The sequence below is a fragment of the Niallia taxi genome, assembly GCF_004005475.1.
Classification (GTDB): Bacteria; Bacillota; Bacilli; order Bacillales; family Cytobacillaceae; genus Niallia; species Niallia taxi.
The window spans coordinates 288,357-403,699 of the sequence record NZ_RZTZ01000004.1 but is presented as its reverse complement, the minus strand read 5'-3'; the positions used below and the strand labels follow the sequence as shown (position 1 = coordinate 403,699).

110 protein-coding genes and 1 pseudogene (2 of these 111 cut by a window edge) are annotated in these 115,343 nt (G+C 37.4%); 28 read left to right on the top strand and 83 right to left on the bottom strand.

Annotated elements, in window-relative coordinates; all coding sequences use genetic code 11:
• The 4 genes in view from EM808_RS13465 to EM808_RS13450 are tightly spaced (each overlapping or abutting the next) and all read right to left on the bottom strand, a layout consistent with a single transcriptional unit that may run on beyond the window.
• On the bottom strand, positions 1–13 hold the start of the coding sequence (locus EM808_RS13465) for a PTS system mannose/fructose/sorbose family transporter subunit IID (RefSeq protein WP_127738714.1). The gene continues 809 nt to the left of window position 1, outside the view; 13 of the gene's 822 nt are visible here — the first part of the coding sequence; the start codon lies at positions 11–13; its stop codon lies beyond the left edge, outside the window.
• A complete protein-coding gene (locus EM808_RS13460; RefSeq protein ID WP_127738713.1) occupies positions 14–799 on the bottom strand; it encodes a PTS mannose/fructose/sorbose/N-acetylgalactosamine transporter subunit IIC in 786 nt (261 codons plus the stop codon). It abuts the gene before it with no gap.
• Complete coding sequence (locus EM808_RS13455; protein ID WP_127738712.1) at positions 799–1,284, bottom strand: PTS system mannose/fructose/N-acetylgalactosamine-transporter subunit IIB; 486 nt, start codon at positions 1,282–1,284, stop codon at positions 799–801. Before EM808_RS13455 ends, EM808_RS13460 begins: the two co-directional genes overlap by 1 nt.
• The gene (locus EM808_RS13450; RefSeq protein ID WP_127738711.1) at positions 1,284–1,718 is read right to left on the bottom strand and encodes a PTS sugar transporter subunit IIA; all 435 of its coding nucleotides are present in this window, start codon (positions 1,716–1,718) and stop codon (positions 1,284–1,286) included. The genes EM808_RS13455 and EM808_RS13450 overlap by 1 nt, the downstream gene beginning before the upstream one ends.
• Before the next feature lie 213 nt (positions 1,719–1,931).
• Here EM808_RS13450 and EM808_RS13445 point away from each other — a divergent pair, with 213 nt between their 5' ends.
• The gene (locus EM808_RS13445) at positions 1,932–2,960 is read left to right on the top strand and encodes an AraC family transcriptional regulator (RefSeq protein WP_164849661.1); all 1,029 of its coding nucleotides are present in this window, start codon (positions 1,932–1,934) and stop codon (positions 2,958–2,960) included.
• Between the two features lie 626 nt (positions 2,961–3,586).
• Here EM808_RS13445 and cydC read toward each other — a convergent pair.
• The 4 genes from cydC to EM808_RS13425 are packed head-to-tail and all read right to left on the bottom strand — an operon-like array spanning position 3,587 to position 9,435.
• The gene (gene cydC, locus EM808_RS13440) at positions 3,587–5,305 is read right to left on the bottom strand and encodes a thiol reductant ABC exporter subunit CydC (protein WP_127738709.1); all 1,719 of its coding nucleotides are present in this window, start codon (positions 5,303–5,305) and stop codon (positions 3,587–3,589) included.
• Positions 5,302–7,035 carry a thiol reductant ABC exporter subunit CydD gene (cydD, locus tag EM808_RS13435; RefSeq protein ID WP_127738708.1) on the bottom strand — a complete coding sequence of 578 codons (1,734 nt, stop codon included), beginning with the start codon at positions 7,033–7,035 and terminating at the stop codon, positions 5,302–5,304. Before cydD ends, cydC begins: the two co-directional genes overlap by 4 nt.
• 37 nt (positions 7,036–7,072) lie before the next feature.
• The gene (locus tag EM808_RS13430) at positions 7,073–8,086 is read right to left on the bottom strand and encodes a cytochrome d ubiquinol oxidase subunit II (RefSeq protein WP_127738707.1); all 1,014 of its coding nucleotides are present in this window, start codon (positions 8,084–8,086) and stop codon (positions 7,073–7,075) included.
• Positions 8,083–9,435 (bottom strand): cytochrome ubiquinol oxidase subunit I, encoded by a 1,353-nt coding sequence (locus tag EM808_RS13425; protein WP_127738706.1) that lies wholly within the window; start codon positions 9,433–9,435, stop codon positions 8,083–8,085. The genes EM808_RS13430 and EM808_RS13425 overlap by 4 nt, the downstream gene beginning before the upstream one ends.
• 609 nt (positions 9,436–10,044) lie before the next feature.
• Between EM808_RS13425 and EM808_RS13420 the strand changes: the two genes are divergently transcribed.
• On the top strand, positions 10,045–12,690 hold the full coding sequence (locus EM808_RS13420; RefSeq protein WP_127738705.1) for a YhgE/Pip domain-containing protein: 2,646 nt from the start codon (positions 10,045–10,047) through the stop codon (positions 12,688–12,690).
• Positions 12,691–12,804: 114 nt separating this feature from the next.
• Here the strand turns inward: EM808_RS13420 and EM808_RS13415 are convergent, their stop codons facing one another.
• On the bottom strand, positions 12,805–13,737 hold the full coding sequence (locus EM808_RS13415) for a DMT family transporter (protein WP_127738704.1): 933 nt from the start codon (positions 13,735–13,737) through the stop codon (positions 12,805–12,807).
• Between the two features lie 115 nt (positions 13,738–13,852).
• On the opposite strand from EM808_RS13415, the gene EM808_RS13410 reads away from it, so the two are divergent.
• Positions 13,853–15,193 (top strand): aminotransferase-like domain-containing protein, encoded by a 1,341-nt coding sequence (locus EM808_RS13410; RefSeq protein WP_127738703.1) that lies wholly within the window; start codon positions 13,853–13,855, stop codon positions 15,191–15,193.
• A 167-nt stretch (positions 15,194–15,360) separates the two neighbouring features.
• Here the strand turns inward: EM808_RS13410 and EM808_RS13405 are convergent, their stop codons facing one another.
• From EM808_RS13405 to EM808_RS13395, 3 genes are read right to left on the bottom strand one after another with little or no spacing between them, the layout of a single operon-like run.
• A complete protein-coding gene (locus tag EM808_RS13405) occupies positions 15,361–16,539 on the bottom strand; it encodes an amidohydrolase (protein ID WP_205685852.1) in 1,179 nt (392 codons plus the stop codon).
• A gap of 42 nt (positions 16,540–16,581) precedes the next feature.
• Positions 16,582–16,926 (bottom strand): hypothetical protein, encoded by a 345-nt coding sequence (locus EM808_RS13400; RefSeq protein WP_235856613.1) that lies wholly within the window; start codon positions 16,924–16,926, stop codon positions 16,582–16,584.
• A 43-nt stretch (positions 16,927–16,969) separates the two neighbouring features.
• The gene (locus EM808_RS13395) at positions 16,970–18,304 is read right to left on the bottom strand and encodes an LLM class flavin-dependent oxidoreductase (RefSeq protein ID WP_127738701.1); all 1,335 of its coding nucleotides are present in this window, start codon (positions 18,302–18,304) and stop codon (positions 16,970–16,972) included.
• A gap of 290 nt (positions 18,305–18,594) precedes the next feature.
• Between EM808_RS13395 and EM808_RS13390 the strand changes: the two genes are divergently transcribed.
• The 6 genes from EM808_RS13390 (at position 18,595) to EM808_RS13365 (ending at position 25,210) form a co-directional block, all read left to right on the top strand.
• Positions 18,595–20,145: an ABC transporter substrate-binding protein gene (locus EM808_RS13390; RefSeq protein WP_235856612.1), complete on the top strand. Its 1,551-nt coding sequence runs from the start codon at positions 18,595–18,597 to the stop codon at positions 20,143–20,145.
• An 80-nt stretch (positions 20,146–20,225) separates the two neighbouring features.
• A complete protein-coding gene (locus EM808_RS13385) occupies positions 20,226–21,179 on the top strand; it encodes an ABC transporter permease (protein WP_127738699.1) in 954 nt (317 codons plus the stop codon).
• A gap of 14 nt (positions 21,180–21,193) precedes the next feature.
• A complete protein-coding gene (locus tag EM808_RS13380; RefSeq protein ID WP_127738698.1) occupies positions 21,194–22,096 on the top strand; it encodes an ABC transporter permease in 903 nt (300 codons plus the stop codon).
• Positions 22,093–23,100, top strand: coding sequence for an ABC transporter ATP-binding protein (locus EM808_RS13375; protein ID WP_127738697.1), 1,008 nt, complete (start codon positions 22,093–22,095; stop codon positions 23,098–23,100). Before EM808_RS13380 ends, EM808_RS13375 begins: the two co-directional genes overlap by 4 nt.
• Positions 23,090–24,082 carry an ABC transporter ATP-binding protein gene (locus EM808_RS13370; protein WP_127738696.1) on the top strand — a complete coding sequence of 331 codons (993 nt, stop codon included), beginning with the start codon at positions 23,090–23,092 and terminating at the stop codon, positions 24,080–24,082. Before EM808_RS13375 ends, EM808_RS13370 begins: the two co-directional genes overlap by 11 nt.
• 237 nt (positions 24,083–24,319) lie before the next feature.
• Entirely contained in the window at positions 24,320–25,210 is an 891-nt protein-coding gene (locus EM808_RS13365) for a sulfite exporter TauE/SafE family protein (protein ID WP_127738695.1), read from the top strand.
• Between the two features lie 107 nt (positions 25,211–25,317).
• Here the strand turns inward: EM808_RS13365 and EM808_RS13360 are convergent, their stop codons facing one another.
• From EM808_RS13360 to EM808_RS13315, 10 genes are all read right to left on the bottom strand, one after another.
• Positions 25,318–26,079 (bottom strand): NAD-dependent epimerase/dehydratase family protein, encoded by a 762-nt coding sequence (locus tag EM808_RS13360; protein ID WP_235856611.1) that lies wholly within the window; start codon positions 26,077–26,079, stop codon positions 25,318–25,320.
• Between the two features lie 405 nt (positions 26,080–26,484).
• Positions 26,485–28,053 carry a glycoside hydrolase family 43 protein gene (locus EM808_RS13355; protein WP_127738693.1) on the bottom strand — a complete coding sequence of 523 codons (1,569 nt, stop codon included), beginning with the start codon at positions 28,051–28,053 and terminating at the stop codon, positions 26,485–26,487.
• Positions 28,010–28,471 (bottom strand): hypothetical protein, encoded by a 462-nt coding sequence (locus EM808_RS13350; protein ID WP_127738692.1) that lies wholly within the window; start codon positions 28,469–28,471, stop codon positions 28,010–28,012. Before EM808_RS13350 ends, EM808_RS13355 begins: the two co-directional genes overlap by 44 nt.
• Before the next feature lie 15 nt (positions 28,472–28,486).
• Positions 28,487–29,410, bottom strand: coding sequence for a pectinesterase family protein (locus EM808_RS13345; protein ID WP_127738691.1), 924 nt, complete (start codon positions 29,408–29,410; stop codon positions 28,487–28,489).
• Positions 29,380–30,279 carry a dienelactone hydrolase family protein gene (locus tag EM808_RS13340; RefSeq protein ID WP_127738690.1) on the bottom strand — a complete coding sequence of 300 codons (900 nt, stop codon included), beginning with the start codon at positions 30,277–30,279 and terminating at the stop codon, positions 29,380–29,382. The genes EM808_RS13345 and EM808_RS13340 overlap by 31 nt, the downstream gene beginning before the upstream one ends.
• Entirely contained in the window at positions 30,276–31,610 is a 1,335-nt protein-coding gene (locus tag EM808_RS13335) for a glycoside hydrolase family 28 protein (RefSeq protein WP_127738689.1), read from the bottom strand. Before EM808_RS13335 ends, EM808_RS13340 begins: the two co-directional genes overlap by 4 nt.
• 2 nt (positions 31,611–31,612) lie before the next feature.
• Positions 31,613–32,737 (bottom strand): glycoside hydrolase family 88/105 protein, encoded by a 1,125-nt coding sequence (locus EM808_RS13330; RefSeq protein ID WP_127738688.1) that lies wholly within the window; start codon positions 32,735–32,737, stop codon positions 31,613–31,615.
• 59 nt (positions 32,738–32,796) lie between these two features.
• Complete coding sequence (locus tag EM808_RS13325) at positions 32,797–34,308, bottom strand: extracellular solute-binding protein (protein ID WP_127738687.1); 1,512 nt, start codon at positions 34,306–34,308, stop codon at positions 32,797–32,799.
• Positions 34,277–34,945 carry a YesL family protein gene (locus EM808_RS13320; protein ID WP_127738686.1) on the bottom strand — a complete coding sequence of 223 codons (669 nt, stop codon included), beginning with the start codon at positions 34,943–34,945 and terminating at the stop codon, positions 34,277–34,279. Before EM808_RS13320 ends, EM808_RS13325 begins: the two co-directional genes overlap by 32 nt.
• A gap of 23 nt (positions 34,946–34,968) precedes the next feature.
• A complete protein-coding gene (locus tag EM808_RS13315) occupies positions 34,969–35,826 on the bottom strand; it encodes an ABC transporter permease (protein WP_285095235.1) in 858 nt (285 codons plus the stop codon).
• Between the two features lie 421 nt (positions 35,827–36,247).
• Between EM808_RS13315 and EM808_RS13310 the strand changes: the two genes are divergently transcribed.
• The gene (locus tag EM808_RS13310) at positions 36,248–37,132 is read left to right on the top strand and encodes a carbohydrate ABC transporter permease (protein ID WP_127738684.1); all 885 of its coding nucleotides are present in this window, start codon (positions 36,248–36,250) and stop codon (positions 37,130–37,132) included.
• Between the two features lie 58 nt (positions 37,133–37,190).
• Here the strand turns inward: EM808_RS13310 and EM808_RS13305 are convergent, their stop codons facing one another.
• Positions 37,191–39,422 carry a helix-turn-helix transcriptional regulator gene (locus EM808_RS13305; protein WP_412973746.1) on the bottom strand — a complete coding sequence of 744 codons (2,232 nt, stop codon included), beginning with the start codon at positions 39,420–39,422 and terminating at the stop codon, positions 37,191–37,193.
• A 336-nt stretch (positions 39,423–39,758) separates the two neighbouring features.
• Here EM808_RS13305 and EM808_RS13300 point away from each other — a divergent pair, with 336 nt between their 5' ends.
• Both EM808_RS13300 and EM808_RS13295 read left to right on the top strand, forming a co-directional pair.
• Complete coding sequence (locus EM808_RS13300) at positions 39,759–40,451, top strand: rhamnogalacturonan acetylesterase (protein WP_127738682.1); 693 nt, start codon at positions 39,759–39,761, stop codon at positions 40,449–40,451.
• Between the two features lie 124 nt (positions 40,452–40,575).
• Positions 40,576–41,475, top strand: a complete 900-nt coding sequence (locus tag EM808_RS13295; RefSeq protein ID WP_127738681.1) for a LysR family transcriptional regulator — start codon at positions 40,576–40,578, stop codon at positions 41,473–41,475.
• A 38-nt stretch (positions 41,476–41,513) separates the two neighbouring features.
• Here EM808_RS13295 and EM808_RS13290 read toward each other — a convergent pair whose 3' ends face one another.
• Both EM808_RS13290 and EM808_RS13285 read right to left on the bottom strand, forming a co-directional pair.
• On the bottom strand, positions 41,514–42,413 hold the full coding sequence (locus EM808_RS13290) for a 3-hydroxyacyl-CoA dehydrogenase (RefSeq protein WP_127738680.1): 900 nt from the start codon (positions 42,411–42,413) through the stop codon (positions 41,514–41,516).
• Between the two features lie 107 nt (positions 42,414–42,520).
• Positions 42,521–43,135 (bottom strand): TetR/AcrR family transcriptional regulator, encoded by a 615-nt coding sequence (locus EM808_RS13285; protein ID WP_127738679.1) that lies wholly within the window; start codon positions 43,133–43,135, stop codon positions 42,521–42,523.
• Positions 43,136–43,294: 159 nt separating this feature from the next.
• On the opposite strand from EM808_RS13285, the gene EM808_RS13280 reads away from it, so the two are divergent.
• Positions 43,295–44,065, top strand: a complete 771-nt coding sequence (locus tag EM808_RS13280) for an SDR family NAD(P)-dependent oxidoreductase (protein WP_127738678.1) — start codon at positions 43,295–43,297, stop codon at positions 44,063–44,065.
• Between the two features lie 47 nt (positions 44,066–44,112).
• On the opposite strand, the gene EM808_RS13275 is transcribed toward EM808_RS13280, so the two are convergent.
• The 6 genes from EM808_RS13275 to EM808_RS13250 form a co-directional block, all read right to left on the bottom strand.
• Entirely contained in the window at positions 44,113–45,972 is a 1,860-nt protein-coding gene (locus EM808_RS13275) for an ABC transporter permease (protein WP_127738677.1), read from the bottom strand.
• A complete protein-coding gene (locus tag EM808_RS13270; protein WP_127738676.1) occupies positions 45,947–46,711 on the bottom strand; it encodes an ABC transporter ATP-binding protein in 765 nt (254 codons plus the stop codon). The genes EM808_RS13275 and EM808_RS13270 overlap by 26 nt, the downstream gene beginning before the upstream one ends.
• Before the next feature lie 86 nt (positions 46,712–46,797).
• Positions 46,798–47,799 carry a sensor histidine kinase gene (locus EM808_RS13265; RefSeq protein WP_127738675.1) on the bottom strand — a complete coding sequence of 334 codons (1,002 nt, stop codon included), beginning with the start codon at positions 47,797–47,799 and terminating at the stop codon, positions 46,798–46,800.
• Positions 47,796–48,503: a response regulator transcription factor gene (locus EM808_RS13260; RefSeq protein WP_127738674.1), complete on the bottom strand. Its 708-nt coding sequence runs from the start codon at positions 48,501–48,503 to the stop codon at positions 47,796–47,798. Before EM808_RS13260 ends, EM808_RS13265 begins: the two co-directional genes overlap by 4 nt.
• Before the next feature lie 130 nt (positions 48,504–48,633).
• Positions 48,634–49,185: an NADPH-dependent FMN reductase gene (locus EM808_RS13255; RefSeq protein ID WP_375545263.1), complete on the bottom strand. Its 552-nt coding sequence runs from the start codon at positions 49,183–49,185 to the stop codon at positions 48,634–48,636.
• A 92-nt stretch (positions 49,186–49,277) separates the two neighbouring features.
• Positions 49,278–50,144 carry an SDR family oxidoreductase gene (locus EM808_RS13250; protein ID WP_127738672.1) on the bottom strand — a complete coding sequence of 289 codons (867 nt, stop codon included), beginning with the start codon at positions 50,142–50,144 and terminating at the stop codon, positions 49,278–49,280.
• Positions 50,145–50,336: 192 nt separating this feature from the next.
• On the opposite strand from EM808_RS13250, the gene EM808_RS13245 reads away from it, so the two are divergent.
• Positions 50,337–50,777 (top strand): Rrf2 family transcriptional regulator, encoded by a 441-nt coding sequence (locus EM808_RS13245; RefSeq protein ID WP_127738671.1) that lies wholly within the window; start codon positions 50,337–50,339, stop codon positions 50,775–50,777.
• A gap of 75 nt (positions 50,778–50,852) precedes the next feature.
• Here EM808_RS13245 and EM808_RS13240 read toward each other — a convergent pair whose 3' ends face one another.
• From EM808_RS13240 to EM808_RS13230, 3 genes are read right to left on the bottom strand one after another with little or no spacing between them, the layout of a single operon-like run.
• On the bottom strand, positions 50,853–51,989 hold the full coding sequence (locus EM808_RS13240) for a zinc-dependent alcohol dehydrogenase (protein ID WP_127738670.1): 1,137 nt from the start codon (positions 51,987–51,989) through the stop codon (positions 50,853–50,855).
• Positions 51,990–52,004: 15 nt separating this feature from the next.
• Positions 52,005–52,373: a spore coat protein gene (locus EM808_RS13235; RefSeq protein WP_127738669.1), complete on the bottom strand. Its 369-nt coding sequence runs from the start codon at positions 52,371–52,373 to the stop codon at positions 52,005–52,007.
• Entirely contained in the window at positions 52,366–52,593 is a 228-nt protein-coding gene (locus tag EM808_RS13230; protein ID WP_127738668.1) for a spore coat protein, read from the bottom strand. Before EM808_RS13230 ends, EM808_RS13235 begins: the two co-directional genes overlap by 8 nt.
• Before the next feature lie 414 nt (positions 52,594–53,007).
• On the opposite strand from EM808_RS13230, the gene EM808_RS13225 reads away from it, so the two are divergent.
• The 3 genes from EM808_RS13225 (at position 53,008) to EM808_RS13215 (ending at position 55,456) form a co-directional block, all read left to right on the top strand.
• Complete coding sequence (locus EM808_RS13225) at positions 53,008–53,217, top strand: hypothetical protein (protein ID WP_127738667.1); 210 nt, start codon at positions 53,008–53,010, stop codon at positions 53,215–53,217.
• A complete protein-coding gene (locus EM808_RS13220; protein ID WP_127738666.1) occupies positions 53,214–53,522 on the top strand; it encodes a spore coat protein in 309 nt (102 codons plus the stop codon). The genes EM808_RS13225 and EM808_RS13220 overlap by 4 nt, the downstream gene beginning before the upstream one ends.
• 230 nt (positions 53,523–53,752) lie before the next feature.
• Positions 53,753–55,456, top strand: coding sequence for a methyl-accepting chemotaxis protein (locus EM808_RS13215; RefSeq protein ID WP_127738665.1), 1,704 nt, complete (start codon positions 53,753–53,755; stop codon positions 55,454–55,456).
• 64 nt (positions 55,457–55,520) lie between these two features.
• On the opposite strand, the gene EM808_RS13210 is transcribed toward EM808_RS13215, so the two are convergent.
• The 13 genes from EM808_RS13210 to uxaC form a co-directional block, all read right to left on the bottom strand.
• Entirely contained in the window at positions 55,521–56,165 is a 645-nt protein-coding gene (locus EM808_RS13210) for a HupE/UreJ family protein (RefSeq protein WP_127738790.1), read from the bottom strand.
• A 13-nt stretch (positions 56,166–56,178) separates the two neighbouring features.
• On the bottom strand, positions 56,179–56,652 hold the full coding sequence (larC2, locus tag EM808_RS29545; RefSeq protein WP_127738664.1) for a nickel pincer cofactor biosynthesis protein LarC2: 474 nt from the start codon (positions 56,650–56,652) through the stop codon (positions 56,179–56,181).
• A gap of 25 nt (positions 56,653–56,677) precedes the next feature.
• Positions 56,678–57,670, bottom strand: a complete 993-nt coding sequence (larC, locus tag EM808_RS29540) for a nickel pincer cofactor biosynthesis protein LarC (RefSeq protein WP_127738663.1) — start codon at positions 57,668–57,670, stop codon at positions 56,678–56,680.
• A complete protein-coding gene (gene larB, locus EM808_RS13195; protein WP_127738662.1) occupies positions 57,651–58,424 on the bottom strand; it encodes a nickel pincer cofactor biosynthesis protein LarB in 774 nt (257 codons plus the stop codon). The genes larC and larB overlap by 20 nt, the downstream gene beginning before the upstream one ends.
• A gap of 123 nt (positions 58,425–58,547) precedes the next feature.
• Positions 58,548–59,357, bottom strand: coding sequence for an ATP-dependent sacrificial sulfur transferase LarE (gene larE / locus EM808_RS13190; RefSeq protein ID WP_127738661.1), 810 nt, complete (start codon positions 59,355–59,357; stop codon positions 58,548–58,550).
• A gap of 50 nt (positions 59,358–59,407) precedes the next feature.
• The gene (locus EM808_RS13185) at positions 59,408–60,178 is read right to left on the bottom strand and encodes an SDR family oxidoreductase (protein WP_127738660.1); all 771 of its coding nucleotides are present in this window, start codon (positions 60,176–60,178) and stop codon (positions 59,408–59,410) included.
• Between the two features lie 19 nt (positions 60,179–60,197).
• Entirely contained in the window at positions 60,198–61,466 is a 1,269-nt protein-coding gene (locus tag EM808_RS13180; RefSeq protein ID WP_127738659.1) for a nickel pincer cofactor-dependent isomerase, group 22, read from the bottom strand.
• A gap of 263 nt (positions 61,467–61,729) precedes the next feature.
• Positions 61,730–62,581, bottom strand: a complete 852-nt coding sequence (locus EM808_RS13175) for a sugar phosphate isomerase/epimerase family protein (RefSeq protein ID WP_127738658.1) — start codon at positions 62,579–62,581, stop codon at positions 61,730–61,732.
• The gene (locus EM808_RS13170; protein WP_127738657.1) at positions 62,535–63,590 is read right to left on the bottom strand and encodes a Gfo/Idh/MocA family protein; all 1,056 of its coding nucleotides are present in this window, start codon (positions 63,588–63,590) and stop codon (positions 62,535–62,537) included. The genes EM808_RS13175 and EM808_RS13170 overlap by 47 nt, the downstream gene beginning before the upstream one ends.
• Before the next feature lie 20 nt (positions 63,591–63,610).
• Positions 63,611–64,774, bottom strand: coding sequence for a Gfo/Idh/MocA family protein (locus tag EM808_RS13165; protein ID WP_127738789.1), 1,164 nt, complete (start codon positions 64,772–64,774; stop codon positions 63,611–63,613).
• Positions 64,774–65,661 carry a sugar phosphate isomerase/epimerase family protein gene (locus EM808_RS13160; RefSeq protein ID WP_127738656.1) on the bottom strand — a complete coding sequence of 296 codons (888 nt, stop codon included), beginning with the start codon at positions 65,659–65,661 and terminating at the stop codon, positions 64,774–64,776. The genes EM808_RS13165 and EM808_RS13160 overlap by 1 nt, the downstream gene beginning before the upstream one ends.
• Before the next feature lie 14 nt (positions 65,662–65,675).
• The gene (locus EM808_RS13155) at positions 65,676–66,629 is read right to left on the bottom strand and encodes an AraC family transcriptional regulator (RefSeq protein WP_127738655.1); all 954 of its coding nucleotides are present in this window, start codon (positions 66,627–66,629) and stop codon (positions 65,676–65,678) included.
• 93 nt (positions 66,630–66,722) lie between these two features.
• Complete coding sequence (uxaC, locus tag EM808_RS13150; protein ID WP_127738654.1) at positions 66,723–68,129, bottom strand: glucuronate isomerase; 1,407 nt, start codon at positions 68,127–68,129, stop codon at positions 66,723–66,725.
• A 234-nt stretch (positions 68,130–68,363) separates the two neighbouring features.
• On the opposite strand from uxaC, the gene EM808_RS13145 reads away from it, so the two are divergent.
• Complete coding sequence (locus EM808_RS13145) at positions 68,364–69,533, top strand: ROK family transcriptional regulator (RefSeq protein WP_127738653.1); 1,170 nt, start codon at positions 68,364–68,366, stop codon at positions 69,531–69,533.
• Between the two features lie 94 nt (positions 69,534–69,627).
• Here EM808_RS13145 and EM808_RS13140 read toward each other — a convergent pair whose 3' ends face one another.
• The 6 genes from EM808_RS13140 to EM808_RS13115 form a co-directional block, all read right to left on the bottom strand.
• Entirely contained in the window at positions 69,628–71,031 is a 1,404-nt protein-coding gene (locus EM808_RS13140) for an MFS transporter (protein WP_205685850.1), read from the bottom strand.
• A gap of 680 nt (positions 71,032–71,711) precedes the next feature.
• Complete coding sequence (locus EM808_RS13135; RefSeq protein ID WP_127738652.1) at positions 71,712–72,446, bottom strand: alpha/beta hydrolase; 735 nt, start codon at positions 72,444–72,446, stop codon at positions 71,712–71,714.
• 9 nt (positions 72,447–72,455) lie between these two features.
• On the bottom strand, positions 72,456–73,451 hold the full coding sequence (locus tag EM808_RS13130; RefSeq protein WP_127738787.1) for a FecCD family ABC transporter permease: 996 nt from the start codon (positions 73,449–73,451) through the stop codon (positions 72,456–72,458).
• 13 nt (positions 73,452–73,464) lie between these two features.
• A complete protein-coding gene (locus tag EM808_RS13125; protein ID WP_127738651.1) occupies positions 73,465–74,475 on the bottom strand; it encodes a FecCD family ABC transporter permease in 1,011 nt (336 codons plus the stop codon).
• 63 nt (positions 74,476–74,538) lie between these two features.
• Positions 74,539–75,501: an iron-hydroxamate ABC transporter substrate-binding protein gene (locus tag EM808_RS13120; protein WP_235856610.1), complete on the bottom strand. Its 963-nt coding sequence runs from the start codon at positions 75,499–75,501 to the stop codon at positions 74,539–74,541.
• A gap of 88 nt (positions 75,502–75,589) precedes the next feature.
• A complete protein-coding gene (locus tag EM808_RS13115) occupies positions 75,590–77,206 on the bottom strand; it encodes an ABC transporter substrate-binding protein (RefSeq protein ID WP_127738650.1) in 1,617 nt (538 codons plus the stop codon).
• A 120-nt stretch (positions 77,207–77,326) separates the two neighbouring features.
• Between EM808_RS13115 and EM808_RS13110 the strand changes: the two genes are divergently transcribed.
• Positions 77,327–78,142, top strand: coding sequence for an alpha/beta hydrolase (locus EM808_RS13110; protein ID WP_164849660.1), 816 nt, complete (start codon positions 77,327–77,329; stop codon positions 78,140–78,142).
• Positions 78,143–78,464: 322 nt separating this feature from the next.
• On the opposite strand, the gene EM808_RS13105 is transcribed toward EM808_RS13110, so the two are convergent.
• The 8 genes from EM808_RS13105 to EM808_RS13070 form a co-directional block, all read right to left on the bottom strand.
• The gene (locus tag EM808_RS13105) at positions 78,465–78,815 is read right to left on the bottom strand and encodes a hypothetical protein (RefSeq protein ID WP_127738648.1); all 351 of its coding nucleotides are present in this window, start codon (positions 78,813–78,815) and stop codon (positions 78,465–78,467) included.
• Between the two features lie 367 nt (positions 78,816–79,182).
• Positions 79,183–81,261, bottom strand: a complete 2,079-nt coding sequence (locus EM808_RS13100; RefSeq protein WP_127738647.1) for a TerD family protein — start codon at positions 81,259–81,261, stop codon at positions 79,183–79,185.
• A gap of 182 nt (positions 81,262–81,443) precedes the next feature.
• Entirely contained in the window at positions 81,444–82,364 is a 921-nt protein-coding gene (locus EM808_RS13095) for a hypothetical protein (protein ID WP_127738646.1), read from the bottom strand.
• A gap of 164 nt (positions 82,365–82,528) precedes the next feature.
• Positions 82,529–83,203 carry an aspartate/glutamate racemase family protein gene (locus tag EM808_RS13090; protein WP_127738645.1) on the bottom strand — a complete coding sequence of 225 codons (675 nt, stop codon included), beginning with the start codon at positions 83,201–83,203 and terminating at the stop codon, positions 82,529–82,531.
• A 20-nt stretch (positions 83,204–83,223) separates the two neighbouring features.
• Positions 83,224–84,105: a LysR family transcriptional regulator gene (locus EM808_RS13085; protein ID WP_127738644.1), complete on the bottom strand. Its 882-nt coding sequence runs from the start codon at positions 84,103–84,105 to the stop codon at positions 83,224–83,226.
• Between the two features lie 69 nt (positions 84,106–84,174).
• A complete protein-coding gene (locus tag EM808_RS13080; RefSeq protein WP_127738643.1) occupies positions 84,175–85,452 on the bottom strand; it encodes a four-carbon acid sugar kinase family protein in 1,278 nt (425 codons plus the stop codon).
• A gap of 12 nt (positions 85,453–85,464) precedes the next feature.
• Positions 85,465–86,106, bottom strand: coding sequence for a class II aldolase/adducin family protein (locus EM808_RS13075; RefSeq protein WP_127738642.1), 642 nt, complete (start codon positions 86,104–86,106; stop codon positions 85,465–85,467).
• A gap of 56 nt (positions 86,107–86,162) precedes the next feature.
• On the bottom strand, positions 86,163–87,242 hold the full coding sequence (locus EM808_RS13070; RefSeq protein WP_127738641.1) for an isocitrate/isopropylmalate dehydrogenase family protein: 1,080 nt from the start codon (positions 87,240–87,242) through the stop codon (positions 86,163–86,165).
• Positions 87,243–87,598: 356 nt separating this feature from the next.
• Between EM808_RS13070 and EM808_RS13065 the strand changes: the two genes are divergently transcribed.
• On the top strand, positions 87,599–88,093 hold the full coding sequence (locus tag EM808_RS13065; RefSeq protein ID WP_127738640.1) for a PTS sugar transporter subunit IIA: 495 nt from the start codon (positions 87,599–87,601) through the stop codon (positions 88,091–88,093).
• Positions 88,094–88,254: 161 nt separating this feature from the next.
• Here EM808_RS13065 and EM808_RS13060 read toward each other — a convergent pair.
• From EM808_RS13060 to EM808_RS13050, 3 genes and pseudogenes are all read right to left on the bottom strand, one after another.
• Positions 88,255–88,932 (bottom strand): annotated as a pseudogene (locus tag EM808_RS13060) (TerC family protein); the annotation flags it as partial.
• A 74-nt stretch (positions 88,933–89,006) separates the two neighbouring features.
• Complete coding sequence (locus EM808_RS13055) at positions 89,007–90,299, bottom strand: CitMHS family transporter (RefSeq protein ID WP_127738638.1); 1,293 nt, start codon at positions 90,297–90,299, stop codon at positions 89,007–89,009.
• Positions 90,300–90,334: 35 nt separating this feature from the next.
• Positions 90,335–91,414, bottom strand: coding sequence for an isocitrate/isopropylmalate dehydrogenase family protein (locus tag EM808_RS13050; RefSeq protein WP_127738785.1), 1,080 nt, complete (start codon positions 91,412–91,414; stop codon positions 90,335–90,337).
• A gap of 257 nt (positions 91,415–91,671) precedes the next feature.
• On the opposite strand from EM808_RS13050, the gene EM808_RS13045 reads away from it, so the two are divergent.
• Both EM808_RS13045 and EM808_RS13040 read left to right on the top strand, forming a co-directional pair.
• Positions 91,672–92,295, top strand: a complete 624-nt coding sequence (locus EM808_RS13045) for an RraA family protein (protein WP_127738637.1) — start codon at positions 91,672–91,674, stop codon at positions 92,293–92,295.
• Between the two features lie 53 nt (positions 92,296–92,348).
• Complete coding sequence (locus EM808_RS13040; RefSeq protein WP_127738636.1) at positions 92,349–93,494, top strand: MFS transporter; 1,146 nt, start codon at positions 92,349–92,351, stop codon at positions 93,492–93,494.
• Positions 93,495–93,533: 39 nt separating this feature from the next.
• On the opposite strand, the gene EM808_RS13035 is transcribed toward EM808_RS13040, so the two are convergent.
• The 3 genes from EM808_RS13035 to EM808_RS13025 form a co-directional block, all read right to left on the bottom strand.
• On the bottom strand, positions 93,534–94,319 hold the full coding sequence (locus tag EM808_RS13035; RefSeq protein ID WP_127738635.1) for a class I SAM-dependent methyltransferase: 786 nt from the start codon (positions 94,317–94,319) through the stop codon (positions 93,534–93,536).
• A gap of 266 nt (positions 94,320–94,585) precedes the next feature.
• Positions 94,586–95,041: a hypothetical protein gene (locus tag EM808_RS13030; RefSeq protein ID WP_127738634.1), complete on the bottom strand. Its 456-nt coding sequence runs from the start codon at positions 95,039–95,041 to the stop codon at positions 94,586–94,588.
• A 107-nt stretch (positions 95,042–95,148) separates the two neighbouring features.
• Entirely contained in the window at positions 95,149–95,358 is a 210-nt protein-coding gene (locus EM808_RS13025; RefSeq protein ID WP_127738633.1) for a hypothetical protein, read from the bottom strand.
• Between the two features lie 240 nt (positions 95,359–95,598).
• Here EM808_RS13025 and EM808_RS13020 point away from each other — a divergent pair, with 240 nt between their 5' ends.
• The gene (locus EM808_RS13020; protein WP_127738632.1) at positions 95,599–96,474 is read left to right on the top strand and encodes a VanW family protein; all 876 of its coding nucleotides are present in this window, start codon (positions 95,599–95,601) and stop codon (positions 96,472–96,474) included.
• A gap of 111 nt (positions 96,475–96,585) precedes the next feature.
• Here EM808_RS13020 and EM808_RS29535 read toward each other — a convergent pair whose 3' ends face one another.
• From EM808_RS29535 to EM808_RS13010, 3 genes are all read right to left on the bottom strand, one after another.
• Positions 96,586–96,711 (bottom strand): hypothetical protein, encoded by a 126-nt coding sequence (locus EM808_RS29535; protein ID WP_268926514.1) that lies wholly within the window; start codon positions 96,709–96,711, stop codon positions 96,586–96,588.
• 341 nt (positions 96,712–97,052) lie between these two features.
• The gene (locus EM808_RS13015; RefSeq protein ID WP_127738631.1) at positions 97,053–97,454 is read right to left on the bottom strand and encodes a hypothetical protein; all 402 of its coding nucleotides are present in this window, start codon (positions 97,452–97,454) and stop codon (positions 97,053–97,055) included.
• Between the two features lie 48 nt (positions 97,455–97,502).
• Entirely contained in the window at positions 97,503–98,330 is an 828-nt protein-coding gene (locus EM808_RS13010) for a TrmB family transcriptional regulator (RefSeq protein WP_127738630.1), read from the bottom strand.
• Positions 98,331–98,469: 139 nt separating this feature from the next.
• On the opposite strand from EM808_RS13010, the gene EM808_RS13005 reads away from it, so the two are divergent.
• Positions 98,470–99,099 (top strand): homoserine/threonine efflux transporter, encoded by a 630-nt coding sequence (locus EM808_RS13005; RefSeq protein WP_127738629.1) that lies wholly within the window; start codon positions 98,470–98,472, stop codon positions 99,097–99,099.
• 543 nt (positions 99,100–99,642) lie between these two features.
• On the opposite strand, the gene EM808_RS13000 is transcribed toward EM808_RS13005, so the two are convergent.
• From EM808_RS13000 to EM808_RS12980, 5 genes are all read right to left on the bottom strand, one after another.
• Complete coding sequence (locus tag EM808_RS13000; protein WP_127738628.1) at positions 99,643–101,508, bottom strand: serine hydrolase domain-containing protein; 1,866 nt, start codon at positions 101,506–101,508, stop codon at positions 99,643–99,645.
• Between the two features lie 363 nt (positions 101,509–101,871).
• On the bottom strand, positions 101,872–102,759 hold the full coding sequence (locus tag EM808_RS12995; RefSeq protein WP_127738627.1) for a DMT family transporter: 888 nt from the start codon (positions 102,757–102,759) through the stop codon (positions 101,872–101,874).
• Between the two features lie 63 nt (positions 102,760–102,822).
• On the bottom strand, positions 102,823–103,740 hold the full coding sequence (locus EM808_RS12990; protein WP_127738784.1) for a D-alanine--D-alanine ligase: 918 nt from the start codon (positions 103,738–103,740) through the stop codon (positions 102,823–102,825).
• A complete protein-coding gene (gene pdxR / locus EM808_RS12985) occupies positions 103,740–105,194 on the bottom strand; it encodes a MocR-like pyridoxine biosynthesis transcription factor PdxR (RefSeq protein WP_127738626.1) in 1,455 nt (484 codons plus the stop codon). Before pdxR ends, EM808_RS12990 begins: the two co-directional genes overlap by 1 nt.
• 209 nt (positions 105,195–105,403) lie before the next feature.
• A complete protein-coding gene (locus EM808_RS12980) occupies positions 105,404–105,946 on the bottom strand; it encodes a sugar O-acetyltransferase (RefSeq protein WP_127738625.1) in 543 nt (180 codons plus the stop codon).
• A gap of 198 nt (positions 105,947–106,144) precedes the next feature.
• Between EM808_RS12980 and EM808_RS12975 the strand changes: the two genes are divergently transcribed.
• The gene (locus tag EM808_RS12975; protein WP_127738624.1) at positions 106,145–106,888 is read left to right on the top strand and encodes an SDR family NAD(P)-dependent oxidoreductase; all 744 of its coding nucleotides are present in this window, start codon (positions 106,145–106,147) and stop codon (positions 106,886–106,888) included.
• Between the two features lie 99 nt (positions 106,889–106,987).
• On the opposite strand, the gene EM808_RS12970 is transcribed toward EM808_RS12975, so the two are convergent.
• Entirely contained in the window at positions 106,988–108,241 is a 1,254-nt protein-coding gene (locus EM808_RS12970) for a DUF445 domain-containing protein (protein ID WP_127738623.1), read from the bottom strand.
• 151 nt (positions 108,242–108,392) lie between these two features.
• Entirely contained in the window at positions 108,393–108,560 is a 168-nt protein-coding gene (locus EM808_RS28595; protein ID WP_164849659.1) for a hypothetical protein, read from the bottom strand.
• Between the two features lie 205 nt (positions 108,561–108,765).
• On the opposite strand from EM808_RS28595, the gene EM808_RS12965 reads away from it, so the two are divergent.
• Complete coding sequence (locus tag EM808_RS12965) at positions 108,766–109,236, top strand: DinB family protein (protein ID WP_127738622.1); 471 nt, start codon at positions 108,766–108,768, stop codon at positions 109,234–109,236.
• Positions 109,237–109,403: 167 nt separating this feature from the next.
• Here EM808_RS12965 and EM808_RS12960 read toward each other — a convergent pair whose 3' ends face one another.
• From EM808_RS12960 to EM808_RS12950, 3 genes are read right to left on the bottom strand one after another with little or no spacing between them, the layout of a single operon-like run.
• A complete protein-coding gene (locus tag EM808_RS12960; RefSeq protein ID WP_127738621.1) occupies positions 109,404–110,045 on the bottom strand; it encodes a hypothetical protein in 642 nt (213 codons plus the stop codon).
• Between the two features lie 32 nt (positions 110,046–110,077).
• Positions 110,078–110,680: a hypothetical protein gene (locus EM808_RS12955; protein ID WP_127738620.1), complete on the bottom strand. Its 603-nt coding sequence runs from the start codon at positions 110,678–110,680 to the stop codon at positions 110,078–110,080.
• 57 nt (positions 110,681–110,737) lie between these two features.
• Positions 110,738–111,667, bottom strand: coding sequence for an arginase family protein (locus EM808_RS12950; RefSeq protein ID WP_127738783.1), 930 nt, complete (start codon positions 111,665–111,667; stop codon positions 110,738–110,740).
• Between the two features lie 205 nt (positions 111,668–111,872).
• Between EM808_RS12950 and EM808_RS12945 the strand changes: the two genes are divergently transcribed.
• On the top strand, positions 111,873–112,340 hold the full coding sequence (locus EM808_RS12945; RefSeq protein ID WP_127738619.1) for a flavodoxin domain-containing protein: 468 nt from the start codon (positions 111,873–111,875) through the stop codon (positions 112,338–112,340).
• Positions 112,330–113,214, top strand: coding sequence for a hypothetical protein (locus tag EM808_RS12940; RefSeq protein WP_127738618.1), 885 nt, complete (start codon positions 112,330–112,332; stop codon positions 113,212–113,214). Before EM808_RS12945 ends, EM808_RS12940 begins: the two co-directional genes overlap by 11 nt.
• Positions 113,215–113,265: 51 nt before the next feature.
• On the opposite strand, the gene EM808_RS12935 is transcribed toward EM808_RS12940, so the two are convergent.
• The 3 genes from EM808_RS12935 to EM808_RS12925 all read right to left on the bottom strand — a co-directional run.
• Entirely contained in the window at positions 113,266–113,655 is a 390-nt protein-coding gene (locus EM808_RS12935; RefSeq protein WP_127738617.1) for a hypothetical protein, read from the bottom strand.
• 124 nt (positions 113,656–113,779) lie between these two features.
• The gene (locus EM808_RS12930) at positions 113,780–114,175 is read right to left on the bottom strand and encodes a hypothetical protein (RefSeq protein WP_127738616.1); all 396 of its coding nucleotides are present in this window, start codon (positions 114,173–114,175) and stop codon (positions 113,780–113,782) included.
• Positions 114,176–114,497: 322 nt separating this feature from the next.
• Positions 114,498–115,343, bottom strand: the 3' portion of a protein-coding gene (locus EM808_RS12925) for an ABC transporter permease/substrate-binding protein (RefSeq protein WP_127738615.1). It continues 672 nt past the right edge of the window; 846 of the gene's 1,518 nt are visible here — the last part of the coding sequence; its start codon lies off the right edge, out of view; it ends in the stop codon at positions 114,498–114,500.

The following is a 115,343-nucleotide window of genomic DNA, read 5'->3' as shown; positions in this document are numbered from 1 at the left end:
TTTCATTTTCCATCTATAAATCATACTCCTCTCCCTGAAAATTGCCTCCATTATTTGCATCGAAGTCATTTTTATCTGCCTTATTAATAATCAAGTCATAGAAAAAAGCAAGACAAATACCTATAATCGATATTGGAATCGTTCCTAGACCAAGATAAGCAGCCAATACAAAACCTAATAATAAGAAAATCCACATGTTTTTACCCATCATCATCATTAATAGCATTCCCATTCCTACAACAGGAATTATTCCAGCAGCTACCGTAAGCCCATCAAATACGCTTGTTGGAATTAAATTTATTAATGATTCAACAGCTGGACCTCCAAAATACGCAGCGACAAATACAGGTAATGCCCCTGCTAAGAAACTAAATGGAAGTCCATAATAGTTATATCTTGCTACTTTATCAAAATCACCTGTTTCAATAGCTGCCTCAGCCCGATGAATCCAAACAATATTTAAAGTATTGGTTAGCATTATAATTTGCTGACAAAGAAGAGCAGTAGGTATAGCAATAGCCAATCCTGTTGCCACTCCGCCATTCGCCATAATTGCAACAGCTACACCAATAATAGATCCTGTTGCTTCATTTGGTGGAATATAGGCACCTATTCCGGCATTAGCTAACCACATTAGTTGCAAGGTACCACTAATAACAAGACCAGTTGTTATATCTCCCATTATAATTCCTGCTACAGATCCAGCTAGCAATGCTTTCGGTGTACCAAACCAAAAAGTTCTTTCATCTACTGTACAAAATCCCGCCCATATTGCTAATAAAATACAAGTTATTAACATTACTTACCTCCTTCTTTTAGGAAATCAGCAACAGGAATTTCTTTATCAGACGGTACCATTTGCACAGATACCATAACCCCCATCTTTGCTAAATCCTCGAGTGAAGCCACTTCTTGTTGTGTAAGCGATACCGATTTTGTATATTGCTTCCTTTCAGGAGAATATTTGACGCCTCCCAAATTTAATTTATCGAATTTAACTGTCTCGCGAGCTAACGTAAGCGCATCTATAGGGGTCGTTAATAATAATAATGTTCGCCTTTTAATTGTTGTTTTTTTATAAATAGCAGAGAATTCAGTTACACCAAAGGTCCGAACAATTACGCCTTCTGGAGCCATTAAATCAAATACTGACTTTTGTACATCATCATTTCTTATATGATCGTTTATAATTAAAATCTGTTCAATTTGTTTTTGCTTAACCCAGGTCGTTACAACCTGACCATGAATTAAGCGATCATCCACTCTTACTAACTCGATTGCCATTATAGATCCTCCTCTTCAATCCCTTTATGCAGGTTTTGATCTACTCTTAACCAAATCTGTCCACATATATTATCAATAGCTTGTAATACTTCGTTGAATTCCCTATCCCTTATTGTCGCCAATTCTATTAATACTCCTAAATTTAAACCAGTAAATAAAGCTATCGGGTAATCTGGATACTTTAAATAGAGGGCTGTTGCAGCATTACTCGGACTTCCACCGAAGATATCGCTAATTATAATAGTTCCATGCTCTTTCTCTAATCCTTGATAAATGATGTCCATTCTTTCTATTAAATCCGTTAACCCTTCACCAGGATGCAATGATATAGCTTGAATATTTTGTTGTTTTCCCATTATCATTTCTAAACTGTTTAATGCTTCGACAGCAAAGTTCCCATGACTTGCTAAGATAACAGCAACTTCTTGTTTCAAATTTTCTCACCTTTTTCTTAAATCTGTTTTTAGCGATTTTTTAGATATGTCCTAAAAAGAATTCTTCATTTAATTTGACTACTAAAAAAGGCTATTTTACAATATTGCTAGCGCTAACAATTTAATCTTAACAAATAATATCTTCGTAATTTAATAGCATTATTTTACGTGTTCACTAACCTTTTTTTACTTTTAGAAATGAGGACAAATTCTATGAATAAATATGAATTAAGAGAAAAATTAACGACACTGTCACCTACAGAACAAGCGTGTAAAACCAATGTAAATATTTCCGGTGAGTATGATTTCCCTTATTTTAATTATGTACTAGATTCTCAAAACAGACAGATTTATACCTATACCTTTGAAAGACATCTCCAAAAATCACTTAAAAGGACTCCTCATATCGCTCGATATTTAGAAAAGCTGCCACTCCTTATTTTCAAACATGCTCGCTTTTCCTTTACGCCCTTTCATGTACATGACTTTGTCGAAATGACATATGTGTATAAAGGTACGATAAATATGATAATTAATGATCATCAGGTTACTTTACAACAAGGGTACGTATGCATTTTAGATACAGATGTTTCCCATAAAATACTAGATACATCTGAAGATGACATATTAATAAATTTTCTAATGAACAAAAAATATTTTTCAAATAAAATGTTAAGTAGACTTGGGTCCAATAATATTATTTCTCGATTTGCAGTAGAATCTATCTCTGAGACACATGATCATAATCAATACATTATATTCAACACAAATAACTCAGAACTATTAATGGATGCTGTGGAAGGGCTATTATCCAATTATTTTGATAGTACCTACTATTCAGTAGACACTATTGATGCATATATGATTATAATTTTTTCAGAGCTAATTAAAGCACATCAAAACGAGAAATCAATTGAGTATCAGAAATCCAATCATATGTACATTATTGATATCCTCCAATATATTGAAAATAATTATAGTACTTGTACATTAGAGTCATTAGCAAATAAATTTGGATATAATCCAAGTTATCTAAGTCGATATATCAAGAAAAGTACAGGCCAAACATTTATAGAACTTATTCAAGAACTGCGTTTAAATCAAGCATGTTTTATGCTTAAAAATTCTACTGTTTCGATTGAATATATCATTCAAACAGTTGGCTATAAAAACGTTGCATTTTTTTATAAAAAATTCAACGCACTTTTTGGGATGTCACCAAAAGAGTACAGAGATAGTTAGAGCAATTACAGTTATTAAGTATGAATGAATCCGAACTAAGCAGACCTACGTTTATAAAAAAAATATTTGAAGTGTTTCAACTATTAATACTCAACTAACGAAGTAACCGAACACAAAAAGAGGCTGGGACATAAGTATGTGAATCAGCGTAAAGACCGAACTATTTAATCAACCATTAATTGAATAGTTCGGTCTTTTGTTTTTAGAATTAATATAATAATTAGAAATCTAAGTGAAATGGAGCGGAGGCCACTCGACTACTAAGGGAAATAGAGGAAAGGATGAGACCCCGCAGGCGAAGACGAGGAGGCTCAGCTTCCTCCCCGCGGAAAGCGAGTGGCTGCAGCGGAATGAAACGAACTAATTTCAAACCCGCATTCTATTTAGTTACGTGTTTCATTTTCAAATTTAAATATAATTTTATTATTCGTGTTTAGAAAGCTTATCTTTTGTTTTGTCCCAGCCTCTTGATTAAACACTGATTATCATGAAGTAAGTCATCAACTACATTTTTCTATCGTACAAAGTTTCGTTATTGACTTCAGTCATAACTGCTTTAAATATTGCCTTTTATTATTTCCTTATATATATATGTGCTGATAACATAGCATTTTTACTGACTTTCTTTACAGCAAACTTTCCTCCAACATTTTCATTTGATAAAAATAGCCTTCCTTAAACATCAGCTCTTGATAAGAGCCAGATTCTATTATATTTCCTTGATCCATTACAATAATTGTATCCATTTTGTCTAATCCTTGTAACCGGTGACTGACTAGAATTAATGTATCTTGTTCGGCAGCTTCAAATAAATTTTGGTAAATAGTTTGTTCTGTCAGTGAATCTAGTGATGAAGTTGGTTCATCTAATAACCAGAGATGGCCATTCTTAAGGAAAGCTCTAGCAATTGCTAGACGCTGTCTTTCGCCACCAGACAGATTTTCAGCATTCTCTAATACAGGCTGATCTAATGAAAAATGCTCAAGATTCACCTTATATAAGGCATCCTTCAGCACATCATCAGTAAGGTCATTACCTGCTAATTGAAGATTTTCGCGGATTGTACCGTAAAAAAAATGATTTTCCTGTAATACTACCTTTGTTTTTTCCCAGATTGCTTCATCAGCAATACTAGCTGTATCATGTGCATCCCAATTAACTGTTCCTTTTTGAACCTGTATTAACTTTAAAATGATTTGCAGCAAGGTTGACTTGCCTGAACCACTTGCACCAACAATTGCGACCTTGGATTTGGCTGGAATGCTTAATGTTAGATTCGTAATGATTGTGCGCCAATCTCCTTGATAAGTAAATTGGATCTCTTTAAAGGTAAGGGCAGGTGCTTTATCTGCTAGCTTATAAATAGATGACTGTGTACCGATACTCTGAATATCAGGGTCTTCTATTACTTCATATAAACGCTGTGTAGCATCCTTACTTTCCTGCATATAAACTGGAAAGACTGCCATCGGTGCAGCGGACTCAAAAACAGTTAAGGAAATCATGACAAGCATTGCAAGAAAAACCCCTTCTAATGTCCCAGTAGTCACTAAATACGCGCCAATTGCTAATACAAACCAGCTAACTACGAAGGTAATAAAGCCATTAAACGATTGACTGGAAATTTTATTTATATTTTCAGCCTTTTGTTGAGTAATATAGGCTTCCGATTGATTTAATAGATGGTTTTGTTTTATCTGCAATTGTTGAAACAGCTTTAAATCGCGAAATCCAAACATCATTTCTGTTATATATGTTGATAAATGACCTCTTTCATTCCTAACTCTTCCGTTAATTTTCACCTGTCTTAATGTAAATAGAGCTGGAATAATAATGGTAGTCAATAGGAATCCGATTATTAATATGACTGCAATCTGGATGGAATAGAAGCTTGTAAAGAGAATGGTACTAATAAAGACTAGTAATAACACAATTGGTGGGTAAAAGACTCTCAAAAAGAAATTTTGCAGGCTCTCCACATCCCCAACAACACGTGCCAGTAAATCACCACTTCGATATTTATGGAATACATTTGGAACTAGTGGCGTTAATTTTTCAAAGAATGCTACTCGTAAATTACTTAAAATTGTAAATGTGGCTCTATGAGAATAAAGACGTTCTCCATATTTCGCTCCTGCTTTCACAAGACCAAGTAACTTCACAGCAGATGTTAAAATAATTAATGTATAAAAGGGAGGGATTAAGGCAGATTTGGATATAAGGTAACCACTTGCAGCAAAAAGACCAACACTGCTTATACCAGCAATGAATCCACAAATAACTGCGATCACTATATCTTTTTTCTCGATTAGCATTAACTTAATCACATTAAACAATGATCTCATTGTTTTGCCCCCCCTTTTTGAATAGTAACAACTTTTTTATATGCCGGTACATTGTCTAGCAAGTATTTATGTGTACCGATTGCTTGTAATCGTCCTTTTTCCAAATAAAGAATTTGGTCTGCATTTTGAATGGTGTGCAAACGATGAGCAACAGTTATAACGGTTGCCATTTCGCTTAGTTTTTCAATCGATTGCTGCAAAATACCTTCCGTAGCTAGATCAAGTCCTCGTGTTGGCTCATCAAGTAAAACAACTTTTGGTTTTTTAAGGAAGGCTCGTGCAATGGACACCCTCTGCTTCTCTCCACTTGAGAGCCCCCTCCCAGCTTCGCCTATGCTTGTTTGTAGCCCTTTTTCTAAAGAAGTAATTAGCGGTACAAGCCCTGCTAGTTTTGCAGCTTCATATACAGCATCTTCATCCACAGCTTCTGTAATGCCCATTGAAATATTTTCATACATCGTTCCTGAAAACATATAAGGATGTTGCGAAATATAAGAAATCTGTTTTAACCAGGATGCTTCCGTATAGGCAGTGAGTTCCATATTATTGAGTTTAATTGACCCGTTATCTGGCGTTATCATCCCTGCCAATAAATGAAGTAACGTAGATTTCCCTGTGCCACTTGCACCAACTATCGCAATTTTTTGTTTTGGTAGAAATGTAGCAGTGATGGGCTGTAATTGAAAGCCATCATCAGGATAGGTATAACCTACATGATCAAGCTTTATAGTTGGTGAATTGCCCTGTTCAGGTATTTCTTGTGCTCCCCATACTATTAAACTATCTTGCTCTTCAAATTCTTCCAATACTTTTTTTGTTGCTCCCATACTTGCCCTGCCATTATGAAACGTTAATCCTAATTCCTTTAATGATGTAAAAAACTCCGGAACTAGAATTAAAATGAAAAAGGCTGGAAAGAAGGATATATTTTGATAAATAATCATTTGAATAGCCAGTTCCAGTGCAACAATTCCGATACTTAACATGGAAATAAGTTCAAGTGCAAAGGATTGTGTAAAGGCAATTTTAAGAATATCAAGTGTTGTGTCACGAAAGCTCAAACTCGTTTTTTCTAATTCATCCTTTTGACGGTTCGTTTGGTCAAATAGCTTTAACGTAACAAGCCCTTTTAATGTATCAAGAAATTTGCCAGAAAAAGAAGCTAATTTCTCTAACTTCTCCTCTGACTTTTTTTGAGTTTTAATACCGATGATAATCATGTAAATCGGAATAAAAGGTGCTGAAACGATTAATATTAGACCAGAGTTCACATGCTGTGTAAAAACTACAATTACTATTAATATAGGCACAAATATACTCTGCATCACTTGTGGGATAAACTGACTATAAAAGCTGTCCATTTCATCAACGCCATCAAGCAGCATGCTAACCTTTTTCCCTGTTTGTCCTTGTCCAGCAATATGCAAGGAGCTATTCGTATATTTTGTTAATAATTCTCGACGAATATTTCCCTTAACATCACTAGCTATGGAAACTCCGATACGTTTACTTAAATAATCCGAGCCGGACCTCATTAGTAATATCAATAATAAGAGTAGTAGCCATGGTACAATATCCGTAAAAGATTCGTCTTTCAAAAATACTCCGTCAACAATCCTTGTCATTGCAAAAGCCTGTGTAATAATTGCTATGCCAAGTAATAAAGTTAATCCCATTAATATAAAGATACTTTTTTTGTATAGCCATATGGTTTGCTTTAGCTTTTGCATAATCAATTCAGCCCTTTGTAATCATCTAGTATTTTCATTACTTCTTTCCCTTGGCATAATTTGCATCAAATAAGAATAGACGCATAAGCAGAATAAGAGATGGAACTAATAAAAGCAGTCCTCCTATAAATGCAGCGATAAGTGCAATTGCCATCGAAGGATTTGTAGCACTCTCTTCTATATTTATTTGTGGGAAAAGTAAATATGGAAATTTAGCCATTCCGTACCCGAAAAATGCCAAGAAAAATTGCATCATTACGGCAATAAAGGCAACACCATAATATTTACCAATATATAATAGACTGATGGCGATTAAGAAAAATGCCATGGATAGACCAAAAACCCACCATAAATCGATCATATTTTCGAAATTTTGCTGATTCCTCTGACTTAAAGCAATCATTGTTGTTAATGCCATAATAATGGTTGGTGTAGCCCAAAACAGAGCCCATTTCCTCACTAAATGAAGAGCTGGTTTATCATTTGCTTTTGAAGCATAATAAGTAATAAAGCTTGCACTTATAAACAGAACGGATACTATCGCTAACCCAACAATGCTCCAAGCCAATGGGCTCGTAAATAACTCCAAATACTTTAATGAAACTTGACCATTGTGTTCAGTAATAAATCCGCCCTCAGAAATCGTTAAAGCAACCGACAGCGATGCGGGGATAAACAACCCTGTAGCACCATATAGAAACATATAAACATTACTTTGTTTTGATCCATAATTTTCAAAAGCATAAAACGAGCCTCGAATCGCTATTAAAATAATGGCGAAGCTTGCAGGTACAAGTAATGCAGATCCATAATAATAGGCTGATGATGGAAAGAAACCAACAATACCAACAAAAAAGAATACTAGAAATACATTGGTTACCTCCCAAACTGGAGATAAATATCGCGAAATAATTTTGTTTATGATGTGATCTCGTTTTGTTACCTTAGCAAAATAAGCAAAAAACCCTGCACCAAAATCAATTGATGCCACAATAAGATAACCATATAAAAACAGCCATAATACGCTAATCCCTATGATTTCATAGCTCATTTTTTATCCCCCTTTGATAGTTCAGGGTAGTGCTTCTCCAAATCAAGCTCCACTGGATTATCTTTAAATAATTTTCTTAAGGTAAGAATAAATAATGTCCCAAGCACTACGTATAATGCTAAAAATAAGAAGAACATATGCACAATATAAGGTGATTTAGTCGCAGCCTCTTCTACTGTCATGTAGCCTCTCAAAATCCATGGCTGTCTGCCAAGCTCAGCGAAAAGCCACCCGAACTCAACTGCTAACATCGCAAGTGGACCGCCAAGAGCAAGAAGCCATAGAATAAATTTATTGTGGACATCCCAGCGTTTAAATCTGCTTAAGACAAGATACAAAAACGAAACTGCTAATAAAAAGAAGCCAATCATAACCATCAAATCAAACAAGTAATGAATAATCAATGGCGGACGTTCACCTTCAGGTGTTGCTTCTAGCCCTATTACCTCACTAGTAAAATCACCATGCGCTAAAAAGCTTAAGAAACCGGGAACCCGAATGGCGCCAACGACTTCATTATCTTCATTTAACCAACCAAAAAGTACTAAATCCGCATTTCCTTCTGTCTCAAAATGCCATTCTGCGGCTGCTAGTTTTTCTGTTTGATGTTTTGCTAGGTATTTTGCTGACAAATCCCCACCTAATGCTGTTACGACCGAAAAAACAAACATAGAAATAACAGTCATTTTCAATGCTTTTTTATGATATTCTGCAGCTCCCTTTTTTCTTAATAGTGCGAATGCCGCAATAGCTGCTAAGATTGCTGCAACTGTTAAGTATGAGCCTCCTAAAACATGAAAAACTCTTGTTGGAGTGGATGGGTTTAACATCGCTTCAAGTGGATTAACTGCCGAAAATTCACCGTTTTCCATTGTGAATCCAGAAGGTGAATTCATAAATGAATTAACTGTGCTTATAAAGACGGCTGACATACCAGCACCAATAATTACAGGTATGGATATTAACCAGTGCGTATATTTACTTTTAAAACGATCCCATGTATAAAGGTAAATTCCAAGAAAAATAGCTTCAAAGAAAAACGCAAAAACCTCCATAAACAGTGGCAGCGCGATGACATTTCCTGCAAGCTGCATAAAGTTTGGCCAAACGAGTGATAACTGTAAAGCGATAGCAGTACCAGTAACTACCCCTATTGCTACAGATATAACAAACCCTCTGGACCATCGTTTAGCTAATAATTCATAATGTTTATCTTTCTTTCTAATGCCAATAAACTCAGCTAATGAAATAAATAATGGTACACCTACACCTAAAGTAGCAAAAACAATATGAAAAATCAGAGTCATAGCTGTAATTAATCTACTTATCGTAACTGTATCAAACTCCATTTTTTCAACCTCCTAATGTAAATTTATGTGAAATGATGAACAATCCATTGCAAACCTAAGTACCTTCAACAGATTGCTCCATTCAAACAACTCCAAAATCCTAATTTAAACAAAATTGCATTTATCCTATGTACAGATTACTTTTCTAACGTAATCTACCCTTGGTTTTCTTCATGAATAAGGTTTTATTTCTTTATTACCACTATGTATATAATGTTAACATGAATAGTAATAAAAAAATTGTGAACAATCGGTGTACTTTTTGTGTCAATTTTCGTAAGGATAAGTTTTCCATTTTCACTAAGCTATACAGGTTGCCTTTATTACCTGTACCTCCTAGTTAAATAATAATTAAGCATTGTATTTAACTAATAAACTCCCAATCTACAATGGAAGCCTTACTTCTTACTTCTTACTTCTTACTTCTTACTTCTTACTTCTTTCCTATTATCTTTTTTACCGATATTTCTTGCTCATCCTTCTGTTTGGAATAATAAATCCATACAAAGAATGCTTGACACAATAGAAAATTTATAAAAGAATGATATGGTAGAAAAATCCACATAATATTGATTCATACATAATAATGAATAAAAGGGAGATTAAGTCTTGCGAAATATATTTACTATTTACAAAAATGATTGGGTGCGGATTTTCCGAACTCCTGTAGCTTTGTTTTTAATCATAGCATTAATGATTTTACCCTCTCTTTATGCTTGGTTTAATTTAAAGGCTTCATGGGACCCGTATTCCAACACTAGTGGTATTAAAATAGCGATAACTAACGAGGACAAGGGTGCTGTCATTCGTGATAAGGAAGTACATATAGGCGATGAAATTATATCAACCTTAAAAGAGAATGATAAGCTCGGCTGGACATTTGTCAGCAAAAAGGAAGCAACTGAAGGAGTCAAAAAAGGCACTTATTATGCAAGTCTTTATATACCGAAGGACTTCTCCGAGAAGATAGGTACTGTTTTAGAGGATCAACAAGTAAAACCAGAAATTGAATACACGGTCAACGAGAAATTGAATGCCATTGCACCAAAAATGACATCCAGCGGTGCTTCTACCATTGTCCAATCTGTTAAGGAAAGCTTCGTGGAAACAGTCAGTGAATCTGTCCTGACTATCTTTAATGATGCGGGAATCAAGCTAGAAGAAGAGCTTCCTACCATTCGCAATATTGAGAGTAAAATCTTCACACTAGAGGGAGACATCCCGCAAATTGATGCATTATCTGAAAAGATTATTCATTTAGAGGAAAAGCTGCCAATAATTGATGAACAAGCACAAAAACTATTAGCATTAGAAGCTGCCATTCCAGAATTAAATGCCGCATCTGAGAATGTCCTGTTATTGGAAGAAAAACTCCCAGAGCTTAAGAAGGTAGGCGAAGGGATTCTGCTCCTTCAGAAAAAAGCACCTGAATTGGAACAAGCGGCCACAAAGGTAGCTGAATTAGAAAGTCACTTTTCCGAAATTAGCGAGACCGTTACAAAAGCCGTCACTAATGTTGAAAAGATGCAAGAATTTATTACAACAGCTAGTGGGTCGATAGCAGAAATTGAGCAAGGTATCAATAATGGGCAAGAAATCGCGGAGGTCATTCCTGAATTTATCGAGGAAAATGCGGAAGCTTTTGAAACAATTGGTCCGGTTTATAAACAGAACCTTCTTATATATCAAAACACAGCGGATGCTGTCCACCAGTATGCGACTTCAGTTAAAACTGGTTCACTATTTGACCAAGAAATAACAGAAAAGGCGGCACTCCTTAAGACTCAAGTACAAACAAGTATAGATAGTCTCAATCGCTCCATTACGTTATTTACTACGCTTAATACTGCTAATGGAGATGCAGTTTTACAACAAGAGATAACAGACCTGCAAGCTTTACAGACAAACTTTACAAAAGAAAAAGAACTTCTTGGTACTATTCAAGCAAATAATGCTGCAGAATTAATGGCATTGTCTCAAGAAGCTATCAACCTAAGTACGGCAATGCTTAACCGTTATGATACACAAACGGCACCTGCCATAAATAATGCTTTAAGTGCATTGAAGGAAACAGCCCAAAATGCAGGCGCAGATTTAAAAAGCGCTCAAGAGAGCTTGCCGAAACTAAAAGAAGTTTTAAATACTACAAAAGATTCGCTTACGCTAGCACAGGAAAATTTATCTAAGCTTGAAAACAATCTCCCAGCAATTGAAAAAGAGATTCAGAAAACCTCAAGCATTATTCAAGACAATATGGCTGATGTTTTAGATGGGATAGATAAAGCTGCAGACTTTTATACAGACACCTTTCCATCCTTAGAAGAGAAAGTGCATGTAGCAGCGGACTTTGTGCGTAATGACCTTCCTGATGCAGAAAAACAGCTATCTAAGGTTGCTTCGATTATTAACAATGAGCTGCCTGGTTTAGAAGATTCCGTTCATAAGGTTGCGGATTTAGTGCGAGATGACTTGCCAAGCTTCAAGAAAACCCTGACAAATACTGCCGATTCTATTCGAGAATTTGAAGATAATTATGATTTAGGTGAAATTATCTCCTTGTTAAAAAATGATATAAATGAAGAAAGTGACTTTATGGCAAATCCAGTTGTTTTAGATGAGCATTCTCTATTTGCCATTCCTAATTATGGTTCTGCTAACTCTCCTTTTTACACAACACTTAGTTTATGGGTTGGAGGTTTATTACTAATTTCGTTGCTGCGTGTGGATGTTAGAGATCCTGAAGGAATTTATACTTCTAATCAAATCTATTTTGGTAGAGGTTTAACCTTTCTTACGATTGGATTTTTCCAAAGTCTGATTGTTACTTTAGGCGATATATTCATCTTAAAAGCATATGTCGCAAATCCAGTCGCTTTTGTGCTTTTCAGTATGCTGATCAGTATGATTTTCATGACAATTGTCTATACTTTAGTGTCTGTTTTCGGTAATATCGGGAAAGGTGTCGCCATCATCTTCCTTGTATTACAGTTATCAGGCGCAGGTGGAACCTTCCCAATCCAAGTTGCTCCACCATTCTTTCAAGCGATAAATCCATTCCTGCCGTTTACGTATGCGATTAACCTATTACGTGAAACAGTTGGTGGAATGGTAAATGAAGCAGTTTATCATGCAGTGAGCATGCTGCTGCTATTCGGTGTGATTGCGATAATAGTAGCCGTATTTCTTAAAAAACCACTAGCAAATGCCACGAAAAAAACGGCAGAAAAAGCGAGATCAAGCGAGATTATTCACTAAATAAAGAAACGTAACATACTGGACTGTAGAGGAAACATTAATGTAGTGTTTCCTCTACCGTTTTTTTTTGTAAATAATCCCCCTATTCTTATTTAACTGTCATACAATTGGAGCCTATATCACTCGTTCTTTCTTTTCCTTTACTTTCCCTTTTACACCAAAATAGTTGGTTCCAATAACACCGATGACAATTATAATTGCACCTGCTAAATGGTATAAATGAAATTCCTCTTTTAAGAAAATAACACCTGCTAAGATCGTGATGAGTGTGGCTACATTACTGAAAACACTCATTTTTGATGCAGCTATTTTTGATAAGGCATAGTTGGAAAGATAAGACGATCCTAATGAAGACAATATCCCTAAATAAAGGATGGCTAGAACAAAATCACCATGTTGAAAAGGTTTCACAAATTGCCGGACTGTTCCATCCAATAGGTGGTTTGTCAGGGCGATACCGTTAAAGGCTATAAATCCAAACAATGTCATGAAATAAGTGATTGTGAATATGGAATAGCGCTGTGTTAGCTTCCTCGCAAATACGTTGTAGAGAGAGGACGTTATGGCTGAAATTAAGATAAGACCAGTGCCAAGATAACTTGTATTAGTGCTCCCTGAGCTGTTCATTAACATAATAAAAATCACACCGGCTACAGATAAACCAATTGCTATTTTTTGACTATTTGTGGAAGTTTCCTTTAAAATAATACTTGCAAAAATCAATGTAAAGATAGGGATTGTTGCTTGCATAATACCAGCCTCTGAAGAGGAAGTATGCACTAACCCAAATACTTGAAAAGCAAAGAAGCATGTCGGATAAAGAATAGCTAACAATGAAATCCGCAGTACATCTTTTTTTGTTATTTTAATTGCTTCTTTTCTTATCACCAACAACATGGTGGCGACAAGCCAAGCAGTGGTAAACCGATGCGCTAATGTATCTAACGGTGTAGCAGCAGTTAAAGTAATCTTCACAAACATAAATGACAACCCAATGATGAATGCATAAATCGTTGCTGCAATATATGCCTTTTGTTTTTCAATCATATCTATTCCCCCATAAATTAATCCGGCCGGTACTATAATCTTAAGAGATAATAGTACCTAACACGATCTAAAAAATACAGATCTGTACCGATACAGATCTGTAAGGAGGTTTATGATGCTTAAATATGAATCAATCTATCAATCACTATTAATGCAAATTCAATCTGGTATTTTTACAACAGGTGCAAAGCTACCTTCCATTCGAAATTTAACAGAACAATACCATTGTAGTAAGAGTACCGTATTGTCAGCATTAAAAAAACTGGAGGAACAACATATTATTTACGCGTTACCTAAAAGTGGTTATTATGTTGTCGATAATTATGTGTTCAAAGCCCCAATGTCCACAGACATTATTGATTTTGCAAGCTCTTCTCCTACTTGGCATGCATTTCCTTATAAAGAGTTTCAGCACTGTATAAACAAAGCAATTGATACCTATCAAGAAGAACTATTTCGTTATGGAACGCCAAAAGGTTGGCCGCCACTGATTGCAGAAGCGAAAAAATTACTAGAATCCTACCAAGTATTTACGCAGGAGAAACAGATTTTCATAACTACAGGTGTACAACAGGCTCTTTCCTTACTAAGTATCATGCCCTTTCCAAACAACCGAACTACCATTCTAGTTGAACAACCTAGTTATCATTTATACATGGATATGCTGAAAACCTTTCAGCTTCCCGCAATCGGAATTAAACGTACTGCCAACGGAATAGACTTAAATCGATTGGAGCAACTATTTCAGACAGAGGATATTAAATTTTTTCATACGATGCCGCGCTTTCATAATCCTTTAGGAACTTCCTACGATAAAAAGCAAAAAGAGGCTATTTTACAATTAGCTGAACAATATAATGTATATATTATAGAGGATGATTATATAGCAGATTTTGAAACCAACTCAAAGAATGACCCGCTTTTCACCGAGGATTACCACGAAAAGGTGATCTATTTAAAAAGCTTTTCAAAAGTACTATTCCCTGGATTACGGGTTGGTTTGGCGGTTCTGCCTCCTGCACTTATCGACATATTCCAAAAATACAAAATGACAACTGACATCGACAGCTCGATGATTTCACAAGCTGCCTTATATCTTTATTTGAAAAATGGAATGTTTGAACATAATAAAATTAAAGTTAGAGACATATACCAAGCACGTGCCAAGATTTTGCATCAATCCATCCAGGATCATTTATTTATGTACGAATCTTCAGATGAAATTGTCATGCATAGTCATATTTTATTGCCCAAGCGTGTAAATTTACCATCATTTATTTCCAAATTACATAAAGATGGTATTCTTCTAGATTCTGTTAACAGAAATTATTTAGACAACTTTTACAATGAACGAATTTTGAAGTTGAATGTTTCCAATGTTGATGTCCAACGGATTGACGAAGGAATTAGGAAAGTTGCCAGCGCACTGAAAAATCCGCAGCACTACTTTTTGTAGCTGCTTTCGTCACGACAAACCTATCCTTATTTGACAGCATAATGGTGAGAAAGTTAACCTTCACCATTATGTATTCGACGATAATTGTTGTTCCCTATGAGTCCAATAATTCTCCTAACAAAAAAACCAACCTCAAAAAATGAGATTGACCTTTATGTATTCATAGATTAGCTTGGTTCAAAGTCTTTTGCAATTGCATCTACATATAACTTGTTTAATGCCTGCTCTGCTAAATCGGCAAAATAATAGGCTGCTGGCAATATTGCCTCTTCATTAAGCGTATACTTCGGATGATGCAGACCGTATTCTCCGGAAACGCCGATATTAACAAATGCACCTCGTATGCTCTGTTGATAAAAGGCGAAATCTTCTCCTCCTGATGTTGGTTCTACTTCAACTACTTTATAGCCATTGCTTTCGGCAATATGTCTGGCAAAGTTGGTCCAGTCTGAATCATTATTAACAGATGGCGGTCCTGCATGCCAAACTAATTCACCTTCAGCTCCATAGGTATCTGTTATCCCTTTAATTACCCGTTCGATTTTCCCTTGTATCGTTTGCCGGATTTCTTCCTTCAATGTTCTGACAGTTCCTTCTAGATATGCTGTTTCAGGAATGACATTCCATGTGTTGCCACCATGCATTTGTGTAACACTGATGACGACACTTTCACTTGGTTTTGTTTGCCTGCTTACAATCGACTGTAATCTTGTGATGATTTCAGCAGCAATAACGATAGGATCTATTCCTTCATGCGGGCGTGCCGCATGGCTCCCTTTGCCCTTGATGTTAATCTCGAAGCGGTCAACACCTGCTGTTAGTACACCATCTTTAACTCCGAAGACGCCTACTTCGCTTAAAGGGTCGTTGTGTAGACCAAATATGGTCTCGACTCCTTCCAATCCCCCTGAAGCAATGATAGATTTAGCACCGTGGCCGGTCTCTTCTGCCGGTTGAAATACAATTCTGACTGTCCCCTTTATCCTGCTTTGTCTGTTTTTCAACAAATAAGCAGCACCAATAATGACGGCAGTATGGAAATCATGACCACATGCATGCATAACACCAGGAATGCTTGATTGAAAAGGACTCACCGCTTCTTCATGAATTGGCAAGGCATCAATATCTGCTCTGATCGCGATGACAGGTCCATCAGGCTCACCAATCACTTCTCCAATCACACCTGTAGCTAATGGCACATCAAGAATGGCAATCCCTGCATTCTCGAGCCACTGTCTGATTTTCTTTGTTGTTTCTACTTCTTGGTTGGATAATTCAGGCTCATTATGGAGATTCCTTCGTACATCAATCAAATGATTTTCTAATTCATTCTTATTATCTGTCACAATATTTAAGCCCAAAGCTATCCTTCCCTTCCTCTAATTCAACTACAAAATCGAATTTGTTTCTGCAAGAAATTCATTTAAGGATTTAACTAGCCCTCCACTTCCAAATTTAACGTATTTACTATCTGTTTGGAACTGATCTTGTGTCAACAGATATTCCAGATACGCAATCACATGGATACGTCTGCTGATGATATTGTTAATTCCATTTGTATAAAACCATTCATCAATTGTATGGTAAATCCCTTTATTTATTTTATATTTTTCGTTGCACCATTGAAAAAAACGAACCTCTGGAAAATGAAGATATTCACTTTGAGTAAATGCTTCCTTTTTCTTCATCCGAAAAACTTTTTTTGAGACGACAAGCCCGTAGTCAATCAGCATGTGAAACACTTCCTCCCCATTTTTATTATTTAGTACTTAGTACTTAGTTATGATTAAGCGGCTGTTTTTCGTATTGACTGTGTTTGTATGCTAAGCCTAAATTCTCTCTGAGTGTTGCACCAGTATATGCTTTATTGTAATAACCCTGGCTTTCCAAAATAGGCAAAACATTTTCGATCCAATCAGATAAGCCGTTACCAAGTACAGGTGCACCGTAAATGAAGCCATCTGCTGCTCCGCCGTCTATCCATTCAATTAACTGGTCTGCCACTTGTTCATATGTTCCAAAGAACGCACTTTTCGGTGTTGTCACTTGCAGCGCAACCTCTCTTAAAGTCAGGTTGTTTTCTTTCGCCAATTTTTTGATGCTGTCTGTTGTGGAACGGAAGCTGTTCGCTCCGACATCCCCGATTTCAGGAAAAGGCTCATCAAGCGGAAAAGCACTGAAATCAAAATGGTCAAAGAATCTTCCTAAATAGTTTAATGCATCTTCAATTGATACAAGGTTTTGAATTGCTGCATACTTTTCTTCTGCCTCTTCCATTGTTCTGCCTGCAATTGGGTGAATACCAGGGAAAATTTTTATTTCGTCCTTGCTTCTGCCGAGCTGCTCTGCACGATTTTTCACATCATCGTAAAATGCCTTTGCTTGTTCAAAGGAACTCGAATTTGTAAAAACGGCATCAGCATCCCTTGCTGCAAGGTTTTTTCCCGCTTCCGATGACCCAGCTTGGAAGATAACCGGCTGCCCTTGCTTAGAGCGTTCAATATTTAACGGTCCTTTTACAGAGAAATGCTTGCCAGTATGGTTTAATGTATGCAGCTTTTCTGGATCGAAAAACTGACCAGTAGTACGGTTTCTTACAAATGCGTCATCGTCCCAGGAATCCCACAAGCCCTTTGCCACATGCAGGTACTCTTCAGCAATTTCATATCTTAACGCATGGTGCGGATGGTCTCCCTTACTATAATTTTCAGCAGAGCCTTCTAATGGAGATGTCACAACATTCCAGCCTGCTCTGCCGCCGCTGAGCTTATCTAATGAAGCAAACTGGCGGGCTATCGTGAATGGTTCACTATAAGAAGTAGATACCGTCCCAACTAAACCAATACTTTTCGTAATTGTCGCAAGAGCCGATAATATTGTTAGCGGCTCAAATCTGTTTAAGAAATGAGGAATCGATTTTTCATTTATAAATAAACCGTCAGCCACAAATGCGAACGTAAAGCCTGCTTCCTCTGCCTGCTTTATGATGGATTGATAGTATTCAATATTAACACTTGCGTCTGCCGGTACAGATTCATCCTTCCATGCGTTCATATGTCCCCCAGGACCGTGCAGCATAACACCAAATTGAATTTGTTTTTTCTTTGTCATGATTTCTCATCCTCCATTTACTTTTTTAATACCAATAAAACTTGTAGGAATAGTTTAGATTATCATAAACCAAAGCTTTAAGAATGTATAATTAGTATTTTTAAAGTCACGCATTATTTTTATTAATACATTTAGCCAGATGGGGATTAATTCCAAAAATTAGTATTATTAAATTCACCTATTAGTTTTTTCAATTTAACAAATCTTCTGGCAGATGTTAGCATAAGCACTAATCCTACAAAACAAAGTAAATTAGTAGGAATTAAATTACATACAATGGGGGTATTACTTTGAAAAAAACAAAGTACAAATGGCTGTCACTATTACTTGTTCTATTCGTAATTGCAGGCTGCAGCAGCAATACCGGCACAACAAGCAGCTCTAGTAATACGAATGATGCTGCTCAAGATGGAGGAACGTTAAATATCGCTTTTCAAAGTGAGCCTACAACACTTGATCCGCAAATAACAGGAAACTCTAGTGTTAAGGATGCAACTCGCAGTATTTATGAAAAGCTCGTCATTCTCGATGACAGTGGCAATGTTGTTCCTGACTTAGCGGAAAAGATTGATTTAAGCGATGACAAGAAGGTATATACATTCCAATTGCATAAAGGCGTGAAGTTTCATAATGGCAAGGAAATGACTGCTGATGATGTGGAAGCCTCTATTAATAGATGGATTAAGCTTTCATCGCTTGGTAAAACAAACTTTATTGGCGCAGAAGTGAAAAAAACAGACGACTATACAATTGAACTCCATTTAAAAACACCTAATGTTAATACACTTGCACTGCTTGCAGATCCAATTCCGGCTGCTGTGATAATGCCGAAAGAAATTATCGAAAAAGCTCCTGACGAGGGAGCAACAGAGTATGTCGGTACAGGACCTTACAAGGTGAAGGATTGGAAGCAAAATCAATACTTAACTTTAGAAAAGTTTGCTGATTATTCCTCTGAAGGCCGTGAGCTCAAGAAAGAACCTCATGTAGATGAAATCAAAATCAGCTTTATTACAGACGAATCAACAAGAATATCCGGATTAACAACAGGCCAATTTGATATTGCATTAGGAATATCCAGTGATAATGCACAGCAAGTAGAAGGAGCACAAACCGCCTCTATTAAAAAGGCACCTGGTGGATTTCTTGGTCTTTTCTACAATTCACAAGAAGGTTTCTTTAAGGATTTGAATGCAAGAAAAGCTGTTAATGCGGTTATAAATTCTGAGGATATCCTTTCCAGCTCTTATGGCAGCGCTGATTTCTATGAGTTGACCTCTTCTATTGTTAATAAGCAGTTCCCTAACTATTACAGTGAAGCAGGTAGCGCGGAATATAACCAGCATGATCAGGATAAAGCGAAGGAATATTTAAAGGAAGCCGGCTATAACGGACAAGAAATTAAAATTTTAACTTCCCGTGACTATCAGGATCAATACAATACTGCTGTTGTTATTCAGCAAGAATTAGAGGATATCGGTGTCAAGGTGAAACTGGAAGTATATGATTGGGCTACATTTGGTGAAAAGTTAACCGACACAAGCAGTTGGGATCTTTATCCTGTAGACTGGGCAGCACGTTCGACAATCTTCCAAGGCTTCTGGACATCATACGGAGCGCCAGTTGAGGAATCTACTAAATACTTAGATGCTATAAAGGCCTCAAATGATGTGGAGGATGCAAGACCTGCGATTGATGCTGCTCAGCAATATGTGTGGGATACTCTTCCATTCACTTTAATTGGCCATAAGGTTGCACTAAATGCTGTTGCCAATAAAGTAGAAGGCTATGATTTCAATCTAGGACCAGTCTTCTATAATATCAGTCTTAAAAACAATTAATACACCTAAAGAAGCAAGGCCTGCAGTTTTCGCTGTCTTGCTTCTTCCATCCAAATTTTTAATTTCGAAAGGAAGATTTCATGGGCGGATATATTATAAGACGGCTTTTGTCGCTCATCCCCGTATTGTTAGTCGTTGCTGTCGTCGTTTTTCTAATCATTCATATTACGCCTGGTAACCCTGCCATGATTATATTGGGCGAAGGTGCAACACCTGAACAAATCGCAGAGCTTAATCAAAAACTTGGTCTTGATAAACCATTAATAGCACAGTTTTTTATTTGGCTGGCTAATATCGCACAAGGTGACTTTGGCAATTCTTATTTTCTTGGAAAACCTGTCCTCATAGCATTTTTGGAAAATGCAGGACCGACTCTTTCACTTGCTGTCCTTTCACAGCTGATTGGTGTCACCATTGCCCTTTTATTCGGTATTGTTGCAGCAAAAAACCAAGGCCGTATGAAGGATGATCTTATTTCTGGAACTAGCTTAATCGGTATTTCGATTCCCAGCTTTTTATTAGGCTCCTTTCTCATCATGATTTTTGCTGTGCAACTGAAGGTGCTGCCAGTCTCAGGCTACGCTCCTCTTAGTCAAGGTATCTGGGAGCATTTAAAGTATCTTATTTTACCTGCTATCACTCTAGGCACAATCCAAGCCGCTCTTATTACAAGGATGACAAGGTCCTCCCTGCTTGATACCCTTTCGGAAAACTTTATAAAAACAGCGAAGGCCAAAGGTGTTAGTGAAAGAGCAATCTTGCTCAAACATACATTAAGAGTTGCCTTCCTTCCAATTTTAACTGTTATTGGTGAATCCTTTGCAGGTCTCATCACTGGTGCGGCTGTGACGGAATCATTATTTAATATCCCTGGACTTGGTCAATTGATTGTTGCTTCCATTAATCGCCGTGATTATGCAGTCATTCAAGGAGCTGTTTTAATGATTACCGTTGTTTATGTGCTGATGAACCTGCTGGTTGATTTGTTATATGCAGTAATTGATCCGCGCGTTCGAAACTCATATCAAGCTTAAGAAAGGAGAAAACAATGTCAGAAAGCACGAAAGTACTTGTTAATAAACCGTTAGCCTTAAAAAAAACAGTCAAAAAAAATAGCCGCTTTTTTTCGAACAGATTGCTGCTTACAGGTAGTATTCTGTTAGTTATCACCACCTTTATAGGAGTGTTCGCCTCCTTTCTTTCTCCATACGAGATATTAGAAATCGACCCAAAAAACCGTTTGGCTGCACCATCTAATGCCCATTGGTTTGGTACAGATAACTTTGGAAGAGATGTGTTTAGCAGAACGATGTACGGTGTTCGCATCTCCTTGCTGATTGGAGTTACTGTAACCTTAGTTGCATCTGTTATCGGGCTGACTGTTGGGCTGCTGGCTTCTTATTATAAATTGCTGGATCATATTTTTATGCGGATATGTGACGGCTTGTTCGCTTTTCCGTCGATTCTGCTGGCAATTGCGATAATGTCTGCACTTGGTCCAAAGTCAATTAACGTTATCATCGCGCTAGTTCTTGTTTTCATTCCTTCAATAGCAAGAATTGTCCGTTCCGCTGCATTAGTTGTGAAAGAAAAGGTATTTATCGAGGCACTACAGGCACAAGGTGCGAGTTCATTCCGAATTCTCTTTTTGCATATTGCCCCAAATATTCTTGCTCCGCTTATTGTCCAAGTGACATTTGTCTTTGCTGTCACTATTTTGACAGAAGCATCGCTCAGCTTTCTTGGAGCCGGCATTCCTGCTCCCCTTCCAAGCCTTGGGAATATGCTTTATGACGGGAAGCTTGCGATTTATAACGCTTGGTGGATGACCGTATTTCCTGGCCTTTTCATCATTTTAATCGTGCTTGGACTTAACCTGTTCGGCGATGGCTTAAGAGATCATCTCAATCCGAAAAGCAAACTTTCAGTGAAAAGGAGAAAAAGAAGATGAGCCACGTTGTTCCATTACTTAAAATAGAAGATTTGCAAGTAGACTTTGCCACACATAAGGGAACGGTTTCTGCTTTAGATGGGGTCTCCTTCGAACTGCAGGAAGGCGAGATATTAGGTGTAGTTGGTGAATCCGGCTGCGGAAAAAGCGTTACAGCAGAAGCAATCCTGCAATTGCTCGATGAAGATAGCACCTTTTATGATGGAAAGATTATGTTTAATGGGGAAAATCTTTTGGAGTATAACAAGAAAAGGCTGGAGAAATTACGCGGCAATGAAATTGCCATGATCTTTCAAGATCCAATGTCTTCCCTGAATCCGGTTATGCCGATTGGCAAACAAATCGCAGAATCGATTCGTATTCATCAATCGACATCAAAAAAAGAATCCATTAGGAAAGCAGTAGAACTTCTGAGGCTTACCGGAATCCCTTCGCCTGAGCAAAGGGCAAAGGAATATCCTCATGAGCTTTCCGGAGGGATGCGGCAGCGTGTTATGATTGCGATGGCTTTGTCATGTCAGCCTAAGCTGCTGATTGCAGATGAACCGACAACTGCATTAGATGTGACAATCCAGGCGCAAATATTAGAATTAATTACCTCTTTTCAAAAACAATTGAATATGGGGATTATCCTTATCACACACGACTTTGGCGTAATTGCTAATATGTGCACAAAAGTAGCTGTCATGTATTTAGGTCAAGTAATCGAAGAAACAGATGTCAAAACTCTCTTTAAACGGCCATTTCATCCATACACAATTGGTTTAATGAAGTCTGTTCCGCAAATAGAAGGCGAGCGTGTTGAGCAGTTACCGAGCATTGCAGGCACTGTCCCTTCCCTATTTCAAATTCCAACCGGCTGCCGATTCGCACCGAGATGCAAGTATGCAAGCAGCACATGTGAAAGTAGCATGCCTTCATTGGAAACAGTCGAAAACAACCATCGTGTTCGTTGCTGGCACTACGATGAAGTGTTGAAAGGAGAAACAATCTATGCAGACTGAACAAACATTACACAAAGGAAAACCGATTTTACAGGTGAAAAATCTGCAGAAATATTATCCTGTCAGAACATCACTAGGGAAAACAAAGGCCTATATTAAAGCAGTCGAGGACATGTCCTTTGACATATATGAGGGGGAAACCTTTGGATTGGTTGGCGAGTCGGGCTGTGGAAAAAGCACCGCTGGAAGAACACTTTTAAAGCTTGTAGAGCCGACAAATGGCGAGGTTATTTATCGGGATGAAGATATTTTTAAGTTGAAGAAATCATCGTTAAAGCATGTTCGCAAGGAGCTGCAAATGATTTTTCAGGATCCTCATACATCATTGGATCCACGTAAAAAAGTCGGCTATTCGATTGAAGAATCACTTGCTATCCATAAAATAGGCTCAAAACAGAAGCGCAAAAGCCTTGCATTAGACATTTTGAAAAAGGTCGGCTTTAACGAGGAACATTATTACCGCTATCCTCATGAATTTTCCGGCGGACAAAGGCAGCGGATCGGTATCGCCCGCTCTCTCGTTCTACAGCCGAAACTGATTATTTGTGATGAACCTGTGTCGGCACTTGATGTTTCCATCCAAGCACAAATTGTTAATCTGCTGAAAAGTCTGCAAAAGGAATTGAATTTGTCCTATGTATTTATATCTCATGATCTAAGTGTTGTCAGACATATTGCGGACAAAGTTGGGGTCATGTATTTAGGCAATCTTGTCGAACAAGCTTCAACAGAGGAATTATTTTCAGACCCATTGCATCCATATACGAAATCCTTAATTTCTGCAGTTCCATTGCTAAATCCCGAGAGCAAACGGGAAAAAATAGCGATACAAGGAGAAATCCCCTCTCCTCTTAATCCTCCTTCAGGATGTGTATTTCACACTAGATGTCCGTTCGCCTTCGAGCGCTGCAAAACCGAAGTTCCGAAAAACAACCATATACATAATAAACGGACCGTAAAATGCCATTTATATGATGAATAAAATTCTGAATGTCTTGCTACTTTTAGCAAGGCTTTTTTTTTGCACTTTAAAAATTTTTAATTATAAGTTGACAGGTAGGAATTATGTGTTTTATAATCATCTTAATTTAGAAAATTAAAAAATTGGCAAGCTGATCGGAACACCGAAGGCGTAACCCTTACTGCATTTACTGCATATAAAGGATTACGCCTTTTTTCTATACTTTTATACTTTTATTAAGACTAAGGGGTATTGTACATGAAAAAATTAATCATCTTTGCATTTATCGGGCTGTTAGCACAATTAATCGATGGATCCTTAGGAATGGCCTATGGCGTAACATCTTCTTCGCTCTTGCTTACATTTGGAATTGCACCTGCTGTAGCATCTGCTTCAGTTCATTTGGCTGAAGTCGTCACTACTGCCGCATCTGGTGCATCTCATATTAAGTTTGGCAATGTTGATAAGCAAACAGTCTATCGTTTGATTATTCCAGGTTCAATCGGAGCATTCTTAGGGGCAACTTTTTTAAGCAATCTTCCAGGTGACATAGCAAAGCCTTATATCTCCTTGTTCCTATTAATATTAGGACTATACGTGTTAGTGCGCTTTTTGTTCAACTTCCGTCCATCAGAAGAGAAAAAGAGTCTGTCATTAAGCCGTAAACAATCTATTCCCTTAGGACTAATTGCCGGATTTGCCGACGCCACAGGAGGCGGCGGCTGGGGACCGATTGCAACTCCGGTTTTGTTATCAAAAAAAGGCATTAGTCCGCGTAAAGTCGTTGGTACTGTTGATACAAGTGAGTTTGCAATTGCAGTATCTGCAACGCTTGGATTCTTTATATCACTTGGTTGGGAACAGGTAAACTGGCTGTGGGTTGGCGCTTTGATGATAGGCGGCATTATCGCAGCACCTATTGCAGCATGGCTTGTTAGAAAGCTGCATGCACAGCTGATGGGTGTGTTGGTCGGCGGATTTATTATCTTAGTGAATGCTCGCACACTTGTGACTTCATGGATAGATAATGAAGCAGCATATCCATATGTTTATGCAATCATCATTGTCGTTTGGATTATCTCCATTATCTACGCAGTTAATAAAGTTAAGTCTTATAAGAAACAAAGCAACCCTAATATTTCTGCATAACTTGAAAAACCTTTACAGGAAAACCACTCCCTAAAATCGTATTAGTACAATATGATTTTAGGGGATGGTTTTTATTTTTTTCCATTGTTAACGTTAACATTTTAATTCTACTTTTCTTTTTTTAATACATCTAATGCATTGGACCTTGAGATAAATCCTAGCTGTTCAATTGCGTTGTCTGTAGACCATGGTTTTTGCGGATTATCAGAAACCCCATAGTAAGTCCCATACCTTACTGTTGACTCAAGAGCAAGATCAAAAAGCTGGACCGTATCCTCATGTGTCAGCAATGTTCTATGCAGACGGTCGTCTTCCTTTACAGCCTCCATTTCGTTCGGGTGAACACTTCCAATCCGTAAATTTATTAGCGATAGATTGTTTTCGGTTTGATGGGATAGAATATGGCCGATATTTTCGGAAGCAAGCTTCAACACACCATATAAGCCGTTAGAGTAAGGATAATCCTCTGTCGTAACTTCTCTTCCTAAAGTCGAAAAACCATCTTTCTCGTAATAATCAGTAGTATGATTGCTGCTCGCATAGACTATCTTAGGAATTCCTAACGTAATGGCCGCATGCATTGCATAAAATGAAGCCATAAAATGAAGCTTCGTCATGTTTTGAAATTCTTGTATATCCTGTAAGTCGTTATGAGATTTCATTGTTAGTAAATTAATTAATGCATCTGAATCTTTTGGGATGCTGCTGTGGAGCGAGTCATAATCTGTTGCATTTACCTCTATAAACTCTTCAGCCTGCTCAGGGGCTTTTTTATCAAGGATAACAATATGGTATTTACTGCTGAGACCTTGATATAAAATCGATCCAATCGTGCCGGCACCGCCAATAATGGTAACTTTCTTTTTCATTATTTCCTCCATTAAGTAAGCTTTGTAACGTTTTTAGTAGTTACTCTTATTTAAAAAGATAACCATCAGGCAGAATATTAAACCTAGTAAATTCAAAAAGAGGCTGAAACAGGTCAAAATATAATCTATCTAAACATGAACATAAGTAATTTCATCTAATATGGAAACATTGAAGCTTCAGATTATCAATAGAAAAGGACTGTTACGTTCCATTGCACTGCGGTCACTCCCTTATCGCCTACTCGTCTTCGCCTTGAGGGGTCTCATCCTTTCCTCTGTTGCGAGTGCCCTATTCTTGTTTTAAACAGAAACACCAAATGAAAAAAACCGAACTATTAATCGGTAATCGATAAAATAGTTCAGTTTCGACCTAGACTTAAATACTATTGTCCTAACCTTTTTCTATTATCTATTATCAAACCCATAATACTCAAAGTAATCAAAATCTGCATACGAATTTGCTTTTCTGTCCAAATCATGGACAGCAATTCCAACAAAGTTACCTGTAAATCCTCCAGATAGGAACATTACATCCTGAGCATTCCCAATTTGCTGCCAAGCAGTGCTATCTACCGTTTGATAATAAAAATTCGCAACAGGGCCATTGACTTCTACCTTAAACTTTACCTCTCCATCTCCCATCTTTATACACACTGGAGTTAATGTAAATTTCCCTTCTGCGCATTTCATCAGGCGTATGACGCGTCCAGCTTCTTCATCATAGGTTAAGTAGGCATAAAGATAGTTATTATCGTTAAGATATAGTAGTAAGCCAGCCATCTGGTTGAATGTTTTTGGTGTGTAATCTAGCTTTGTTTCAGCAATGAAATGGAAATCCTTTTGGCGGACTGCAAGAAGATGGTGCTCAAATAAAGATTGGATGGATTCACCTGAGTGCATGCGTAAATAGCTGTTACGACTCTTTAAATCGCACCATGCCTCATCTGCTAGAATCCGTAATGTATTCCACTCTTTTTCAAGAGTATCGTTAAAATCATCTTTAAAATCGGTATGTTTTCTTTGTTCTGTCTTGTTGGTAGTGATAATGTCTGTTTCTAACAATGGACCATTGCCGCCCATTACTAATCGCAGCCAGCCGTCTTCTGTCCAATATATCTCCTGAATGGCGGTTTCTCGTCCTAGAATAGCGGCATTTCCTTGCAATGGCCGTGTACATAAATACACCATATACCAATGTCCTGTTGATGTTTGTACAATGCTGCCGTGACCAGAGCATTGTAAGGGAGAAGCCGGTTTATCCTTTGCAGTCAGCATCGGATAATGGGGGTCCAGCTCATATGGACCTGTTATCTCTCTTGACCTGCATACTGTCACAGCATGACCAGACCCAGTACCACCTTCTGCCGTAATTAAATAGTAATAATCACCGTGGCGGTATAGATGAGGTGCTTCTGTTTTGGCTAATTTTGTGCCATCGAAAATCTTGTAGACAGGCCCGATTAAAGCTTCGTTCTCTCCGTCATATTCTTGCATAACAATTCCTGCTGATTTATTACCGGTTGTCAGCCGATAATCCCAAATTTCATTTAACAACCACTTGCGTCCGTCCGTATCATGGTATAAAGATGGATCAAAGCCACTGCTATTTAAATAGACCGGTTTTGACCAAGGACCATTGATACTTGGTGCGGTAATTAAATAATTGTGTGAATCCTTAAACGGTCGTTTCGTACTTTTTACATCTGTGTAGATTAGATAAAACAGCCCATTAGAATAACTAATTTGCGGAGCCCAAATACTGCCATTCTGTGGATTTCCCCGTAAATCTACTTGATCTGTTAAGATATCTGTTTCATGCTCCCAATTGACTAAATCGTTTGATTGATAGATTCGTACTCCTGGCAGCCATTCAAAGGAAGAAACAGCAATATAATAAGTCTCCTCTACCTTCAGGACATTAGGGTCTGGATTAAATCCGGTCAATATTGGATTTTTGACTTTTGTTCGATACATAATTTGCTCCTTCCCTACTCGTTATTTTTCTAAATAAGCATAAGCTTCCAGCAATAAAGAAGAAAAAAGCTAATGGGAAAGCAAGCATTTGGGTGCCAATTAAAGTAGTCAGACCTGCAGCTAAATAAAGAAAAGCCGCCCATTTAGGATATCTGTTTCTCCAGATGCATACTGTCGCTGGTAAAGTGAGGCTAAGCACAATCAGCAAGGTAACACCGAACCATACAGCCAGTGCTTTCACTGCTACGAAACTTTCAGAAACATAGTCTTTCGAAACATCCTCCTGCAGAATCGGAAAAACAGTTTCTGCAAAAGTTCTTTCCTCCATTGTGGTGATGGTTAACGAAAATCCTCCCAATAGAACGACACAGAGGATGACACCTGCAAGGCCAATGATTACTTCCCTTTTTCGCTTCATTCTCGTAATTCCTTTCTATTCAATGAAAGTGATCCAATCCAACATAACCAGCTCATTTTTAGCGTGATAGATATTTTTATATTCCTTATACGTGGCTGTTTTTCTATTGTGCTGATTATCCCAATCATCCCATCTTGCAGGATGAATATGCTTGCCAATTCGACAATTGGCAAAGGTCGTTTTTGCAAACGAACGCCACGGTCTTCCTAAATAAACATTCGTAACGTCTTTTTCTGCTGTTAAATAACAATGTACAAAGTACAAGCCATTTTTGCCTTCAGGAGTGGAGGCTGCCGTTATATATCCTTCGTCATTATTTGGCCTTTTTAATGATTTGATTTCACAGCCTTGAAAGACTGCTTCTCCACCTCCGAAGATAAAATCGACCGTGCCCTCAATGTAGCAATAACTGAAATGACAGCTGTGCTCTTTAAAAGAGGTTTTTAGCTCAGGAGTAGAAAATAACTGACCGTTCCTTTGCAATTCTGGTAATGGTCCAAGACAAATTGTGTCCTGATAACCTTTAAAGGAACAGTTCTTGAACGTAATATTAGTTCCTTCATTATAAAGAGCTACCGCCTGACCTACATTCTCTCCTGCTCCAGCATTATTAATAATCTCTATATTTTCAATTGCTATATTTGCTCCATTGATAAAAAAGGTAGCTGTTTGAAATGTCCCGATTTCTTGCTGCTGCTCATTTTTCTGAAGAGCATACCGATTGCCTATTATCTGTACTGTTCCAACGCCAATTATGGAAATGTCCGATTGATACAAAAGTATGTTTTCATGATATTCCCCACTCAAAATTGTTAGCTTTAAGGGTCCTCTTTCATTCTGCCAATAGTCTAATGCAGCTTGGATACTTGAAAAATCACATATTTCGTCTCTACCAACAACTAAACTCTTTAAAGATGTTTTACTAAGAACTTTTTCCATAACGCCCGCATCTCCCTTGTTTCTTGATGCCCTCCTGTAAGCACAAAGCCTTCAAAGTTTTGAGGAGCATGTTGGTTCGTGTATGTTTTTTGCAATTGCGTGTTCAAGTATTGCACCCCTTCAATCGGACACATCCTGTCATCCTTACCCGCCAAGCTTAGGCGCGGCTTTGGCGCTATCAGTTCCTGAACCGCTAAAGTAGAGAAGTGTTTTAAAAATCCTGGTACATAATAGTAGAAACCGTGATGGTCCAAGCCACGTTTTTTTATCAATGACTCAATATGAACCTGACCAGCTATATCAACAGACACTTTAATCCGCTCATCTAGTGCCGCTAACCACCAGCTCATCAATCCGCCCATTGACATACCGATTGTTGCTAGTCTGGTAGAATCTACATCAGGGCGTGTTTCTAGATAATCCAACAGCGACAAGCTATCGAATAAGCGCATTCCCCAAAGCGTCTGCCCATTTAAAAGCATTTCTTTAACAAGTTCACTTTCCTGTTTTCCTTTACGTTCATTAAAACCCCACATATCTATAGAGCAAACAGCATAGCCAAGCCCTGTAAGCTCTGCTACAAATGAGGGATTTTGTAAATAAGAACTACTACGAAGGAGTTCTTCCTTTCCTTGCTCAAAATTGCCCCCATGGGAATGATTAAAGATTACTGTTGGCAGTACGCCATCTGCATCTAGCGGTTTAGCGAAATAAGCTGGCACCTTTTCGAGACCATTTAAATCCAATAATAAACTTTCTAGTAAATAACCATTTTGTTCTTCTCTATTAATTACCTGTGCAGATAAGGCTTTTGGTTTGGAACGATCTCCTAGGAGGGCAAATAATTGCCGTAGTCGTTTGTCTTTCATTTCACCTCTACTTCTTTCAGTAGCTCTTCTGAGGCCTTTGTATTCTTGGACTTGCAGTGAGTTACCTCGATGTCCTCTGAATATTCTATATGAAAGGCTGGTCCTTCATGGTTTTCAACTGTTACACGATTAAACAGGACGTCTTTGGCAAAGCCAACATAAAAGCCACGATTATTCATATCCTCAATTCCGGCCATCATTGCTGGCTTCCCAGGAATAGCATTTTCAGCCATTGAGATATCAATGTGATTAAAGCTAATTTCCGACACATACTGTTCAGCTAAGCCATAAATAAAGCCTGCTGCGGCATGTACATTGCGGGCAGTAATATGAGAGAAGTGGATGCGTCTGAACATCGGTGTCTCCTCTGTTATTGGGTAAGGGTTTTTATCCCACACATATTTATCCTTGCCGCGAGGTCCACAGAAATAATATAGATTTAAGATAAATGGACATATGACTCGTTCCATCACAATATTATCAACGCGAATATCCTCTACTACTCCGCCACGTCCTCGCCTTGATTTGAGGCGAATTCCTCTATCTGTGTCTTGGAAAACACAGTTACTTATAGTCACATTTCGAATATCGCCACTCATTTCACTGCCAAATACAACAGCTCCATGCCCATGAATCATGGTACAATTTGAAATCGTGATATTTTCACAAGCAACTCGTTCTGCTGTATCTTCTGTTCCGGATTTAATGGCGATACAGTCATCGCCTACGTCAATATGGCAATTGCTGATTCGTACATTTGAACAGGATTCCGGATCAATGCCGTCTGTATTTGGTGAGTCAGCCGGATTAAAAATCGACACATTGTCAATGGTCACATTATTGCAACAAATGGGATTAACGGTCCAGCTTGGCGAGTTAATTAGTGTCACATCTTTAATAGTGATATTTTCACAACTATCAAAACTGATTAGCTTTGGACGCGGGTAAGCGAGCTTCTCCTGGTGGTTTCGAAATATATCCCACCATTGCTTTCCATTTCCATCAATCGTGCCAAATCCAGTTAAAGAAATATTTTTTGCATTTTCCGCATACAAGCAAGAGGCATAAACCTCTCTTTTCACACCTTCCCACCGAGATGTAACCACAGGGTAATCATGCTGAGAATTGGAAAATTTTAATACAGCTCCTCTAGACAAATTCAATTCAATATTATCCTTTAAAAATAACGCTCCAGTTAAGAATTTACCTGTTGGAATAATGATCGTGCCACCGCCATTTTCATATGCTTCATCAATCGCCTTTTGGATAGATTCCGTACATAATTCACCTTCATTAAGAGCTTCTAAATCTCGAATTAAATAGGCTGTCATTTCTACACCTCTTTCATTACTTCTTCAGATTCTGCTAAAGCCTGCAAGAATGCTCCCAATCCCTTTTGGTCATTACAAATAATTGGTTCGCTTATATAGTAAGTATAGGAGCCATCCCTATTATCAGCACCGCCCAGTCCAGCAACCTGACAAGTTTTATTTAAATTGACAAAGCCTTCGTTCGTTAATAAAACAAATTCATCCAGTAAGCCTTGATGTGATTTCGTTAACTGTGCTTCCCATGCTTTTCGATCCAAAACACCCAAACGAATCCCTTTTGCTATCGCACACACATACATGCTGCTGCATGAAGCCTCTAAGTAATTTCCCTTTTCATGGCCTTTATCTGTTACTTGATACCAAACACCGTTCTTTTCATCTTGGTAAGACTTTAGTGCTTGCAATGTTTGCTCTAAAATTTGGATTAGAAATTCACGACCAGAAGTTTCTTCTGGTAAAATTTCTAACGTGTCGACAACTGCTAGCAAATACCAGCCAATAGAACGTCCCCAGAAATTCGGGGACAATCCTGTTTCTTTATCAGCCCATGGCTGGTGCTTTTTCTCATCCCAAGCATGATACAACAGCCCTGTTTCCTGATCTAATAAATGTTTGTAGCTTAGCTTAAACTGAAGAATGATATCCTCTAAGCCTTTGCCATTAGCAAAGATTGTTTGATATTCCGCATAAAAAGGGGTTCCCATATACAGTCCGTCCAGCCAGATTTGGTATGGATAAATTTGTTTATGCCAAAATGCACCTTCAGATGTTCTCGGATGTGTTTCGAACTGTTTCCGTAATAAGTCACAAGCCTTTTTATACTTTTCTTCCCCGGTTTCCTTGTAAAGGACAAACAAAAGCTTGCCGTTGTTAATATGATCAATATTATATTCCTCTAAGTGATACCCTCTAATGGAACCATCTTCTTGAATAAAATAATCCATATTTTCCTTTATATAATTGAAATATTTCTGGCTTCCCGTTTGTCTCCACACTTTTTCAAAACCTTTTAATATGACTCCATAATCATAGGACCATTTTCCATTGTATCCTCTGTCTTCATGTAAACGGGGCAGTCTCTCCATAATCGAGTTTGCTGTTTTCACAGCCCATTTCAATTCTTTCATCTTCTACTCCTTTTCTTTCAGAAGTTAGCTTATTAAACAAACATCCAAGAAAAAAACCATTAATTCGTAGCTTTATAGGCTTCCTCATATTCTTCTTTTATTGTTTTACCACCTTGGTCATTCCAATTCTTAACTGCTTTCTTAAAGTCAGCTAAGGAGATATCACCTAAAATATATTGATAAGTGGCGTCTGTGATAATCTTTTGTAATTCAGACCCTTGTGTTGTAAAGGTTGGAGATTCTAATGGAACGGCAGGATTCATAACAGCATATTCTGCATTTTCTGCTATTTTTTCATCAGCTTCTGCCTTAATTGGATTTGGATCCTTTAAATTGTATCCGGTTTCATTAGGACGCGAAGAGGCAAATGGCTGAACTTCCTGCTGCCATAAATCTTGATTGATAATTTCATAGGCACCTTCGTCATTGAGCTTATAATGGGTACCTTCAATTCCGTAAGTCATTAATGTATAGTTCTCTGTATCGATTAAGTCATTAACGAATTTTAATAACTTTTTCAATTCCTGTTCATCTTTTACTTCTGAACGTGGAAATGCTAATAGTCCACCAATTCCATTACCTCCAGACCAAATCGCTCTTTCAGAATTAGACTCTGACGTCATATCATTAACAAGGGCAAGCTCCATATTATCCTGAATACCTGCTGCCATTGTTTCTAAATTTTTCGCGTCAAACAAGGCACCAACATAAATACCACCTTTTCCTTGAGCAAAGTTTTGCTGCTGATCTATCTTAGCAGTTACAGCAAAATCTTTATTTATCCAGCCATTGTCATATAATTTTTTCATATAATCCATTGTTTTGATATATCCATCTGTTTCAAATTCCGGTACAAATTCTCCCTTAGAATCTACCTCCCAAGTATTTGGTGTTCCATAATAAGAACTTACCGTTTTGAATACTCCATAGATTAAATCACTGCGATCCATGAAACCAGTTGTATCATTTTTACCGTTGCCATCTGGGTCGTTTTCTGTAAATGCTTTTGCTACCTCCATTAATTCTTCTGTTGTTTTAGGAACCTCCAGTCCAAGCTTATCTAACCAATCTTTACGAAGAACAACACCATTTCTTGCCAAATCCTTTTGGAATGGTACGCCATAGAGCTTTCCTTCAGTCGAAGCTGATTTCAGCATTTCTTCAGGAATTGCTTTTAAGTTGGGAAATTCATCTAAATAATCTTCAATATTCCAAAACATACCAGACTTCAACGAGTTTCTGACCGAGGAATTTTCTAATATCGTTAAAGTAACAATATCTGCCAAGGAGTCTGAAGCTAACGCTGTATTAATACGTTCCTCTTTTGAAGCATCAGGAATCCACGAGAATTTAATTTCCGTATTTGTTTTCTTTTCAAGTTCATTTATGATAGTATCTGTCGGTGGAGAAGCGGTATGGAGAATATTGAGCCAGGATATTTCTGTTTTGCCATTATCCTTTTCACCATCTCCCGAATTATTGCTAGTTTTTGATGAATCACTGCATCCTGCAAGCAATAGCATACTTGCAAGACCTACGCTAGCTAACTTTGATACCGTTGGTTTTTTCATTACAATTCTCCTTTACATGTTCATTTATATTTATTTCTTTAGAATCCTCCATTTCCATTCTCGTAAATACTTGATTCGCTGTCCAAGTGATTAAGAAGAATAGGAAACTAACTCCAAAGAAGGTTAAAACTCCTGGAAAAAAAGTTATAGCTGCCCAATAAAGTACACCTGCCACAAGGAAAAATAGGAGTGAATATTGCAGGCAGGCTATTCCAAATAGCAAGGACATCTTCATTTTCAGCAAAATACCATTCCAATTGTAATGGGCCGTGATTGGAAAGATATATACGAGCGATAACAAATAAATAAATCCTACTATTAACAGAGCCGCTCTTAAATACCAATTTGTGACGGTTAATAAGTCGACAGCTATAACAAAGCCAACAAAAAGATAAATCCAACTAATTAAGACAGATTCCTTAAAGTTTTCCTTGTAATATTTCCAATAGGTTTCAAAAACAGGTATTCTGTTTCCGCGAATCCATTGTCGGCAAATACTGACTAAGGCATAAGTAGAAGGGCCGATACCAAACACACCTAATCCTAATAAAGTAAACAAAACCCACAATACATTTACATATACTAAGTTTAGAATACTGGTAAAAATGGAATTTAACTTTTCTACCGATTTGAGCATCGTAATACCCTCCCTCTGAATAATTAGTACACGCCATCTTCTCCAAATTTTTTAGCGAGTTTATTAGCTAAAATAACTAATATCAACCCAACAATCCCTTTAAATAATCCCACTGCTGTACTAAAGCTTAACTGACCATTCTTCAACCCAGCTGTGTAAATATAGGTGTCGAAAATTTCAGCAACACTTCTGTTTAATGAATTAAGCAGAAGATACATATGCTCAAAGCCTAGATCCAAGGTGCTTCCGATTTTTAAGATTAGTAGCGTAATAATAACTGGACGAATGGCTGGTAAAGTAACATGCCAGGTTTTTCTTAGAATGCCCGCGCCATCCATTTCCGCCGCTTCATATAATTGTGTATCAACAGCAGTAATAGCAGCAAGGTAGATAATCGTTGACCATCCTAATTCCTTCCATATTATTTGACTGATGTATACCGTTCGTGTCCAATCAGGTGAAGTTAAAAAGCTAATCTTATCCAAACCCATTGTCGCTAATAACTCATTTATAACCCCGCCGTCTACATTTAAGAAAACATAAGTGATGGAAACAATAATTACCCATGACATAAAGTGCGGGATATAAATCAAGGTTTGAATTCCCGATTTAAAGTATTTGTTTTTTACTTCATTTAGCATGAGTGACAGGATAATCGGTAATGGAAAAAAGATAATAATATTTAAGGCAAACAATATTAACGTGTTATTCAATAACATGAAGAATGTCGGTTCAGTAAATAGACGAATGAAATGTTTAAGACCTACCCATGGACTGTCAAGAATACCTAAATATGGTTGATAGTCCTGAAACGCAATGATAAGTCCCGCCATCGGTAAGTATTTAAAGATTAGAAAATACAGCACTCCTGGGAATATCATTAAGTATAGAAGCTTATTCGTTTTTATTCCTGCCAGGATCTTTTGTCTCCGAATTCCTTTTTCTTGCTTAACAGACAAGGTTAGCAAAGTATGATTTGGCTTCACAGCACCTCCCATTTTACTCCTCCTTTAATAGTGAATTAACTTTCTGGATTAAGCATACTAAGTCTAAATAATTACGTACATAATCATTTTGTGATTACGCTTACAAACCCTGTTAAAACAAGGTTTGAAACGAAAATACTACGTATTGATTACCGGTCATTCCCTGAATGATTATCATGTTTTATCATCTATAGCCTTTCAAGAAAGCGGTTTCTATTACGATCTTTTCCTATGTAGGATAGTGATTATATACGGAATAAACTCTTGGATGATAAGGTAAGTGTATCTTTAATACTGTAATTGAAGGAGGCTTTATATGTTGAAGACGAATAAGAGTAAAATGACTAAAGGAGGTCGTGCTTTTTCAATAATTAATGGAACAATATTAATTATTATTGCACTCATTTGTTTCCTTCCTTTTGTGAATGTAATCGCCAGTTCCTTTGCATCCACTCAGGAAGTGGTGGCGAAAAAGTTTATCCTATTTCCACAAACCTTTTCTCTCGACGCATACCGGTATATCCTATCGACCCCAACATTATTTAAGTCCTTAGCTGTTTCCATAGGGGTTACTGGTATAGGCACACTGGTAAGTATGGTTCTCACTGCTTTAATGGCATATGGTTTATCACGTAAATATTTATTTGGAAGAAATTTCGTGAATTTTATTGTTGTTTTTTCCATGCTGTTCAGCGGCGGCATGATTCCAACCTTCCTGGTCGTTAAAGCGGTCGGATTGATTGACTCCTATTGGTCCTTAATCCTACCAGTTGCAATTAATGCTTTTAACCTGATTATTATGAGAAACTTTTTTCAGGCTCTGCCTGATAGTTTGGAAGAGTCAGCAAAAATGGATGGCTGCACCGATTTTGGTGTGTTTTTGAAAATCATGCTTCCCCTTGCATTACCGTCTATTGCAACTATTTCCTTGTTTTATGCGGTGACCTACTGGAATACGTATATGACAGCTATTTTATACATCAACGATTCCGCTAAATGGCCGATTCAAGTATTATTACGCCAGATTGTCATAGTATCGAGCGGAATGCAGGCTGAAGGATCCTCTGTAGATGTAGTTCCTCCTGCACAAACAATAAAAATGGCTGTTATTGTAATTGCGACAGTTCCAATGCTTATTGCTTATCCATTTGTCCAAAAATACTTAGTAAAAGGGGCTTTGGTTGGATCTGTCAAAGGATAATCACAAACAAGAAAAAGCTTCTGGAGTGCAGAAGCTTTTTTTATGGTCTTTTTGCCATTTAGGAGTGCCGATATTCTTTTCGGTAGTCTCCTGGCGTGATGCCCAGCTTCTTTTTAAAAAAGCGGATAAAATTTTGAGGGTTTCGATATTTCAAACGCTCAGCGATATCCTTTATCGCCAAATCAGTGTCTTTAAGCCAGGTTTGTGCCATCTGTAAACGATAATTCATTAAAAAATCTACGAAGGTTTGGCCATATTCTTTTTTGAATACATTGCTTAAATAGTTTGGATTATAATGCAATCTGTCCGCAATCAAGTCCAGTGAAATTTCTTCATCAAATTCGGTTTGGATAATATAAACCATTTTTTCTGACAGTGATTTAAACCCGCGCTCCGTCTTATCCTGCGTACTGATTATCACTGGTTTGATTAAGTCATTGATAAGCATTTGTTTAATTTTTTCCGGATGATAAGCAGTTATCGCTGCTTGGTACATTTTCTTAATATTTTCAAAGATTTTTGACTCTGCACCTAATAGCTGGCCTAGCTGTACAAGCTCATTAATGACTCTTATTAGAGTAACTCCTAAGCTTATCGGGTTTTTATTTAAGCGAAAAATTTCGTCCACTAAAACCCCAACCATGCTCATGACGACCTCTTCCTCTCCTGACCGAATTGCATTCATTAATTCATTCTGCAGCTCGACAGGAAATTTTGAAATCGACGCATCATTTAGCATGGAGGCGATATCATTATAGAAAATAATGGATTCGGAGCCAACATTCACCCGATAATGAAGCGATTCTTTGGCTAAATCCACTGCCTGTTTACTTTCTATTAAGGTATCATAAACAGGGCTGATTCCAGCACTAATCACTATATTCAAGTATTTCTTCACAGCTGTTTGAATTTCTGTGTAATACGTCATAATGCGCCGTTCTGCATCATGGTCATCTTTATCAAGGACAAAGATGACTGCTTGCATCTCATCATTTAACACAATTGGAATTAAGCGTTCACTTTTAGGAATCATTTCCTCCACAATATTATTAATGCCCAATAAAAATATACTTCTATCTTCCATTAGCTTATCATCTAAGTGATCAATTTGGATTAACCCAGTGTAAAACACCTTATTTTCTGCTAACTGGTAACCAAACTGTTCCAAGCGGTGAATAACTTCGTTTTCAGTTATGCGTTTCCTAAATAAACTCAAAACAAATAAAGTCTCTAATTGTGGTTTTTGCATCATTAAATTAGCTGTTAAAACCTCTTTTTGGCCAACGATCTTTTCAACAGATTCAGCTAACAGAGAGAGTTCGTTTTGCTTTGGATTTTCCCGTTGAATATCAAGCTTGTCTTGGATTCTTTTTATTGGACGTGAAAAGCTTTCAGCCAACAAATACGAAATAAAGCCAACAAGCAGAATTAAAATAGCAGAAGCAATAAAAAGTCCGATTCTCGTGTTATGAATGATGCTTCCAATTTCCCCTTCATTAATCTCTACTAAATAAAGCCAATTATTATAATCTGAGCGGGTAAAAACGTACTGTTTTCCGTTATTTGCAGTGACTAAACTTGAATTTGCACCATTTTCGATAGCAGCTGCTTTTATGGGACGAAAGCTTTCCTCAGGTAGTTTTGTATCATTACCTGAAGTTGTATATATCAGCTTGTCTTTTCGATCGTAGATTTGCACAAGCTGGTTATTCTCCCCAACAATGGTATCAATGCTTAATTTAGGGATATTAGCTATTCCTACTGCAAACTTTTCACTTTGGTAAATAGGTAGTGTCATAACCATTTGGATGCCGTTATTGATTGGTTCCCAAAAAAGACTTCTGCTTGTATCTGATATATATTCTTTTTGATAATCTTTTACTTCATCCATTGGTAAGGTTTTGAAAGAACCTTCGATAATTCCCCATTTCTGTGTTAAGCTAATCAAACTATAGTGACTGCCTTCAATCCCCATCAATTCTATGTAACTCATTTCTTTTTTTATGTCGCGATAAGTAGCGAAATCTTTGTCAGACAGTGGATTATTAAACACTTTTTCAAAATTTGCAGTTGAACTGTATGCCGTAAATCCGTATTCAATTGTCCTTACCTTCTGTTCCACGTTCTGGAGGATTTGGTTTGTATAATTTTTCTTATCCGTTAAAAAGCTTTTCTCCACTGATTCATAGGTAGAGTTATAGATAAAGATACTGAATCCTACAACAAGACCGACTCCTACTAAGAGAAACGGAATAAAAAGACTGTGAAACACGCGCGTTTTTTGAAACAAAATCATCACTCCTTCATTTGAATTTTGTTTGCTATTTGTAAGCGTTGTCATTTTTTAGCATCTTATTTCTCTGCGAAGTAGGATTTCCATGCACACTATGAATCCAGTATACACCTTAATGCTTAGATGCATTTTATGAATTAAGTATTTAAAATTCCAATTGTAATTCTTCACGGTGATTGACATATAAACCTATAAATTATAATATGTAAGCGTTAACACATCATTCGTATTTGGTAAAAACAATAGTCCTAATATGATTATACATAATAGTGTTAACGTGTGCATATACCTAATTGAAAAAAATGGATAATTACTCTAAAGGAGTTGTTTTATATGAGGGTAAATATAACTATTTTTATCGCTGGAGATTCAACAGCTGCGATTAAAATACCTGAAAAGCGCCCAGAAACAGGCTGGGGTGAGGCTTTCCAAGCATATCTATCAGAGACCGTCAACCTTGATAACAGGGCAATTAATGGTAAAAGCACGAAATCCTTCATAAAAGAAGGTCATTTAAAAGCAATTGAGAGGAGCATTAAACCAGGAGATTACCTGATTATTCAATTTGGCCATAATGATCAAAAGCTGGAAGATCCTGAAAGAGGCACACAGCCATATGGAGAGTATCAGCAAAACCTATTAAAATATGTTCAGGTTGCACAAAGTGTAAATGCCTATCCCCTATTATTAACATCTGTTTCACGCCGTAATTTCACTGGAACTATGATTGACGAACAGTCTGTTGGAGACTATCCACGGGCAATGCTTGAATTTGCTAAACATAGTAATGTACCTGTACTTGATATTCATAAAATAACTCGAGAGTTTTTGAATACAGTTGGTGAAGAAAAATCAAAGGATTATTTTTTACATGTAGCTCCAGGCCAATCTGAAAACTATCCAGACGGTATTACGGACAATACCCATTTTAATGAAAAAGGAGCCGCAATTGTCGCTAAATTAATTGCCATGGAAATGATGGAGAGCAATTTATCGATAAAGAACTTTATTGAACTACCAAGATAATTGACAGAAGCGATATCTATAACTAGAAATTCACCTTGCAATCCTCCTACTCTTTGTTAAATTATTTGATAAAATACCTTTAAGGAATAAAAACTATTCTTAAAAACTATTTAAGGTGACAAACATGAATATAACCCAGCTTCAATATTTAGTTGATGTCGGAGAACTAGGCTCCTTTACAGATGCCGCAAAAAAGAATTTAATGACAGTCCCAGCGATCAGCCTGTCCATAACGCAATTAGAGGCAGAATTAGATGTACTGCTTTTTACTCGTTCACGCAAAGGTGTAACCCCAACAGCTGAAGGAAAAAAAGTTATCCAGCATGCCGTAACCGTTTTGAAAACAATCGACATGCTGAAATATGATATTGCTGTTTCCAAAAACAATCTGTATGGAAATATTGTTATTGCCACGATTCCTGGACTAGTGTCACAAATCATTAATAATACCCTCGAATTCCGTGAAAGCTACCCTTATATTAATGTGCAGGTGATGGAGGAAGATACGGCTGCAGTGCTGGAACAAGTAAAAAACGGCCATGCTGATATGGGCTTTGTTTCACTAGGTTCAAACAATCATGATGTGGCATTAGACTGGGAACCGATTAAAAGGGTCGAGGTCGTGCTTGCCGTTAATAAAAGCTCTGTCTTAAGATTCAACAATAAAATCTCCCTCGACCAAATCATAAACGAGATGAATGAATCAATTGTCCTGTACAATGACCCTTACTTAAAGAAAATTGCTGAGGATTTGTTTCCAGATAACCTCAGGAACAGAATTGCCTTGACGACAAATAACGGAGATGTCCTTTTGCAAATGGTGCTGCAAAGGAATGCTATTACGATTACAAATGACTATATCATTCAAGCATTGCCGACACATCTAAAGGATGAAGTCGTAACAATTTCCATTAATGAGTATCTTACCCTTTCCAATTATTTATGGCGTGTAACACGAAAAAATGAAAAATACCCAGAAATGATTAATCAGTTTACAGAGCACCTTTTGCGGGATTTAAAATAGAAAGAAAGCCTTCCGAATTCGGAAGGCTTTCTCTTATATTAATTTCCCAAGAAATCAGGGTCCATAAAACGAGGGTTTGGATACTTATAGAAGCCTTCTCCTGTTGCAGCCCCAAGTTTTCCTTTGTCAATATACTCTGTTTTCAAGAGCTCTGCCAACTTTTTGAACTCTGGATTTCCTGTCGCTTCGGCTTTTGCCTTCACGATATTGTAGGAAGTAGTGATGCCGACAACGTCAAGTATCGCAAATGGACCTTTTGGCGCACCTGTTGCAATCATCCATGTTTTATCAATTGTCTCAACATCAGCAACTTCTTTTGATAATAATAGCTCTGCTGCGTCTAAAAGCGGAACAAGCAAGGAATTCAGTATATATCCGGGCTGCTCCTTATGAAGAGGAAGTGCCACCATTCCAATTGCTTTTGCAAACTCGACAACTTGATCAAACACGTTTATGTCAGTGCCAGGGTGCTTCATAATCTCTGCTGTATTGTTAATCCAAATTTCATTAGCAAAGTGAAGTGCCAGGAATTTCTCTGGACGTCCAGTTGCTTCGGCAAACTGGCTAGGCAATAATGTTGATGAGTTAGTGGCAAAAACTGTTTTTTCTGGTGCTACTTTGCTAAGATTTTGATAAAATTCTGTTTTAATCGGCACAATTTCTGGGATTGCTTCGATCAGCAGGTCTGCATCAGCAGTCGCTTTTGCTAAATCACTGTTATACGAAATGCGGTCAGATGCTGCTTCTACCTGTTCTTGACTAGCATTTAAATCCTTTTGATAGCGCCCTTTTAATAGGTTGATTTTTTCCTTAGCTGATTCCAGTACTTCATCATTAATGTCATAAACGGTTACATTGAAACCGTGGAAGGCTGATTGGAAAGCGATTTGGCTTCCTAAAACCCCGCTGCCTGCTACTGTGATATGTTTAAATTTCATGATTTATACCATCCCTTTGTATAAAACTATTTAGTTCGACAATATTATTTTAAAATAGATTAGATATAAAATAAAGTTAATAAAACTTAATTTAATTTAAGTTTTATTTAAGGATGATTACTGTCCGGTTTCTTTACGGACACCTTTGGGGTAGAAAATCTTAATATATGTATAAGCTGTTTCCCCATATAATCGGGCTCTTCTCGAAAATCACTGTGAATCCACTGCATTAGAATGCCGATAATACCATGAATTCTATAAGTGGAAAAAAGGTTAATATCAATATCTGCATCAACATCATCTGTAAAAAACTCGAATTCCGATCTAAAAAGCTTATCTAGCCTGTTAATCATTTTTTCCTGAAAGGAATAATTCGTTTCTGGTGACAGCATCAGTTTATAGAACTCTTTATGCTCTAGAAAATGATCAAACAATACGATGGCATTGGCAGACAGCTCATGAAAATCTATGACAGATAAATCTTCATATGGCTTTTTATAAGCTTCTTCCATCTGCTCAAACATATCCTCTATTATCTCATCCAATAGCTCTTCCTTGCATTTATAGTGTGCATAAAAAGTGCCTCTATTATAATCTGCAGCATGAACAATTTCAGTAATGGTAATATCTTGAAACCTCTTCTTTTTCATCAGCTCCAACAATGCTGTCTTAAAATTCTCAACAGTTCTTTTAACCCGCTTATCTGGATAAATAGTAGACAATAAAAGGACCCCTTTAAAAATTTTACTAGACAAATGATTATCATTTGTATGTTTTCGTACATATTCATTATTATTGCATATTGAAGCCCTTTCATAAATAAACTAAGCTTTAATTGCAGATAAATATTACAATTTTAAAGATGAAGGGATCGATATAAGATGACATTTCCAGTATTAGACGGAAAAGTTGCTATAGTAACAGGAGCTGCAATGGGGATGGGCCTTGCAACGGCAAAACTATTTGCCGAAGCAAAGGCTAAAGTTGTAGTAGCAGACTTTAATGAAGAAAAAGGACAAGAAGCTGTAGCAGAGATTGAAGCTGCCGGCGGTACTGCCTACTTTGTAAAGGTTGATATTTCTAAATCAGAGCAAGTTCAAAACCTTGTAGCAAAAACAGTCGAAAAATTCGGCCGTCTTGATGTTGCTGTTAATAATGCAGCATTAACACCTGACAATGCTCCAGCGGCAGAATTCGATGAAGCATACTGGGACAGATTGATTTCTGTTGATTTGACTGGAACAGCTCTTTGTATGAAATATGAATTACAGCAAATGATTAAGCAAGGCGAAGGCGGCAGCATCATTAACATTTCTTCTGTGAGTGGGTTCCGTCCACAGCCGAACAATATAGCGTACGTTGCTGCAAAGCATGGTGTTGTTGGGATGACAAAGGTTGCTGCATTAGAAAACGGTCCTCAAAATATCCGTGTTAACACAGTTGCTCCTGGAGCGATTGACACACCGATGCTAAGAGGTTCATTAGAAGAAACAGGACAGACAGAAGAAGAATTTGCTCCACAGCTTAGCTTGTTAGGCAGATTTGGCCAACCAATTGAAATCGCCCAAGCAAGCTTGTGGTTAGCTTCAGACCAATCATCTTATGTAACGGGGACAACTATCCACGCAGATGCTGGTTATACAAGCAGATAATGATACAAAAGCAGCAGCTCCGTATTGGGCTGCTGCTTTTCCTTGCATCAAAGAACACTCTTAACCTGCTTTGTATAAAAGAAGCGGACAATCGCAAAGTAGATTATTTGGATTAAAGTAAATACACCTAGTACTGATAGGGATATTTTTGTTAAGTCATAATAAAAGAAATGGGACAACGCTGTTAAAGCAACTGCTCCATGAATCAGCGCCACTAGGATTGGTGTAAAGAATAGAATCGCTGTTTGTCTTGTAAGGACATTCTTTAATTCCTTCTCTGTTAAGCCCATTTTAGCAATAGACCGAAACTTCTGTTTGTCTTCCTCTAAGTCCGCATACAGTCGGAAATAAAGGAAGCTTCCCGCCGAAACAAAAAAGACGATTCCGATAAATAATCCTACAAATAATACTAAACCATATGCCTTATTTAGCTGATAGATACTATAATCCTTAGCATAAAATTCATAAGGAGGTACTACTTTCTCTATCTTTTCGGAAGCTGCGATGATATTGTCTTGACCTTTTGTTACTTGCCAAGCATGATAGCTCTCTTCACTTATTGGCGCTGGCAGTTCTTTAAAGTCCTGATCAGAAACTACATAATAAGAGTCTGTTGCAGGGAGGGCTCTTGAATAGATTACTTCCTTTGGAATTAAGGATGTTCCTGAATTCAGGTTAAGCTTTTGTTTAAGCAATTCTTCTGTTTGCCCATATTCATTGCCGGTAAATTCAACTACTTTAACCTCGCCAGTTTGGATATCAATTGTATCCTCTCCCAAAAAAGCCGCAAATCTATTAAAATCCGTTTCACTAGTTATAACGATATTATCTTGACCTATCTCATAATGCGCCAGCTTCGTTTGCTCATGCTTCGCTTCCATCTGCTCTTGCTCAATTGTTTCATTTATAAAAGCTACATCATCTTTATCCTGATCAACCGTTATATAGGAAAACGTATAGGGATTATTATTTTTCAGCCCTTCCGTCAAGAAGGTTTGAAACCCAAACAATGTACCGATTGCACTAAAAGCTACTGTCGATATAATCGCAACCATAAAAAAAGTGCGTGCATTATCCTTCATCCGAAAGGATAAATCAGAAAAAAGAATCATATTTGTTTTCCACCAGAAAATGTTGTTATTCTGTTTCAATTTACGGATTATATAAACACTGAGCTGTGTAAACAACAGATATGTGCCGATAATCACGACAACCACTACGGGCAGCATCGCAACAATCACGACCGCACCCTCTACAATTAATGCAGCTGCATAGCCAACAGCAATTAGTAATACGGCAGAAACCGTTAAAAAGATATTTGCCTTCGGTTCGCCTTTTGACTTCTTATTTCCTTTGATTAAATCAATCAACTTACGGCTGCGTAAAATATAGGAAACAAATAACGAAATAATAAAAAACAACAAGATAAAAGAAAGAAATGTTACGATAATTGCTTGGATAGGAAGATAAAAGTTTAGCGAGTCATCCAAAACAAGCACATTTTCTGCAATTAATAAAATTACTTTGGAAAATATTAATCCCAATATGATACCGCCTAATGTTGCAAAAAAGCCGATTACCATGTTCTCCAAGAAAATCATAAGACGAACTTGCCTAACAGACATCCCTTGCATCATCAATAACCCTAACTCTTTCTTCCGAGTCGTCAAGAAGGAACTCATAGAATATAGGATAAAAAAGAAAGAAAAAACATAAATAATGCCTCCTGCAATATTCATCCCTTGTTGGACAGAGGAATTCATGTCATTTCCCGAAATAGCCTCGTGGAAGGCAAATATCGCAAATGTAAAAAACACCATTACTGTAAACATACTGCTTAGGAAGTAGGCAGCATACAGTCGTTTATTGCGAATCACATTATTAAACGCGAATCTGCGAAAGGTCATGGCCGTCTCCTCCTAGTAAAGAAAGTGTATCAATTATTCTTTGGAAGAAGGCTTGGCGGTTATCACCGCGATGAATTTCCGAATAAAAATTTCCGTCACGAATAAATATCACTCGATTACAGTAACTCGCTGCTTGCGGATCATGCGTTACTAGTAGCATCGTTGTGCGCTCGTGCTTATTTATCGTTTCCAGCATTTCCATAACATCTTTAGAAGACTTCGAATCAAGATTTCCCGTTGGTTCATCAGCAAGCAGCAGCTTAGGCACATGAATCATCGCCCTTGCCACGGCTGTCCTTTGTGCCTGACCGCCAGAAATCTCATATGTGCGCTTATTCATAATGGAGGTAATCCCCAATTTCCCCGCGATTTCCTGTGCCTTTTGTTTCATCTCTTTTACCTTTTTTCCATCAAGTGTTAACGGAAGGACAATATTTTCTTCTACCGTTAACGTATGCAGCAAATTAAAATCCTGAAAAACAAAGCCAAGTTCACGTCTGCGGAATTTTGCCAATTCCTCTTTTTTTAGCTGGTGAGGATTTTTACCGTTTATCAATATCTCGCCAGTTGTTGGTTCATCAATTGTAGCTATCATATTCAAAAGAGTTGTTTTTCCACTGCCAGAAGGCCCCATAATTCCAACAAATTCGCCCTCTTCAACCGATAAATTAATATTATTTAATGCTTTATAAGCAATTTTACCTTCGTAAATTTTACTAACCTGGTTCACTTCTAACATCACAAGATCTCCTTTTCTGCTTTTGATCTGTGATTAGTATACCTTTCTGAGGGATTACTTAACTATCGATTCTTCTTACACTTTCCTTACAGGCTTGTAAGGTTTTGAGTTGCAGAAAAAACGATGCGGAAAGTTGTACCCTTCCCTGATGCGGACTCCATCTCAATCTGGTGACTTAAATGTTGCAGCGTCTCCTTTGTTAAATAAAGGCCCATCCCTGTAGATTCCCGAAACTTTCTGCCATTTTCTCCGGTAAAAAAGGGATCAAAAATTCGCCGTTTATCACTTTCAGGTATGCCAATCCCAAAATCCTTTACTTCAAGAACGGCTTCCTTCTCTCTTTCGTAAATGGAAATAACAATCCGATTACTGATACCGGACGAATATTTAACCGCATTACTAATAAGCTGGGAGAGAATAAAAAACAGCCATTTCTCATCGGTCTCGACCGTCAACCCCGTTTGCTTCACCTCTAGCTTAGGATAGACTTTGTTCCGAATATAAAAGCGTTTATTCTCGCCATTCACTTCATCGATCAATTTCACTAGATTTACCGGTTTAATATGAAAATCTTGTTCAATCGTTTTTAACCTGGCAATATACAAAACAGTGTTTAAACCAGTTTTCATCACTTCCGTTTCTTCACGGATGCTGGAGGACTCTGGTTCATCTAGATTTTGGGCAGTAAGCTCAATCACGGACAAAGGTGTTTTCATCTGATGCACCCATTGATCCATGAACTTACGGTGCTCCTCCTGTTCTTTTTCAACTGATTTCAATTGATTCTGAAAAAGCTTGTATTGAGTACGCAACACCTCATCAAAAGCTTTAGAAATCGGGGCATCATCCGTTTTCTGGTAGCTGTCATCCAGCGATTCCAGCGGCTGATTTAAACGCTTGTACATTTTCTGACGTGATAAATAATAGAAAATGAGATAACCGCCGAGAATAAAAAAGTTTAGAAAAACAGCATAACAAAACAGCTTAATATCTCGATAGCCATCAAACCAGAAGATAGAAAGGAAGAGAAGCATTTGCATAAATTGAACGAACATCAGCAAGGCATGCTCTTTTATAAATAATTTCATCTTTTATCTTGTACCGTCCAAGATACATTTAACCGATATCCTGCCCCTCTTACTGTTTCCACTGCGTCCAGCAAGCCAATTTCCTGAAACTTTTTTCGGACTCTCGTAATATTGACATTTAATGTATTTTCATCCACATAGCTTTGGTCATCCCAGAGCTTCTCAAGTAAATCCTCACGCCCAGCCACTCGCGGATATCTTTCCATCAAGCTTTCAATAATGTCCGCCTCTTTTTTTGTTAAGGAAATATTCTTCTCTTTATAGGTAAGCTCCAATCTCTCCGGAAAGAATTTTAGGCCAGCGTTTTCTATTATCCGATTCTCTGGAATGCTTGCATATTCCCCGTAAGCTCGGCGCAGCTGACTGCGGATTTTTGCGATGACAATTTCCGAACTAAACGGCTTTGTTATATAGTCATCTCCACCATTCTCCAATGCCATCACCTGATCCATCTCCCCTATTCTTGCAGAAAGAAAAATCACCGGACACACCGATTCCTTTCGAATTTGCCTGCACCAATAATAGCCATCAAAGCTTGGTAAATTAATATCTAAAAGCACTAGATTTGGATTTACTTCATAAAACGTATTCATAACATGTTCAAAATCAAGAACACATGTCACATCATATCCATATTTTTCAATATGGGTCTTTAAATGGGTCGCTATTTTAGGGTCATCTTCAACAATCAATATTTTTTGCAATCTGATCACTCCTTATTTCAGATACCATTATGGCATAGAATGGAAGCTGCGACAAAGAAATCTATATTATTGTTCATCAGACAATAAAAAACCGAGCATCCTAAAAGATGCCCGGTTGTCTATGAAACCATTATTGGCGCAATGTTTTTAAAGCACCGCTCCATGCATGTACTTGATCAAGCATTGCATTTACATTTGTAAGATGGAGATCAGCAGGCTTAAATACTGTGCCATTCTCAAAGTCTGTAAACAAGGATAAGGTTGGATGAACACGTACATCTGCAATCAGCAGCTCCCCAAGAATTCCTCTTAAGTGCTCTGCTGCACGTGCTCCTCCAGTTGATCCATAGCTTACGATTCCGGCTGCTTTGTTGTTCCACGCATCTCTTGCCGAATCAAGGGCGTTTTTTAATGCGCCCGTAATACTATGGTTGTATTCCTGGACGATAAAGACAAATCCATCAAGGCTGTCGAGCTTTTCATTCCATTTGGCAACACCTTGTTCCTGGCCATCTGTAGTGCCAAGAAACGGTAGACTGTAATCGGCAATATCGACAATTTCATAGTTGGCATCACCACGTTGTTCAGCGATTTCTTTCACCCATGCTCCAACTTGCGGACTAACTCTTCCCTGTCTAGTACTTCCTAAAATAATCCCGATATTTAACTTTTCCGTTGCCATTTTCCCAGCCTCCTCTTTTTGTTTACCAAAAATCCTTTTGAAAAAACTCATCTTATCAGCCCCTTGTCACACAATCTGGAGAGTCATCTACATTAGTTAGAGCTGTCTTTGACTATTTGTGCTAAACCTTCACGTAATGATGTTACTGGACGTCCGAGCAGCTTTTCAAAATCATTGCTTTCGATTTCCAATGTACCTTCGCGGATATCCTTTTGAATATTAACTAGCATTGGCAGCAAAAATTCTGGCACACCTGCATCTTTCATGATGTCTGCATATGCAGAGTCCTCAACATGCTGTACGATTACTTCCTTGCCAAGAACAGCACTAAGTTCTGCGGCAATTTCGTTTTGTGTAAATAATTTACCGGAAAGCTCATAAATCGTGTTTTCGTGATCAGTGCCTGTAAGTACTGTCGCTGCCGCTTGTGCATAATCCTGCTGCACTGCCCAGCCAACCTTGCCATTTCCTGCTGATGTTACCCAAGGTGCTCCTGCTAGAACTCCCTGAATACTTGAACTTTCGTTTTCTAGGTACCAGTTGTTGCGCAGGAAGGAATAAGGGATGCCAGTTTTTTGAATTGCTTCCTCTGTTGCTTTATGTGTTGGTGCAAGGAAATTAGTGCTTTCTTGTGCATTGCCAATACTTGTGTATGCGATGAATTTCACACCGGCACGCACTGCTTCGGCAACTGCTTCTGAATGCTGACGAATTCTTGTTTCATTATCGCCATCTGCAGAAATAAGCAGCAAACGATCAATTCCCGAAAATGCTGTTGCCAATGTTTCTGGTCGGTCAAAATCCCCGTGGCGCACATCTACACCACGAGCACGGAGATGCTCTGCTTTTTCAGGGTTTCGAACACTAACTGCTAATTGTTCTGCGGGAACTGTTTTAAGTAACTCCTCGACCACTTTACTGCCTAATTTGCCTGTAGCTCCTGTTACTAATAGCTTCATTTCTATTCCTCCAAGTAAATTTATTCATGACAAGTTGTTAACATGCATACTATCGGTGTATTTATTTCGAATACCTGTATTCATAATAGATACAACTTAAGGTTTTGTCAATTAGAATGGTTTTTATTTTTTGGGGAATATCATGTATAATACTTTTTATTGTATTTTAATCGTAAAAGCAGGTGAGTTTAATTGCAAATTAGCAGCCGATTTAGTGTTGGTGTCCATATACTAGCATTATTGGATATAAATAAAGACGGGATAAGCTCCTCCGAATTTTTGGCAGGCAGTGTCAACACTAACCCAACTTTAATAAGAAAAATCATGGGTATGTTAAAAAAGAATGGTCTAATAGAAGTGCAGCCGGGCATTGCTGGAGCTAGTCTTGCAAAAGCTCCTTCCGACATTCGTTTAGTAGATGTATACAAAGCTGTCGAAGTTGTGAAAGACCAGGAATTATTCAGTGTGCACGAAAACCCACTTCGTGAATGCCTTGTGGGCAGAAATATACAGGAATCAATTACGCCTGTCTTGTCAGCAGCCCAAATAGCGTTGGAAAAAGAACTGGAAAATGTGACAATCGAAGATATTATTAAAGAAATTAAGAAAAAAGAAAAAGACCAGCATAACTAATAAGTAAAAATTGTACTTACCCACTATCCATGCAATCTCACAGGGATTATAGTGGGTAAGGCTATTACCGCTTTATTATGGTTTAAGGACAACCTTAATACAGTTGTCTGTCCTTGTATCAAAGTATTCATACCCTTTTTCTGCCTCACTAAGTGGCATTATATGTGTAATTACATCACCCACATCTACCTTTCCCTGTGATACAAGGTCGTATAAATAAGGCATATAATGGATGACAGGAGCTTGTCCAGAACGGATATTGACGTTTCTTTGAAAAATGTCGCCAAAAGGAAATGCATTGTATCTTCCGCCATACACCCCTGTAACCTGAATTGTACCGCCCTTGCGGACAGCCTGGCTGGCAATAACAAGTGCGCTCAATGTTCCACCATGCAGCTTCAACCCTGTCGCAAGATATTCCATCGGTGTCATTTTCCCGTCCATACCTACTGCATCAATAACTACATCTGCTCCGCCTTTTGTTATTTCCTTTAAGTATTCACCTGTATTAGGGTTATGCTCAAAATTAACGATTTCTACTTTGTTTGTCTTTTTCGCATGCTGTAAACGATATTCGAGGTTATCGACAGCAATTACTCTTTTGGCTCCTTTTAGCCATGCGAACTTCTGAGCTAATAAGCCTACAGGACCACATCCTAGAATTACAACTGTATCTCCAGCCTTAACCCCAGCATTATCGACAGACCAAAAAGCAGTTGATGCTGCATCCGCCAATAGCACTAGCTGTTCATCTGGTACTTCACAAATTTCTGGGATTTTAAATGGAGTAAAGTTTGCATATGGCACGCGTAAATATTCAGCTTGTCCACCTGGATATCCCCCAGTAAGATCCGAATAGCCAAAAAAACCGCCAATCTCACCATTATCATTGGAATTATCACATTGGCTTTCTAATTGATTCTTACAAAAAAAGCATTCTCCACAGGCCACATTAAAAGGAATAATAACCCTGTCTCCTTTTTTTAGCTTTGTTACGCCAGGACCCACTTCTTCTACAATCCCCATCGGCTCATGTCCAATTATATAATCCTCTGGAAAGTTCGGAATCATGCCATGTATTAAGTGCAAATCCGAACCACAAATGGCCGATGTTGTGACTTTTATAACAATATCATCAGCCTTTTCAATTTTTGGACTGGGTACTTCTTTCACCTTTACATCTTTAATGCCTTGGAAAGTAACAGCCTTCATTTTTTACATCCTTTCTTATTCATCATCATCTATTTGTGCCATCATTCCTAGGCGGGAAGTATCTCCAGGGAACAAGTCCATCTTTCCAATCATTAAAGCACCTTCAATAGACTTTAGATCCATCTTGTATTGATCCTGCAGATTATAAGGATGGAGCCAGCCTTTTTTTATCATGAAATTAGAAACTTCTTCATGAAGCGCTAACCCTGCCTCAAGCTGTACGCGAAAAGCTTCTCGTAAATCAGGAGTTGCCGTTTCAGATAAGGCTGTCGCTGCATTTCGGACACCGGTTTTAATGCTCATTAGAAACTCAAGTGCCAAGGCAGAATCCGCCATTTCCGGCATTCCTTCCGCATTTTCTACTTCCAAATAATCCTTAATCATTGTAATTCACCTCCGCAGCTGGATTCGGCATTTTATAAAAGTTCTGTAAATACTCCAGTGCTTGGATGGATTGCTGCACATCCTTTTCCATTAATGCTTTTAATTCTTGATCAAAAACGACCCCTGACATCATTTTCGATTTAATAACACAGGTAGTCTTGAAATTCAGCATTTCATGCAGTTCTAATGTCTCATGGTTGGCTAAGCCATTAGTCTCCATATACTCACCTCCATAAATTTACTAATGTATTTTTCGTTTTTTTCGTTCCTTTATGCGGTCTCGACAAGACTTCCCATTATATACAAATTACTTCAACAATTTTAACTGTTGAAGTCAGGAGTTTTTACTTATTTTTTGGTTTTTGTTGTTTGAATTCATTTTTGCTCGGTCTTTCTTACACTTTCCTTTTAGGATCAAAAGATTCAGGGTTTGCATAGCCATGTGTTCCTCTGCCATTAGGCATTTTTCCCACCTCATTTCACTTATTTGGTATTATGTGAAATTCTGTCAGAAAAATAAGTGGAATTAGCAGGGAATACAAATCGCTTCGACTTGAGATGTATGCATAATGATATGCATTCGTGAGAATATAACAGAGATTATTGTTATGTGTAATGAAGGAGGATTTTCAATATGCCAAAAAATTTAGGAATACATGAAAGCCTTGAGCTTCATGAACTTCTTACATTTAAAAACGCATGTCTAACTAAATCAACAACTATGGGCACATTAGCAAAAGATGCCCTTCTACAAGATATTCTTAATGAAGACGCAGCACAGTCTCGTGAAGCAGTGCAAGCACTCAGAAGCTTGCTGGCACAGCAAGGAGGAACTTTAATATGAATGGATTTATGCAGAATCTTGTCGGCTTAGGCGATATAACAGATCAAGTAATCGCAACAGATTTATTGATCTCTGCAAAGTCTGGTATCAAAAACTATGCATTTGCTATAACAGAAGCAGCAACACCAGAGGTCCGTGAGGTGTTAAACAAGCAATTACATGATGCTATTAACCTGCATAGCAAAATAAGTGACTATATGGTTACAAACGGCTACTATTATCCTGCCGATGTGAACGAACAGCTGCAGGTTGATTTACAAACAGCTGACACCGCCTTAAGCCTTCCCAATAAACAGAGCCAGTAAACCAAATGAAACAAACAGCAAAAGCTAACTAAACTAAGTCTATTTAGCTTTTGTTGTTAGCTCTAGAGAATTTTCAATAAGTGTTAGAAACAGACTCCTCTTATTACTACCCTTTCTACCAAAATCGAAATTTTCTATACATATGTCATTTCATTTAAACCTCTCTTCACTTTTCAATAAACTATCCGATATAGAAATAGTAATATAAGCTTATAAAGTGAGGTCGAAGAATGAAAATTAAAACACAATTAATCTTAATACTGACTGTATTGCTTCTGTCTTTAGTTAGTATAGGTGTTTACAGTAATTACAGTCTTCATAATGCAGAAGATAATTATGTAAAATTAAATGAGGCGAAAGAAATGCAACGTCTCGTTACACATGTCCAATATCGTTTAGCAGGAATGTCCAATGATGAAAGAGGCTTCTTGCTGACTGGAGACAACCAATATACAGATGGAATTAACGAAAAGGCAGCAGATATAGAAGCCACACTTACTTCTATGGAAAAGCTTGCGAATTATCAAGAATATAAAAAAAGCATTCAACAATTAGCAGCAAGCATTCAATCCTATACAACAATGAGCGACAATGTAGTCAATACGTTTAGCGATAATCCTTCTAATGCAGAGGCATTACATTTTGGTGACTTAAGAGATTTAAGAAAAGAAGTGCTTGACCCTGCAGTCAATACGCTTGTAGAACAAATTAACACAGCTGTTATCCAAATTGAAGCAGATAACGAAAAGAACACTGATATTGCTAGAACTACATTAATTACGATTATTATTGCTGCAGCAGCTTTAAGCATCGTATTAGGTTTCGTTCTCCTACGCTCCATTTTGCGTCCATTGAACATAATGAATAAGCAGATGGTAGAAATTGCTTCCGGTGATGGAGATTTGACAAAACAAGTCAAGGTTAGTGGTAGAAATGAATTTGCTAGTCTGGCATCTTCTTTTAATGAATTTGTACAATCACTAAAAGACATGATTACGCAAGTTGGCCAAACATCCAAGGATGTTGCGCAATCCTCTGATGAGCTTGCAGCTAGCATGGAGCAATCAAGGGTGACAGCAGAACAGGTTGCAGATGCTGTTCAAATGATTACCGAAATCAGTAATGACCAAAATACTGCTGCACAGCATAGTTTAAACAGAGTAAATAACTCCCTGCAAAATGTTCAAAATGTGTCAACGAAAGCTAATCATGTTGCACAAGAGTCTGATCGGATTAAAGGCAAAGCAAACGATGGTGAACAAGCGATGTCAGAAATGCTTGGGCAAATGGATACCATTCACCATTCCGTTGGATTAGCAGAAAATGGTCTTCACTCATTAGTGTCGAGCATAAATGAAATTAAAGAATCGCTAAGCAATATCCAGGAAATTTCTGGACAAACGAATTTACTTGCATTAAATGCTGCCATTGAGGCTGCAAGAGCAGGTGAGCATGGCAAAGGGTTTGCCATCGTTGCAGATGAAGTACGAAAGCTGGCAGATATGACAAGCAATTCTGCTAACCATATCGACACACTAATAAACTCTATTCAGAGCCATTCTTCAGAAACTGTCGGGAATATGATTCTAGTTAAAGAAAATGTGGATTCTGGTATTAAGCTTTCTGAACGAACAAATTCGCATATTAAAGAAATTCTTGAAAGCATTGAGGTGGTTGCTGGTCATATTAAGGATGTTGCCTCAACTTCAGACCAGATTACAACAGAGGTCCAAGGTGTTCAGCAATCGATGGAAGAAATCGCTCAAAGCTCGAACAAAACGTTGGCTAACACAGAAGAGGTTGCAGCAGCTACAGAAGAACAAACTGCATCATTCCAAGAAGTTTCATCGTCAGCTACAGCCTTATCCAAACTATCCGATGAGCTTGAAAAGTTGGTTCATCGCTTTAAGGTAACGGAAGATAATAATAGGTAAATAACAATGCCCAAGGGTACTTCTACCGTGGGCATTTTTTTATCATTTAGTTCTCTGAAGCTTACTATTTTATCCATAATTTAAATAAGCCATCTGTTATTCCAATAGAGTACATATAGTAAACACCAAATGCAAAGCTAACCGACCCGGCAAATCTTACTAAAAGCTTATTTGTAGTAATGCTTTTACTGCTGTATACAAATGGAATACCAATTATGGTGGTAAAAATAAGCATGCCGATTATTGTTCCTATACCAAAAACTAATATGTACAAGGCACATTGCCAAACAGTTGAAACTGTGGACATAGTTAATAACACCATTGCAGCACTTCCTGCAAGTCCATGAATTATTCCAATTAACGTAACTTTAATAAGTGATGTTCGTTCAGTCGGCTGTTTTACATTCCTGTTTGTATAAAACAGCAAATTTTTGCTTCCTAAATAGACAAGCATAATTCCTACTATAAATTCGAGGGACATCACCCATTTATCAGCTAGTTCCCCTTTCAGCAAAACAATTAAGATGCCAAATACAAATAATGTAGCTGTATGGCCGATTCCCCAAAAGGCACCTGCCAATGTTGATCTGGAAAGTCTTTTATCCTTACTGACAATGGTAGATACTGCAATAATATGGTCTGGTTCTAATGAATGCTTTATGCCAAGGATTAATCCTAATAATAATACGGAAATGAATTGAATAATCATCACAGGCTCCCCTTTATTTTCTGACTTCCCCATTTCTCCACACTTGTTCATATACCTTTTTCAGTGGGACTTGGTGATGCATCGCTATTTTTTTACAATCTTCATACTCTGGTGCCGATTGTACAATCTGTCCCTGAAGGATACCTTCTTTCACTTTTACTATCCCCCACTCTGTTTCGACCTCTCGAAACTTTCGTTCAAGGCGGTGGACGGTCAATGGGTAATAACGTATACCCAGTGTTGTCGTTTCCCTAAAAAGAATCTCCTTCATTTCTCCTAATTTCTGCAGAGAACACAGCATTTGCAGCAAGATTCCCGGCCGATTTTTCTTCATATAAATCGGTGAATAATAGACATCGTTAGCGCCACTTGCAAACAATAAATCCATCACATAACCAAGTACTTCTCCAGAAATATCATCCAAGTTAACCTCTATTTTCAGCATATCTTCATCGACATGCTCTTCATTTGGAGGAAGAGCTTTCATTTATTTAGTCTCCTCTCTAAAATGGTCAGGCTTGCTCTCCAATAATTACACGCAGCACATTTGGATGTTCGGCAAAGGTCTTTGTGCCAGCACCATAGCCAATCCCTTGCACCTTTAAAGATGGAAACGCACTAAACTCATCTGCCAATGCGGCAACAATTGCAGCTCCAGTCGGAGTCGTTAATTCACCACGAATATTTGTATGTTCAAGTGGAATCCCCTTTAAAATTTCAAGAGTAGCAGGCGCAGGAACAGGATAAATTCCGTGATCAATCTTAATTCTACCTGTGCCAACAGGTATCGCTGAAGCCTTAATTACAGAGACTTCCAGGTGATGAAAAAGTATCGCTGCCCCAACAATATCAATGATTGAATCTACTGCACCAACCTCATGAAAATGAACTTGTTCAAGGGGCATACCGTGGATATGGCCTTCTGCCCGACCGATTTTTTCAAAAATATTTAAAGCTGTATTTTTGACATTATCCGATAAGTCAGCTTCTAGAATAAGCTTCATAATGTCTTTATAAGAGCGGTGATGATGACTGTGTCCGTGACTATGTGTATGCTCATGGCTATGGTCATGACTGTGGTCGTGACTATGCGTATGCTCATGGCTATGATCATGACTGTGGTCGTGACTATTCGTATGCTCATGGCTATGATCATGACTGTGGTCGTGACTATGCCCATGCTCATGGCTATGATCATGACTGTGGTCGTGACTATGCGTATACTCATGGCTATGATCATGTCTGTGGTCGTGACTATGCGTATGCTCATGGCTGTGATCATCAGCATTATTCACGCTGATACTATCCAACAAAATCACATCGAATTTTGTACTTGTGATACCGTTTTTCACAACCTTCTTCCATACAAGCTCGTATTCATCGTCAATCTTAAGCTTTTTCAGTTCTTGAGCTAAGAATTCTGGGTCTGCGCCTGCATCAATTAATGCGCCAATTACCATATCACCGCTAATGCCAGAAAAACAATCAAAGTATAACGTTTTCATTTTGTCGTGCTCCTTTTTGTGCAAGTTGATTGATTAAGACAGCGTTATAACCGCCGCCGAAGCCATTATCAATATTTACAACACTAATTCCTGATGCGCAGGAGTTCAGCATTGTCAGCAATGCAGATAAACCGTTGAAATTTGCTCCATAGCCAACGCTTGTCGGCACAGCAATGACTGGGTGAGACACAAGTCCGCCAACCACGCTTGGCAGCGCCCCCTCCATACCAGCAATTACAACGGAAACGGTTGCATTTTGAATTTCTTCAAGATGGTTGAAGAGGCGGTGTATTCCTGCCACGCCCACATCATATATGCGACGCACCTCGCTACCGAGCACTTCTGCTGTTACAGCGGCTTCTTCGGCTACCTTTAAGTCCGATGTGCCAGCACAAATGATAGCAATATAGCCATTATCGTCCGTTTGCTTTTCCGTCCACTTTTTCCAATATAAAATACGAGCTGTTTCATTGTAGATAAATTCCGGACAAACCTCTTGTATCTTTTCCGCTTTTTCTTTCGAAACTCTCGTCACGAGCACCTGATTGTTCCGGTTTCTTAAGGATTGAATGATGGAAATGATATGCTCTGGTTCTTTCCCTTCTCCATAAACGATTTCTGAGAAGCCTTGACGTTTGTTACGATGATGATCTACCTTGGCAAATCCTAAATTCTCATATGTTGCTAGCTTCTGTTTGGCTTCACTCACGCTTAATTCTCCACTTTGAACTTGGGACAAAATTTCCTCCAGCATATTGCTCCCCCTAAAATATCCAGTCTATAATTGCCTCATCCATTATTTGGCCAGCGCTTTTCCTTGTTAAGTAGCCCTTTTATGCTTGTATCTGTACTCTATGGTATAGATTGTTGCGTTGCGTTATCCTTCTTTAACAAGTGACTTATTCATACTGCCACTCTGGTATCCTATTAAATCTAACGTAATATATTTGTAGCCGAAATCCTGCAAAGCACTCACAATAAAACTGTTTTTTTCGAGGATGATTTTCATATCATCTGGCTCTACCTCAATTCTGGCGATATCCTGATGTGTTCGAACTCGCACTTGACGAATATGAAGTGATTTTAGAAATGCTTCCGCTTTTTCGACCTTTGTAAGCTTTTCCTTTGTGATTTTATCGCCATAAGCAATTCTTGAGGACAGGCATGCAAAGGATGGTTTATTCCATGTTGGCAGTCCTTTCTCAAACGAAAGCTCGCGAATTTCCTCTTTGAACAAATTTGCTTCTTGAAGCGGACCTCGAATCCCTTTTTCCTTCGCGGCTTTCATGCCTGGTCTAAATTCATTCATATCATCAGCAATGACTCCATAGATTACATTGTTAAACCCAGCCTCATCCATAACTGGAATTAGATGATCGAACAAACTGCTTTTGCAAAAGTAGCATCTGTTTTTTGTATTTTCCGAGTAACCGGGAATCGCTAATTCAGAGGTTTCAATAACGATATGCTTTACACCAATATGTAGCGCCAGTGACTTCGCCTCTTCCAATTCGCTTGTAGGATATGTTTCTGAGTCTGCGGTAACGGCAAGCACATTACTTGCTCCTAAGGCATCTACTGCCGCTTTTAACAAAAATGTACTGTCCACTCCCCCAGAGAATGCAACAACAACTGTCTCCATTTTCTGAAGGATAGTCACTAGCTGTTCATATTTTTTTGCAATCATTGCTACAGCATCCTTTCTCACGTACTAATTTTTTTGGTGGGCTATGAAATTTAAATGGTCATACTTCCAAAACCGCCATCTACCCTTATCAATGCACCTGTCACAAAGCTGGACGCCTTATCTGATGCCAGCCAAACCGTTGTACCTTTTAACTCCTCCGCACTTCCAAATCGTTTCATCGGCGTATGCCTCATTATGTCTTCTATTCTCTCTTGATCAAGAATTTTCTTGTTTTGCTCTGCCGGGAAAAATCCTGGAATAATGGCATTAACACGAATTCCATCTGGAGCGAATTCACGCGCCAAAAATTGTGTGACACTATTGATCCCTGCCTTTGAAACAGAGTAAGTAAACACTCTTGAAAGCGGCGTTGTGGAAGAAACAGATGAGATATTAATGATGCTGCCTTTTTTCCCATGTTTTATCATTCTCTCCGCAAAAATCTGACAGGTTAAAATTATTCCTTTTAAGTTAACATCCATAATTTGATCGTATTCATCCATCCCAATTTCAAAAAAAGGTGTTGCACTATTCGTTCCAGGTGCGTTAAGAACAATATCCCAGCAGCCAGCCCATTGTTCTATTTCATCTGCTGCTTTAAGTAACGAATCCTTTGCTAAGACATCAGCAAAAAATGCCTTCGCAATCCCGCCGTTCTCGGTTATTTCTTGGACAATCTCTTCGGCTTTATCTAAATTCCGGCCAACAATGGCTACCTTCGCACCATGCTCTGCCAAGCCCATTGCCATCGAGGAGCCTAACACCCCGTTTCCTCCAACTGCAACTGCCACCTTACCGTTTAAATCAAATAATGTAGACATCTAGCTTCTCTCCATTCCTCTAAAATAAATTGCCTTTCTCATCAAAAGATATTTCATTAAAATCTGTAATTTGCTCCATATTTGGGTGCGAGCGCACATACTCAAGTAAGCCTTCAGAAACTTCAATTTCACTTAGTACTAACGTATTTTTTATGCGAACAAGTTTGACATCGTTAAAGTTTAATATATTGCAAGTTTTTACTGCTGCTTGAAAAGCCATTTTATCATTAGGAAGCGTTGTGGCAATTTTTGTTGGTGCTACAACAGTCGAAGTCAGCCCATTAGCATAAGTACCTTCTCTGTCCATTTTGTCTAGTAAGCGTTGTGTGGTGAAATCAGCTGTTCCAACACCATTCGCATTGCCCTCTGATTGTGGGGTAACATCTAACACGACCATCTTATTTACATCTGGCCCCCCTGTTGCATATGGGGTAGGATAGCGGCCAGTAATATTAGGGTCCATGCCGTCACCGCTAATATTTTTACCGATTTCATCAATCACAAGGACATCGAGCTGGTCAAAAAAAAGCTTTGGCAATAATGACTTTGCTTTTTTCTGTAAGTCTGGCTCCTTAGCAATGACTTCATCAGGTGTCAGAACTTCAACGATTGCAATCTTATCGAAGGCATTTTCGACTGTCGCCACACCGAAAAGGAAGGGAGTTTTCTCCATTATCACCTTTGCCATTGCCGGAACATTTTCTGCCATATGCTTAAATCCCATTTGATGACAAGCCTCAGCACCCTTTTGCTTACCTAAACCGATGCTAATCATCTTCATAATTCCACTTTCGACTGGACCACGAAATGCTGTATGGGGTTTGACACGATTAATTACGACGATGCCGTCTGCCTGCAAAGCGAACTTATCTACATAAACAGGCAATCCATTAGCTAGTCTGCCGACTTCTACCACCTCCATAGACGAACGAATCTCTGCTCCCACTGCCTCCTTTGTTATTCCAAGATGCTCTAAAACAGCACGCTGTCCTTCCGCCGTTGCCCCCCCATGACTGCCCATGCTCGGTACAATAAAAGGCTTTGCACCTAAACTTTTTAGAAACTTCACTGTTGCAGCCGTTAACTCGATAATTCGATCAAGCCCCCTGCTGCCGACTGCAACCGCAATTTCCATGCCTGGTTTGATACTTTTCACCACTTGCTCTCTTTGCAATTTTTCCATTAAGACAAAGTCGAGATCATCTATTTTGGCATCATCAAACTTAACCTTAACCTTTGCCATTTTTGGAACTGGAATGTCTTTTAATAATTCTTGCAGAATCCCCATTGCTTGTTTCCCTCCTTTTAAACACCGAGAAGCTACCCTTGTAACCCCTTCCATTTTTCCTGAAAAAAATATTCGTTTTATTCTCTGAATCTACGATTATATTAATTTGTTTAGCAAACTAACTAATTATTCTTATCTTAACACTGTAGGTAATTTGCGTCAATTAATAATTAACTTAGAAATTAGAAACGACGTACAAGCAAAGAAAGAAGTCCCACTATTATGGGACTTCTTAAACATCTTAGCTTTTAAAAACCTATCTATCAGAACAATTCACCATACCCTAATTGTCTTAGATAATCTCCTGACTCTTTAAGGCAATCAAATGGATCTCTGCCATATGTGTCGTCTTGTTCAATCAGAAAATACTGCACACCGCTAGTCAATCCGGCTTCCAAAATTCCTTTAATGTCTAAATTACCTTTGCCGAGCTCAGCAAATTCAATATTACCTGTAAATTTATTCATAAAATTGGACATATCCTTTAGGTCACTTAAGTCAATTTGGCCGACTCTGTAATCCTTTAAATGAATGAGCGCAACACGGCCTGCGAAGCGGTTAATCACCTCAATCGGATTTGCTCCACCTCTTTGTGCCCAATGAACATCAAGCTCAAAGCCCAAGTTTGATGTTTGCTCCTTCATAATATCCAGCAGAGCTTGCCCGTCATATTTCTCAAACTCAATATGATGGTTATGATAATACAGCTCAATATTGTGCTGTTTGAGCCGCTCTGCCATCTTCTCTGCTTCAGCAATATATTCCATCGCTTTGCTCTTATTGCCCATCAAATTAACAGGCATCATGCCAATTCTAATAAAATTACAATCTAATGTTTTGCAGTCACTGACAATCTTATCAAAGTCTGTTGTTAAAGATTCGCCTTGGCTGCCAGGCATGGAATCAAGTGGGGCGCTGATTGCCGCAATCTTAATATTAAAGTCTATGCTTGCACTTCGTAGTTCGGAAACATTTTCAGACGTCATTTGAATTTGTGTCACCTCCACATAGTGGTAGCCAAGCTCATGGATAGTTCTCATGGTTTCATAAACGCCTATTTCTTCTATCTTATTTTTCAAATTGAACATTTGAACTCCAATTTTCGCACTGCTCATCGTTTAGCTCCTCCATTCTGACACGTCTCTTTTCTTCTGACGATTGCCGGATTGCATCTATCATTTTCATCGAAACAAGGGCTTCCTTCACATGGGTATATTCATCGCTGTCTGCAGCAATGCAATGATAAAACCGATTAATCAGCTTAGCGTGGCTTGCTCCATAATAGAACTTCGTCCCAGGAAGCTTGTCATCTGTCACTAGTTCGATCTTCTTGTCCTCGTCATCTGCTCTTGTTAACATACTGTCCTTAATCGTAAGCTTTTCATCCTTGAACGTTACTTGAAGCTCTACACTCGAGTTTCGTTCATTCGAAATCGTCGCAAAAAACAGCCCCGTAGCTCCATTAGAAAACTGAATATGAGCACTTGCTGTATCCTCCACTTCAATCCCATAATCAAGCAATTGGTCAATAGAACCTCTGATTGATTCGATTTCTCCGCCAAGCAGCTGCATGATATCCAAAGTATGTATCGATTGGTTAATCATCACACCACCGCCGGCATATGCCATCTTTCCGCGCCAAGGCTTTACGTCATAATAAGCCTTTGGCCTGTTCCATGTAACAAGCCCTTTTATCCCTAAAATCGGTCCATACTTGCCGTTTTCAATCATTTCATTCAACACTTCAAATGTTTTATTGTACCGATTCTGTAAACAAACACAGATTTTGACATTCTTATGCTCTTCTTCTAACTTCACTAAAGAATAGCCCTCTTTATGATTCAAGGCGATAGGCTTTTCGAGAAAGACATTAATTCCCTTGTTTACACAAGCCCTTGTAGCAGGATAGTGAAGATAGTGAGGCAAGCATATATGGACACAATCCAGCACTTCCTCTGCTATCATTACTTCATAGTCATTGTAAAAGTTCACATTTGGGAACATGCTTCGATGTGCTGGATCTATATCACACACTGCCGTTAATTCCACATCCGGGTTAGCTTGGATGGCAGCTAGGTGGATTTTTGAAATATCGCCAAGACCGATAACAGCTGCTTTCAGCATTTATATCCTCCCTTCAAGCTTTAGCTTTTAATTGGGTTTCGTTTTTCCGCTTCAATCTTTTTATTTAATTCAGCTAGATACACCTCTTCATCAATCGGAAGCTCTACTTCCTTGTCTAACCAGCTTGAAAGATGGATAGCATTTGCCAGTGCAACCCCATTTATTCCATCAGCACCATTCGCAATAAGTGGCGTTCCGTCAATAATATTAGCTGCAAAGTTTTCTAAAACAGCGATATGCTGCTCTCCCCAAACGCTCTCGAATTCTAGAACTTCCTCTGTAAAGAGTTCTTCGGTATTGCCACCCATAAATATTTTCGCCACATCCTGCATACTCATCGTTGCACTCATTTCCGACTCTGGTTTAGCAAGACGTTTAATCGTAATCTTTTTGCTGTCATCCACAACGATTTTTCCGTTATCACCCAATATTTCAAAACGGTCTGTACCAATTAGATCATGTGTACATGTTACGAATACTCCTGTTGCGCCATTGCCGTAATCAAGCAATGCCGTCACTTCATCCTCTACAGCAATATTGCGCTGGAAGCCATATTTCACATTAGAATACACTTTCTTAGGCATACCGCAAATCCATTGAAGCAAATCAATTTGATGTGGTGCCTGATTGACAAGAACACCGCCGCCTTCTCCTTCCCAAGTCGCTCTCCATGCTCCTTGATCATAATATCCTTGCGGCCTCCACCATGTTGTTATCATCCAGTTTGTACGACGAATACTGCCAATTTCTCCACTATCTATTAAATTTTTTAGTTTTTGGTAAAGTGGATTTGTCCTTTGATTAAACATAATCCCAAATGTTAATTCAGGCTTTGTTGCTGCAAAATCGTTCATTTCTTTAACTTGTTTTGTATACACACCTGCTGGCTTTTCAACAAGTGCATGAATATCTCTTTTCAGTGCTTCAATCGCCATTTCAGGATGCACATAATGAGGAACACAAGTGACAATTGCGTCTACCGCACCGCTTTCAAGCATTTCAATATAGTTATCGTAAAAAGGAATACTAGGAAACTTCTCAGACGCTACCGACTTTTTCGCTGAATCAATATCACAAATTGCTCCAAGCACCATATTCGTTACTTTTCCCTCTGCCAAATAGTCAGCGTATGCTCCGCCCTGTGCTCCTAATCCGATCACACCTAATCTCACTTTGCTTCCCATCATACTTCCTCCCTGCTTGTAATTTTTTTAAGGATTTCCAACAACGCCTCATATTGCAGTTTATATGCATCAGCACCTGTGAGCGCTTTATTATTTTCGATAAAGTGAAGCGATTCTTCCAGCTCCAAGTCCTTTAACGACTCGAATAATACAAGATGCGGCTCAAGTGTCAAAAAGCCTTTATAGCCATTGTCTATTGCTAGTGCAAGAATCTCAGGAATCCTCCCTTGACCCGTGCCACACACTACATTCTGTCCAGTAGCAGAAACTGCATCCTTAATATGAATATAAATGATCTCGTCCTGCAAAAGATCGTAGCATTCTTTTGGCTCCTCCCCACACTGTATGAAGTTAGCAAAATCAAATATCGCTTTAAAAGAAGGAGAGCCAACCTCATGTAGTATTTCTTTACAACGAATACCAATGTCTCCATATATATCCTTTTCGTTTTCATGCAGCAAAATTACCTCATATTGGTTGGCAATCTCGGCAAATTCCTTTAATTTACTTATAACAGTATCTCGATAGAAATCTGCTTCTTCTCCTTTCGGAATGTAAAAGCTGAAAATACGGATATAATTACATTCAAGCAAGCTACAAATCTTACAGATTGTGTGGAGCATTTGCTTTTGCTCCTCAAAGCCGCTTTCATCATCAATAAGAATTTTCCCAATCGGTGAGCCAATTGAAGAAACACCAATACCAGCCTTTTGTAAACGTGGTAAAACAGCTTCCTTTATTTCCTCAACCGAAAAGTCGCCAATATTTCTGCCGTCAATTCCGCGCAATGATATGTATTGCATGCCAAGCTTCTTCACAGCCTCAAGCTGTGTGTCAAAATCAGCTGAAATTTCATCTGAAAATCCTGAAATCAATAGCTCATTCATCTTCGTTCATCCTCCTAAAACTTTTTTTCCAGTTTAAGTGCTCGATACTTTTTTGCCGTATTTCCTACCTTTTCCTTGAAATACCTGCTGAAATGGGAGATGTTCTCAAAGCCTGATTTGTGTGCGATTTCAGTTAATGTGAGCTGAGGCTCGACCTCCAGTAAATATTTAGCATGGTTAAGACGACACCCCATCAAGTATTCCATTACTGTAAACCCAGTAATTTCCTTAAAGACATGGGATGTATAATACTTGCTTAGATTGCGTTCCTTTGCTAATCTTTCCAAGCTGATTTTTTCGGTAAAATGATCATCAATCCAAGCTGCTATCATTTCTGCATGGATTTCCTTTTCTGTTCTTTTTGCTGGAATCAGTTGCAAATCGTTTTGACTCATTTTATAAATTTCTACTAAAAGCTGAACAAGCTCCAGCTTAACTTGTGCCTCTTGAATGTCTGCTTGACAATAGCCAGGTTTGTCATTATTTGCGAATAAACTGCCAATTTTGCTCATTTTCTCTTCGACGAGCTTTGCGGAACAATCGTAATTTGTTCTAAGGAGACAGTTGTTCAGCTTTCGAAAAGGGGCAAGCAGAATCTCCATGCCAAGGGCTTGCAAAATTTCTTGTAAATAAGCTGGTGAAAAGTGGACGACACTTCTAACATAAGGAGTATTTAAGGATGGATTCGGTTTATGCAGGGTCAAACCGTCCATCAGTAAAATGTCTCCAGGCTGAAGTTCATAAATCCGGTTATTTATGAGGTATTTGCAGTCTCCAGAGTGAAAAAAATAAATTTCGTATTCGCGATGTGAATGAAATTCAAAGCCTGCCGGCTCCATTCCTCGCATCCTGTAATTTGCCAATAACCATTGTTCCAGTAAAAACCACCTCTTTAAGGTAAGCGTTATCATTTTTATTAAAAAATAAGTACCTGCTTCTATTGTATTGCTTTCTGAAGCAAAATACATTCGCCAAAACTGCTGAGTTTTGCTGTTTTTTTTACTGATATTGCTTTTTAGAAAGCAGTATCAGTAAAATTACTGAATCGCACTTTCTAGTAATTATCTTACTAGAAAGTAGCGTTCTGCATTATGGAAGCCTATGTTCCGAATTATTTCCTCAAGCAGCTCCATATCGTGTGGGACCAATCCGTTCTCCGCCCAATTGCCGATAATATTACAAATGATTCTGCGGAAATAATCATGACGGGCATATGATAAAAAACTCCTTGAGTCTGTCAACATACCAATAAAATGACTCAACATCCCTACATTTGCTAAGTCCTTCATTTGCCTTTCCATGCCATCGATATGGTCATTGAACCACCAGCCTGATCCAAATTGAATCTTTCCTGATACACCTTTTTCTGAATAGTTTCCAACCATGCCAGCAAGCACTGCATTGTCTTTTGGATTAAGATTGTATAAAACCGTTCTTGGCAAAGCATCCTCCATGTCAAGACTATCAAGGAAAGCAGCCAGTCCATGGGCATGATTTGCTTCCCCGACTGAATCAAAACCAGTATCTGTACCAATAAGCTTTTTCATTTTTGTATTAGTGTTGCGCATTGCGCCTATATGTAATTGCATGACCCATTGTTTTTCAGCATACATTTTTCCAAGCTCTTTCAACAAAAACGAACGATAGCATATTAGTTCATCTTCAGATAGCTGGATTCCCTTTAAACCTTTTTCAAAGATGATGTCTATTTCTTCCTTTGTTGTGGATACATAATCCATTTTAGGGATATCATGATCTGATGCACGTCCCCCATTTTCATGAAAGAAATCAACTCTGTCTTTAAGTGCAGCCACTAAACCGTCTATATTATGAATCTGCATTCCAGATACGACTGCTAATTTCTCTAACCATTCACTGAATGTTGGTCTTTCGATAAAGAGTGCTCCATCAGGCCGGAAGGTAGGGGCGATGATTGTCTTAAAGCTCTCATCTTTCGTTAATAATTGATGGTATTGTAATGGAGAAACAGGATCATCTGTTGTTCCGATGAATGTAACATTTGATTTTTCTATCAATGCCCTTGCAGAATATTGTGCAGTCTTTAGCATTTCATTGCATTGCTCATAAATGTCTTGTGCTGTTTTTGGACTAAGCAGTTTATCGATTCCAAAGTACATTTTCAGCTCCATATGTGTCCAGTGGTACAAAGGATTTCCAATCAAGTACGGCACGGTTTCAGCCCAAGCCTTAAATTTCTCCCAATCACTGGCATCTCCAGTAATATACTTTTCATCAACTCCGTGTATACGCATCACTCGCCATTTATAATGGTCTCCACCAAGCCATAATGCTGTCAGATTTTCGTATGTTTTGTTCTCCCAAACTTCTTGCGGATCTAAATGACAATGAAAATCAAAGATTGGTAAACTGCTAGCAGCATTTTCATATAGCTGTTTTGCCGTATTGCTATCCAGCAAAAAATCAACATCGAGAAACTTTTTTTTCATATGCTCCCCTCTCCCTTTCAATAGTTTTCAAAACGAGTTGTAAGCATTTACATTTCACTTAACATTAATTTGTTCACTAAACTAATTAATTACAACCATAATGTAACATGTTTATATTTGTTCGTCAATGACGATAACACAATTAACACACGTTTAATTAAGTTAAATGTTGCTGGTATAATACGGGTAGTCTAATATTAAATATATCAATATATAAGAACACTGGAGGATTACATGATTACTGGTGATGCAGCATACATAAAAAAACTCAATCGCTCCTCAATAATAAGAAACATCATTAAGGAAGGAATGATATCACGAGCTGATTTATCTAAGGTTACAGACTTAACAAGAGCGACAATTTCTGTTCAGGTGGCAGATCTTCTCGCTGAAGGGTTAATTGTCGAGACACAGCTTGAGCATAATTCAGTTGGCCGAAAACCGATAATGCTGTCCTTGAACGGAAATGCTGGCTACGCTCTTGGCATTGATCTCGACAGCGGCAAGATTTCTTTCATTTTGTCAGACCTTCTCGGCCAGCCAGTTTCCACTAAATCTGTTGAACTAAAGACAAATGATTACGATAAGATTTTACCTATCCTTATAGAGGCGATAAAAGAGTTTCTTAAGAGTACGCCTGAAAGCGAATATGGAATTGTCGGCATTGTCATCGCAATTCACGGGTTAGTGTCAAAGGATGAAAATATCCATTTTGTTCCTCGTTTGGACTGGAGCAACATCCATTTGAAAGCAGATTTGGAGAAGGAAATAAACATTCCCATTTATATAGAGAACAATGCTAATCTTTGTTCCTTTGCAGAACGTGTTTATCAGCACCATGAGACAGAGTATTTATTATGTACAACTCTTTACTCTGGTATTGGTATCGGCATGATGATGAATGATGAGTTTTTCCGTGGCCATGATGGTTTCGCCGGAGAAGCAGGTCATATGATTATTGTACCTGGTGGTAAGCCATGTAATTGTGGAAACAAAGGCTGTTGGGAAAAATATGCATCAGAAGCAAGTATATTTGACCATTTATCCTCAACAAGGAAGATAGAAAATCTGACTTATGACCAAATCCAAGCTTGGATTGAAAGTGGTGATGAAGAGGTAATTGACTTGATGGAACAGCTTCTTTATTATCTTTCCATTGGACTGAATAATTTAATTAACATGTATAATCCTGATACACTTGTGCTTGAGAGTGAATTGCTGCGAATTTATCCTGATTCGCTTGAAAAAATCAAAGCAAATTTGTCCTCTTCCACGAGCCATTATCAAGGGTTATTAATTTCTCCACTAGGGAAAGGTGCTGTCGTTTTAGGTGCTTGTGCTTTGGCAATCAAAAACTTCTTGGATGTACCTATGCTCAATTTTACGCTTGAAAACGATGCTTAAAATAAAAACGAAGCTCTATTGTATTTAGGGCCTTCGTTTTTTTCTATTTGCAAATTATAAAAGGGATAGCTGCAACCAGCTATCCCTTCTTAGCTTATTTGCCAGAATTTCTTCTATCTGTAAGATCTTGTGCAAGCTGCAGCGTTTTCTTTTTACTGAGCGGATATAAGAACACTAGCAGTAAGAAAACCAAAAACAAAGAGCCTGCTGTCAAAAGGGTTGCAAGTGTATGAATGCCCTGCAGAGTGCTTTCTGATTGCACATCTAAAGATGCATTATAACCAACTGCAGCAAGTGCTGTTCCGCCTAAGCCCCCGGCAACTGCTTGCCCTACCTTTCGCGCAAATGAATAGATAGAGTAAATCGTACCGTCTTCCTTCATGCCTGTTATAAATTCATGATAATCAATGACATCTGTGACAAAAGCCCAAACGACAATACCAAAAAAAGAGAATCCAAACATTCCAACAGCAGATATCGCAAGGAATTGAATAGCACTAATGTCTGCTAAGAAATAGAGTAGTAGATAATCAATGACGGAAAGCAGTAAACCAGCGGCCGCCACCTCTTTTTTTCCAAAACGTGCGACGAGCGGTTTTGCGATCAATATCGCAATAAACATAGCAGCTGTCGCAATAAGTCCTGAAATACTTAATGCTTTAGCATTGTCAAAATAGTTTTTGAACAAATACACATCGACTGCGCCCTTTAACATGGAGCTCATAATAAATACTAAAGAAGCAGAAAGAATGATAAGCAGCGGCTTGTTTTTTGCGACCCCTTTTAAAGTAACTTTAAGAGAGGTTTTTTTCTGCTCTCTCGTTTCCGTAATACGTTCGGTAGACAACCGATAGCATGCCATATAACAGGAAAGAGAAAGGATTGCAAAAATTATCGCTGCCAAGAAAAAGCGGTTAGGATCTGCTTTGTTGTCGACAAAGATGATTAGCGGACCTACCACGTTTACAATTAATCCTGCTAATGTAGCTCCCATTGTCCGGAAACTGGACAGTGACGTACGCTCGACAGGATCACTTGTAATGACAGAAGCCATTGATCCGTATGGAATGTTCACTGTGCTATAAAGTGTTCCCCATAAAATATATGTCACAAAGGCATATGCCTCATAAAATCCTGTTGACATGCCAGGGATATGTATAAACATCAACACACCCGAAAAGACGAGAGGAAACGACATTCTGAAAATCCATGGTTTAAACTTGCCATGTTTGCTTGGCTTTCTCGTATCGATAAAACGGCCCCATGTTACGTCAGCCACTGCATCCCAAAGGCGGGCAATCAGAAAAACCGTTCCTACCATTGCAGGGCTGAGACCAAATACATCTGTGTAATACACCATAAGAAATGAACCAACTAGGATAAAAAAGAAATCATTGCCAAAATCACCAAACAAATAGCCTAACTGATCTTTCACTCCAAATTTTTGTACTTTCCTGTCTACATCCGGTATTTCCAGCTCTCTATTAGTTTGAGCCATCAGTATCCCTCCATACAGAATTGTAATTATTGACGGAAATTTCAAATAAATCTGTTCGTGCTTATGCAATTGTCTCTAGAGGCATTAAAAAGTCTAGCATGCAATACATCCTTTCAATAGAAAACTTCCTCCTACCCCCTGTTCAACTAATTTGTAAACCCTTACATTTTTGGAGAAAATGTACAAACCATCATCAATTATTATTAAACATAATTAATTTGTTTAATGAACTAATTAATTGGTCGTTATTAGATTAACACCCTCTAACCTCGTTCGTCAAACACTTTTTTGAAAGCGTTATTATTTTTTTTGGACATGATTATAAATAATAAACTGGGACAAAACAAAATATAATCTACTTAAACACGAATAATATATAATTTTATCTATCTTGAGATAATGGAGCATGTAATAAAAAAAGGATTATGGCTTTATAATTAGTTCGTTCCATTGCACTGTAATCAATCGCTTTCCGCAAAAGGTATGGAGTCTTGTATTCGCCTGCGGAGTCTTTATCGTCCTCTATTTCTCTTATTAGTCAAGTGTACTCCGCTTCATTCCACTAAGATTTTTAATTATTGTTTTTAAACCGAACAACATAAAAAACCAAACTATTAATCAATAAACGTTTAAATAGTTCGGTTTTAAATTAGACTTAAACAAATATGTCCCCGCCTCATTCATTTCCTGTATAGCCAGCGGAAAGCAGTAAAAAATTGCTCGATAAAGAATTCACGATGATGATTAGCAAGAAGCTGAATGTCAAAATGGAGATTATCCTGTAAGAACCCCTTTTGCTTGAGGATGGCATTAGCTTCATTTACAGCTTGAACCATTTTACTTTGAATATTTGTTTTTCCTTTACCTTCTTCACTGCCAACATATAAATACAGCTTCTTTCCTTCAATTTGGCATTCTTGGGTCTCCATATATCCAAGTATGTCCGGAAACCATAAGGATGGGGAAATAAAACCATACCTTCCTATTGTGTTACCCGTTGTAAACAGTGCAAACAGTGTGATTAGTCCACCTAAAGAGGCGCCTAGCATACCCGTTTCCTCCATATCTGGAATTGTGCGGTAGTTGCTATCCATATATGCTTTAATAGAATGCTTCCATTCGTGCAAATATTGTTTTCCCTCTCCCTTAAAAGCTGGAAAAGCTGGTGTTAAGCTCGCTGCAGGCCATGGAGTATACTCATGAAGTCTATTAATTGGCTCCATACCAATAAAAATCACTTCTTTCATTTCTTGGCGGAAATAGCCTTCTTTTAATCTTTCAAGATTGTGGGAAAATAAATAGTGGCCATCATGCACATACACTGCTGGATAATGGTGATCTGTTTGATGGTAGCTTGGAGGCAAGTATATGTACAACTTCCTGCCACCAACGGTTCTTTCAATAAGCTCTTCCATAATTGCCTCCTACACTTTTGCTTTCACTAATAAAAAGATGAAATATGGTGCACCGATTATGCTTAGAATAATTCCTACAGAAATCTCTGCAGGTGCGACGACACTTCTGCCGATAAAATCAGCTACGGTCAGGAGCAGCATACCGACAAGACCGCAAACTAGCAAGGAATGCCGGTGCTTCAAGCCAACAAGAAGTCTTGCAATATGAGGACAAATAAGGCCAATAAATCCAATGCTTCCTGAAACAGAAACACAGGAGCTAACTAAAATGACCGAACCTGCCATTAACAGCCATTTCTCTTTCTCAACCTGTATGCCAAGCCCCTTCATAACATTTTCCTGGAGTCTAAATAAATCAAGCTTATAGGCTTTAATGATAATAAACGGAACGACAAGCAGAAACCATGGCAAAATGGATACAACATAAGTCCATGTGGCATTATAGATTGTCCCGTTGAGCCAAACGGTTGCCATTTCGAAATCCTGTGCTTTCATCTTTAAGGATAGAAACATGGACAGTGATCCAAACCCTGTACTGATGGCAATCCCTGTTAATAGCAGTCGCTGGGAGTCAAGACCGTTAATTCTATTCCATGCTAACAGGAAAATTATTGTTGCCGCAAATAACCCGCCGACCATTCCAATCAACGGCATAAGCAGCTTCATCAGCAACTGATCTCCGGAAAAGGTTCCTTGAAAAAGGAGCATATACGCTACAATAAAGGCTCCTGCTCCGCTGTTGATGCCAAGAATAGCCGGATCTGCTAGTCCGTTCTTTGTGATACCCTGCAGGACTGCGCCCCCGATGCCAAGTCCAAAGCCAATCATTAAGGCAAGAACAACTCTTGGCAGTCTTAATTCAAAAATAACTAAATCAATATCCTCCTGTTGCTGCATGCGGAATATACTTTCAAAGAATTGCTTAAAGGTTATTGGGTACACGCCATTTGTGATGCTGTAATACCCTGCTGCAAGAATAAGAGCAAGCAAGACAAAAACAATTATGTAAAATCTTTTATTAAACACGTTGAGAGCCTCCTCCCTTTCGTTTGATTAAATAAAGAAAGAAAGGAACACCAATGATGGATATAATGATACCAATAGGTGTTTCAAACGGATAGTTGACAAACCTGCTGATCACATCGCAGAGAACCAAAAATACTCCGCCTAGTATGCCCGCACATGGGATAACTGCCCGATAGTCGCTGCCTACTAGAAATCTCGTAATATGGGGAATAATCAGTCCAATAAATCCTATTTTCCCAACAAGTGCAACGGAAATCCCAGTCATTAAGCCGACCGTTGCCATTGATAAAAGCTGAATCCACCGTGTTTCTTGTCCTAAGCCTGTTGCAAGCTCTTTACCCAAAGAAAGGATTGTCACTGACTTGGATAAAATAATCGAGATTATGATACCGATTATGCCAAATGGAATGACAAATATTAGTAGATCTAAATCAATTTGGTGAAGTCTCGCATTATACCAAAAGCTCATTGTTTGCGATACTTGAAAATAGGAGGCAAGACTAGAGGATACCCCGCTAAGAAATGTTCCAATGATAGTCCCTATAATCGCCAGCTTAACGGGCGAGTACCCGTTCTTTACGAAAGCTGCCAACCCCATTACAAGTGCAACACCAAACAGAGAGCCTAAAAAGGAAAGACATAATAATTGAAAGGAAGACAAATTAGGCAAAAAAATAAACGAGATTGTAATAAAAAAGGCCGAGCCATCTGTCACACCCATAATCGATGGTGACGCTAAATAGTTTCTCGTAATCCCTTGCATTAAAGCACCTGAAACTGCCAGCAATACCCCAATAAGCAAGGCGCCGACTGCTCTTGGTATTCTTGATGTCCTTACGATAGTCTGCTGCATATTTTCTTGATCATAGTGAAAAATAGCCATAAAAATATCTTTAAAACTCGTATCTGTAGCCCCAAATCGAATCGACAGAAGGGTAACTAATGCAAATAAGAATGGAGATAATAGGATAATTAAATAGGTTGCTAGTTTTTTTGGGTACATACGCATTCACCTTTATAAACAATTAGTACTTGTCCGGCAATTGCTGGACAAGTACTTGTTTTTTTACAGACCTAATTCCTTTTTAAATGCTGCAAGGAAATTCGTTTTACTCCAAGCAGTACCGCCTGCTGCCATCGGATCAATGACATTTTCATATACATGTCCGTCTTTAACTGCATTTAAATTCTTCCAAATTGCATTGCTCTCTAAATCCTTCAATGCATCTTTATTTTCCTGATTTTCAGAGTCCTCAAATTGAACAAACAAATAATCAGGATTCATTTCTGCTAGTTTCTCCAATGAAATCTGCTCCTGTGCTTTTGCTGCTTTCACTTCTTCCGGAACCGTAAGTCCTAAATCAGTGTATAGTACTGGATTGAAATAAACACTTTCAGGATAGATAGTGATGCTGCCATTACGTACTCTAAACATTAGCACTTCCTTATCACCGAGCTTCTCTGTAACTGCTGTTTTTGTTTCCTTCGCATTTGCTTCATAGTCAGAAATGTACTTTTCTGCTTCTTCCGTTTTATTCGTAATTTCAGCCAACACGAGAAGATTATCCTTCCAATGTGTAGAAATATGAGAAATCGGAATCATTGGAGCAACTTTGTTTAAGCTATCGGCTACATCTGCCTGAAATTTGCTCGTTCCAAGAATAACATCAGGTTTTAATTGAAGTAATTTTTCAGTACTTGGCTGGAATTTGTCACCAATCTCCTCTGCCTCAGACATAGAATCACCTAAGAATGCAGGAAACTCTCCGCCAGTTGCAACTGCCCCTACTGGTTTAACACCTAACACTGCAGAGTCCTCCATTGCTTCCTGACTTGCCGCAACAATTTTTGTACTGTTGCTTGGAATTTCATAGTCTTTATCTAAAAAGGTAATCGTTTTTGTAGTATCGGAACTTGCTTCTTCTGACGCTGCTGAATTTTCATCCGTGTTTGCAGACTCTTCTTTCCCGCAGGCTACTGCTATTACTAGCATTATTCCTAGCATTATAATAAGTGCATATTTTCTCACGAGTATCTTCCCCTTTATATAGTCTAATTGATATTGATAACCACTATCAATTAGGATTATACAAAACTATCTTTTATTGGAACATGGATTATTTCCTCTCTTTTCCTTGTACTTTTTCCGTAATCATCTCCACTAAATTGTCAATAACCCGTATATGCGAGCTTGCAGAGCATTCATTCCAGGGGTCTGATTGGATAAAATAAACCTGCTGACGTTTGACTGCTTCTATATTGTTCCACTCTGGCGATCTTCTTAGCTTCTGCCAAAATCTCAGTGTTTCCTCATCCTGCCGTATATTCAGCAGAATAAAATCAGGCTGCCATTTAATAATCTTATCTAACTGAGTGCCCTCATTATGCTTCCATTGATTTCTAGCTTGAGATGAAGCAATCTGCAGTTCTTCAAATATAACCTCAATAGCCGTTCTGGAGCGATTCAAATAAAAATTATCTTTGAAAAGACTGATGACTAGTCCTTTTTTTCCGTTTAAATATGGAACTAATTGAGCAGTTGCACGCTTAGCATGACTTTCATAGTGTTCCATCCACTCCTTTGCTTCTTTTATACAGTCCAAATAGTCTGCAATTTGGAAAAACTGATCCTTCCAATTGTCTTTCTCCGAATAATAAAAGACAGAAGCGACTTTCTCCAATTCTGCCTTTTCCTCTGCAGTTATATCCTGCTTCGCAATAATTAGATGTGGTTTAGCCTCTTGTAGCTTTGCAATATTTTTTCGCCATTCCGTATGCTTTCGATAAGATTCAAGGTGAAAAATAATATCATCTTTAAATTGTTCATAATAATCAAGTGTCCATTTCGGATGTATAGGGGCAGCATATGGAAGGATTTGCAGTGCAAGCAAATGTCCTGTTGTCGCAAAATCGTAAGAAGCTATTTTCCGATTTCTCTTCTCCCGATATGCTGATGGGGAAATACCAACAGCTTGTTTAAACTTTCTGCTCAAGTAAAATTCATCAGCATAGCCAACAGAGCTGGCAATCAAACGAATACTATCCTTTGTCAGTAATAATAAGTGCTTTGCTTTGTTTACACGTAATTTTGTAATATAGTCGCTAACTGTAATTCCATATTGCTTTTTAAACATTTCTGAGTAGTATTTTGGGCTAAGCTCTGCCTGTTGTGCCAGCGTCTCAATCTTTAACTTTTCATTGAAATGGGTATCCATATATCTTTTTGTTTCCTCGATTGCTAAAAGAGTATCATTAGGTGTAACGTGTTTTTTATATGATAATAAATGAAAAAATATTTCATTCAGCTTTGCTCTTTGCAGGAAATGTATGTATGGAATTCCCTCCCCTTTAAGGCGGTACAAATCCTCTATTAGTCCTGCTATCACTTGATGAAACGGAATCACCTGCTGTTGAATACACGCCAATCCGGTTAAGGTGGGTTGAGCCTCTTCTTTCTTATCCTTCAAAAATACTTGAAAGGAAACAAGATAATAATCCACATCACATGCAAATGTTAGTTTATATGTACTGCCTGGCGGTATTAAGAGCAGCTGATGGCTGGCAAAGTGTTTTTCTTCTTTATTAATAGTAAATGTGCCCCGGCCAGCATGAATATATATTAGTTCAAAATAAGAGGTGATTTTATTTTCTTTCCTTTGCTTCTGAATACGATTAATACTGCTCAAATCTAAGTAGATGTTTTTCCAAATATTATGATTTGTTATGGTTGCCACTTGTTTTCCTCACCAGTTCCCTTTAAAATATGAATGATATTGATAATCATTTTCATTAATAGTACCAAATTTTATCCAATTAATAAAGATAACCTATCAAATATGGAAATGGAGAAAACTATGATAACAGAGCCATACACTTTACCTCACACGGAAACCTGGTTAATCTGTTCACGAGAATTAAAGCGTTTATATAAAGTATTTGTTTCTGTTCCTGATTCACCTGCGCCTGATGATGGCTTTCCGATTATGTATGTTTTAGACGGGAATTCTGTTTTTGCAAGTTTTACTGAAATAATGAATCTGCAAACTAGAAGAGCAGAGATAACGGGCAAAAAACCGCATATCATTGTCGGCATTGGCTATGAAACAAGTGGTCCATTTAATGACAATAGATATTACGACTTTACGTTTTCACCTAACATTGATTTTTTATCGTATCACGCTATTGATAGAGAGCTTCCACAAGCGGGCGGCGGCAGTTACTTTCTGGCTTTTATTGAAAAGGAATTGAAGCCGCAGATTGAACTAAAATACCATGTTAATAAGAAGAAACAATCGATTATCGGGCATTCTCTTGGTGGGTTATTTGTCTTGTCTACATTATTTACCTCGTCTGCTTCGTTTCAGTATTATATTGCCAGCAGCCCATCCATACATTGGAATGAAGTATTCCTGAATAAAGCAAAACAGCAGTTTATGGCAAATGAGATAAACGCGAAGCTCCTAATTACAAGCGGAGAATTGGAAAGAGATCATTTTTCAGAAATGAATGAAAAAGCGAAAATGCTTAATGATGAGCTTCAAAAACATACTTCTCCTGTGTTTGAAAGTGAATTCCTTGAATTTCCCGGTGAGGATCATATGACTGTTCTCCTCCCCCTCATTAATAAAACGATTTTGTTCGTGAATGATATAAAACAACAAATGAAATAAAAATAATCTATATGGTTTTGCTTGAATTAATAGTAGCTTGGGTATAATATGTTAACTAGAAAATCCAAGGTGCTGTAACTCCTTGACCCTGAACTACTGCCAAAGCGCGGTGCGATCAGGCTGATATATTAGATTAGCGAGAAGAACCACCCTTACGTTTGTGGCGCGGGGTGGTTTTTCTTTTCTCTTAGCCAATTTAGCGATGTTTAAGTTTATTGAAGATTGGGAGATCAGAAAAAGAATACATAATGGTTTATTACAATAATCCCAGGACTGTGCAATCAGCGAAGAACTTAACTTTTTTATGCCCTAAATTACTAACTCAAATCCATAATTTATTTTGTCGAACTAATTTAGATTCTTTGAGATTTTCACCAAGTATTCTAACGGTGTCATTAATATTTTTTAAGTTAAACTCTCCATTTATTTCTACTGTATTTTCACAAAAAAATCCAAATACATAATTTATACGTTTATTTTCATTAGTATCTATTAATATCTCCTCATAACGATACTTAGCCTTCGAAGAAAATCTATCACTCTTTTTATAGAGATTTAAATCAACATTTTTTATATTAGTATAAAGTTTAATGTTATTATTTATATATATTGAACAACCTAACTTGTGAAGAAATTCAGTTAGGGATTCAGCCTTTAATAGAAGCTTGGTCATAAAAATTCCACGTAGTCATTAGTAAATTACTAACAATTACGTGGTTCTTTCTTCAAGATAGGGAAGTATCGTAGTTAAATAGTTAAAATTTGCTATTGAAATAGACTCTCTCAATAAACAAACACTTTTCTCTTAAAACCGCACTTTACTCATAAATCAGGATAAAAACCAAAACTACAATAAATAAAGCCAGACCCTAATAAGAGCCTGACTTTACAAGGAAACTGCCGTACCTAAGTTCGATAAAACTTAAGAGTTTAAGAAGGAAGGTATGGCATAGCCTTAAAATCAATCGGGAAAGCTATCCACCTAACAATTTTGAAGATAAGAGAGTTAGAAGGAAGATGGATAATAGCCCAATATTAATTTATAGATAGTCTGCAACAATAATATCAAGATCAAAAGGAGTAATCCCTTTATCAACAGAGAAAATTAAATCTGCTTCCTCTATATTACCACAAAGTTCTCCTCTTGCCTCAATATGAAGCTTAAATAAATCATATAAGTTTGGTTTAACGAGGGATGTTAAAGCCTTCCCCATCAAAACCATGCCCATTTGATTTTCTTCTACATTATTAGCATAATCTGGTTCAGTCCGAAGTGCAATATCTGTCCAAATAACTTTATTCTCATATAAATCAAGAATCATAGTTATACAAATCATGGAATCAGATGTAATATCCAGTCTGTTCTCAACTGTTTTTGGTTCATATATTTCCCCTGAATTAGGATTTTCTCTGCTCATCCAGCCCATAAAGCATTCTGGCAGCTCATTAAAAGCTTCTCCGCTGAAAGAGTGAATGGAAAACACAATATATCTTCCGCCAAAATTTCGAACCGACTGTATGTCTAAATCAATGAACTCACTAGCGCCAGCCGGTGCTGAAGTAATATCGCCACTGTGACATGACTTATACTTAGCTGACCTTAAATTTGTATACGAAACATGTTCCAAGTATCCCCATGAGTCATCATACATAACAGCGGATAAATCGATATCTGTGCCCCATTCATTTGACCCGTCCTTCCAATATAAAAAGGTTCTAATTGATGTTGACTCAGCTATATCTATCTTTGAGCCTCTGACAACAGATTTTATCGACTTATTTGCAGAGCGCTGCGAAAATGGAACTATATAATTTTTGAGCGCTTCATCCAAGTAAACTTTTCCAAGCGGTTCCTTTTGCTTGTATGCCTCAATCAAGCTGTTTTCACAGAGACGGACAGCAGCTTCGCAAACATTTTCGTCTATTGCAGGCAATGTATTATCAATTACATACATCTTAGCAACATTCCCTTTAGGGAAAAACACCCTCTTTTCTTTGTCTTTATTTCTGTGCTTGAAATGCTCTCTTACTTGCAGTAGTACTGCCGTCTCCACTTTATCAGCCACCAGCTGAAAGCTTTCTATCACAGACTGGGGTTTGGGATGCATACGTAGAAGTTGATCAAGCTTGCGGGCAAACTCCCCAGGTCTTTTTGATAATAACCTAATCGCATCGTCTATTTGGTTATTTTGCAGTGCCTGTGCAACAAGCCCATTAAATGTAGGAATATCCTCATTGTTTCTCAGCTTTGAAAATGCTTCGTTTGCTTTTGTAAATTGCTTGTATTCTGCAGGATGCAGTCGCTCTCCTAATCTAATCCATCTGTTTTTATATCGCTTCATATCCTCTTCGATGCTTCCGCAATTTTCAAGTAAAGCTAATAATAAACGCCTTTCTTTTCTTTTAAAGCTCTTAAAACGCGTATTCGCCGCTAAACTGATGTCTCCATCAGACAGAGACACTGCAAGTCGTAATACATCTATCGCCGTTTTAACATATTGGATCAGCAGTTTGTAATTAAGGTTGTTTTCGACTATTAGTTTTCCAAGCAGTGCAACATTCTCCTTTAGAGGAATGTCTTGCGGAATTATTTGCTCAACATGTTCTGGCAAACTAGCAAAAACATAAGCTAAATCTTCCCTATCACTTTCTGATAAAGATGTTTTGGAAGAGAGTAAGTTCCGGAAAATAGTCAGAAAATCATCCATTGAACCAAGGGCAATCAGCTGTAGTTTTGTCCTGTCATACAATGGCAATCTTGTCTGTTGTTCATATTGAGGCAGAATCGCACCAATAGAAGCGTAATGAATAACCGCATTCATATATAATTCTGCATCACTTGCTTTCATTACCTGTTGTGGAAAATTAGGATACATTGGCTTATAGGTCTTATCAGCACCCAATAACTCTTTCAAACTATGGAAAGTCGATAAATAGAATTCGTTAAGCTGGTCTGAGGAATATGTATAAAGGATATCTATTATAGGTTTTGACAGTGAATAGCCTAGTGACTCAAAATTAGCTGCGCTTGTGGCTATGTTATGGAGTTGCGGTGTAGGTTCATTACTTTTGTTTAGTATGAGTTTGTTTTTTCTTCGTAAGTAGATTTGGTTAATCATTATTCACCTCTTATAAATAAATACCTTTCTAGTTATAACATTGTTTAGGAGGAAAATAAAATAATAACTTACAGTTTTATAATAATTTGGTAATTTTATAGTTTATATATAAAATGAGGCAGGCTTTTCAAGGTTTAGCTTAGAATGATAAATTTCCTTTTAGGGAACAATCAGTATCCCCCTTAAAAATCCTCTTCTTCCTCAATAGGAGTGATATCAAATAGATAATCTGTGAATTCAGTTCCTTCCCAGTCTTCTTGTACGATATTACCTTGTTCATCTGTCTCTTCGCTCATCTTCTTCAGAGCATATGTGGAAATATAATAAGCATCAACTGGCAACTGTTTTTCACTTAATTTCTTTATTTCTCCATTTGAAATGACATGTGGTTCATTTTCGGCAAAGCCATATTGTGATCTTTCTCCGAAACTGAATAATTTATATGAAGAAAACTTACCTTTGGCAATTGTAATATCTTGAATATCAAGCAAATCCAACTTTTCAAAGTAATACTTTGTATCCACTAGAAACAAAAATTGACTCCATGTTTCATGATGACTCTTAGATATTTCGTATTTTTTCTTATCAGTAAAGTATTGAATTCTATAATAAATATACTCATTGTCTTCTTCCCCAAGCATCTCCCAGCTTAAGTCTGTTATTTTGCCAGATTGAGTATAGTCCATACTAAAATTATCCAGCTTTACATTACTCTCTTCTAGTTTTAATTCCTTCGTAATCAATTCATTCTCTTCCGCAAAATCGGTCGTATACGCTGATTCTAATTCATGCTCGATAGTAATCGTTCGGCTTTCCCACATATAGACAGTAAATGGTGTAATCCATTGAACAAGTATAAATATGATTAAACCAAAGATGGCTGCTTGCCGTTTAATATCTGCATTTACCTTAGGTAGGAAAAACAGCAAATAGATAATAAAACCAAGCGGCAAAGCAATTCCATTAAATTTAAAAGCAAATACACCTAAAATATAATAACCAATTATTTTTAATGTGAATTTTGCTTCTGTATCACGCTTTTTCTTTATTAAATACAATAACCCTCCAACAACTAACACAATGTAAATAATAGATGCAATCATGCATGAGTCCCCCCTGACTGGAGAATTTTTTGAATTACACCAGATTTATTTTTGTATGATAATACCAATATAAGTATAACATGGTAATTATGATTAATTTGTAGCTTTTCCTGTGTATCCTAATATAAATAAGACCTCCATCGAGATGAAGGTCTTCCTATTATTTAACGATAAAAAGATTCTAGCTCACTGACAATCTTATTAGAACTTATTTCTGGACTAGTCAATATCGGAATTTCAACATTCTTCAAAACAGTCGTTGCTCTTGCCATCGAAAGCTGAGCCAATATAATAACATCAACTTGGTTGTCGAGCAGTTTATTGACACTGCTTGCAATATAACTGTCATGTGATTCGTAGTCTTTTTTACTTAGCGCAGTAAAAGCCTCTGTATTAACTTCAACAAGCACCTCTACTTCTTTTCCTAAAGCTTCTGCCTTTTCAAGTACAGCTTTTTCTGTGGTAGGACCTGCAGTTGCTACTGTGGCAACGACACCTATTTTGCTGCCGAGCTTAACTGCTTGTTCGATCATCGCGTCATCTACATTTTCAATTGGAAGCTGGGGAAATCTTTTGCGCATTTCTGTAATTGTTGGACTGTAGGCAGAGCAGGATAGAAGGATTCCATCCACCTCTGACTCCACCGCTTTTCCTAGTAAACTCGCAAAGCGTTCTACTAATGCCGGGGTAATTTCTCCTTCTTTGTCTAGTGCTTTGAGCAGTCCCTCATCCATAAAATTAAGTGTTTCAATTTCAGGGAAATTCGTTGCGAAAGCTTCCAGTATTGGGTTAACTGAGTTCAGTGTAGCATGAATCAAACCGACCTTATATTTTTTCATGTTCCACACTCCATCCTTTTTTAAGCTTGCTTCGATATCATATCTTGAAAGTTTATTTCGTCCATAAACTCAATAAATGTTTTTACTAATTTTAAATTATAGTCATCTTGGTTATAGAACATCCAAGTATGTCTGGTGATTGGGTTATTATGCTTGTCATTTAATGGTAGCTGATATAAATTACCTGTGTTTTTAATAACTAGGCTAGGCATAATTGCGTATCCTAAATCATGTGCTACCATTTCACGGCAAGTGTCTGTCTTATCTACTTTAATACCTACCTTCGGGGGTACAGAAAAGTTCTCTGACCACCAGGTATCGATCATATCTTGAAGCTTAACATCGCAAATATAATCAATACGCGGTAATGTTGGCAGGTCTTCTAATTCAACCTTACTATGAGAAACTAGCGACAAGTTTTCTTCTAATAATAATCTTTTTCCGCCAATCCACTTATAATCACCTCTTACAAAGCCAATATGGATTTCGTGATTGTACACTTGATTAAAAATTTGGCTGCTCCATTTGCTTGTTAAGCTGAAATTGACCTTTGGATGTCTTGATTTAAACTCTTTAAGAACAGGCGGGATTTTTCTTGTTATGAAGCTTGAAACACCTAGCCGTAATGTACCGGAAATCTCGTCATCCATATTAGCTAAATGATCCTGTACTTCTATATCTCTTTTTATCATTTCATCTGCATAGTTTACGAGGTATTCTCCTTGAGGTGTGAACTGAATCCCCTTTTTACTGCGATGAACGATTGTTACCTTATATTCTGCTTCAATTTGCTGAATTCTTTTTGTAAGTGCTGGCTGTGACATGAACAGACTTTCTGCAACTTTTGTTATATTTTTTTCCTTGTATAACTTCTGCAATATCTGCCAATCTCGTTTGTCCATGTTATACCTCCTGAAATCATAACTTCTAGTTTAAATTATATAGAACGTTAATTGATTTAGAAAGCGCACTTACAGTGAAGTTAGTTCCTTAAGGTGTGTAACCGCTTTAACAAGAAAGTCCTTTTTACCGAAACTGCCTGACTTAAGGACAATTAACATTTCCTTATCAATTACTAATCCAGAAGGCACACCTGTATCAATTTCCTTCACAATATAATTGCCTTTAATTTCTAAATGCCTGCATACAGTGCCAGAAGTGTCTCCGCCCGCAACGACAATTCTCTTTATATTTAGAGAATCAGTCAGTCTTTTAGCAACAGCGGCTAAAAAGCTGGAGATTTTTTTACTAATAATTAATTCACTTAAACCCTTTAGTTTTCCGATTTCCTTTGTTTCCTTTACAATGTTTGGATTATTTTCCGCCATAATTAACACGTCTTGCCCGTCTTTCAATAGCAATTTGGCTTCATTATATACTTTTTCCAGTTCTCCTTGATAAGTGTTGTCTAAGATTTTTCTTGAATCAACTATGATAGCTGAAACCCCAGAGTCTATTAACTCTTTCGTCTGCTCTTTTGTTTGCGGTGTTAAGCTTCCAGATATAATTAGAACTCCATTTTCATCCTTTATTGATACAGTGCTAGCTAAATGAGGAAATTCTGATTTCGGCAGAGCTTTAGGCAATTCCTCTCCTAAGGCAGAGCTTCCAGCGAGAACTTTATATCCTGCTGCAGCTTGGGCGATAATGTTGAGATCCTCTTGTGTTTCCCCATCAATGAGTACGTACTGATAATCGTTTTTTGCCTTTTCAATCGCCGTTTTTAATTCTTCGGGACCTTTTCTGACTACATCTAAATAAATAGAAGTCACTTTTCTTCTCGTTTGTTTTTTCAAGATGGATTCTAAGTTTGATTCTATCGTTGGATGAACAGGGTCATGGAGGAACTCTGAATCTTCTAGTCTTTTGCCATTAACCTTGTGAATCCCATTTACGGTAGTTCGGCCGTTTTGTGGAAAGGATAGTGAAATAATCGCAAAATCTTCTTCCAATTCATCGAGCATGGCGTCAAATTCTACCCCAATATTGCCTCTAAACACGGAGCATGTTTTATTATAGTACATCGAACAATTTGCATTCTGTAAAACCTTGGTTGCTTTAAAAACCTTATCATAAGCAGTTTTGGGACTGTCTAAGCGACTGTCTGTATCAATAATAACTACATCTGCATCTTTGACTATTTCCATATTTTCTTCGAAGGTAAGCACCTTTACCTTATAGCCGCTTTTTGAAAACATAATACCAATATCATTTGCGCCAGTTGTATCATCTGCTACTACACCAATCATCGTAATGCCTCCTTATCGTTTAATCCTTGGCTTATAAAGGGACTCTTCCAAAAACTCTGTCACTTTAAAGCTTGGCAGCGAATGTAATTCAACCCCACTTGATTTCGCTGTTAACATCATTCTGCACGTCATTTCTAATGTTTCTATTCTCATTAAAGCTTCCGAAATGGAGGAATCCATTACTACTACACCATGATTTCGCATCATAATGACATCAGATTTCTTTGCCTCTTCCGCTATCGCTTCTCCTAGCTCTCTTGTTCCTGGATGAAAATAATCTACATAGCCGATATTTTCCAGGTAATAAAAATTTTCAATAAACAGGTTTGCCACTATTGGTTCTTTACTGCATGCAAAGAGCGTTGTATAGAATGGTGATGAATGGATAACCGCTTGTACATCTGGCCTTGTTTTATAGATTCCTGTATGCATTGGTGTTTCTTTCGAGGCTTTTCGTTCACTTAGATTTTGTTCATTCTGAAGGTCAAATAGGACAAAATCTTCGTCTTTCAAGTCGCCCATAAAGGTGCCTGAAGCGGTTATCAGCATTGTATTTTCATTGACTCTGCTGCTGATATTACCTGATGTTCCCCATGCCAAATTATTATTGAGCATATACTTGCCGCATGCTATCAGCTCATTACTACTATTCATGAATTAATCCTCCTATAGAAAAAACCAAACAGATACCCGTTTGGTTTTTATTTTATTTATGCTTGCATTCTCGTGATAACAGCTTCTGTAAATTCTGTCGTAGATGCCGTTCCGCCAAGGTCACGGGTAGTTGGTCCTTCGGCGATTGTTTGTAAGACAGCATTTTCGATTACTTCGGCAATGACATTTAAATGATGATCATCATGATGGTTTGCCAGCCACTGTAGAAGCATCACTGTTGAAAGCAGCATACTTGTTGGGTTTGCAACATTCTGACCGGCAATATCCGGTGCTGAACCGTGTGCTGCCTGTGCCATTGCTTGCTCACCATTTGTGTTGAGAGATGCTGACAAACCAAGACTTCCAACAAGTTCACCAGCAAGATCTGATAGGATGTCACCAAATAGATTAGTAGTTACGATAACATCAAACTCTTCTGCTCTTCTTACTAAGTGAGCTGTCATTGCATCAATATGAAAATCATTCACTTCTACTTCTGGATAGTACTTTTCACCAACCTCGTAGCAAACATCACGGAATAATTCATAGGCAAACTTGATTACATTTGCTTTGTGAACGATTGTTACTTTTTTTCGTCTTGTCATTGCCAGCTTAAATGCTTCATGGGCAATTCTTTCTGTTGCTTGTCTTGTAAATACGCCTGTTACTAATGCAACATCCTTATTTACCATGTATTCTCCTGTACCTTTATACATATTTCTATCAGACAGGAAGCCCTCCGTATTTTCTCTAAAAACAACAAGATCTGCATTTCCTACTAAACTAGTAGTCCCCGGCAATGCGCGGCTTGGACGTACATTAGAATATAGATCAAAATGATGTCTAAGTTCACCACTTGGATTACGCTTCGAGATTCGATGCTCATCAGGGTAAGCTGCTGAATCATGTGGAGCCATCAGCCAGCCATTCGTATCCTCCAGGCCTTTTTTCGTTATTTCTGGAACAGGATCATTATATTTTTTAATACCTTCCCATCCCATCGGCAGCTCCTTGTATTCAAAAGTTGTACCATTATTTGCTTGTTGAGTGGCAGCCTTCAATACTTCTACAGATGCTTTCACAATTTCAGGTCCAATTCCGTCTCCATAAAGAACACCTAATTTATAATTTGCCATCAGATAACCACCTTTATTGTTGTATGAATTAACTGGTTAATACTTACTTTCTACATTTATTCTATTACATTTAAACCATAATAAAAAATACACATTTTCTATTAAATATCATAAAAAAAAGTTATGGATGTACGAGGTAACCACCCATATTTCTGAAGAAAGTTTTCCATAACTTTTCATTATCTCTGTTCATTCTATATTAGAATAATGGATGAAACTGTTGGTATCACTAGGTTTCTAGGTTTGTATATTGATGTTCTCCTAAAAAGGAATTGACGAACAGTTTGCCACTCGTTACATTTACTTTTAAAGGGAACAGGAGATTTAGTTTCTCTTGTATGAAAGGAGATTAAATAATGTTTAAAAATAGTCATCAGAAGAAAACAGAAGCAAATTCTATTTTTACTCCTGCAGATGGAAAGTTTGTCTCTTTAGAAACTGTACCAGATCCAATTTTCAGTAATAAGCTTGTTGGTGAAGGCTTCGCCGTCCATCCTTCCAATGGTAAAATTGTTTCACCTGTTTCTGGTGAGGTTACCCATATTTCTCATACGAACCATGTTATGACGGTAAGAAATTCAGAGGATATAGATGTTTTGATCCACATCGGTCTTGAAACCGCTTCCCTAAAAGGTGATTACTTTAAAGCTTTAGTTACACTTGGTCAATCGGTAAAAATGGGCGATGCTCTCCTTAATTTTGATATGAATTATTTAAATGAAAATGCTTATAGTCCGCTAATATTAGTGATTTTGCCGAATATCAAAAATAAAAACTACTCGCTTATATGGCAGGATGCTGATACTTTAGCTGCTGGCGAGACAAAAATTGTTTCTGTTGTAGAAAGATAGTTACAAAAAGAAGGTGCCGATTTGAAATTCGGCACCTTCTTTTTTTATCAAACCTTTGTCAGCTCTCTTTCCCGTTCTTTATGGCCCTCTATATTTTCGCCATTCAGGAATTCTTCAGGTTTTTCCTCATCCATAAAGTTAATTGATTCCTTTACTTCAGCAGAAGCTACATCACCCGCTGGAATATCTGACGCTTTCTTGTTTTTATAAACTCCTATCCCAACTACCAATGCAATGACTAAGAGTTCAAAGCCATACTTTAATAATGGGTTTTGGAAGTATGTACCTATAAAGGGTTCCGCGACGATCATTTTCGAGGCTGTCCATGCTAAAATCCCTGCACCGAAAGTAATAATGACTGGAAAGCGCTCAATCCATTTCAATATTAATGTACTGCACCACATTACGACAGGAATGGATATTAATAAGCCAATGACTACTAATAAAATACTGCCATGGGCAGCTCCTGCAACTGCTAGCACATTATCTAAGCCCATTAAGGCGTCGGCAATAATAACTGTTCTGACTGCACCCCAAAAATTATTGCTCGATTTGATATCGCTATGTTCCTCATTTTCTACTAATAATTTATAAGAAATAAAAACTAGCATTAGCCCGCCTGCTACATGCAGCCCTGGTACCTTTAATAGCCATACAACAGCTAGAGTTGCTATAATTCGAATAATGATGGCACCAAGAGAGCCCCACATAATAACCTTTTTCTGCTGGTCTTTTGGCAAGTGCCTAGCAGCAAGACCTATTAATATGGCATTATCTCCTGCCAATACTAAATCAATAACAATAATGGACAATAATGCCGTGAAAAATTCGAGTTCCATTTTCATCCTCCTTGATAATATAAATAGCCCTTTCGCAAGGGCTATTATATGTGGTTACATTTAGTTTCTTGAACTCACAGGACCATTGCTCCTGTTAAGATTCCAACGATAATCATCACAACGGCAGTTAAGAGAATCCAGCCCATTGTAAATTTTTGTAGTTTTCCTAAATCACTTCTGATTAATTCGATTAACACCCATAATGGTGCTGATGTTGGACCTATTAAGTGTATCGTCTGTCCAATCACAGATGCTCTTGCAATACTGACAGAATCAACACCATACTGACTGCCTGCCTCTGCTAATACTGGTAATGCCCCGAAGAAAAAGGCATCATTAGACATAAGGAAGCTAAGCGGCAAACCTATGATTGCGACAATGATAGTATAGTAGTCTCCAAACGCGCTTGGAATAATCGAAACAATATCATTTGCCATATGGTCAACCATTTCTGTACCTTGAAGAATACCTGTGAATATACCCGCTCCCAGCACAAGCGATACAACTGGTATGGCATTTGAAGCATGTTGTTTTAGCACCTTTTTTTGTTCTTCAATATTTGGGAAATTAACTACTAAAGCAATGGCGAACCCAATGATAAAGAGAATATACAATTCTACTACGTCTAGAATTAATACGCCCATTATTGCTAAAGTTAGAAATAGGTTAAACCAAATGATTTTAGAGTTCTTTTTCACTGGTGCTTCTGCTGTTGCTGCAATCTCTTGATTATATTTAGCAATAACTTCTGCGCCAAGACGCTTTCTCTCTCTTTTTCCTAAGAAATAGGCAATCGCTAATGTAGAAATCGCCCCAGCGACCATAACCGGCAGCATTGGAATAAAGTATTCATTAGCATTAAGACCAAGCACACTTATTGCTCTTGTTGCAGATCCGCCCCATGGCGTACTTCCGGCAATAATTCCTAATGACATGATAGAGACAGTTGCTAATATTAAAGGATTCATGCCAATTTTCCGGTACACGGGCAGCATCGCTGAACAAATAATCATATATGTTGTTGTTCCATCACCGTCTAATGCTACAAGCAATGCTAATATCGCAGTCCCCATTGCTATTTTAACCGGATCCCCTTTAGCAATCTTTAAAATCATATTACTAACAGGATCAAACAAACCAGTATCCATCATGATACCAAAGTAAAGAATTGCAAATAAGAGAAGTACTGCCGTAGGAGCTGTAAGCTCTACTCCCTGTACCATCATATCCCCTAATTCTGACCCAAATCCCCCGAGTAAGGCAAAAATTACAGGAACAAAAATGATAGCTGTGAAGGCAATTAATCGCTTAGACATGACTAAGTAAGTAAACACCGCAATAGTTAGAAACCCTAGAATTGATAACAAATTTATACCCCCAAACACATTGAATGCGTTTTCATTTATTTGACAGCTAACTCACCAATTCTTGCGATAATCGCCTCTGCAAACTCAGAAGTTGATGCAGATCCCCCTAAGTCTCCTGTCATTGTCCCGGCTTTAAGGCAGCTGTTTATTCCTTCTTCAACAAGCTGACCAACTTGGTGTAATTTTGCGTCATGATGTCTTTCACTCAACCAATCCATCAGCATAACTGTTGACAGCATGATTCCAATTGGATTGGCAATATTCTTCCCAGCAATATCCGGTGCTGATCCGTGAGCAGCTTGAGCCATTGCCTGATTTTCATTCGTATTGATAGAAGGAGCTAATCCAAGACTTCCAACTAATTCACCAGCCAAATCTGATAAAATATCACCAAACATATTCTCTGTTACTATAATATCAAAATCTCTTGCTCTGCGGACTAAGTGTGCTGTCATTGCATCGATATGGTAGTCATCAACCGTAACCTCTGGATATTGCTGTGCTACCTCTTTACATGTATTTAAGAAAAGTCCAGTTCCTAGCTTGATAACATTTGCTTTATGAACAATTGTTACTTTTTTTCTGCGCTGCATCGCCATTTTAAAAGCAGCGTGTGCGATTCTTTCAGCGGCTTTCTTCGTAAATACACCTGCAGATACGACAACCTCTGGCGTTATTTGCCATTCTCCCCCACCTATATGCATGTTTCTATCTGTGTAAAAGCCTTCTGTATTTTCACGATAAATAATTAAATCCGCTTCACCTACTACGCTTTTCGCTCCCGGCATTGTTTTTGCAGGTCTAATATTTGCGTATAAATCTAAAGTGTGGCGAAGTTCACCGCTTGGGTTTCTTTTTGCTTTATGTTCTGGCGGATATGCTGCAGAATCGTGCGGTCCTAGTATCCAGCCATCACAGTCATTTAACATTTCCTTCGTATATCTAGGTGTTGGATCATTATACTTTTCAATCCCCTCCCAGCCCATCGGAAGCTCTGTCCAATCAAACTTAACATTTAACTCCTGTGCAGCTGCTTTAAAAACCTTCACTGTAGCGCTTACAATTTCTGGACCGATACCGTCACCTTGTAATACTCCTAGCTTATATGCCTTCATCATTTCATCTCCCTATTTGTTTTGTTCTTGTAGATTTTCAATATTGAATTTCTACTATCACTGTAATATAAAGCTAACGATAAATGAAATATCGCTTTTTTATGTTTATCCATAACTATTTTTTATTTTTGATTTCTAGACAAGACGATTTAACCATCACTTTTTTTTTATAGATAACGATAACTTATATTGATTTCTATCCTATCGTGTAAGTTTTGTATAATGATAGAAAACGGTTATTAAAAGGAGAGACTTACATGGAAAAAATAATAGAGCAATTTAAAAGCATTCCTACTACATCCATTTCCGATACGATGAATGGATTAAATAATTTCGATCCTTCTATAAAGCCTATTAAGGAGGAATATTCTTTCGCTGGGAGAGCGCTAACTGTTAAGATTCCTGTTGGCGATAATTTAGCAGTTTTAAAAGCAATCAGAGAGGCAAAACCTAAGGATGTTATTATTGTTGATGCAAAGGGAGATACATATAGAGCTGCTGCAGGAGACTTCGTGATTGGTATGGCCAAAACGCTTGGCGTTGGTGCATTTGTTGTGGATGGTGCTATTAGAGATATTAATGGCATTAAAGAACTTGACTTCCCTGTTTTCTGTAAAGGAACAACTGTCGCAGCAGGAGGAAAAGCTGGCATGGGAGAGATTAATATCCCAATTTCTTGTGGAGGCGTTACGGTAAAACCAGGTGATATAATTGTCGGCGATATTGATGGTGTTGTTGTAATTCCACAGGAGCAGGAAGAAGAAATATTGATCAAATCACTTGATAGAGTGGAAAAAGATAAGTTAAGAGAAGAAAAAGTTTCAGGAAATAAAGAAGAAATTATTAAATACCTTGATCAAATGATCAACTCTGTTAAATAACTAGTTAGGAAAGGAAGACCTCAGCGCTTCCTTTTTATTATGGGGAGATATAGATGATATTAAAAATTATTATATTTTCGGTTTTTGCGTTTCAATTAATTATTAATATTACTCGGCCAATTATCACGTTATATGCTTCTAACTTAGGCTCAAATACATTTGAAATAGGCATTTTAACAGCTGCATTTGCTTTTTTCCCACTGCTATTTGCCTTACAGGCTGGCAGAATAGCGGATAAGTATGGTGATCGCTATCCAGTTATCTTTGGGATGATTGGATTAGCTGTTGGGATGTTTTTTCCATACTTCTTCACCACGATTTGGGCGCTTTATATTAGTCAGTTTATTGTCGGGATATCCAATATCTTTATTGCTGTGTCCCTGCAAAATGTCATTGGAAATATTGCTACGGAATCAAATCGCGATCAGTATTTCAGTATGTTTGGCATGGCAGTTGCAGCAGCCTCGTTAATAGGACCAATACTAGGAGGCTATATTTCCGAACATTATAACTATAATAGTGTGTTTCTCGTTTCTCTCCTATTAGCTATTTTCCCAATTATCATAAGCTTTAAAGTTCCTGCCATTAAAAAGGATGTGAGTGAAAAGAAAAGCATCATCGAGTCAATCGGCCTATTAAAAATCCCTTTACTGAAGAAGGCTTTATTTTCAAGCGCTTTAGTCTTATACTCCAGGGATATTTTCGTTGCCTACTTTCCAATTCTTGCAAAGGAAGCAGATTTATCTAATTCCCAAATAGGGCTCGTTATTTCCTTACAAGGATTAGCGATGATTATTATTCGGTTTGTTTTACCAAGACTTCTTATACTAATGAGCAGGGACTTCATTTTATTTATTTCCGTCATCTTGGCAGGAGCCTCTTTTCTGCTTATTCCATTTACAGGAAGTTTGATTTTTTATTGTGTATTTAGCTGCTTAATGGGGTTTGGGCTTGGCTGTGGCCAGCCATTATCCCTAACCACCACTTATAACGCTTCACCGTTAAACAGAACTGGTGAAGTGCTTGGTTTACGACTATCTACCAATAGATTATCCCAATTAATAGCACCAATATTCTTTGGCCTTGTCGGCTCATGGATGGGCATTCTGTCTGTGTTTCTCTTTAGCGGCTTTTTCTTAATTGGGGGGTCTTGGTTTTTAAAAGAAAATAAAACTAGTTCTATTCAAATGAACAAATAATAAAAAGATAAGCTGGATTCAGCTTATCTTTTTTTGTGGTTACTTCTTTTCCATCAGTGCAATCCATTCGTCGAGTTTAAAGGAATGGATTGCATTTGGAGTCAGTTGAAAATCAAAATAATCCTTCACCTGTTTTTCGGCATTTTGTATGTACTGTGCTACTTTTGAGATTTCCTCATCTGAACTAGTTGTTCGCTCTACCCAGCTTTGATATTCTAGTTGTTTTTTTCTTACTTTGGATTTCACAAGAACAAAACCAGTTTCATCTACCCAGCTTTGCCACTCATTCTGTGAATAGCAGCGTACATGGCTGTTATCTCTCAGCTGTTCTAAAGTATTAATAAAATTATCAAGAAGAGGATTTACTGGTGCAATATTATCAACTAATAACAGCCTTCCGCCCTGCTTTAATACCCTGTGTGCTTCCTTTATAAATTCCTTCGCATTGGGAAAATGATGTGCAGCAATTCTGCATGTAACTAAATCAAAGGTGTTATCTAAGAAGGGTAAGCTTTCTGCATCTGCCACAATGTAATTAACGTTAGAGGCAGATAAATCCACAAAACGCTTCGCTTCTTTTAGCATTTCCCTTGTGATATCTGTTGCAATAACTTGGTTAACATGTGGAGCAAAAAGCTTTGTTACATGTCCGCCGCCTGTTGCAATATCAAGTACAGTCCAACTCTTTTTGGGTTCAGACCATTCAAGCAACATTTTTAAGTCTTCCCCAGATGAATGGCTTTTACTTTCTACATATTTTTTGGCGTTTGCCCCGAATTGCTGCTGTACTTTCGACTTTATTTCATCAGAATTATGATCCTTCATTCTCCTCACCTCTCTTTATACTATATAACTAATTATTCATTGTTTATCATCGAAAATAATTATCGGTAAGGATAAGTTTTCGTTATTACACCATAAAAAAAAGCTGCCAATATGGCAACCGAAAATCTCCTAACATTAAGAAACATCCTTATCCTGTGTAAAGAAAAAAATAAAGATAACAATTGGCAAGGCAATCAGAAACAAACTGGTTTTATTTGCACCTTTAATTGTTGGTAAATCTGTTAAAGCCATTTGTGTTCACCTCGTTAGCACCTTTTTAATTTTTCCAATAATGTATGATCGATAATGTAGCCGGAGCTCACAATTTCATTAAGCTCCCTTTGATTCTTTTTTAAATATGGCAATACGGGTACTACCTTCTCCCTGCCTAATAGTGGGCCGCTAATACTTAAAGAGAATCTTGCATCAGAGGAAATAAAAAGCCCCACAAGGTTTATTTCATCTTTTATTAACAGAATGGCCACTAAGATATCAATAACATCCAACGAAAAGTTAAACAAATGATTCTTTCCTTTTCCCTCTAACCTCGAAACTCCTGTAATAGGACCACCAACGGTTACACCAAAATAACCTGGTCCAAAGTAAATTCTTGTTAATGTTATTTGTCCCGTTAATAATAGGGAGGCAATAATGAGATCAAGATCCCGCTGAATCTCTCTAATAATGGCTGTATCTAACATTGCTTTTTCTTCCAGTTTCATGATACTCAGCACCTATGAATCGACATATATTAGTTATATGCCTAGAACAAAAAATGGTTCCGTTTCTGTCTGGCCATTACCTGTATTCATTGTTAAAAATATGCTCCCTAGAAAAATGGTCCTCCCATAAATAAAGCTGGAGTAGAATGCCCAAATCCATATGGATGGAATCCCCATAAAAAATTAGAAAATTGCCCAATAGGCGTGACTGGTCCAACGTGAATATGAGGTCCAATGCCACTAACCCCAATGGGTCCAACTGGGCCAACATGCACATGGGGAGCAATAAATACAGGACTTCTGCTGTAATAGTTCATCTTTACTTCATCCTTCTTCCATTTAATAAGTTCAGATGCGGTTAGATCCTAATAAATATATGATAAAAGGAAGAAATTTGTTAAAGTGAAAATGGCTAATTCGCTGTTAATTCCTCATTAGCACTTAGTAAAAAGAGCAGTTTTCTATCCTATTTGTAAACCATCATTTTAGGTAATTTATAAAGACGTTACATAAAAACCAGGCTATTATCTCACACTGATAATAGGGAGGGTTTGCAAATGTTACTTAGTTGGATGCTTGCACTTTTAATTTATACGCAGCAGGAAAATGTACAAGATAACTTAATTATTACGAACAAGGGCGATGAAATGTATGTTGTAAATCGGTCTAACTTTTCCATGCAGTTCCCTATACTGCCTTTTATAGACATGAAAAAAGTGAAGGACTTTATGGACGAAATAGATGAGCAAGTAAGCAAAAAACCGAAAAATGCTTCTTTAGACGCATACGGAAATATTACATCAGAACAAGTTGGCTATCGCTTAAACAGAAGAGTTTTCACGGAGGAAATGCTTTCCTATTTTTTTAATAAAGGCACATCGACTATAGAGCTGCCGATAGTCGCTAATTATCCTCGGGTCGATAGTGAGTTACTTGGCAACATTAAAGGGGAAAAAATTGGGGAATATATAACATTTTATAATCCTTACAATAAAGAAAGAAAAAATAATATTGACCTCTCAGCAAAGGCAATCAATAATTATGTTCTATTTCCAGGAGAGGTGTTCTCCTTTAATAAGGTAGTTGGAGAAAGAACGGTTGATAGAGGGTATATGCCTTCAACTGCAATTGTTAACGGGGAATATTCTGAAGAATTTGGCGGAGGAATATGCCAAGTTTCTTCTACGCTTTTTAATGCTGTCGATAGTGCAGGTTTAAATATAGTAAAGCGCTTTACACATAGTAAAGGGGTTGCATACGTTCCAGTTAACAGGGATGCAACTGTAAGCTGGGATGGGCCAGATTTTGTCTTTAAAAATGATTATAATCAGCCTATCCTCATCCTTGCAAAAGCAGTTAATAACCATGTAAAAGTTGAGATTTATTCATCTGATGTTATTACATATACGCCTAAAAAAATTCCATATCTCTAATAGTTTAAAACAAAATTCAATTTAGACGTATATAAGATGGTTGGCCCCTCTTCATTTACTTGTCACAATAAGTTCTTTTGTATCGATATCATAAATTGCATAGCTTATTTCTCACATATAATCCTTTGTAACTGTTACTGCACAATAATATGGTAATTTTCTACCATAGGCGTCAAGCTGTGGAATTTCTTTAAATGAATAAATGTCGTTTGAATCTTGCATGATAAAGTCCGCCATAGTAGACCTCCCAGCGGAATCTATTTCAATTACACACTTTCCCTTAACGACATCATATTCTTTTAACAGCATGTATTTTAAACTTGGCAAAACACTATTAAGATTAAAGCACCTAAAACAATAGCTCCACTGGCTTTTCCTATCTTTATAAAAGGATAGGCCTTTTTTCGATACATTTGAATAAAGGAATAAACCGCAAAAATTACCAGCAAGAAGTTAACACAAAGTCCGAAATAATATACAGGAATTTTTCTCACTTCTTAGCATACTAAAAAATAAAGCAAGATACCCGTATACGGCTTATTAAAATTAAACATTTAACCAAATTTCTAACTGCAATATTATAGACAATCACTCACCAATTCCTCAAGAAATAATGTCAATTCTTGTTCGATTTCTTCTACAGCTTCATCAATTAGTTCTCCTGTGATCTTACTGCCTGGTATCCTTCGTCCTATTGGTACACCCAAAAACCTACAATTACATTCCCAGATGTAAATGATATGTATATCTAGAGGTTCCCCTTCGCTTTCATTTATGCCAATTGAAATGGAGGAATTGTATCCGGGGATAAATGGATCATTTCCTTCGATTACAAATTCAGCTTCAAGTAATAGTCCAACCTCCATTAAAATAGGCTTCTTTTTCTTTAAGTATTCTTTCATAAAAATAGTTAAGACTTTTTCTTTATTTTTTATTAGCTTCCTCAAATCACTATTAAATTCTTTTTGAGGATATTTCATAAAACTATCACATCACTTTTTTTTATTTCACAAAAAAAATCAAATATGCTAGTCCACATAATGCTTCTTAAAGTCTGGATGGATGGAAAATTTGCGGCGCAGCTGAATGAGATTTTTTCCGAAGCTTTCCTCTAATAGTTCTCTGTGCTTCGCCATAATTTCCATAAGATATAAATCGTGGATTATCACTTCTGTTATTGGCATCACTAATCCAACATGCATTGTCCATGCTGCACGGCTATCATCACCAAGTGAGACAATTCCTGCAACTACTTCCGAGTCATCGCCACTGATTACAATCCATCTTCCGCCATACTCATCTGTAATGGCATCACCCATATAATGCAGATATACGTTAGCGAAATCAGAAACAATTTCCCCGTACGCAATAATCGTTACATTGACCCCTCTTGCGGCTGCTTGTTTTAGTTCAGCCTCCAGCACCTCGTATTCCTCTTGCCAAACCTCAAGTAAAATTCGTGTGGAAGAAGATGAAATACATGCTTTTACCTTATCGAGTATTTCACTTCGACCCATAATGTTCCAAATATTCTCACGGTCATTTGCGGAGTTCTCAAACTGAGCTAATGAATTTTCGGCAAGCTCAAAATTCTCTTCCGCTTTTTGTCTGCGGTTTTTAATTAGCTCCTTCGCAGGCACTGGTGTGTACTGCGGGGTATTACCTAGACTAACTAAAATATCGCCTCTGCTTGTAAGGTTGTCCAGTACTTCATATATGCGCGAACGCGGGACACCGGAATTTTTTGCGACAGCATAGCCTGTTAATGGTGAATCCTGTAAAAGTGTGAGATATGCTTTTGCTTCATACTCTGTAAAATGAAGATTTTTTAATGTTTCGAGAATGTTTTCTTTCATAAAGCCTCCATCCAATAGTCGCTATGTTTGTAACTAATATTTTAACAAAATCTGTTGATTATTTCCAAATCAATCTGCTATACTCATTAAAAAGTAGTTACCTAAGTAGTCACTATCAAAAAAAAGGGGGAAATGTAACATGGATAGCTTATTAACATATGTATCAATTGCTGCGATGATGGTTATTATACCGGGAGCCGATACAATGCTGCTTGTAAAAAACACGCTAGGTTATGGTGCGAAGGCAGGACGCTTCACTGTTCTGGGGATGGCAACTGGATTATGCTTTTGGACACTTATTGCAATTCTTGGGTTAGCGGTTGTTATTGCAAAATCTGTGATTCTTTTCAGTACCATTAAATATTTAGGGGCTGCTTACTTAATTTACTTAGGAATTAAAAGCTTCTTTACTAAAAGCGTCTTCTCTTTAAAGGAAATTCAAGCACAAGCAAATGCACCAATAAAGTCCTCAAAGCGTCATAATAAAGAGGCTTTTATGCAGGCGTTACTGAGCAATGTTCTTAATCCAAAGACTGTTTTAGTTTACATAACAATCATGCCGCAATTTATCAATCTGAAGGAAAATGTGAACGAGCAGCTGATTATTCTAGCTCTTATCCTGACATCACTTGCTGTTGTATGGTTCTTATTTCTTGTTCAGCTTATTGATTATGCAAAAAAATGGTTGAATAATTCTAAATTCCAAAAAATCTTCCAGAAATCAACGGGAATTATGTTAGTTGCTTTTGGAGTTAAAACAGGAATTTAAACCTTATGTTTATTATTTCCGTTCAGAGAATCTGGACGGTTTTTTTAATACACACACTACATAGAAATTCTTTACACTTGACATTAACTTTGTTATGATAAATTAAGTTCCAATATAAGGAAGGATGTAAAGACATGGTTTTACTTATTATCTTTGGACTATGCCTCATTTATTTTTTACCATTAGCTTATATGTTTTTTAAGACTGACAGTTTTTTTGTTAAAATTATTTCTTCTTTTGTAGCTATATCATCTGTCCCTGTTGCCCTCATTATCATGTGTGTATTACAGAACTTTGATATATTTTCAGATGATCGCTTCATGCACTTCTTTTACATAAATAATGTAAGTAATTAAAGGCTCCATTTTTATTGCATTGCTTAACGGTGACTGTCTCTTTGACGGTTAAATGAAAACTTACCGTATAGCGATGCAATAGACCTTAAAATTCCGCTATAAAAAAGGATGCCTTTTAGACATCCACCGTACATACCTCTAATTACAACTTTTTTTGTATTAAGATTAAGATAATAAATAAATTTAGTTAACTATAAAACTGCCATGCTAATAGTAAAAAAATCAGCATGCTAATCGAAAATATTGTTAATACATAAAAGCACTTCTGTAATTTTGTTAATTCAACCGTGTTCCACTTAAATAATATGAAACCAATAGTTATAACAGCAATAACGGTTAAAATATAATTTATCATTATTTGTGGAAGTACTTCAGCATAACCCCTATCACTATTACTTAGCATCCTTATTATTAATACCATTATGTTTACTATGAATGCTGTGCCAACAATGTTTAATAAATATATCCATTTTCTAAGTTTTAAAATCAACTGTTTTCGCTTCTTATTTAATACACTTGTTATTATTAAAACAAAAGGAGAGATGATAAAGAAAAGGACGCAATATGCGAATAGAATAGCGCTGAATGCTAGCCAATAAGTGTTATTCTTCATTGGCAGATAATCAGAAATCGATGTATGAATTTGATTAACTGAACCATCTTCGAATGAGAAATAAAGCACATTGGTCGGAATAAACATGGAATGACCCTTGTTCATTTTATAAACATTTGGATATATTTGCGTGTAAATAGCTGTTTGCCCTGCCAAACTAACCTCTATATCAGTCTCATTCATTGATTTCACTACAAGTGGCATTAGCTTGTAATACACATTTAAGAAGCCACTTTCCATTTGTCTTGCAGTAATATATTTTCCTTCTGTTATTTTCGAATCTGGCAAGTCTGTTATTTTGACGTCATTTATTTCTCTCTCTCCAACTAATTCTTTCGTAAGCCCATATGTTAGATCAACCTCTCCTGCTTGATTCGTTAACACAATAACAGCAAAGCTTTCTTCCGGGACTATATGAAAATTACTGGAAAATGATGCCGTATTACCTCCATGTGTAAATCCTTTTGACTTACCATGATATTCCCAAAAACCGTGAGCAATACCAGGAACATTTCTATTAACAGTATAACTTTGTGCAAGCATGTTACTTAACGTATTTTCGTTCTTAAATAAAACGGAATTCTTAACCTGCGGCATCAACGCACGTGCAAATTCTGCTAAATCCTGTGCTGTTCCATTTATTCCTCCGCTCGGGTACATAGACATATAAAAAGGTGTTGATGGTTTAAAATCCCCTTTTCCAAGCAGTTCATAACCATTCACTTTATCCTTTGTTAACGGCTCTTTTACACCTAAATAGAACGTCGATTCTGAAATCCCCAACTTTTGAAAAATATGTTCTTCCACATAATCACTAAATTCTTGTTCCGTAATTAATTGAACAATATAAGCTGCCAAGCTGGTAGAATAATTGGAGTACGCCACAACTTCCCCAGGACGATAAATTTGGTTCGGCTCATGCATTTTTAATCCTTCTTCTAATGTTTTCATATGGTCATCTGTGGCATATCCTAAGTCAAATATCCTTTCCTCAAAACCCGCTGTATGGTTCATTAAATTCAGCATTGTTATTGGATCCTCATATTTTAAATTTTGGAGAAATCCTTTAGGCAAGTAATTGCTTATATCTTCATCCAACTTGATTTTCCCTTGTTCCTCTAATTGCATTACTGATACCCAAACAAACAACTTACTTATGGAACCCCATTCAAAAACGGACGTATTCGGATTTATTTTCTGTTTCTTGTCAACATCTCCATAGCCATATCCTTTTGAAAAAATCACTTCATTATTTTTTACGATAATAATGCCTGCACCAGCTGTCTCTTTACCAATATAGTCACTCACATAGTCATCAACAAAAATCTCTATTCCAGTAAGTGGAATTCCTGACGGAGTTGTAAGTTCCTTTGCATAAAGTGTCTTTGGTACAAATAATGCAATTACTATGAGCAAAAAAACAATAACTATTTTTTGCATATTACCCCCTTAATATTATGCGAAAAAGACATCCTGAAATATCTAAATTTTCTGATATTTATGCGTACAGTGATAAATATTCTTTTGCGCATTAATTGGCATTCTTCTCCTTTTAATTGTATCTGTAAATCATTTACAAGTAATCGACTACAAGACCTGTTCTTTTCTAAGCCTTTAGAAGTAGTAAATATATAAATTTAAACTTTTTTTGGCAAGCTTTTAAATAAATGAGCACATATGTTAAGGAAGCTTGAAATTTTTTTCTTTTATTATCTCAGCGAATGTAGTAGGTTCCTATTCCACAAAAAAAGCCGCAACTAGCGGCTGACAAAAATAATCCTATTTTAGAAGTCCAGCATTTGTTTATGTTTTATAAGAGTCGCTTCGTGTAACCTTTGTATTTTTACCGACAATAACAGAAAGCAGAACTATGATAGCAATACCAATTGTCATAACACTTATAGCTTCATTGAGAAAAATAGCAGCAAATAAAATCATAAGAAATGGCTGTAAGTATTGTATTTGACTGACTCTGGCAATGCCGCCCAAGCTCATTCCGCTATACCAGGCAACATATGCAAGAAACTGACTGACCACACCAAGATAAATTATGCTGATCCAAGCTTGCATTGGTGCATGTATCATATCTTGCGTGAAATTTAAGCCGACAGGAATAATGAAAAATGGTGCAGCAATCAAAATGGCCCAGGCAATGACTTGCCAGCTGCCTAATTCCTTCGCTAATCTTCCTCCTTCTGCATAACTAAACCCCAGCAGCACCACAGCGGCAAGTAAAGCTAAATCGGCGAATTGTAATTGACCGAAGCCTAGAATTAAGGCATACACGATAACGGCACAAGACCCTATCAGACTAGAAAGCCAGTATTTAAGTGATGGCTGTTCACCTGCACGTAACATGGCAAACCCTGCGGTTACTAAAGGGAGGAGTGCCACCTCAACAGCTCCGTGTGATACAGGTAAGTATTCCATCGCCCATGATGTGAGGAGCGGAAATCCTAACACAGCACCGAGTGCAACGACGAGAATACTTTTAAATTGCCGGATAGAAGGGAGCTTTTCCTTACGGACTATAAGTATGATAGCTACTAAAATAGCAGCAATAACTGTTCTTCCTAACCCGACAACGGTCGTTCCGAAATAATCTACTGCTATACTTGTCGCAGGGAGTGTTAAACTAAAACAAATAACACCGACTAACCCCAGCAAAAAGCCCAGTTTGTCTCTTTCCATGTAAAACACCTGCCTTTCACTGGATTTTATTACATAGTAGTTATTCTTTGTAGTGGTTTATTGTTATATCGAATACTCTTTCGATCGTAACTTAAGTGAATTATCAATGATTAAATCTAGTAACTTACCATATGGAATTCCTGCGGCATGCGCACTTTTTGGGAGCAGGCTGTTTTTCGTCATGCCTGGCAGTGTGTTAACTTCTAATATATAAGGGATACCATCTTTAAGCATCATGTCGATTCGCGCATACACACTGCATTTCAAGGAATGATAGCAAGTCAATGCAGCTGCAGAAACGCGTTTTTCTATTTCTGGGGGAAGCTGAATCACCTCTTCAATCGTAGCTGCATCATCATATTTGGAAGTATAATCAAAAAACTCTCCTTTATGTTGAATCGAAATAATCGGCAGCAGCTCTCCGTTTAAGACAGAACAAGTAATTTCCTCCCCCTTAATATGCTGCTCAATCACTACCTCATTATCCCATTTAAATACTTCTGAAATGGATGATAGTAATGTCTCTTGATCATAGACAATTTTCACCCCTACACTCGAACCACCTGTATTAGGCTTTACAACTAGTGGATAACCCATTTTTTCTATTTCACTTAGAGGCAGTTCCTCCAAGCTTGAAAGCTGAATCCAATTTGGTGTTAACATACCTTCATAACGGATGATTTTTTTGGAGAGATTTTTATCCATGCATAAGCTGCTTGAAAGGACACTGCTTCCTGTATAAGGAATGCCGAGGGTTTCAAGTGCTCCTTGAATGACGCCATCCTCCCCGAACTTGCCATGCAGAGCAAGCAGTGCAATATCAAGATTTTTTGCCTTTTCGACAACTTCTTGTTTACTGTTAAGCTCAATGGGGATAATTTCGTACTTAGTTGTATCTAAATGAGCGATCATTTCCTTCCCTGTCATAATGGACACTTGCCTTTCAGAGGATAATCCACCCATAATTACGCCAACTTTCATCATCTTTCGCCTCCATAATGTTCTTTTATCGTTTGTCCTATCCGCATTATTCCACTGCTTATTTCGTCTTCCTTCAATCTTGAAAAACCTAAGCGCAGTGTATGTTTCCCATTATCGTCAGTATAGAAGTCATTTCCTAGTGAAAAGACAACACCCTTTTGAGAGCATTTATTTAATAGCTCACGGGCATCAATCTTATCATCCAGCTCAATAAAAAGATGCAGACCACCATCACCAGTGATTCTTTTCATTGGGATATATCTTTTTGAAGAAGTTAATGCTAGTTCATACTTTTTCTTATAAACAGATCTGGCTTTTTTTATATATTTCTCAAAGTAACCATCATGTAAATACTGATATAAAACTGCTTGATCTAATGTAGATGTATGAATGGTGCGAGCACGCTTCATACTTTCCAAATAATAAATTAAGTCTTTATCCGCTAAGACCCATCCGACCCTTAAACCGGGAAAAAGAATTTTGGAGAAGCTGCTTGTATAAATGACATTATTACCGCTTCCAGCAAATGCTGCCAATGGCGCAAGATGGGCCCCTGAATATCTTAGCTCTTCATTAAATCCATCCTCAACAATTGGAACTTGATAGGCAGAAAACAATTCCATCATTTTCTTCCGTTTTTCAGATGAGGTTACAATACCAGTTGGATTATGATAGGAGGGAATTAGGTAGGCAAAATCATATTTGTTTTTTGTTAAAAGGGATTGCAGCATGGAAATATCCAAACCGTCATCTTCCATGTCAATTCCATCGATTTCATAACCATGCATGCGAAAGAGCTTAAGTGCAGAATGATGTGTTGGATTTTCACATATAATTCGGCCATTTTTCTTGTTTAAAGAAGATAAAATAATATCCAGGCCCTCTGTGAAGCCATTTGTTATCAGGATATCCTTTTCTTTAATGTCAACGCCCTTCACTTCCATATAATGCAGCAGGTATTCAATAAGTGGTTTATAGCCCTTTGCATAACCATAATTCAGCACAATATCGCCTTCAATAGCCATCCTGTTTAAAAAGGCCCTTTTAAAATTTTCCACGTCAAAAAGCTTTTCATCTGGTGCAATACTATTGAATGAAATCATTTGATTCCTTCTGCGCACACCATGCTTCATTAAGTCGAGGTTTTCTGCCAAAAGTGCTTGCTCACTCATCTTTTCTTGCCAATTCACTTCGATAGATGGGGTTTTGGAGGTTTCCACACTTTTTACAAAGTTTCCTTTTCCCTTAACTGCGTAAATAAGGCCTTCTTGTTCCAAATCTGCATATGCTGTTAAAACCGTATTTCTGCTAATAGCTAATGAAACGCTCAATTCCCTTGTTGATGGAAGCTTTTGATTTTCAAGCAAATGCCCATTTGTAATCATTCTTTTCAGGTATTCCTTAAGCTGTATATATACTGGACGCCCTTGGTTAAGCTTAAAATCATTAAACACAGCATTCATCCTCTCCTTTACATTTTTGCATTTCCAGCGATATTTCTAAAGGTCCACTCAAAGTGGATTTTTATCAATTGGTGGTATGTAATACTTTATAAGCACGATATGCTAAATAGTTATTAGTTAAGTATAAAGCTAATTTAATCATTTTGGCATTCCCCTAATAAATTTAAAAAAAGCCGCCGATTGGCAGCTATATTATTCACTTAATTATCTATGCTTTTTATCACTCTAGCTGGATTTCCTGCAACTACAGTGTTTGCAGGGACATCCTTTGTCACGACAGATCCTGCAGCAACAATAGAATTATCGCCGATTGTAATACCTGCCAATATAACACAGCTGCCGCCGATCCACACATCATTGCCGACTGTTATAGGGATTCCATATCCGCTTTTATTTCTTCCCTTCGGCTCGATTGCATGTCCAGCAGTATAAATTCCGACATCAGGTCCAATCATACAGTTGTCGCCTATTCTAACTTCTGCCATATCTAAAATCGTGCAGTTGTATCCAGCGTAAAAGTTATCTCCAACATGAATATTGTAACCTAAGTCACAATGAAAATTATGTTCAATCGCTGAATTTGCGCCAACACTCCCGAATAATTCTCTAATTATTTCTTCTCTTTTTTCTGAATCCTCTACTTCGCTATGATTAAAAGCTCGAACAAGTTTTTGTGCACGAATGTTTTTTAATTTTAACTCTTCTGTCCCCCGTTCATAGAAGACCTTCTCTTTCTCGCTCACATTTACTTCCTCCTTTCCATTCTATCTATTTTACCATGCAGTGGTATATTTATCCTTTACACACATTTTATTTCTATAAACGTAATATATTAATTTGAGATATTTTAATTGACACTTTCAGACTATGGGTATATTATTAACTTGTAGATAAATACTAGTTAATAGATATACAACTTAGACATTATTGGAGGAATTAACATGACAAATTTACAAGACAAAGTAGCAATCGTAACTGGCGGTGCTTCAGGTATTGGATTAGCAACAGTTAAAGCTTTCCTAGATAAAGGTGCGAAAGTTGTTTTAGCAGACTATAATGCAGAAGCAGGCGCTGCTGTTGAAAAAGATTTAAAAGAAACTTATGAAAATGTATTGTTCGTAAAAGCAAATGTTGCTGAGGAAAGTGAAGTTGAAAACTTGGTTGCTGAAGCGGTTAAACATTTCGGCAAATTAGATATCATCTTTAACAATGCTGGCGTAGGTGTTCAAAAGCCAACACATGAACTTACTGCAGAAGAGTATAAACGTGTTATTGCAATTAACCAAGATGGCGTATTTTATGGTGCAAAATATGCAATCCGTGAAATGCTTAAAACTGGCGGAGGTTCGATTATCAGCACTTCTTCTATCTTAGGATCTGTTGGGGAACCTACTTCTATTCCTTACGCTGCAAGTAAAGGTGCCGTAAATCAAATCACAAAATCACTAGCGTTAGAATATGCAGACCGCAATATCCGTGTTAACGCAGTAGCACCAGGATTTATCGAATCTGGCATGGTTAGTAAAGAAGCTTTAGGTGATTTCTATGATGGTTTAGTTGCAAAACATCCAATCGGACGCTTAGGTAATCCAGAAGAAATTGCACATGCTGTTATGTTCTTGGCAGAAAATGACTTTGTTACAGGTACAACAATCTTTGTTGATGGCGGTTATACTGCTATATAATAAAAAAGTCCCTCCGATTAATAAAATCGGAGGGACTTTTTTATTTTTAATATATGATAGTTGCTTTAACTAATGCTTTTACCGTAAAGGCCTCACTATTTAAATCAACCCAATTAAATAATGAATACCAGTCAAAATAATACCGATAATAAATCCGCAAATTGCTCCATTTACTCGAATCCACTGCAGGTCTTTGCCAATATTATTTTCAATCATGTCAATCATTGTTTCATTGTCTAGCTTATCTAGATTTTCCTGAACAAGATCACCAATCTTAGAATGGTTTTTCTCAATCAGTATGGAAATTTGTGTTTGAATCCATTTATCAATCGTTACACTATTTTTCTGAATCATGCCTATGAAATGCAGGCATAATGGCATAAGATACGTATCAATAAATTCTTCATCATCCAATTGAAGCAATATATTGTTCTGTAGCTTTTGTAAAGCTTCCAATACTGTATTATCTAAATCCCATTCAGATAGTAGCTGATTCTTCCACTTGTCGATCCCCTCAATTAACTGCTCATTATCATTCATTGCCTCAATTTCTTTACGAATATATTTGACGAGAGCTTCGCGGTTTGGTTGCCCTTTATGCTGCAAGCTTCTTACCCCGCTCAACAAAAGGTTTTGAACAATATTCCCGAGTTTCTCTTCGCTAAGTAAGCTTTCAATTGATCTTAACGCGAATTTGAGCATGCCATCTGCTTCAATTCTGTTGATGACATTCATCGAAACACTGCCAAGCTTTTCCTTCGTATCCTCTTGTCTTAACCAATTGTCTGCTTTTTTCAGCACATGGTCTAATACTTTTTCGTCGAAATTTTCATTCACTAATTTGGAGCTTATCATTTGCAGAATTTTTTTCACTTCAATATTAGAAAGCGTCAAAACAATTTGTGTCTTAATGAAAGGCACCATTTTTTCAATTTCAATATTGCTTACTAGTTTTTTAACTGCTTTAACCAATCCAGCTTTCAGAGACCCTTTCGTTATAAGTTCTGTTATGGTTGGGAGCAATTTATCTGTAAATGATATATCCTTAATCTTATCTTGGATACTCTCCTTTGAAAGCCAATCATTTTTCAGCACTGTTACAAGTCCATTTGTGACCCTTTTTCGATTATTAGGTAATAATGCTGTATGGGGTATTGGCAATCCAAGTGGATGACGGAATAGTGCAGTAACTGCAAACCAATCCGCTAATCCGCCGACAAGCCCTGCTTCAAATCCTCCTTGCAGTAATCTGATCCAAATGGAATCATCAAACGGTGCTGTTGCGATATAACCTATCCCCATAATAATAAGGGAATATACAGCTAACTTTTTTGATTTTGTTTTCATAGACATCTTCTTTCCTCATCCTTAAATAATAGTAAATTTATCTAGTCTTTTCTTTATTATAACCTTCAATTGCCGAAAAAAACGTTGAAAAGGCATTGGATAAATAAAAAAGCCGAATTTTTCATCCGGCCCCTTATATAATCTATAAAAATCTCTATTATTTGTCTAGTTTATTCAGCTTTTCAGAGATATCTTTAAGAAGAAGATTCTTTTCTTTTTGCAGCTTTAACAGCTTCCAAGCATACCAAATAGCGAATACAAAGATTGCTATTTTTCCTAAGAATATAAAAGGAATAACTATTAAATTAGCATCCATCCAACTCATGTTAAGACCCCACTTTTTATCTTTTTTCTTATCCAACTGGCTAATTATAACTTTTATTCATCTTTTTAACAAACCCACATGCAAACCAGATTCGCTTTCCTCATTTAGTTTTTACGAAATAAATAAAAAAAGGTTTCCTTTTTTATTATTAACTTACTTATCCATTAATGTATAATAATAACAAGCGTGAAAAGAGGGGGAAGCTATGAATTCAATTGATTTGATTTTATTAAATTTTACAGAAGTAAGAAGAAGAAGTATAAAGGTATGGACATCCATTCCTGCAGAAATGCTGTTATGGAAGCCGGATAATGAGGCGATGAATTGTATCGAAATGATTAGACATGTCCTGGAAAGCGAGCATTATTATCATCTGGCAATTAAAAACAAAGGAAGTTTAGACGTATTTAATTCTCCATTTGAAGGACTGCCGTACACGACAGTTAAAGATGAATTAGAATTTGCTGAACCATATCGCAATGATTTTTTGAAGACAATAAAATCATACACACAAGAAGACTTAGCTACTATAAAGATTGATCGCTCAGAATCAGGTTACATAAGAGAATTGGGAGATATGCTGTTGCGAGTAGCCTATCATGAGTCTGTTCATACAGGCCAGCTCTTAGATTACTTAAGGTCAGCAGATATTCCTAGAGTGCGGATTTGGGATTAAAAACTACATAAGACATTAATCCTTTGTTGACTGCTTTTTTTTTATATGGAAGCTGTTACTGCTCCTCAAAAGTTCTCACTGTTATGCCATTATTACAAAATAAAAAGGGCTGCAATCTGTGATTATTTAACCTCTAGTCAAATAATCACAGATTGCACCCTAAAATATTATATTTCATCTATCAACTTATCATTAATTTGCGTAACCTCTGTTCCCTCTGGCAGGTTATCCATTAACTTCATAATACTTGAATATCGTTCTTCGTTGGAAAACAGATAAAATCCATGCCCATCAAAACCAGGTGTAATATAAAAAGAATTAGGTTTTGCCTCAATAACTGCTGCGCGTTCATTATGATCAAACCTAACGTTATCTTCTGAAGAAATCGCAAAGAATTCATTCATTTGGGCGATGCCATAATTGGCATTGATTATTTTTGCTAATGTATTAATGTCCATATTTTTCACAAAAATACTTGCAGGATGATAGTAACGTCTAATTCTTCTATGTGTGTAAAAAACTCTCTGTGAAGTTGTATACCTTACCTCATATTCTAATCCTAACTCATTTAATTCCTTTTCATATTCCGCCAGTATTAAATATTCAATGGAGTATGTAACATACAAAGGAAAGGTTTTAGTAGCAGACAAAAATTTAATTAAATACTCCTCTTCCGTTCTATCATCTTTTTCATCAACACTAATACAATAAACCTTAGGTTCTCCACCTGAAAGTTCAATCCTAAATGGCAGAAAATGCTCCTTCAACGCCTCTTGCAAATCCTCTTCTTGAATCCATAATTCATCCATTGTTTTTCCCCTTAATAAGTAATAAGACTGTTTTATTCTAAAATCGTTCCATTCGGTAGATAGCTAATCAGCTGTTCAACTGTCGAATACTTGGAATCATTCGTATAGAGGTTAAACCCTTGGCCATCATGCCAGATTTTGATGACAGTTGCTGGATGCTTCATTGTAAAGCACGGTACTAAGTATTGTTTCATCTTTCCGAATAACCCTTTTTTAAGGATAGGCTTATAGCTAGTATTATTGGAAAATGAGATTGAATAAAACTGATTTGATGCAGCAATCCAAAAGCTTTCCTCTAGAACAAGCTTTAATGCAGATGGACCATTAATTGTAATCGTTAAGACTGGAAACCGCTTAAACGATGAACCCTCATACCTTAACGAATATGGGATACTCTCACTAATGTATAACTTCTCTATTTCTTCCGTTACATCACTATATGGTTCATACAAGACAAAATAGGGAAAAGCATTTTGTTCACATAAAAATTTATATAAAAATTGTTTAGTATCCTCATCGTAATTTTCATACTCAGAGGGTCCGATATACAATTTCTTCAGTTTTTGTGCCTTTTCAAAAACAATATAATCCTCTTCAGAATCAAACGCTACAGCCGTTATTGATATTTTTGTCAAAGGGAATCCCTCCCATAAAGGGACATTCAAAAAATCTAATGACCCTTTTATTAAGTATTAAAATATCCAGTTATAAGAGGGTTTGTCAGTTTTATTTATATCACCAATTAATGGAAGACGTGTTAGCATATTCGCCAATGCAACAGCCTCCCATGGAAAATGCTCTGTAATCCCAAGTCCAACAATGTCATAAGCCTTTCCAACATCTTGAAGGACCCGAATGATCGTTTCTATGCTGGAACCTTTTGGCGTTTTTTCAACCATTATGCTGTATGTATCTGGATTTGCTATTAGTAATGAACGAAACTCTCTTAAATCAAGGACATCTAAATCAAAATGAACAATTACTTTTGAAACATTTCGATTATCCAGCCAATCTAAAACTGAGCTGCTATCCTTCACAATTTCCTCAGGCTTAACCACACTCAAATTAAATCGGTCCATCACTTCTTTTTCTGAAGCTGTTCCATCATTTAAACCAACATATAACACGTTTTTGGGATCGACCAATTTTGGCACTTCAGCCACAAAGTCCTCATCTCCTACCCCAAGTAGATTTGCAAGAACATGTGCATGATGGTGTTCAAAATGCTCTGGAGAGTTTACATCTGGATGTGCGTCAATCCAAAGAATTGCAGCATCCCCATCATACCTGTTATGGAGATAGGCAAACGGTGCTAATTCAACGCCACAATCTCCACCGAAAACGACTACACGATCTGGATTATGCTTATGGAGAATCGCTTTTGCTGCATGCACCTGTTTGAGCAGTGTACTCCTTGCAAAAATGCCCTTCTCAACAGTAAGTCCTTCTGCTGACAGATCAATCGGAACCTCTTCAAAGGCATCATCAGAACTTGGAGCAAGCCAATTAAGAAGCTGTGCACCGAGGTAATAAGCTGAATTATTCCCGCCTTGCCACTGAGGCATTAATAGCCTTAATGTCTTGTTATCGCCTTTATTCTTCAAGCTTTCATTACTTTCCATCATACAGCCTCCCTTTTTTTTATTCCTAATAAAGATTAGTAAATTAAAACCATATTTTTATAGTAATACTCCTCCAACCAGCTTGTAAAATATAACTCCTTATCTTTTTGTCAAATACTGAAGCATTTTTTACATTGACATTGATAATCATTATCATTTATAGTTATTAATAATGAAAATTATTCTCATTTAAGAGGTGTTAATTATGAAGGTACTAATTGGGTTTGCAAGCTTAACAAGCAATACAGAGGATATAATGATGATTTTAAAAAATAAATTAGAAACATTAAATTGTGAAGTGGCTGTTGAGGATTTAGACTTAATTCCGCTTCAAAAGCTATCACAATATGACCTTGTTTTTTTTGGAAGCTATACATGGGGCGATGGAGATTTGCCGTATGAGCTTGAAGATATGTATGAAGAATTAGACGAAGTGGATCTAACGGGGATGTCCTTCGGTGTCTTTGGCTCAGGCGACCGTTTCTATCCTGCCTTCTGCCAGGCTGTTGACCTGTTGGCAGACAAGGTGAAGGAACGAGGGGCAGATGTGTTTAGCTCTTTATTGAAAATTGAGTTTAGTCCTGATAGTGAGGAGGAAGTGCAAGAATGTGAACAATTTGCAGTAGGTGCCTATGAGTGGGCAAAGGAAAAGGATACTAGTCATGCACGCTAATGGAGCGACTGCTGTTGTTTCTACCTCCCCAAATGAATTTTTAGTTTCCATTAAAGGAGAAGGCATTTATTCGTTTAAGCATAATCGCTGGAAGCTAATCATTCCATTACAAGACTCTATATATCAACTGAAAAGAATAGGTGATTACATTATGGGTGTTGGTGACAGAGGTAGATTCATTCGACTACATGAAAGAACGGGTAGATGGAAGACCTCCTTCTTTCCAACAAGTCAGCGCTTATGGAATATTGTTGGCAACGACAGTGGGTTAGTTATTACACATGCAGGAACACAATTACTTGTGTCTTTAGATTTTGGGGTAAACTGGAAAGTCATTTCGCTTTTTAAAGAGCTTTCTGTTAGGCCCATTATTCGCTCTTTAACATTACAAGATGAAGACTTATATGTTGGTACACAAATACATAAACAAAATGGCGGGTTGTGGAAATACACGTTATCCTCCCAGCAGCTAGTGCCTGTTCTACATGATGAAGAAACAATGGTTTCATCTATCCATGTTGATAATTCGTTTCTTTGGCTGACAACAGGTTCATGCCAGACAAAAAAAGGCACTTTCGCCTTCCGAAATCATCGAGACAACAAATGGCATTCCCTTACTTGTGAAATTGAAGAACGTGCTTTTCTTGGCATGGTACATTCTGGCGAACATATTTACGTTTGTTCCAGCAAGGACGAATATGGATATTCACGTATTTATCATGTTGACTTATCACGAATGACACTAGAGCCAGTTGAAACAATTAAAGGCCATTGCTTTTGCGTTGCTGTCAGTGCAGAAGACCTGTTTTTGGCTGGTGGAGAAGAATGCAAATGGATGAAAGCGAGCTTAAAAGAAACAAAGATTCTTCATTAAAAGGAACAAGGAGCGTCGCTAAGAAGACGCTCCTTCTCTTTTAAGTAACTCTTAGCCCTCTACAATAGCTAGATAATGAAATAGTCCTGAGTCATTTTCAACAATTAGAATATCTTTACGTTCTTTAGCGGAAAAAATCTTTGACCCTACCTTCAGCTTATTTGCCATTTCATCGTTAAAATCTGTATTTGCATCATTTATTGTTTTTATTTCACCGATTTGAACATCCTTCGTTAAAGCCAATTTATCTACCCAATCAATGTTTGTTTGATATATTACTCCTTCAAACTGAAAAATATCGGCGTCTGGATCCAAACCTAGCACTTCCTCCGCATCAATTTCACCAATAACCTCTGTTACTTCATCCCCTTTTGCAGAACATCCAGTGATAATAAGCAAGGCTAAAGCAGTTATTAATAAATACCGTTTTTTATTTACCAAAACAATAACCTCCTTTATCCTTTAGACGCTTAGGAATGATGTAAAGTTACTTGCATATTAATAACTCTCTTCCTTTTTTGTAAAAAAAAACAATCCCTCCGAAAAAGAATCGCGATAGATAAAGTTATTTATTTTTCAAGCTTATGCTTTCAGTTTGATTATTCCACTCAATGTTAACGTCTACTTTAGACTTTTCCGTCACTTTTGCATTTGAGACATTACTCTCACTTGTATCCGTATAAATACCATTCTCATCAAGGGTAGCACCATTCGCACTAAAACTACTTGCCTTGGTTGTAACATTATAGGTAATCTCACCAACCGAAGTTACGTCCTGCCCCTTATATTGCAAAGTAAAATCTTGTTTTTCATAATCATCCTCTGCTTGTGTAACCTTTAATTCAACCGACCAATTGTCTGATTCACCTGTAAAGATAAACGGTTTGGAAGAATTATTACTGGTGCATCCTGATAAAACAAGGATGATTACTAACGATAAAGCAGTTAAAATACGCTTCATCTCTCATTCCCTCCAAATAAATGAATTAAATTGTTATTTACAAACAATTATACGTTCAGGCAGGATTAAAGTTCCGGTTCTAAATAACATTTTTATATCTCTTTTCACCATCATTTTGATTTTTTTCTTTTTGTTTCAAATGGATTAAACCTCAACAACGATTAGGACAAATGTTGAAACATCCACAAAATCAAACGGCTTAATCTCCTTATGTAGATTTAAGCCGTTTAATTTCTCTCTTCATCTATCTAAAGTAAGCATTCCTGGTTACAGATTCATTTATTTTAGCTAAAATAGTCGGAAAAGTTTTCATTATCCATCATTAATTTAGTAAGTTCTTCCCTTCTAAAAACGTTTTAGCAACATCCCTTGCTTTTTTCTTCTCAACTGCAACTTCATAGTTCATTTCTCTCATTTCATCATCTGTTATTTGATCTGCTAGTTTATTTAATATGTCTTCCAACACTGGGTATTTCTCTAACGTCTCTTTTTTTAGGATTGGTGCCCCTTGATATGGCGGAAACAGGTTTTTGTCGTCTTCTAAAACAGTTAAATTATTTCGTTGGATTTCACTATCTGTTGAATAGGCATCTACAATATTTATATCGCCTCGTTTAACAGCAGCGTACCTCAACTCTGGCTGCATGATATTTACCTTGGAGAACTGGATGCCATAGAGATTTTGGATGCCTACATATCCATCTTGACGTTCTGGAAACTCTGGTGTAAAGCCTGCTTTAATACTTCCTTCAATTGCTTTTAAATCGGAAATGGTCTTTAAATCATACTGTTTTGCGAGTGCTGCAGGAACAGCTAATGCATAGGTATTATTGTATTTCATTGGCTTAAGCAAAACTAAATTCAATTTAGTTAAAGCCCCTTCTTTCGCTTGATTGTATACCTCTTGGCTGTCCGTACTTTGCGGCTGGTCTTTTAAAAGATCGACGATAACGGTCCCAGTAAATTCCGGATAAATATCTATACTGCCAGATGTTAAAGCGTTATAGACAAAAGTAGTTCCTCCCAAATTTGGTTTGATGTCCACTGTTAAAGAGGACTCCTGTTCAATTAGCAGCTTATACATATTCATTAATATTTCCGGCTCTGGTCCCATTTTGCCGCCTATTGTAATATCAGCACCTTTAGGCTGGTTTAAGGCGGATACTGT

Bases quoted from the DNA above. Each gene is read 5' to 3' on its own strand.
- cydD (WP_127738708.1), bottom strand. From the start codon at position 7,035: ATGCAAAAGCTAAAGCAAACCATATGGCTATACAAAAAAAGTATCTTT.
- EM808_RS13045 (WP_127738637.1), top strand. From the start codon at position 91,672: ATGGAAAAAATAATAGAGCAATTTAAAAGCATTCCTACTACATCCATT.
- EM808_RS13400 (WP_235856613.1), bottom strand. From the start codon at position 16,926: ATGCTGATTGACTACGGGCTTGTCGTCTCAAAAAAAGTTTTTCGGATG.
- EM808_RS13170 (WP_127738657.1), bottom strand. From the start codon at position 63,590: ATGCTGAAAGCAGCTGTTATCGGTCTTGGCGATATTTCAAAAATCCAC.
- EM808_RS13000 (WP_127738628.1), bottom strand. From the start codon at position 101,508: ATGCAAAAAATAGTTATTGTTTTTTTGCTCATAGTAATTGCATTATTT.
- EM808_RS13160 (WP_127738656.1), bottom strand. From the start codon at position 65,661: ATGAATGAGCTATTGATTTCAGGATTTTCAGATGAAATTTCAGCTGAT.
- uxaC (WP_127738654.1), bottom strand. From the start codon at position 68,129: ATGAAAAAAAAGTTTCTCGATGTTGATTTTTTGCTGGATAGCAATACG.
- EM808_RS13460 (WP_127738713.1), bottom strand. From the start codon at position 799: ATGTTAATAACTTGTATTTTATTAGCAATATGGGCGGGATTTTGTACA.
- EM808_RS13395 (WP_127738701.1), bottom strand. From the start codon at position 18,304: ATGACAAAGAAAAAACAAATTCAATTTGGTGTTATGCTGCACGGTCCT.
- EM808_RS13365 (WP_127738695.1), top strand. From the start codon at position 24,320: ATGAAAAAATTAATCATCTTTGCATTTATCGGGCTGTTAGCACAATTA.
- EM808_RS13210 (WP_127738790.1), bottom strand. From the start codon at position 56,165: ATGATTATTCAATTCATTTCCGTATTATTATTAGGATTAATCCTTGGC.
- EM808_RS13020 (WP_127738632.1), top strand. From the start codon at position 95,599: ATGTTACTTAGTTGGATGCTTGCACTTTTAATTTATACGCAGCAGGAA.
- EM808_RS13445 (WP_164849661.1), top strand. From the start codon at position 1,932: ATGAATAAATATGAATTAAGAGAAAAATTAACGACACTGTCACCTACA.
- EM808_RS13225 (WP_127738667.1), top strand. From the start codon at position 53,008: ATGCCAAAAAATTTAGGAATACATGAAAGCCTTGAGCTTCATGAACTT.
- EM808_RS13250 (WP_127738672.1), bottom strand. From the start codon at position 50,144: ATGAAGCTATTAGTAACAGGAGCTACAGGCAAATTAGGCAGTAAAGTG.
- EM808_RS13180 (WP_127738659.1), bottom strand. From the start codon at position 61,466: ATGGGGATTCTGCAAGAATTATTAAAAGACATTCCAGTTCCAAAAATG.
- EM808_RS12960 (WP_127738621.1), bottom strand. From the start codon at position 110,045: ATGGATGAATTATGGATTCAAGAAGAGGATTTGCAAGAGGCGTTGAAG.
- EM808_RS13035 (WP_127738635.1), bottom strand. From the start codon at position 94,319: ATGAAGGATCATAATTCTGATGAAATAAAGTCGAAAGTACAGCAGCAA.
- larB (WP_127738662.1), bottom strand. From the start codon at position 58,424: ATGCTGGAGGAAATTTTGTCCCAAGTTCAAAGTGGAGAATTAAGCGTG.
- EM808_RS13275 (WP_127738677.1), bottom strand. From the start codon at position 45,972: ATGACCTTTCGCAGATTCGCGTTTAATAATGTGATTCGCAATAAACGA.
- EM808_RS12965 (WP_127738622.1), top strand. From the start codon at position 108,766: ATGAATTCAATTGATTTGATTTTATTAAATTTTACAGAAGTAAGAAGA.
- EM808_RS13145 (WP_127738653.1), top strand. From the start codon at position 68,364: ATGATTACTGGTGATGCAGCATACATAAAAAAACTCAATCGCTCCTCA.
- EM808_RS29535 (WP_268926514.1), bottom strand. From the start codon at position 96,711: ATGGCGGACTTTATCATGCAAGATTCAAACGACATTTATTCATTTAAA.
- EM808_RS13215 (WP_127738665.1), top strand. From the start codon at position 53,753: ATGAAAATTAAAACACAATTAATCTTAATACTGACTGTATTGCTTCTG.
- EM808_RS13165 (WP_127738789.1), bottom strand. From the start codon at position 64,774: ATGGGAAGCAAAGTGAGATTAGGTGTGATCGGATTAGGAGCACAGGGC.
- EM808_RS13105 (WP_127738648.1), bottom strand. From the start codon at position 78,815: ATGACCAAGCTTCTATTAAAGGCTGAATCCCTAACTGAATTTCTTCAC.
- EM808_RS13355 (WP_127738693.1), bottom strand. From the start codon at position 28,053: ATGTATCGAACAAAAGTCAAAAATCCAATATTGACCGGATTTAATCCA.
- EM808_RS13255 (WP_375545263.1), bottom strand. From the start codon at position 49,185: ATGGCAACGGAAAAGTTAAATATCGGGATTATTTTAGGAAGTACTAGA.
- EM808_RS13315 (WP_285095235.1), bottom strand. From the start codon at position 35,826: ATGATATTCCCAGGAGTGCTGTATTTTCTAATCTTTAAATACTTACCG.
- EM808_RS13310 (WP_127738684.1), top strand. From the start codon at position 36,248: ATGTTGAAGACGAATAAGAGTAAAATGACTAAAGGAGGTCGTGCTTTT.
- EM808_RS13085 (WP_127738644.1), bottom strand. From the start codon at position 84,105: ATGGACAAACGAGATTGGCAGATATTGCAGAAGTTATACAAGGAAAAA.
- EM808_RS13095 (WP_127738646.1), bottom strand. From the start codon at position 82,364: ATGATTGCATCTATTATTTACATTGTGTTAGTTGTTGGAGGGTTATTG.
- EM808_RS13300 (WP_127738682.1), top strand. From the start codon at position 39,759: ATGAGGGTAAATATAACTATTTTTATCGCTGGAGATTCAACAGCTGCG.
- EM808_RS13090 (WP_127738645.1), bottom strand. From the start codon at position 83,203: ATGAAAAAATATAAGGTCGGTTTGATTCATGCTACACTGAACTCAGTT.
- EM808_RS13425 (WP_127738706.1), bottom strand. From the start codon at position 9,435: ATGGAGTTTGATACAGTTACGATAAGTAGATTAATTACAGCTATGACT.
- EM808_RS13010 (WP_127738630.1), bottom strand. From the start codon at position 98,330: ATGAAAGAAAACATTCTCGAAACATTAAAAAATCTTCATTTTACAGAG.
- EM808_RS13030 (WP_127738634.1), bottom strand. From the start codon at position 95,041: ATGAAACTGGAAGAAAAAGCAATGTTAGATACAGCCATTATTAGAGAG.
- larC2 (WP_127738664.1), bottom strand. From the start codon at position 56,652: ATGAAAGCTCTTCCTCCAAATGAAGAGCATGTCGATGAAGATATGCTG.
- EM808_RS13320 (WP_127738686.1), bottom strand. From the start codon at position 34,945: ATGCTCAAATCGGTAGAAAAGTTAAATTCCATTTTTACCAGTATTCTA.
- EM808_RS13360 (WP_235856611.1), bottom strand. From the start codon at position 26,079: ATGAAAAAGAAAGTTACCATTATTGGCGGTGCCGGCACGATTGGATCG.
- EM808_RS13290 (WP_127738680.1), bottom strand. From the start codon at position 42,413: ATGAAATTTAAACATATCACAGTAGCAGGCAGCGGGGTTTTAGGAAGC.
- EM808_RS13100 (WP_127738647.1), bottom strand. From the start codon at position 81,261: ATGATTAACCAAATCTACTTACGAAGAAAAAACAAACTCATACTAAAC.
- EM808_RS13380 (WP_127738698.1), top strand. From the start codon at position 21,194: ATGTCAGAAAGCACGAAAGTACTTGTTAATAAACCGTTAGCCTTAAAA.
- larC (WP_127738663.1), bottom strand. From the start codon at position 57,670: ATGAAAACGTTATACTTTGATTGTTTTTCTGGCATTAGCGGTGATATG.
- EM808_RS12970 (WP_127738623.1), bottom strand. From the start codon at position 108,241: ATGTCTATGAAAACAAAATCAAAAAAGTTAGCTGTATATTCCCTTATT.
- EM808_RS13040 (WP_127738636.1), top strand. From the start codon at position 92,349: ATGATATTAAAAATTATTATATTTTCGGTTTTTGCGTTTCAATTAATT.
- EM808_RS13175 (WP_127738658.1), bottom strand. From the start codon at position 62,581: ATGAGCAGTGCGAAAATTGGAGTTCAAATGTTCAATTTGAAAAATAAG.
- EM808_RS12950 (WP_127738783.1), bottom strand. From the start codon at position 111,667: ATGGAAAGTAATGAAAGCTTGAAGAATAAAGGCGATAACAAGACATTA.
- EM808_RS13375 (WP_127738697.1), top strand. From the start codon at position 22,093: ATGAGCCACGTTGTTCCATTACTTAAAATAGAAGATTTGCAAGTAGAC.
- cydC (WP_127738709.1), bottom strand. From the start codon at position 5,305: ATGAGATCATTGTTTAATGTGATTAAGTTAATGCTAATCGAGAAAAAA.
- EM808_RS13430 (WP_127738707.1), bottom strand. From the start codon at position 8,086: ATGAGCTATGAAATCATAGGGATTAGCGTATTATGGCTGTTTTTATAT.
- EM808_RS13080 (WP_127738643.1), bottom strand. From the start codon at position 85,452: ATGATTGGTGTAGTAGCAGATGATACAACTGGCGCAAATGATATTGGT.
- EM808_RS12975 (WP_127738624.1), top strand. From the start codon at position 106,145: ATGACAAATTTACAAGACAAAGTAGCAATCGTAACTGGCGGTGCTTCA.
- EM808_RS13280 (WP_127738678.1), top strand. From the start codon at position 43,295: ATGACATTTCCAGTATTAGACGGAAAAGTTGCTATAGTAACAGGAGCT.
- EM808_RS12940 (WP_127738618.1), top strand. From the start codon at position 112,330: ATGCACGCTAATGGAGCGACTGCTGTTGTTTCTACCTCCCCAAATGAA.
- EM808_RS13140 (WP_205685850.1), bottom strand. From the start codon at position 71,031: ATGGCTCAAACTAATAGAGAGCTGGAAATACCGGATGTAGACAGGAAA.
- EM808_RS13005 (WP_127738629.1), top strand. From the start codon at position 98,470: ATGGATAGCTTATTAACATATGTATCAATTGCTGCGATGATGGTTATT.
- EM808_RS12995 (WP_127738627.1), bottom strand. From the start codon at position 102,759: ATGGAAAGAGACAAACTGGGCTTTTTGCTGGGGTTAGTCGGTGTTATT.
- EM808_RS13410 (WP_127738703.1), top strand. From the start codon at position 13,853: ATGCTTAAATATGAATCAATCTATCAATCACTATTAATGCAAATTCAA.
- EM808_RS13125 (WP_127738651.1), bottom strand. From the start codon at position 74,475: ATGTACCCAAAAAAACTAGCAACCTATTTAATTATCCTATTATCTCCA.
- EM808_RS28595 (WP_164849659.1), bottom strand. From the start codon at position 108,560: ATGAGTTGGATGGATGCTAATTTAATAGTTATTCCTTTTATATTCTTA.
- EM808_RS12930 (WP_127738616.1), bottom strand. From the start codon at position 114,175: ATGAAGCGTATTTTAACTGCTTTATCGTTAGTAATCATCCTTGTTTTA.
- EM808_RS13295 (WP_127738681.1), top strand. From the start codon at position 40,576: ATGAATATAACCCAGCTTCAATATTTAGTTGATGTCGGAGAACTAGGC.
- EM808_RS13050 (WP_127738785.1), bottom strand. From the start codon at position 91,414: ATGAAGGCATATAAGCTAGGAGTATTACAAGGTGACGGTATCGGTCCA.
- larE (WP_127738661.1), bottom strand. From the start codon at position 59,357: ATGATTGCAAAAAAATATGAACAGCTAGTGACTATCCTTCAGAAAATG.
- EM808_RS12945 (WP_127738619.1), top strand. From the start codon at position 111,873: ATGAAGGTACTAATTGGGTTTGCAAGCTTAACAAGCAATACAGAGGAT.
- EM808_RS13070 (WP_127738641.1), bottom strand. From the start codon at position 87,242: ATGGCAAATTATAAATTAGGTGTTCTTTATGGAGACGGAATTGGACCT.
- EM808_RS13455 (WP_127738712.1), bottom strand. From the start codon at position 1,284: ATGGCAATCGAGTTAGTAAGAGTGGATGATCGCTTAATTCATGGTCAG.
- EM808_RS13220 (WP_127738666.1), top strand. From the start codon at position 53,214: ATGAATGGATTTATGCAGAATCTTGTCGGCTTAGGCGATATAACAGAT.
- EM808_RS13270 (WP_127738676.1), bottom strand. From the start codon at position 46,711: ATGTTAGAAGTGAACCAGGTTAGTAAAATTTACGAAGGTAAAATTGCT.
- EM808_RS13075 (WP_127738642.1), bottom strand. From the start codon at position 86,106: ATGAATAGTAGTAATGAGCTGATAGCATGCGGCAAGTATATGCTCAAT.
- EM808_RS13135 (WP_127738652.1), bottom strand. From the start codon at position 72,446: ATGGAAGAGCTTATTGAAAGAACCGTTGGTGGCAGGAAGTTGTACATA.
- EM808_RS13110 (WP_164849660.1), top strand. From the start codon at position 77,327: ATGATAACAGAGCCATACACTTTACCTCACACGGAAACCTGGTTAATC.
- EM808_RS13325 (WP_127738687.1), bottom strand. From the start codon at position 34,308: ATGAAAAAACCAACGGTATCAAAGTTAGCTAGCGTAGGTCTTGCAAGT.
- EM808_RS13015 (WP_127738631.1), bottom strand. From the start codon at position 97,454: ATGAAATATCCTCAAAAAGAATTTAATAGTGATTTGAGGAAGCTAATA.
- EM808_RS13025 (WP_127738633.1), bottom strand. From the start codon at position 95,358: ATGAACTATTACAGCAGAAGTCCTGTATTTATTGCTCCCCATGTGCAT.
- EM808_RS13350 (WP_127738692.1), bottom strand. From the start codon at position 28,471: ATGAAGCGAAAAAGGGAAGTAATCATTGGCCTTGCAGGTGTCATCCTC.
- EM808_RS13330 (WP_127738688.1), bottom strand. From the start codon at position 32,737: ATGAAAGAATTGAAATGGGCTGTGAAAACAGCAAACTCGATTATGGAG.
- EM808_RS13265 (WP_127738675.1), bottom strand. From the start codon at position 47,799: ATGAAATTATTTATAAAAGAGCATGCCTTGCTGATGTTCGTTCAATTT.
- EM808_RS13185 (WP_127738660.1), bottom strand. From the start codon at position 60,178: ATGTCTACATTATTTGATTTAAACGGTAAGGTGGCAGTTGCAGTTGGA.
- EM808_RS13345 (WP_127738691.1), bottom strand. From the start codon at position 29,410: ATGGAAAAAGTTCTTAGTAAAACATCTTTAAAGAGTTTAGTTGTTGGT.
- EM808_RS13065 (WP_127738640.1), top strand. From the start codon at position 87,599: ATGTTTAAAAATAGTCATCAGAAGAAAACAGAAGCAAATTCTATTTTT.
- EM808_RS13415 (WP_127738704.1), bottom strand. From the start codon at position 13,737: ATGATTGAAAAACAAAAGGCATATATTGCAGCAACGATTTATGCATTC.
- EM808_RS13385 (WP_127738699.1), top strand. From the start codon at position 20,226: ATGGGCGGATATATTATAAGACGGCTTTTGTCGCTCATCCCCGTATTG.
- EM808_RS13235 (WP_127738669.1), bottom strand. From the start codon at position 52,373: ATGATTAAGGATTATTTGGAAGTAGAAAATGCGGAAGGAATGCCGGAA.
- EM808_RS13230 (WP_127738668.1), bottom strand. From the start codon at position 52,593: ATGGAGACTAATGGCTTAGCCAACCATGAGACATTAGAACTGCATGAA.
- EM808_RS13335 (WP_127738689.1), bottom strand. From the start codon at position 31,610: ATGACAGCCTATTTAATTCGAGATTTAGAAGCTCTTAATGAAGGTGAA.
- EM808_RS12990 (WP_127738784.1), bottom strand. From the start codon at position 103,740: ATGAAAGTTGGCGTAATTATGGGTGGATTATCCTCTGAAAGGCAAGTG.
- EM808_RS13340 (WP_127738690.1), bottom strand. From the start codon at position 30,279: ATGAAAGACAAACGACTACGGCAATTATTTGCCCTCCTAGGAGATCGT.
- EM808_RS13155 (WP_127738655.1), bottom strand. From the start codon at position 66,629: ATGTATTTTGCTTCAGAAAGCAATACAATAGAAGCAGGTACTTATTTT.
- EM808_RS13240 (WP_127738670.1), bottom strand. From the start codon at position 51,989: ATGAAGGCTGTTACTTTCCAAGGCATTAAAGATGTAAAGGTGAAAGAA.
- EM808_RS13370 (WP_127738696.1), top strand. From the start codon at position 23,090: ATGCAGACTGAACAAACATTACACAAAGGAAAACCGATTTTACAGGTG.